This window comes from Pseudoalteromonas xiamenensis, from assembly GCF_030994125.1.
Lineage (GTDB): Bacteria > Pseudomonadota > Gammaproteobacteria > Enterobacterales > Alteromonadaceae > Pseudoalteromonas > Pseudoalteromonas xiamenensis_B.
Genome location: NZ_CP099917.1, coordinates 980415 through 1095757, shown reverse-complemented (window position 1 = coordinate 1095757; position 115343 = coordinate 980415). Strand labels below are relative to the sequence as shown.

At 43.0% G+C, this 115343-nt stretch carries 109 protein-coding genes and 1 pseudogene (1 of these 110 only partly in view); 55 read left to right on the top strand and 55 right to left on the bottom strand.

Annotation, left to right across the window (positions count from 1 at the left end; translation table 11 throughout):
* Positions 1 to 96: 96 nt before the first annotated feature.
* On the top strand, positions 97 to 846 hold the full coding sequence (locus tag NI389_RS05015; protein ID WP_308361822.1) for an SDR family oxidoreductase: 750 nt from the start codon (positions 97 to 99) through the stop codon (positions 844 to 846).
* A 50-nt stretch (positions 847 to 896) separates the two neighbouring features.
* Here the strand turns inward: NI389_RS05015 and NI389_RS05010 are convergent, their stop codons facing one another.
* Positions 897 to 2012, bottom strand: a complete 1116-nt coding sequence (locus NI389_RS05010) for a helix-turn-helix domain-containing protein (protein WP_308361820.1) — start codon at positions 2010 to 2012, stop codon at positions 897 to 899.
* A 184-nt stretch (positions 2013 to 2196) separates the two neighbouring features.
* Here NI389_RS05010 and NI389_RS05005 point away from each other — a divergent pair, with 184 nt between their 5' ends.
* Positions 2197 to 3036, top strand: a complete 840-nt coding sequence (locus NI389_RS05005; RefSeq protein ID WP_308361818.1) for a DUF2306 domain-containing protein — start codon at positions 2197 to 2199, stop codon at positions 3034 to 3036.
* A gap of 97 nt (positions 3037 to 3133) precedes the next feature.
* Here NI389_RS05005 and NI389_RS05000 read toward each other — a convergent pair whose 3' ends face one another.
* Positions 3134 to 4819, bottom strand: coding sequence for an amidohydrolase (locus NI389_RS05000; RefSeq protein ID WP_308361816.1), 1686 nt, complete (start codon positions 4817 to 4819; stop codon positions 3134 to 3136).
* A gap of 112 nt (positions 4820 to 4931) precedes the next feature.
* Between NI389_RS05000 and NI389_RS04995 the strand changes: the two genes are divergently transcribed.
* The 5 genes from NI389_RS04995 to NI389_RS04975 all read left to right on the top strand — a co-directional run bounded on the left by NI389_RS04995 (position 4932) and on the right by NI389_RS04975 (position 12522).
* Positions 4932 to 5630, top strand: coding sequence for a response regulator transcription factor (locus tag NI389_RS04995; protein ID WP_308361814.1), 699 nt, complete (start codon positions 4932 to 4934; stop codon positions 5628 to 5630).
* Complete coding sequence (locus NI389_RS04990) at positions 5623 to 6786, top strand: hypothetical protein (protein ID WP_308361812.1); 1164 nt, start codon at positions 5623 to 5625, stop codon at positions 6784 to 6786. Before NI389_RS04995 ends, NI389_RS04990 begins: the two co-directional genes overlap by 8 nt.
* A 96-nt stretch (positions 6787 to 6882) precedes the next feature.
* The gene (locus NI389_RS04985; RefSeq protein ID WP_308361810.1) at positions 6883 to 9345 is read left to right on the top strand and encodes a M1 family aminopeptidase; all 2463 of its coding nucleotides are present in this window, start codon (positions 6883 to 6885) and stop codon (positions 9343 to 9345) included.
* Between the two features lie 206 nt (positions 9346 to 9551).
* Complete coding sequence (locus NI389_RS04980) at positions 9552 to 10100, top strand: cytochrome b (protein WP_308362499.1); 549 nt, start codon at positions 9552 to 9554, stop codon at positions 10098 to 10100.
* A gap of 190 nt (positions 10101 to 10290) precedes the next feature.
* Positions 10291 to 12522, top strand: coding sequence for a tetratricopeptide repeat protein (locus NI389_RS04975; protein WP_308361808.1), 2232 nt, complete (start codon positions 10291 to 10293; stop codon positions 12520 to 12522).
* A gap of 3 nt (positions 12523 to 12525) precedes the next feature.
* Here NI389_RS04975 and NI389_RS04970 read toward each other — a convergent pair whose 3' ends face one another.
* Together NI389_RS04970 and NI389_RS04965 are read right to left on the bottom strand one after the other, a co-directional pair.
* On the bottom strand, positions 12526 to 13053 hold the full coding sequence (locus NI389_RS04970) for a hypothetical protein (protein WP_308361806.1): 528 nt from the start codon (positions 13051 to 13053) through the stop codon (positions 12526 to 12528).
* 224 nt (positions 13054 to 13277) lie between these two features.
* Positions 13278 to 14075, bottom strand: a complete 798-nt coding sequence (locus NI389_RS04965; RefSeq protein ID WP_308361804.1) for a cytochrome-c peroxidase — start codon at positions 14073 to 14075, stop codon at positions 13278 to 13280.
* Between the two features lie 258 nt (positions 14076 to 14333).
* Between NI389_RS04965 and NI389_RS04960 the strand changes: the two genes are divergently transcribed.
* The 4 genes from NI389_RS04960 to NI389_RS04945 all read left to right on the top strand — a co-directional run bounded on the left by NI389_RS04960 (position 14334) and on the right by NI389_RS04945 (position 19407).
* The gene (locus NI389_RS04960) at positions 14334 to 16844 is read left to right on the top strand and encodes an MHYT domain-containing protein (protein WP_308361915.1); all 2511 of its coding nucleotides are present in this window, start codon (positions 14334 to 14336) and stop codon (positions 16842 to 16844) included.
* The gene (locus tag NI389_RS04955) at positions 16807 to 17664 is read left to right on the top strand and encodes a response regulator (protein WP_308362501.1); all 858 of its coding nucleotides are present in this window, start codon (positions 16807 to 16809) and stop codon (positions 17662 to 17664) included. The genes NI389_RS04960 and NI389_RS04955 overlap by 38 nt, the downstream gene beginning before the upstream one ends.
* On the top strand, positions 17664 to 18647 hold the full coding sequence (locus tag NI389_RS04950; protein WP_308362497.1) for a two-component system response regulator: 984 nt from the start codon (positions 17664 to 17666) through the stop codon (positions 18645 to 18647). Before NI389_RS04955 ends, NI389_RS04950 begins: the two co-directional genes overlap by 1 nt.
* A gap of 97 nt (positions 18648 to 18744) precedes the next feature.
* Positions 18745 to 19407 (top strand): hypothetical protein, encoded by a 663-nt coding sequence (locus tag NI389_RS04945; RefSeq protein WP_308361801.1) that lies wholly within the window; start codon positions 18745 to 18747, stop codon positions 19405 to 19407.
* A gap of 23 nt (positions 19408 to 19430) precedes the next feature.
* Here NI389_RS04945 and NI389_RS04940 read toward each other — a convergent pair whose 3' ends face one another.
* The 4 genes from NI389_RS04940 to NI389_RS04925 all read right to left on the bottom strand — a co-directional run bounded on the left by NI389_RS04940 (position 19431) and on the right by NI389_RS04925 (position 22663).
* Positions 19431 to 20468, bottom strand: a complete 1038-nt coding sequence (locus NI389_RS04940; RefSeq protein WP_308361799.1) for an NAD(P)H-dependent flavin oxidoreductase — start codon at positions 20466 to 20468, stop codon at positions 19431 to 19433.
* A 103-nt stretch (positions 20469 to 20571) separates the two neighbouring features.
* Positions 20572 to 21021 (bottom strand): nuclear transport factor 2 family protein, encoded by a 450-nt coding sequence (locus NI389_RS04935; RefSeq protein ID WP_308361797.1) that lies wholly within the window; start codon positions 21019 to 21021, stop codon positions 20572 to 20574.
* Positions 21022 to 21159: 138 nt separating this feature from the next.
* Entirely contained in the window at positions 21160 to 22089 is a 930-nt protein-coding gene (locus NI389_RS04930; RefSeq protein WP_308361914.1) for a serine hydrolase domain-containing protein, read from the bottom strand.
* Complete coding sequence (locus tag NI389_RS04925; RefSeq protein ID WP_308361913.1) at positions 22076 to 22663, bottom strand: hypothetical protein; 588 nt, start codon at positions 22661 to 22663, stop codon at positions 22076 to 22078. Before NI389_RS04925 ends, NI389_RS04930 begins: the two co-directional genes overlap by 14 nt.
* A 167-nt stretch (positions 22664 to 22830) precedes the next feature.
* Between NI389_RS04925 and NI389_RS04920 the strand changes: the two genes are divergently transcribed.
* Positions 22831 to 24645: a winged helix-turn-helix domain-containing protein gene (locus NI389_RS04920; protein ID WP_308361912.1), complete on the top strand. Its 1815-nt coding sequence runs from the start codon at positions 22831 to 22833 to the stop codon at positions 24643 to 24645.
* Here NI389_RS04920 and NI389_RS04915 read toward each other — a convergent pair.
* Positions 24572 to 25024 (bottom strand): hypothetical protein, encoded by a 453-nt coding sequence (locus NI389_RS04915; protein ID WP_308361911.1) that lies wholly within the window; start codon positions 25022 to 25024, stop codon positions 24572 to 24574. The two genes, NI389_RS04920 and NI389_RS04915, sit on opposite strands and share 74 nt — an antisense overlap.
* Before the next feature lie 304 nt (positions 25025 to 25328).
* On the opposite strand from NI389_RS04915, the gene NI389_RS04910 reads away from it, so the two are divergent.
* On the top strand, positions 25329 to 25832 hold the full coding sequence (locus NI389_RS04910) for a hypothetical protein (RefSeq protein WP_308361910.1): 504 nt from the start codon (positions 25329 to 25331) through the stop codon (positions 25830 to 25832).
* 328 nt (positions 25833 to 26160) lie between these two features.
* Here the strand turns inward: NI389_RS04910 and NI389_RS04905 are convergent, their stop codons facing one another.
* The 10 genes from NI389_RS04905 to NI389_RS04860 form a co-directional block, all read right to left on the bottom strand.
* Entirely contained in the window at positions 26161 to 26667 is a 507-nt protein-coding gene (locus NI389_RS04905; protein WP_308361909.1) for a hypothetical protein, read from the bottom strand.
* A gap of 171 nt (positions 26668 to 26838) precedes the next feature.
* On the bottom strand, positions 26839 to 27699 hold the full coding sequence (locus NI389_RS04900) for a hypothetical protein (protein ID WP_308361908.1): 861 nt from the start codon (positions 27697 to 27699) through the stop codon (positions 26839 to 26841).
* Complete coding sequence (locus NI389_RS04895; protein ID WP_308361907.1) at positions 27696 to 30146, bottom strand: fimbria/pilus outer membrane usher protein; 2451 nt, start codon at positions 30144 to 30146, stop codon at positions 27696 to 27698. The genes NI389_RS04900 and NI389_RS04895 overlap by 4 nt, the downstream gene beginning before the upstream one ends.
* A gap of 10 nt (positions 30147 to 30156) precedes the next feature.
* On the bottom strand, positions 30157 to 30852 hold the full coding sequence (locus NI389_RS04890) for a fimbrial biogenesis chaperone (protein ID WP_308361906.1): 696 nt from the start codon (positions 30850 to 30852) through the stop codon (positions 30157 to 30159).
* Between the two features lie 222 nt (positions 30853 to 31074).
* Positions 31075 to 31674, bottom strand: coding sequence for a sensor histidine kinase (locus NI389_RS04885; RefSeq protein WP_308361905.1), 600 nt, complete (start codon positions 31672 to 31674; stop codon positions 31075 to 31077).
* Positions 31652 to 32356 carry a hypothetical protein gene (locus tag NI389_RS04880; protein WP_308361904.1) on the bottom strand — a complete coding sequence of 235 codons (705 nt, stop codon included), beginning with the start codon at positions 32354 to 32356 and terminating at the stop codon, positions 31652 to 31654. Before NI389_RS04880 ends, NI389_RS04885 begins: the two co-directional genes overlap by 23 nt.
* Positions 32356 to 33054, bottom strand: a complete 699-nt coding sequence (locus NI389_RS04875; RefSeq protein ID WP_308361903.1) for a response regulator transcription factor — start codon at positions 33052 to 33054, stop codon at positions 32356 to 32358. Before NI389_RS04875 ends, NI389_RS04880 begins: the two co-directional genes overlap by 1 nt.
* A 10-nt stretch (positions 33055 to 33064) precedes the next feature.
* Entirely contained in the window at positions 33065 to 33457 is a 393-nt protein-coding gene (locus tag NI389_RS04870) for a DUF3019 domain-containing protein (protein WP_308361902.1), read from the bottom strand.
* Between the two features lie 6 nt (positions 33458 to 33463).
* Positions 33464 to 33868: a MipA/OmpV family protein gene (locus NI389_RS04865; protein ID WP_308361901.1), complete on the bottom strand. Its 405-nt coding sequence runs from the start codon at positions 33866 to 33868 to the stop codon at positions 33464 to 33466.
* The gene (locus NI389_RS04860; protein WP_308361900.1) at positions 33771 to 34298 is read right to left on the bottom strand and encodes a hypothetical protein; all 528 of its coding nucleotides are present in this window, start codon (positions 34296 to 34298) and stop codon (positions 33771 to 33773) included. The genes NI389_RS04865 and NI389_RS04860 overlap by 98 nt, the downstream gene beginning before the upstream one ends.
* A 247-nt stretch (positions 34299 to 34545) precedes the next feature.
* Between NI389_RS04860 and NI389_RS04855 the strand changes: the two genes are divergently transcribed.
* The 5 genes and pseudogenes from NI389_RS04855 to NI389_RS04835 all read left to right on the top strand — a co-directional run bounded on the left by NI389_RS04855 (position 34546) and on the right by NI389_RS04835 (position 37954).
* A complete protein-coding gene (locus NI389_RS04855) occupies positions 34546 to 35691 on the top strand; it encodes a serine hydrolase domain-containing protein (protein ID WP_308361899.1) in 1146 nt (381 codons plus the stop codon).
* 142 nt (positions 35692 to 35833) lie between these two features.
* Positions 35834 to 36322, top strand: coding sequence for an RNA polymerase sigma factor (locus NI389_RS04850; protein WP_308361898.1), 489 nt, complete (start codon positions 35834 to 35836; stop codon positions 36320 to 36322).
* A 4-nt stretch (positions 36323 to 36326) separates the two neighbouring features.
* Positions 36327 to 36971, top strand: coding sequence for a hypothetical protein (locus tag NI389_RS04845; RefSeq protein ID WP_308361897.1), 645 nt, complete (start codon positions 36327 to 36329; stop codon positions 36969 to 36971).
* A gap of 85 nt (positions 36972 to 37056) precedes the next feature.
* Positions 37057 to 37383 (top strand): annotated as a pseudogene (locus NI389_RS04840) (EamA family transporter); the annotation flags it as partial.
* 148 nt (positions 37384 to 37531) lie between these two features.
* Entirely contained in the window at positions 37532 to 37954 is a 423-nt protein-coding gene (locus NI389_RS04835) for an EamA family transporter (protein WP_308361896.1), read from the top strand.
* A gap of 69 nt (positions 37955 to 38023) precedes the next feature.
* On the opposite strand, the gene NI389_RS04830 is transcribed toward NI389_RS04835, so the two are convergent.
* From NI389_RS04830 to NI389_RS04820, 3 genes are read right to left on the bottom strand one after another with little or no spacing between them, the layout of a single operon-like run.
* Positions 38024 to 38485 (bottom strand): hypothetical protein, encoded by a 462-nt coding sequence (locus NI389_RS04830; protein ID WP_308361895.1) that lies wholly within the window; start codon positions 38483 to 38485, stop codon positions 38024 to 38026.
* 56 nt (positions 38486 to 38541) lie between these two features.
* Positions 38542 to 38697 (bottom strand): hypothetical protein, encoded by a 156-nt coding sequence (locus tag NI389_RS04825; RefSeq protein WP_308361894.1) that lies wholly within the window; start codon positions 38695 to 38697, stop codon positions 38542 to 38544.
* Positions 38690 to 39034 (bottom strand): PadR family transcriptional regulator, encoded by a 345-nt coding sequence (locus NI389_RS04820; RefSeq protein ID WP_308361893.1) that lies wholly within the window; start codon positions 39032 to 39034, stop codon positions 38690 to 38692. Before NI389_RS04820 ends, NI389_RS04825 begins: the two co-directional genes overlap by 8 nt.
* A 291-nt stretch (positions 39035 to 39325) precedes the next feature.
* Here NI389_RS04820 and NI389_RS04815 point away from each other — a divergent pair, with 291 nt between their 5' ends.
* From NI389_RS04815 to NI389_RS04805, 3 genes are all read left to right on the top strand, one after another.
* Complete coding sequence (locus tag NI389_RS04815; RefSeq protein WP_308361892.1) at positions 39326 to 40723, top strand: hypothetical protein; 1398 nt, start codon at positions 39326 to 39328, stop codon at positions 40721 to 40723.
* Positions 40724 to 41261: 538 nt separating this feature from the next.
* Positions 41262 to 41642 carry a Crp/Fnr family transcriptional regulator gene (locus tag NI389_RS04810; RefSeq protein WP_308361891.1) on the top strand — a complete coding sequence of 127 codons (381 nt, stop codon included), beginning with the start codon at positions 41262 to 41264 and terminating at the stop codon, positions 41640 to 41642.
* Positions 41643 to 41728: 86 nt separating this feature from the next.
* A complete protein-coding gene (locus tag NI389_RS04805) occupies positions 41729 to 42181 on the top strand; it encodes a DMT family transporter (protein WP_308361890.1) in 453 nt (150 codons plus the stop codon).
* 72 nt (positions 42182 to 42253) lie between these two features.
* Here the strand turns inward: NI389_RS04805 and NI389_RS04800 are convergent, their stop codons facing one another.
* Entirely contained in the window at positions 42254 to 42781 is a 528-nt protein-coding gene (locus tag NI389_RS04800) for an AidA/PixA family protein (protein WP_308361889.1), read from the bottom strand.
* 538 nt (positions 42782 to 43319) lie between these two features.
* Here NI389_RS04800 and NI389_RS04795 point away from each other — a divergent pair.
* Positions 43320 to 44873, top strand: coding sequence for a serine hydrolase domain-containing protein (locus NI389_RS04795; protein ID WP_308361888.1), 1554 nt, complete (start codon positions 43320 to 43322; stop codon positions 44871 to 44873).
* Positions 44874 to 44918: 45 nt separating this feature from the next.
* Here NI389_RS04795 and NI389_RS04790 read toward each other — a convergent pair whose 3' ends face one another.
* The gene (locus NI389_RS04790) at positions 44919 to 46235 is read right to left on the bottom strand and encodes an NAD(P)/FAD-dependent oxidoreductase (RefSeq protein ID WP_308361887.1); all 1317 of its coding nucleotides are present in this window, start codon (positions 46233 to 46235) and stop codon (positions 44919 to 44921) included.
* 337 nt (positions 46236 to 46572) lie between these two features.
* Here NI389_RS04790 and NI389_RS04785 point away from each other — a divergent pair, with 337 nt between their 5' ends.
* Positions 46573 to 47919, top strand: a complete 1347-nt coding sequence (locus NI389_RS04785) for a glycosyl hydrolase family 28-related protein (protein ID WP_308361886.1) — start codon at positions 46573 to 46575, stop codon at positions 47917 to 47919.
* 136 nt (positions 47920 to 48055) lie between these two features.
* Here the strand turns inward: NI389_RS04785 and NI389_RS04780 are convergent, their stop codons facing one another.
* Together NI389_RS04780 and NI389_RS04775 are read right to left on the bottom strand one after the other, a co-directional pair.
* Complete coding sequence (locus NI389_RS04780; RefSeq protein WP_308361885.1) at positions 48056 to 49093, bottom strand: cytosolic protein; 1038 nt, start codon at positions 49091 to 49093, stop codon at positions 48056 to 48058.
* Between the two features lie 159 nt (positions 49094 to 49252).
* A complete protein-coding gene (locus tag NI389_RS04775) occupies positions 49253 to 49966 on the bottom strand; it encodes a hypothetical protein (RefSeq protein ID WP_308361884.1) in 714 nt (237 codons plus the stop codon).
* 183 nt (positions 49967 to 50149) lie between these two features.
* Between NI389_RS04775 and NI389_RS04770 the strand changes: the two genes are divergently transcribed.
* Entirely contained in the window at positions 50150 to 50356 is a 207-nt protein-coding gene (locus NI389_RS04770; RefSeq protein WP_308361883.1) for a hypothetical protein, read from the top strand.
* A 48-nt stretch (positions 50357 to 50404) separates the two neighbouring features.
* Here the strand turns inward: NI389_RS04770 and NI389_RS04765 are convergent, their stop codons facing one another.
* Complete coding sequence (locus tag NI389_RS04765; protein WP_308361882.1) at positions 50405 to 51304, bottom strand: LysR family transcriptional regulator; 900 nt, start codon at positions 51302 to 51304, stop codon at positions 50405 to 50407.
* A 137-nt stretch (positions 51305 to 51441) separates the two neighbouring features.
* Between NI389_RS04765 and hutH the strand changes: the two genes are divergently transcribed.
* Together hutH and NI389_RS04755 are read left to right on the top strand one after the other, a co-directional pair.
* Entirely contained in the window at positions 51442 to 52950 is a 1509-nt protein-coding gene (hutH, locus tag NI389_RS04760) for a histidine ammonia-lyase (protein ID WP_308361881.1), read from the top strand.
* A gap of 14 nt (positions 52951 to 52964) precedes the next feature.
* Complete coding sequence (locus NI389_RS04755; protein WP_308361880.1) at positions 52965 to 54962, top strand: urocanate hydratase; 1998 nt, start codon at positions 52965 to 52967, stop codon at positions 54960 to 54962.
* Positions 54963 to 55039: 77 nt separating this feature from the next.
* On the opposite strand, the gene NI389_RS04750 is transcribed toward NI389_RS04755, so the two are convergent.
* On the bottom strand, positions 55040 to 55264 hold the full coding sequence (locus tag NI389_RS04750; RefSeq protein WP_308361879.1) for a hypothetical protein: 225 nt from the start codon (positions 55262 to 55264) through the stop codon (positions 55040 to 55042).
* A gap of 209 nt (positions 55265 to 55473) precedes the next feature.
* Complete coding sequence (locus tag NI389_RS04745; RefSeq protein ID WP_308361878.1) at positions 55474 to 55980, bottom strand: hypothetical protein; 507 nt, start codon at positions 55978 to 55980, stop codon at positions 55474 to 55476.
* Positions 55981 to 56133: 153 nt separating this feature from the next.
* Between NI389_RS04745 and NI389_RS04740 the strand changes: the two genes are divergently transcribed.
* A complete protein-coding gene (locus tag NI389_RS04740) occupies positions 56134 to 57348 on the top strand; it encodes a hypothetical protein (RefSeq protein WP_308361877.1) in 1215 nt (404 codons plus the stop codon).
* Positions 57349 to 57516: 168 nt separating this feature from the next.
* Positions 57517 to 58494: a YbbR-like domain-containing protein gene (locus NI389_RS04735; protein ID WP_308361876.1), complete on the top strand. Its 978-nt coding sequence runs from the start codon at positions 57517 to 57519 to the stop codon at positions 58492 to 58494.
* 67 nt (positions 58495 to 58561) lie between these two features.
* Here the strand turns inward: NI389_RS04735 and NI389_RS04730 are convergent, their stop codons facing one another.
* On the bottom strand, positions 58562 to 59986 hold the full coding sequence (locus tag NI389_RS04730) for an MFS transporter (protein ID WP_308361875.1): 1425 nt from the start codon (positions 59984 to 59986) through the stop codon (positions 58562 to 58564).
* Positions 59987 to 60211: 225 nt separating this feature from the next.
* Here NI389_RS04730 and NI389_RS04725 point away from each other — a divergent pair, with 225 nt between their 5' ends.
* The 3 genes from NI389_RS04725 (at position 60212) to NI389_RS04715 (ending at position 63849) form a co-directional block, all read left to right on the top strand.
* The gene (locus NI389_RS04725) at positions 60212 to 60466 is read left to right on the top strand and encodes a DUF3297 family protein (protein WP_208843865.1); all 255 of its coding nucleotides are present in this window, start codon (positions 60212 to 60214) and stop codon (positions 60464 to 60466) included.
* Positions 60467 to 60609: 143 nt separating this feature from the next.
* Entirely contained in the window at positions 60610 to 61095 is a 486-nt protein-coding gene (locus NI389_RS04720) for a DUF4124 domain-containing protein (protein WP_308361874.1), read from the top strand.
* Between the two features lie 204 nt (positions 61096 to 61299).
* Positions 61300 to 63849 (top strand): Ig-like domain-containing protein, encoded by a 2550-nt coding sequence (locus NI389_RS04715; RefSeq protein ID WP_308361873.1) that lies wholly within the window; start codon positions 61300 to 61302, stop codon positions 63847 to 63849.
* Positions 63850 to 63925: 76 nt separating this feature from the next.
* Here the strand turns inward: NI389_RS04715 and NI389_RS04710 are convergent, their stop codons facing one another.
* Positions 63926 to 65017, bottom strand: a complete 1092-nt coding sequence (locus NI389_RS04710) for an alpha/beta hydrolase (protein ID WP_308361872.1) — start codon at positions 65015 to 65017, stop codon at positions 63926 to 63928.
* 86 nt (positions 65018 to 65103) lie between these two features.
* Here NI389_RS04710 and NI389_RS04705 point away from each other — a divergent pair, with 86 nt between their 5' ends.
* Complete coding sequence (locus NI389_RS04705; RefSeq protein ID WP_308361871.1) at positions 65104 to 65991, top strand: LysR family transcriptional regulator; 888 nt, start codon at positions 65104 to 65106, stop codon at positions 65989 to 65991.
* A gap of 80 nt (positions 65992 to 66071) precedes the next feature.
* Here the strand turns inward: NI389_RS04705 and NI389_RS04700 are convergent, their stop codons facing one another.
* Positions 66072 to 67067 (bottom strand): hypothetical protein, encoded by a 996-nt coding sequence (locus tag NI389_RS04700; RefSeq protein ID WP_308361870.1) that lies wholly within the window; start codon positions 67065 to 67067, stop codon positions 66072 to 66074.
* A 398-nt stretch (positions 67068 to 67465) separates the two neighbouring features.
* On the opposite strand from NI389_RS04700, the gene NI389_RS04695 reads away from it, so the two are divergent.
* From NI389_RS04695 to NI389_RS04685, 3 genes are read left to right on the top strand one after another with little or no spacing between them, the layout of a single operon-like run.
* A complete protein-coding gene (locus tag NI389_RS04695) occupies positions 67466 to 68377 on the top strand; it encodes an MBL fold metallo-hydrolase (protein WP_308361869.1) in 912 nt (303 codons plus the stop codon).
* Positions 68378 to 68400: 23 nt separating this feature from the next.
* On the top strand, positions 68401 to 69156 hold the full coding sequence (locus NI389_RS04690) for a sulfite exporter TauE/SafE family protein (RefSeq protein ID WP_308361868.1): 756 nt from the start codon (positions 68401 to 68403) through the stop codon (positions 69154 to 69156).
* 17 nt (positions 69157 to 69173) lie between these two features.
* Positions 69174 to 69587 carry a rhodanese-like domain-containing protein gene (locus NI389_RS04685; protein WP_308361867.1) on the top strand — a complete coding sequence of 138 codons (414 nt, stop codon included), beginning with the start codon at positions 69174 to 69176 and terminating at the stop codon, positions 69585 to 69587.
* A 20-nt stretch (positions 69588 to 69607) separates the two neighbouring features.
* On the opposite strand, the gene NI389_RS04680 is transcribed toward NI389_RS04685, so the two are convergent.
* Genes NI389_RS04680 through NI389_RS04670 form a run of 3 tightly spaced genes read right to left on the bottom strand, consistent with a single transcriptional unit; the run spans position 69608 to position 72143 of the window.
* Entirely contained in the window at positions 69608 to 70906 is a 1299-nt protein-coding gene (locus tag NI389_RS04680; RefSeq protein ID WP_308361866.1) for an oligosaccharide flippase family protein, read from the bottom strand.
* Between the two features lie 41 nt (positions 70907 to 70947).
* Complete coding sequence (locus NI389_RS04675; RefSeq protein WP_308361865.1) at positions 70948 to 71829, bottom strand: LysR family transcriptional regulator; 882 nt, start codon at positions 71827 to 71829, stop codon at positions 70948 to 70950.
* Positions 71830 to 71843: 14 nt separating this feature from the next.
* Positions 71844 to 72143 (bottom strand): DUF6841 family protein, encoded by a 300-nt coding sequence (locus NI389_RS04670; protein ID WP_308361864.1) that lies wholly within the window; start codon positions 72141 to 72143, stop codon positions 71844 to 71846.
* Positions 72144 to 72335: 192 nt separating this feature from the next.
* On the opposite strand from NI389_RS04670, the gene NI389_RS04665 reads away from it, so the two are divergent.
* The 5 genes from NI389_RS04665 to NI389_RS21115 all read left to right on the top strand — a co-directional run bounded on the left by NI389_RS04665 (position 72336) and on the right by NI389_RS21115 (position 84643).
* Positions 72336 to 73670, top strand: a complete 1335-nt coding sequence (locus NI389_RS04665; RefSeq protein ID WP_308361863.1) for an IS5 family transposase — start codon at positions 72336 to 72338, stop codon at positions 73668 to 73670.
* 607 nt (positions 73671 to 74277) lie between these two features.
* Positions 74278 to 83241 (top strand): RHS repeat-associated core domain-containing protein, encoded by an 8964-nt coding sequence (locus NI389_RS04660; protein ID WP_308361862.1) that lies wholly within the window; start codon positions 74278 to 74280, stop codon positions 83239 to 83241.
* 2 nt (positions 83242 to 83243) lie between these two features.
* Positions 83244 to 83693, top strand: a complete 450-nt coding sequence (locus NI389_RS04655) for a hypothetical protein (protein WP_308361861.1) — start codon at positions 83244 to 83246, stop codon at positions 83691 to 83693.
* A 163-nt stretch (positions 83694 to 83856) separates the two neighbouring features.
* Positions 83857 to 84360, top strand: a complete 504-nt coding sequence (locus NI389_RS04650; protein WP_308361860.1) for a tyrosine-type recombinase/integrase — start codon at positions 83857 to 83859, stop codon at positions 84358 to 84360.
* 67 nt (positions 84361 to 84427) lie between these two features.
* A complete protein-coding gene (locus tag NI389_RS21115; protein WP_372588615.1) occupies positions 84428 to 84643 on the top strand; it encodes a helix-turn-helix domain-containing protein in 216 nt (71 codons plus the stop codon).
* Here NI389_RS21115 and NI389_RS04645 read toward each other — a convergent pair.
* On the bottom strand, positions 84640 to 85044 hold the full coding sequence (locus NI389_RS04645; protein ID WP_308361859.1) for a helix-turn-helix domain-containing protein: 405 nt from the start codon (positions 85042 to 85044) through the stop codon (positions 84640 to 84642). The two genes, NI389_RS21115 and NI389_RS04645, sit on opposite strands and share 4 nt — an antisense overlap.
* A gap of 305 nt (positions 85045 to 85349) precedes the next feature.
* Between NI389_RS04645 and NI389_RS04640 the strand changes: the two genes are divergently transcribed.
* Positions 85350 to 85490, top strand: a complete 141-nt coding sequence (locus NI389_RS04640; protein ID WP_308361858.1) for a hypothetical protein — start codon at positions 85350 to 85352, stop codon at positions 85488 to 85490.
* 18 nt (positions 85491 to 85508) lie between these two features.
* A complete protein-coding gene (locus NI389_RS04635) occupies positions 85509 to 85757 on the top strand; it encodes a hypothetical protein (protein WP_308361857.1) in 249 nt (82 codons plus the stop codon).
* A gap of 137 nt (positions 85758 to 85894) precedes the next feature.
* On the opposite strand, the gene NI389_RS04630 is transcribed toward NI389_RS04635, so the two are convergent.
* On the bottom strand, positions 85895 to 87148 hold the full coding sequence (locus NI389_RS04630; protein ID WP_308361856.1) for a type II toxin-antitoxin system HipA family toxin: 1254 nt from the start codon (positions 87146 to 87148) through the stop codon (positions 85895 to 85897).
* Positions 87145 to 87450 carry a transcriptional regulator gene (locus tag NI389_RS04625; RefSeq protein ID WP_308361855.1) on the bottom strand — a complete coding sequence of 102 codons (306 nt, stop codon included), beginning with the start codon at positions 87448 to 87450 and terminating at the stop codon, positions 87145 to 87147. The genes NI389_RS04630 and NI389_RS04625 overlap by 4 nt, the downstream gene beginning before the upstream one ends.
* A gap of 551 nt (positions 87451 to 88001) precedes the next feature.
* Between NI389_RS04625 and NI389_RS04620 the strand changes: the two genes are divergently transcribed.
* Complete coding sequence (locus NI389_RS04620) at positions 88002 to 89273, top strand: IS5 family transposase (RefSeq protein WP_308361854.1); 1272 nt, start codon at positions 88002 to 88004, stop codon at positions 89271 to 89273.
* Positions 89274 to 89590: 317 nt separating this feature from the next.
* Here NI389_RS04620 and NI389_RS04615 read toward each other — a convergent pair whose 3' ends face one another.
* The 7 genes from NI389_RS04615 to NI389_RS04585 form a co-directional block, all read right to left on the bottom strand.
* Positions 89591 to 90484: a helix-turn-helix domain-containing protein gene (locus tag NI389_RS04615; protein ID WP_308361853.1), complete on the bottom strand. Its 894-nt coding sequence runs from the start codon at positions 90482 to 90484 to the stop codon at positions 89591 to 89593.
* Between the two features lie 5 nt (positions 90485 to 90489).
* Entirely contained in the window at positions 90490 to 91383 is an 894-nt protein-coding gene (locus NI389_RS04610) for a helix-turn-helix domain-containing protein (protein ID WP_308361852.1), read from the bottom strand.
* A 19-nt stretch (positions 91384 to 91402) separates the two neighbouring features.
* Positions 91403 to 92041 carry a hypothetical protein gene (locus NI389_RS04605; RefSeq protein WP_308361851.1) on the bottom strand — a complete coding sequence of 213 codons (639 nt, stop codon included), beginning with the start codon at positions 92039 to 92041 and terminating at the stop codon, positions 91403 to 91405.
* Positions 92042 to 92056: 15 nt separating this feature from the next.
* Positions 92057 to 92227 (bottom strand): hypothetical protein, encoded by a 171-nt coding sequence (locus NI389_RS04600; RefSeq protein ID WP_308361850.1) that lies wholly within the window; start codon positions 92225 to 92227, stop codon positions 92057 to 92059.
* On the bottom strand, positions 92187 to 92489 hold the full coding sequence (locus NI389_RS04595; protein WP_308361849.1) for a helix-turn-helix domain-containing protein: 303 nt from the start codon (positions 92487 to 92489) through the stop codon (positions 92187 to 92189). The genes NI389_RS04600 and NI389_RS04595 overlap by 41 nt, the downstream gene beginning before the upstream one ends.
* A gap of 271 nt (positions 92490 to 92760) precedes the next feature.
* Positions 92761 to 93861 (bottom strand): PepSY-associated TM helix domain-containing protein, encoded by a 1101-nt coding sequence (locus NI389_RS04590; protein WP_308361848.1) that lies wholly within the window; start codon positions 93859 to 93861, stop codon positions 92761 to 92763.
* Between the two features lie 79 nt (positions 93862 to 93940).
* Positions 93941 to 96076: a TonB-dependent siderophore receptor gene (locus tag NI389_RS04585; RefSeq protein WP_308361847.1), complete on the bottom strand. Its 2136-nt coding sequence runs from the start codon at positions 96074 to 96076 to the stop codon at positions 93941 to 93943.
* A gap of 475 nt (positions 96077 to 96551) precedes the next feature.
* On the opposite strand from NI389_RS04585, the gene NI389_RS04580 reads away from it, so the two are divergent.
* Positions 96552 to 97400, top strand: coding sequence for a transporter substrate-binding domain-containing protein (locus tag NI389_RS04580; protein ID WP_308361846.1), 849 nt, complete (start codon positions 96552 to 96554; stop codon positions 97398 to 97400).
* Entirely contained in the window at positions 97400 to 98887 is a 1488-nt protein-coding gene (locus tag NI389_RS04575) for a methyl-accepting chemotaxis protein (RefSeq protein ID WP_308361845.1), read from the top strand. The genes NI389_RS04580 and NI389_RS04575 overlap by 1 nt, the downstream gene beginning before the upstream one ends.
* Before the next feature lie 165 nt (positions 98888 to 99052).
* On the opposite strand, the gene NI389_RS04570 is transcribed toward NI389_RS04575, so the two are convergent.
* Entirely contained in the window at positions 99053 to 99751 is a 699-nt protein-coding gene (locus NI389_RS04570) for a class I SAM-dependent methyltransferase (RefSeq protein ID WP_308361844.1), read from the bottom strand.
* A gap of 129 nt (positions 99752 to 99880) precedes the next feature.
* On the opposite strand from NI389_RS04570, the gene NI389_RS04565 reads away from it, so the two are divergent.
* From NI389_RS04565 to NI389_RS04555, 3 genes are all read left to right on the top strand, one after another.
* On the top strand, positions 99881 to 100300 hold the full coding sequence (locus tag NI389_RS04565) for an Rrf2 family transcriptional regulator (RefSeq protein WP_308361843.1): 420 nt from the start codon (positions 99881 to 99883) through the stop codon (positions 100298 to 100300).
* 201 nt (positions 100301 to 100501) lie between these two features.
* The gene (locus tag NI389_RS04560; RefSeq protein ID WP_308361842.1) at positions 100502 to 100870 is read left to right on the top strand and encodes a putative quinol monooxygenase; all 369 of its coding nucleotides are present in this window, start codon (positions 100502 to 100504) and stop codon (positions 100868 to 100870) included.
* Between the two features lie 19 nt (positions 100871 to 100889).
* A complete protein-coding gene (locus tag NI389_RS04555; RefSeq protein WP_308361841.1) occupies positions 100890 to 101192 on the top strand; it encodes a DUF1330 domain-containing protein in 303 nt (100 codons plus the stop codon).
* A gap of 145 nt (positions 101193 to 101337) precedes the next feature.
* Here NI389_RS04555 and NI389_RS04550 read toward each other — a convergent pair whose 3' ends face one another.
* From NI389_RS04550 to NI389_RS04535, 4 genes are all read right to left on the bottom strand, one after another.
* Entirely contained in the window at positions 101338 to 101547 is a 210-nt protein-coding gene (locus tag NI389_RS04550) for a cold-shock protein (RefSeq protein WP_208843844.1), read from the bottom strand.
* A gap of 259 nt (positions 101548 to 101806) precedes the next feature.
* Positions 101807 to 103081, bottom strand: coding sequence for a serine hydrolase domain-containing protein (locus NI389_RS04545; RefSeq protein ID WP_308361838.1), 1275 nt, complete (start codon positions 103079 to 103081; stop codon positions 101807 to 101809).
* Between the two features lie 88 nt (positions 103082 to 103169).
* The gene (locus tag NI389_RS04540; protein ID WP_308361836.1) at positions 103170 to 103472 is read right to left on the bottom strand and encodes a helix-turn-helix domain-containing protein; all 303 of its coding nucleotides are present in this window, start codon (positions 103470 to 103472) and stop codon (positions 103170 to 103172) included.
* The gene (locus tag NI389_RS04535; protein WP_308361835.1) at positions 103472 to 104203 is read right to left on the bottom strand and encodes a hypothetical protein; all 732 of its coding nucleotides are present in this window, start codon (positions 104201 to 104203) and stop codon (positions 103472 to 103474) included. The genes NI389_RS04540 and NI389_RS04535 overlap by 1 nt, the downstream gene beginning before the upstream one ends.
* 123 nt (positions 104204 to 104326) lie before the next feature.
* Here NI389_RS04535 and NI389_RS04530 point away from each other — a divergent pair, with 123 nt between their 5' ends.
* Positions 104327 to 104755: a cupin domain-containing protein gene (locus NI389_RS04530; protein WP_308361833.1), complete on the top strand. Its 429-nt coding sequence runs from the start codon at positions 104327 to 104329 to the stop codon at positions 104753 to 104755.
* Between the two features lie 42 nt (positions 104756 to 104797).
* Here NI389_RS04530 and NI389_RS04525 read toward each other — a convergent pair whose 3' ends face one another.
* Positions 104798 to 105745: a LysR family transcriptional regulator gene (locus NI389_RS04525; protein ID WP_208843840.1), complete on the bottom strand. Its 948-nt coding sequence runs from the start codon at positions 105743 to 105745 to the stop codon at positions 104798 to 104800.
* A gap of 276 nt (positions 105746 to 106021) precedes the next feature.
* On the opposite strand from NI389_RS04525, the gene NI389_RS04520 reads away from it, so the two are divergent.
* Positions 106022 to 107035, top strand: coding sequence for a zinc-binding dehydrogenase (locus NI389_RS04520; RefSeq protein WP_308361830.1), 1014 nt, complete (start codon positions 106022 to 106024; stop codon positions 107033 to 107035).
* 92 nt (positions 107036 to 107127) lie between these two features.
* Here the strand turns inward: NI389_RS04520 and NI389_RS04515 are convergent, their stop codons facing one another.
* Positions 107128 to 107691, bottom strand: a complete 564-nt coding sequence (locus tag NI389_RS04515; RefSeq protein ID WP_308361828.1) for an acyloxyacyl hydrolase — start codon at positions 107689 to 107691, stop codon at positions 107128 to 107130.
* A gap of 198 nt (positions 107692 to 107889) precedes the next feature.
* Here NI389_RS04515 and NI389_RS04510 point away from each other — a divergent pair, with 198 nt between their 5' ends.
* Positions 107890 to 108510: an MlaC/ttg2D family ABC transporter substrate-binding protein gene (locus tag NI389_RS04510; protein WP_308361826.1), complete on the top strand. Its 621-nt coding sequence runs from the start codon at positions 107890 to 107892 to the stop codon at positions 108508 to 108510.
* Between the two features lie 137 nt (positions 108511 to 108647).
* Here the strand turns inward: NI389_RS04510 and NI389_RS04505 are convergent, their stop codons facing one another.
* Positions 108648 to 109556, bottom strand: a complete 909-nt coding sequence (locus NI389_RS04505) for a LysR family transcriptional regulator (protein ID WP_308361824.1) — start codon at positions 109554 to 109556, stop codon at positions 108648 to 108650.
* Positions 109557 to 109663: 107 nt separating this feature from the next.
* Between NI389_RS04505 and NI389_RS04500 the strand changes: the two genes are divergently transcribed.
* Positions 109664 to 110413, top strand: coding sequence for an SDR family oxidoreductase (locus NI389_RS04500; protein WP_308361822.1), 750 nt, complete (start codon positions 109664 to 109666; stop codon positions 110411 to 110413).
* A gap of 50 nt (positions 110414 to 110463) precedes the next feature.
* Here the strand turns inward: NI389_RS04500 and NI389_RS04495 are convergent, their stop codons facing one another.
* Positions 110464 to 111579 (bottom strand): helix-turn-helix domain-containing protein, encoded by a 1116-nt coding sequence (locus tag NI389_RS04495; protein WP_308361820.1) that lies wholly within the window; start codon positions 111577 to 111579, stop codon positions 110464 to 110466.
* Between the two features lie 184 nt (positions 111580 to 111763).
* Here NI389_RS04495 and NI389_RS04490 point away from each other — a divergent pair, with 184 nt between their 5' ends.
* The gene (locus NI389_RS04490; protein WP_308361818.1) at positions 111764 to 112603 is read left to right on the top strand and encodes a DUF2306 domain-containing protein; all 840 of its coding nucleotides are present in this window, start codon (positions 111764 to 111766) and stop codon (positions 112601 to 112603) included.
* Positions 112604 to 112700: 97 nt separating this feature from the next.
* On the opposite strand, the gene NI389_RS04485 is transcribed toward NI389_RS04490, so the two are convergent.
* On the bottom strand, positions 112701 to 114386 hold the full coding sequence (locus NI389_RS04485; RefSeq protein WP_308361816.1) for an amidohydrolase: 1686 nt from the start codon (positions 114384 to 114386) through the stop codon (positions 112701 to 112703).
* A gap of 112 nt (positions 114387 to 114498) precedes the next feature.
* On the opposite strand from NI389_RS04485, the gene NI389_RS04480 reads away from it, so the two are divergent.
* The gene (locus NI389_RS04480; protein WP_308361814.1) at positions 114499 to 115197 is read left to right on the top strand and encodes a response regulator transcription factor; all 699 of its coding nucleotides are present in this window, start codon (positions 114499 to 114501) and stop codon (positions 115195 to 115197) included.
* Positions 115190 to 115343 carry the 5' end (the start) of a hypothetical protein gene (locus tag NI389_RS04475; protein ID WP_308361812.1) on the top strand. 1010 nt of this gene lie beyond the right edge of the window, so the window shows 154 of its 1164 coding nt (coding positions 1-154); it begins with the start codon at positions 115190 to 115192; its stop codon lies off the right edge, out of view. The genes NI389_RS04480 and NI389_RS04475 overlap by 8 nt, the downstream gene beginning before the upstream one ends.

The window sequence follows — 115343 nt, the reverse complement described above, 5'->3', positions numbered from 1 at the left end:
ATTTTTTGCATGTAATAAATGAGAAAATAGCGAATACCTAAAGTTTAAGCAACAAACTACACTTTACCTCGTCATAAAATACAACGAGGAAAACTCATGAACACATTGAACGCTATCGCACTAGTTACGGGCTCTGCACGCAATATGGGACGCGCTTTTGCGCTGGCCTTGGCTGAAAAAGGGAATGATATTGTGGTGCACTATAACAGTGAAAGTTCAAAAGCAGACGCACTAGAAACGGTTAGTATGATTGAATCATTAGGGCGTAAAGCAATGCTCGTTCAAGCTGATTTAACTCAACCAGCTCAGGTAGAGGGCTTGTTTAAGCAGATCCAGAATGAATTCGGTCGTTTAGATATTGTCGTGAACAATGCGGGGAAAATCGTCAAGAAGGCGTTTGTAGAATATAGCTTGGACGATTTTGACAACTTGTTTAGCATCAATGCTCGAGCAAGTTTTATGCTATTGCAGGGCGCGGCCAAGATGTTGAGTGACAATGGTCGAATCATCAATATTGGTACTTCATTATTGGCTGCATTTACTGGGCATTATGGGCTGTACGCCGGCTCAAAAGCGCCGCTTGAGCATTTTACCCGCGCGCTGGCGAAAGAGTTAGGAAGTCGAGGTATCACGGTGAATATGGTCGCACCGGGTCCAATTAATACCGCGTTCTTCCATGGTCAGGAAGACGCAGGGACGGTTGCTTATTTAAGTGCGGCAAGTGTACTCGGTCGCTTGGGTGAAATTGACGATATTGTGCCGGTTGTGACGTTCCTCGCGTCACCTGAAGCGAAATGGATGACAGGTCAAACTTTGCTTGTGAACGGTGGTTTTGTTACGCGTTAAATGTAAGAAGAAGCGGTAAGTACAACCGCTTCTTGATTCGTTAATTCAAATCACGGTGTTTGAATATGTAAATCGGCTTCTTCCTCGGAGGAAGCCTGATGAGAAAGACGATATTGATTAGGCGTAAAGCCTGTGTGCGATTTGAACGCGCGCGTGAATGGACCAACCGAAGCAAAGCCGCTTTCAAGACCCACAACAAGGATTGACCAATGCTGTTTGTCCGGATCTAGCAACAAACTACTCGCGTGTTCAATACGTAGTCTATTAACGAAATCATTAAAGTTTTTGGCATTGAGCTGATTTCGAAGCGCTTTACTTATACGGTATTCAGACACATTAAGTTCTCGTGCGATATCAACGACTTTCAGGTTTGCTTGTAAAAAGCGTTGTTCATCGACTATTAGTGCCAAGATGGCTTTTGCAAAATCGTTCTCTTCTTCCTTTTCAATGAGGGTTAACGAGCGGTTCTTTGATTCTTCCGCCTCATCGTGCGTAACGCTCAATGTCGTTTTGGAAGCTAGAGATGATCTTCTTCGCCAATAAACCAAAACCTGTGTGTTGATGAGAACCGTAAGTGTAATTAAGCCGACACTCCAATCCGTAGCAGCGGGATCATCAACAAATAGGCTGTTAGATACAGTACTTAATCCAATGGCACCCATAATGGTGACTAAGTAGAATGTGCGCTGCTTTTTCTCAAGTTTATTGGCTTGCTGAAACCCTCTAAATCCTTCCCAAATCATAAGCACTAAAATGCACGATGAAAGTAATCCGATTAGCTCGCCTAAAAAATGATGTGTAAATGACGAAGAAAATTGAATGTCGTAAAGATTAGAGACAAACAGGTAACCTTGATTAAACATAACTAGGCACGCAATGGATGCAGCCATGATCAAATGTGGCAGTGCGATGGGGGACTTTTCTCTAAATAAACAGCGAGAGAGCAGCCAATACACATTACATGTTGCACACGTTGTCATGCCAATGAGATATTGGTATGCGCCAATTTGCTCGCCCGTGATTTTCTTTAATGCCACCATGGCCACCGAACCACAAAAGACGGCAAACAACACATGCATCGTGCGTTTTTGCTTTATGGATATTTGAGTCAGTAGCAGGGCAATTGCAACAACGAGCAAGAGCATATAGAGATTGCTTTGTGACATGAGCGGCCATTTTCCAAACGAAACTTGGGTCTATGGTAGCGAATGATTTTTTGCAACTCAAATCCACTTTGTAAGCAAACTTGACGCGATTATCATGTGCCGAATTTCAAATTCGGTGCGACGTTGCCGTGTTTTTATGTCACTTTTCATTTTAAATCAATGTATTAATGGAAGGTGTTAAAACATGTTGATGTCACAGACTAAGCTGCTACCGTCATTCTCAATCGACTCCATCTTGGATGGTGTGGTTAAAAGTTGGGTAACAATCGTTTTGATAGGGCAGTGGATGTTCGCACTGTATATTTTTATTTTGTACGCGATGCCATCACTTTTAGGTTCACCAGAACTAGTGTCTAAATTATCCCCTGCAACAGGAATGAAAAAATCTTTGGGTGCAGATTTGACGGTACTCTTCGTCCATATTTTGCCTGCAATCATGATGGCTGCAAGTGGCTTGCTTCAATTATTTCCTCGACTTCGTAAACAATATCCTTCCTTTCATCGCTGGAATGGACGTGTCTTTTTTGTTCTCGCACTCAGCGGGGCATTTACTGGTATGTATTTAACTTGGGTTGCAGGACTACGATTGAGTGATATTGGGGCGATGGGCGTGAGCTTTAACGGAATGCTAATCCCCATTTTTATTGCTTTGGCGTGGTACACTGCGGTTACCAAGCGATTTGCCGCACATCAACGTTTTGCAATTCACAGCTTTATTTTAGTCAACGGTGTGTGGTTTTTCCGATTGTACTTGATGGGCTGGTTTGTCATCAATCAAGGTGCAAATGGTAATACGAATAAGATTGATGGTCCGGCTGATATCGCGATTTCATTCCTATGCTATTTAATGCCCATGGCTATCGTAGAATGCGTTTTGTTTGCTAAGCGCTCGACAAAGATGAGTGTAAAATGGATGGTCACGATGTTCGCATCACTTGGTGCGTTGATCACCATAATTGGCGTCGGCTCTGCTGTGCTGTTAATGTGGTTTCCTCGAATTCAATCGGTATTCAGTGCACTTTGAACGTGATTCAATAGAAAATCAGGTGGTGTAAACCACCTGATTACACGTTCAATCGTTGAGTTCCATATCCTAAATAAGGCCGCTCTGGGTTGATGATTTAGTATTTGCGCTCACCTTTAACGTAGGTGTTAAGTACATTGACGCGTTTAATTTGTGCGGGGGTGAGTTCAAAGAGATTTTTATCCAATATGATGAAATCTGCTTCTTTGCCAATTTCAAGAGAACCAACTTTGTTTTCTTGGCGCATTGCATAGGCTCCCGAAAGAGTATATGCCTTAATCGCTTCTTCAAGACTGATAGACTCTGGAGCGCGGCTTAGTGCGTTTGCTATCCCAATAAACGGGTTTAACGAACTTACATTCCAGTCGCTACTGAGTGTCAGTGTCGCGCCATTATCGGCAAGACTTGCGATAGGGACTAGGTGATCCGCCCGTTCTGCACCGAGTAAGGGTTCCATTTCTGACCAATGTGCGGGTTGCGTAAAGTCACCTGCAACTTGTGCATCCGCTATCACGCCAAGTTGTTTGAAGCGCTTATAGTCAAGTGGATCGACAACCTCAACATGGGTAATGCGGTGTCTAGCTTTACCCGATGTCACGTTTTCAATCGCATTTAATGCTTCGTGGATCCCTCTGTCGCCAATGCCATGAATATTAAAGTCAAAGCCTACTGGCTCAAGGGCATCTAGGTATTTTTCCAAACGAGCTTGGGTAAAGTAGTTCAGTCCTTTATCTTCGGGTAACTCCAACCAGCTTTCTTGGTATGGCGCTTTCATTGCTGCGGTGGTGTTAACCAGTATGCCATCCATATAAACTTTGATTTGATCCACTTTTAACATGGGACTGTAATTGGCGTTGTAACGCTTCTTCAGTTCCTCAATTTGACGCGCATCGTTTGCGTCTGGATAGGCCCAAAGTCCTAGGCTGACACGCAGATTCAACGCACCGTCGTGTGCAAGTTGTTGCCACGTATCAAGCTGGCCTCGTTGCCAATAAACGCGAGCATCGCTTATCGATGTTACACCGTGTTTTAGCAATTCTGGTTGTGTATATTCAACAAACCCTTGGTAATTACGCTCTCCTTCTGAGCCAATCGCTTGCATTGCGATGTCCATCACCAAATTGCCTGCATTGTCGTAAAGAACGCCATCGAGATGTCCTGCTTGGGTTCGACCTAACACGCCACCAATCGGGTCATTACTGGCTTGATTGAGATTTGCCAATGCGAGCGCTTTTGAATTGACCCACATGGAGTGCGAGGTCTGCTCCATAATGATAATCGGTCGCTCAGTGGAGACCTCATCTAAAATTATGCGTGGTGATTGAGAAAGTGCGAGTAAACCATCTATATTGTGACCGTATCCGATTAGCCAGGGTACAGATGGGTTTTTCGCGAGCGCATCGGCGACGATGTCTTGATACTCTGCGACAGAGGCATATTCAGGCAAGGAAAAATGCGTTGCATCTGACGCGGATTCGAGAGGGTGGATGTGCACATCGTGAATACCTGGCATCACCATTTTGCCATCAAGATCGTGAATGACGGTTTTTGGCCCAATCAACTTAGACGCTTCTTCAGAGCGGCCAACAAAAATGATTTTGCCATTTTTTGTTGCCATGGCCTCAGCCCACGGTTGAGACTCATTAACGGTGTAAATTGATGCGTTATCAAATACTTGATCGGCATAAAGTGTTGCCTCACTTAACGAATTCATGTTTCCACCACAAGCAACAAGCGTGCAAGTAAGGGCAAATGTGGTTGTCATCATCATTTTGGTACTCATGTTTTGTCTCCTAAAGATGTGAACAGCCTAACGGAGTCTAGGTAACCGAAAGGTAACGGGGGACATGACGTATCCGAATTGTAGGTCGCAATCTTGAACATAACGAGCTAGCATGCAAAAAGAAGCTCATGTTGTGTTGTTTGATATGCTTATTTTGCTCGTTGAAGATGACCGCGCACTTGCGGCAAATACCATTGATTTTTTGCATCATGAAGGTATAGAAGTTGATTATGCCGATTCAATTACACACGCACAGCACATCGCAGATGGGCAACTGTATGATGCATTTGTTTTGGATGTTGGATTGCCCGACGGTGTTGGCTTTGAATTGGCGCGTTATTTTCAGCGCTCGCATCCGACGGTGCCTATTTTGTTCCTAACGGCAAATAGCCTTTTAGAGGCAAAGCTCGAAGCATTTTCGCTTGGCGCACTCGACTATTTAACTAAGCCCTTTGAGCTTGCAGAGTTAGCCATCCGCATAAAGTTGCTCTGCGTAAAGCGGCAAGATAGCCTCCATCAAGTTTTTAGATTGGATGATTTAGACGTCGACTTGGCAAAACGCATCATCAGGCGTAGTGAGCGAGTGATTACCTTGTCTCCACAGCAATGGACTTTGTTAACTTTACTTATTGAACACGCACCAAATCCAGTGAGTAAAACGCGAATATTGGAACGTGTTTGGCCTGAACAAGACGCCAGTATCACGATGTACAAAACACTCATTACGCGCCTGCGTAGTAATTTGTCGCTAGAACACGAGAAGCCTTTACTGCACACGTTAAAAGGGGTAGGAGTGGTACTGCGTGATTAAACAACAGACCTTGCATCGCTTTTTACAAATTAACTTGCTCGTACCGTTTGCTTTGTTTGGCCTGCTTTGGCTGTGCATTGCTACTCAATTTTATTGGTCCGCGTTGGACGAAACCGCAGAATATTATGTGTTCGAGGACGCATATCAATTTGTTGAAATCCCAACACGCATTAAAACGTCGTTTCGTATCGTGTCTGATGAGGTGGAGGACTTTCCTCCGGAGATTCAAAAACGCTTCAAGAATCTCGCTATGCCGATAGATGAGGTCCAGTATCTTTCAACCCAAGGACACGACGTTTATTACTTGAAGCATCATCCAAGTAAGGGGCTTGATGCGGTTTTCGTGTTGCATCAATTTGCAAAAGCGGACTCGCAAGACATTCGGCCTTTATTGTTGGTGATCATGTTGATTAGTTTATTGTGTTTCGCACTTTGGCTACTTAGCGTGATTCAACGAGTTCGAGCACCGTTGGCGCAATTTACACAGAATATTCAGCAGGGGCAGGAGAACGCCTTAGTAAAATTCGAAGAGTTCCAATCTGCACAGAACATTACGCTCGCGGCACTGGCGAGTCAAAAGCAACAAATTGAGCAGCAGAAGGCATTTGCGAGCTTTTTAAGTCATGAAGTAAGGCACCCAATCACTAAACTGGGTCATCAACTTGCTCAATTTGATCACATGGATGAGCTGTCCATTGAAACACTTAAGCAAATAGATGCATTAAAAACAACACAAAAAGAAACGGTGCAACTCAGTAATACCATCTTAAATTTGCTAGATGTTCATGCGCCTGATGAGAAAACAAGTTGCAGTGATTTAGTGATTGAATTGTTTAACTGGGGAAATTCGACGCCGTTTCCATGCCAGATAGACACCCAGTTTGAACAGTTTCCTGTGTCGTTAAACACGGAAGATTTTGCCTTACTATTGAACCAAGTAAATACCAATATGCAGCGCTACGGTAGTGGGAGTTTAAGAGTTAGATTGAACACCAATGAGCTTGTATTTGAAAACGATATAGCGTCAGGAAGGGTTACAAGCCAAGGGTTTGGTGTAGGTCTCTTTATTGTGCATGCGGTTGCTCGTAAAATGGGGTGGCGAGTTGAATCCACGACGGTCGGCGAATGTTTTCGTTTGATACTGAACTTTAAGTAAATAGATGAATAAAAAATGAATAAAAGGAATAACGATAAAAGAAAACATTTCTTGACGAGCAATCTTCCCTGTTTGATGGCTTTTTTCGCGCTTTGTATGGCCAGTTTAGTATCGGCAGCAGACTATCGAATAAGCCCTAATCAAGTTCTGCAAAGACAAGATGTGTACCTTCAGCTTGACCCAAGAGAAGAAGGTTATTCTGGTGAGACAACATTGTATTTATCGTTTATTAAAGAGACTTCTGAAGTCGCGTTTCACAGTAAAGATTTGCAACTTGAATCGGTGACACTCGTACAAAATGAGCAATCGACATCCTTAGCTCTGACTCAAGCAGACGCGTTTGATGTTGTTAGACAAAAGTTGGTCAGCCCCGTATCGGGCAGTGCTAAGTTGATTGTCCATTTTAAAGGGCAGTTTTCCAATTCGGTCGAGGGATTGTTCGTACAACGAACGGAAGGTAAAAAGCCATTTATCTTCTCGCAGTTTCAAAAAATGCTTGCAAGACGTGCGTTTCCAACGGTGGATGATCCAAGTTTTAAAACACACTTTGCCTTCACGTTAGACATTCCAAAGCAATACCAAGCGCTTCATAATACGGTTTCCGTAAAAGAAGAAATTAAAGGCGAACGCAAAGTCGTTCACTTTAAACCGACACCAAAACTGAACACCGATGTACTTGCGGTTGCGGTAGGCGAGTTTAAATTCACCGAATTTAATGAAACGCAATTGAAATCCCGTGTATTTAGTCCTGTTGATAGAGATGTCTCGGTACCTGTGGTTTTTACGGATGTACTCAACCGCACCGTTGCAGGTATCGAAGGTTACCTAAAAAGCCCATTTCCATTTGAGAAACTGGATTTCTTTGTGGCGCCAATAGAGACCCTCTCGGGTATGGAAAATGTTGGATTGGTTGCGCTTAATCCCAATCAGTTTCCCGATGATGACGATGGTCAAAGTCACTGTGAATTTACTAAGTTGGTTGCGCACGAAGTAGCGCATATGTGGTTTGGTAACTCAGTGACAATCGGTTGGTATGACGATTTTTGGTTGAATGAGACATTTGCTGAGTTTATGGCCGTGAAAATCGTTCGACGTCATTTCCCTGAATTTGCATCTTGTACTTACGGCAGAAAATCAAGGCTTTACCATTTTGATACAAATTCAGTAGCGCCAATGCGGGCTAAGATGCAAAAGCTTGGTGACAACATCCCCATGGATGATTTTCATTATGTCAAAGGTGTTGCGGTACTTAATATGGTCGAGCAGTTGATTGGCGAAGATGCCTTGTCAGGGGTGATGCAAGCCTATTTTGCAGAGAACCAATATGGCAACGCCAATACGAATTCGTTTCTCAGTAAATTGAGCGCTTTTCCTCTGGCACAGCAGCTGGTGGACAGTTTCACCTCACAGTCCAGTTACCCGTTAATCACATTAAAAAAGACGGATGGGGGATTTTTGTTAGAACAATCGGACTTTAATGGTAATTCGGATAAACAGTGGACTGTGCCTGTGTTCGTGAAAATCTGGAATGGGCAATCGATGCAGTCAAAACGATGGGTTATTTCTGGTAAATCGTTAGAAATAAAGAACATACCAAAAGGAAGTCGTCTTTGGCTCAATGAGGATGACAAAGGTTATTACCGCTTTTTCGATGCTTCAGGGCAAGATAGTCAGTTACTTGCGAAGCTCAATGAACGCGAATGGGAAGTCTATTTTGATAATGTGGATGCGCTTGCGGAGTATGGTTATATCGATTTCCAAGTGTATCTTGAACAGCAATTGAACACGATAAACACAATGCCAAAGGACAGTCGAGCGGTGTCTATTGCGTTGTCGGCATTGACCGATGCGTTTGTGTCGACCATACCTGCCGAAAAACAGGTCGAGTTTAGTGCCTACTTGAAAACAAGATTGCCACACATTGAGGATTGGTCCAAGGTCGCGGCGTTATCTACAGCGCAAAGCTGGTTGTCATTTTATGGACTCTACTTACATGACAACAGGGTGTATCAGTATGCTCAGCGCCAGTATGCTGAGTCGGATTTTTTGCACTCAGACAATCTAGAGGCAATGGTAAAGGTACTGGCATTTAATGCCAATAAGACCCAGTACCTTGCGCTTCTCGGGTTGTTTGAAAAAGCCGATGCTGAGTATAAGGATGTGCTCTTAGATTCATTAGGTTATGTGTCAAATACAGAACACGTTAACCTGTTTTACGACTTACTCTTGAGTGACGCAACGTTGGGATTTGCTATCGGTTATCGCTTCCAATACCCAGCATTTCAGCCGCGATTTAGGGCGCATGTCGCGCAATTTTTTGCAACCAACCAAGCGCGAGTTGCAACACGTTTGGCGCAGGATGAACTGCAATGGATGCCATACAACTTTATGACCGCATGTTCTGAAAAAGAACGAGATTTAGTTATTGAAGCGTTTTCGCAATGGCAGCAAATTCCGGGATTAGCAGCAAAAGAGCAAGAAATAGTTGAACGGATCCTCGCGTGTAGTGGTAATGCCCAAAAAGCATTGAACAGCATAAAGACAATTTTATCGCGTTGAATAAAATGAGCTGGTCGTACCAGATTTGTTCTAAATCAACGTTTCGAGCACTATCGCTTGAGGTTTTTTAACTAAAATGAGTTACTGGATAGTGCGGTATAAAGTTAACGAAGTCAGTCGTTTTAGCAAAGTCGATGGCGGTAGATGTTTGTGTTATGCCGCCTGAACAGAATAAAAAAATGCCAATGTGTGCTGAGGTTTGTGAAATGAATCATTCCAGTTCAACTCGTTACAACCAGTGGTCGATTATGCTCCACTGGATTATGTTTTTACTGATTGCTGCAACGTTTGCTTCAATCGAATTAAGAGTGTTATTCGACAAAGGAACACCTGAGCGTGATGCGATGAAAATGTGGCATTTTATGCTCGGGTTGTCTGTGTTTTTTCTCGTTTGGCTGCGCATCGTCGTGCGAGTTGTTACGACAGCTCCGCCGATTAGTCCTGAACCAGCTAGATGGCAGGCGTTGTTAGCGAAAATAGGGCACCTCGCCTTGTATGTGTTTATGATTGGCATGCCCTTAGCCGGTTGGTTAATTCTCAGTGGTGAAGGCAAAACTATCCCTTTCTTTGGTTTAGAACTGCCAGCGCTCATCGAGCCTAATAAGTCACTTGCGCACGATATTGAAGAAGTCCACGAAGCGGTTGGCGAATTGGGTTATTGGTTAATAGGTCTTCATGCGTTGGCCGCTATCATTCATCACCACGTGCTAAAAGACAATACGATGCTACGTATTTCACTGATTAAAAAGCAGTAATTCAAAGGCTAATTAAATAGCAATGGGTGAGGCTGTTATCTGTTTCTGCCCATTGTTTCCAGAAAGAGACGCGCGTGCGCGTTTTTGTACAAGTGAGATTGTTTTTATATTTGGACGAGGGGATAGTTCCTCGCTATGATAACCGTTTATACGTCCGAAAATCGTAGCTTAACTTTGGTTTTAAACAAGCATGCTCTCACTTAGTCCGCGGTACCTATCATCATTTAAATACCTCAGCTTACTGGCTTTGCTTCTCTTTCCTGTCTTTTTTCACGGCACGCTTTATGCGATGTCTTTGGAAGCAGGTAAAAAGCAGTTTGAAGAGTCTGAAAGTTTGCGCCAAAGTGATCCCCAAAAAGCAATTTTCCTGTTGAATCAAATCGTTCACGACGAAGAGTTAGCCGATGCCGTGGATTTGCAACTGAAGGCGCTCGAAAGTTTGGGGTTTGCCTACAACAATGAAGGACAGTATGAAGAGGCGATAGAAGCCAGTACTCGGCTTGGAGAATTAGCGTTAAAGGCGCAAAACTTTGATTTTCGCGTCACGGCGCTGCTTTTGCTAGGTTATATCTATGACGTGCAGGATAACTATAAACAAGCTGAGTATTATTATCGCGAAGGTCTAAAGCTTGCAGAAGGTGCGCAGGATGATGAACTGATATCACAAGCATACGAGCGAGTGTCTTCTGTGCAAAGGCGACAAGATAAATATACCGAAGCACTCGAGACAGCACAAAAGTCAGTGCAATCCCTAGCAGGTTCACCTAAAACAAAAACGTATATTTTTGCACTTCGTAATTTGGGCATTTTAGAAGCCCTGCTTGGCGATTATAACGGCGCAATTGATACCCTGACTCAAAGTTACGAGGCAAGTGAACAACGTGGTTTCCAGCAGGGAGTGGCCGATGCGGTGTATGAGATTGCAGAAGTTTACCGGAAAATGGGTAACACCAAATCGGCGTTGGAGTATTTTAAACTTTCACACGAGATTGATGTTCAACGCAATGTTCCTTTAGAGATAGCAAACAGTGCCTTCAAAGTGGGCAATTTATCGTTTGTCGAGAAAGATTATGAAGCCGCACAGACCTTTGCTGAAAAAGCCTATAAGTTATATGTAGAAGTAAACAATAAAGTGGGATTGGTTATTTCGCAAACATTGCTTGGCCAGTTAGCCTATCAACGTGGCGACAAAGCAAAAGCGCTCGAGCTCATAGAAGCAGCCATCGTTATCGCCAAAGAACATGATTTAAAAGCGCGGCTCATCACGACTTACATTGCTAAAATCAAAATTTCCCAACAAGAAGGTGATGTTCAAGCCGTGATTTTACTTGGTGAAGAAACATTACAACTCGCTCGGGCCTTGGAAGAACTTGAAGATCAAATGACAATTTTGAATCTATTGGCTGAGAGCTATCAACAGCAAAATCAATTCGAAAAGGCATTTAACGCATTTAAAGAAGCGACAAAAATTAAAGATTCTCTTGGCATTAAACAGCACAACTTAACGCTCGCCGCGTTGCAATCAAAAGCAGAATTTAAACGTCGTCAAACACAAATTGATCGGTTAAATATTGAAAAAGAATTGCAGGTAGCTAGGTTGAAGGAAAATGAGTTGCAACTTAGAGCATGGTGGCTTGGATCTGGGTGTGCGTTGCTAATTGTTGTTTTGGTGGGTTACCGCCTGTATCAAAATCGAAAAATTGCGGCTGAACGCGCTCAAATGCTCGAAGACGTTGTACACAAGAAAAATCAAATGCTGGCCGATGTTTCACATGAAGTTCGTACTCCTCTAACCGCATTATATCTGCAGATTGAAGCGTTGCAGCATAACATCATCGAGGATGTTGAAGGGTCATACGAAGTCATAAATCGAAAGCTGGCCGACATTAATCACCTGATTTCCGATATCCATCAACTTGCGTTGGTTGATACTGCCAGCCTAGTGATAAATCTGCATGAACACGATTTTGTTCAAGTTATTCAACTGTGGGAAAGAGAATACAAGCAGCTTGCGCTTGTAAAAGGGTTTAAATGGAATGCAACGTTAGACCTCCCTCAAAAACTGGTTGTAAATTGGGATATTGACCGAGTGAAACAAGTTTTAACGAATTTGTTTGCTAATAGTGTGAATTACACTGATTTGCCCGGCATGGTCTCTTTTCACGTTACACTTCAGGATAAACAGGTCTTAATGGTGATTGAAGATTCTTCGCCAACCGTGGATAAAGAACACCTCAGTGAAATGTTCGAACGACTTTTCAGAACAGAAGCTTCTAAGCAGCGCAGAGTGAGTGGCTCAGGTTTAGGGTTGGCAATCAGCAAAGGGCTTGTTAGTGCCCATCACGGTTCAATTTGGGCTGAGCAAAGTGCGTTAGGTGGGATTAAAATGCAAATTATGTTGCCCATTAACCCCACTGTTTAAAAATTATAAAGGCGATTCCTGAAACTCGGCAATCAGCAAGGTGTTGTCAGCATCCATCGTTGGCGCAGGAACCCATTTAAGTAAGCAGTCCTTGTCTTTAGCGCAAGGATCGGTTTGTGCTTTCAAAAATGCAACCAGTTGAGTTATTTGTTCGGTACTAAAATCTATCGTTGTGAGCCGTGAACGTCCTGCGTCCATGTTCATTTTTAATACATCGAGTGCTTGGCTAGTGTTGGTTACCCAATGCGTAGTCTGAATGCCAGGCTGTGCGTCTGAAGGATCATAGTTTGCAATTGAAACTTCGGGATTGAGGTGGTGTTCAACAACCGCTTCGAGCGTCGCAAATGCGCCGTCATGCCCATAAGGAGCGGTGACCTCAATGTTGGTTAAATGAGGTGTTCTAAACGCGAACTTATCAGCCTCAATGTTTGTTTCACGGAAACGCCCGAAATCATTGCTTCCATCTTCACCATCACCTTTTCCTCGTCCAATTTGTGGCATGGCAATAACGTGAAATTGTTCATCTGTCATAAAGTCGCCTGAGTGACAAGCAACACAATCAAAACCACCTTGGGGTTTGGTTGAATAAAAAAGCTTAGCCCCTTTTAATTGCTCGTCTGTAAGCGCACTCCTATCGCCTTGAATAAATTGACTCCAAGGCGAGTTGACGAGTACTTGGGAGCGTTGATACTCGCCAAGGGCAAAAGCAACGTTATCAAAACTTAGAATGTTGTCTTGAATGACTTGGTCTGTTGTTAGATTGAATGCCGTTGCAAAACGAGTAGCCCATTCGTTTTTGGATAGTTCATTTGTTTCGCCACGTAATCGACTGTTTCGCCACGTAATCGACGTTGCAGCGCATCACGAAGAACTTGGTTTGATTGTCCGGCAGCTAGATTGAACCCTCTCATTTCTTCTTTCGAGGTTACGGGAAACCGAGCTTGTGCTGCAGTTAAATTTGTCCCAGCGAAATTATCTGCGGTTGCGAATGGGCTGTCTGGCGTTCGTAGAGGTTCATTGAGACCATTAAGTGCACCCGAGTCGGAGAGTGTTTGTACTCTGCCGTCGTGAAATAACGCTTGATTGTAAAAGGCAATATTGAATGTGGAAGGTGCGTTTCTTGGTACGGTGGGCCCTCCATCTGCGTGAACAGCTCCAGCATCATGTAAACGACCAGGACCGAGCACGTTGGGCTGAATGGCGGCTACTCCGATGGACAGAGGTAATGCATCTCCACCGCCTAAAAATGGATGGTGACAACTTGCGCACGCAGTATCCATGTCACCACTTAGGGATTTGGAAAAAAATAGCTGCATACCTAACTGAGCGATGGGCGATTCAATCGTTGGAAGCTGCTTTGCTTCGTCGTTCAGCCCGTTTAACTGATGTTGTTTTACCAGTTCTTGTACATCGGTCACGAGTTTTTGGTGTGCTTCCTCGTCGAGATTTTTTTCTATGTAATGAACGTTGACATCATTGTCACCGCAGCCTGAAAGAGCGGGTAGTACGAAGAAGAACACACCTATGAACATGACGTAATGACTTAGTTTCATTTTGCTTCCTTTGGATTATTGAGCTGTTCATGAGTGTTTTTTGTCATTCACTCATTAAAATTGATGAAGAAAAAATAATCCAAGAATCCCGATAGCGCAAAACGCGCTTTCTTTGTTGCTTACGCATTTTGAGCATGAGTTTTGATTAAAGTCGGTTTGGTCCTGATAGGAGGTCAGGCAATCGATTCACAGCTTTTGAGTCGCGAAAACGAGTCGCAGGTGTTAAAGTGCAAATACCAACAATAATGTAGCGCTCTTATGCTGGATTGGATCACCTCGCAATTTACCATTCCTTCTGACAGTATTTTAATTTTCGGAAATTACCATTCCGGCCTCGTCATCCTCTCCGTGTTTATTGCCATATTTGCCTCGTTTATGGCATTGCAAGTGAACTCTCAAGCTCAAAAAACATCGTCTAACCGCCGTCAGTCAATGATGCGATTGGTCGGTAGTTTTGCGTTAGGCGGCGGTATTTGGTCGATGCACTTTATCGGTATGTTGGCTTTTTCGCTTTGCACTCCGATACGCTATGGTTGGATATTAACGCTGCTTTCTATGTTACCGGGGATATGTGCGTCGTGGGTGGTGCTTAACTTTATCCAAAATCAAACAAAGCGCTTAATGCCATTGTTGGTGGGCGGTGTTTTGATGGGGGCGGGAATAGGGACGATGCATTATGCCGGGATGGCTGCGATGGATATGGCTCCGCTTTTACGCTATGACCTTTGGATGTTTTTGTTGTCAATCGTGGTTGCCGTGTGTTTGTCAATTTTATCGCTATGGGTCCGGTCATTTTTCATCAAATTGTGGGGTAAATCGGATAACCAATGGTTAGCCAATTTGGTGGCGAGTGTGGTGATGGGGACCGCAATTGCGGGGATGCATTATACCGGAATGGCCGCCGCTCGATTTGTGAAACCACCCGGTTTGGAGCTTGGGGAGCAAACCGCGGAAATTTCGTATTATTTGGCGTTTGCGGTTTCCAGCGTGACCATTGTTCTTATCAGTTTAGTGCTTGGCGTAAATTTGATTTACCGATACAAAGATATTTCTAAACGCGCCTCTGAAAGCGAACGGCGCGTTAGAGCCATGATGGAAACGGCGGTTGACGGTATCGTGACCATTGATAGTAAGGGAATAATCAAAAGCACGAACCAAGCCGTCGAGCGTTTGCTGGGTTGGAAAGAACAAGAACTACTTGGTAAAAACGTCAGTTTGCTGATGCCTGCGCCTTACAAGGTCGAGCATGACGGTTATCTAGGGCGGTATTTAGAAACGGGAGAAGCACGTATTATTGGTAAAGGACGTGAAGTGGATGCCTTACACCGAAATGGAGAGAAAGTGTCTATTCGGTTGGCGATAGGGCATGTCAAACTGGCGAATGATGACTTTTTTGTCGCATTCATTTCAGACATCCGTCAGCGCATATCAATGGAGCGTGCGCTTCGAGAAAATGAAGAAAAGCTTCGTTCATTGATAACCAATATCCCGGGTATTGCGTATCGTTGCGTCAATGATGAAGCATGGTCAATGATTTTCATCAGTGATGCCGTTGAAGCCATCACCGGATACCCAGCACAGGATTTTTTGCTTCCCAATCCTAAGCGCACGTTCGCAAGTCTTTTCCATCCAGATGATAAAGCTAGGATTTATCAAGAGGTCAAAGATAAAACCCAGTTCACATTGGAATATCGCATCATTCGACGAGACGGCGAAGTGCGATGGGTTCTTGAGCATGGTAATTGGGTCACCGATGACACTTCGGGTGATGAGTGGTTAGATGGTTTCATTATGGATATTACCGAGCGTCGAGAAATGGAACTGGCACTGCGTGAAGCAAAGGAACATGCTGAACAAGCTGCTTCAGCACGCGCCGCATTTTTGGCAAACATGAGCCATGAGATCCGCACACCCATGAACGCCATCATCGGGTTTAGCGATATTCTGCTTGAAGCGAGTATGGGCAGTGAACACCAACGCCACTTGAAAACCATTAATCAATCGGCAAAGTCATTACTGCATTTGCTCAATGATGTGTTGGATAGTGCCAAACTCGACAAAGGCAAATTAGAACTCGAAACAAGAGATTTCTCTCTTGTTGAAGAAGTCGATGCGGTGGTTTCAACATTGTGGCTACAGGCGCATCAAAAGGGGTTGAAGTTAAGAGTTGATGTGTCGCCAACACTCAAAAATAGTTATGTCGGTTCACCTGAACGTATTCGTCAGGTACTCACCAATCTTTTGAGCAATGCCATTAAATTTACAGAACGTGGGCAAGTCGTACTCAGCGTAAAACCAATGGCGGACGGACGAACGATTTTCTTAGTTGAAGACACTGGAATCGGCATGAGCGTGGAGCAAGTTGAGAAAGTTTTTGACCCATTTACACAAGCTGATGCGTCGATGAGTCGCCGATTTGGTGGTACAGGTCTTGGGACTACCATCAGTAAGCAATTGGTGGAACTCATGGGGGGCGAAATCAGTGTTGAAAGTAAATTGAATATTGGGAGTTGCTTCCGTGTCGTGTTACCGCTTGAGCAAAGTGAATCGTTTAAGATTGAAACCAAGACTCAGCCTATTGATTTGCCTCCCATGACAATACTCGTTGTCGATGACATTCAGCAAAACATTGAGTTGCTCACGATGCTTTTGAGCCGCAATGGGCATCAAGTTGTTACGGCTCGTGATGGGCAGCAAGCGCTGATCCGAATGGAAAGTGACACCAGTATTGATGTTAGTTTTGATGGACGTACAAATGCCCGTGCTTGATGGTCTTAGTGCATCGAAGGCGCGTAGAAAACTTGAACACGAACAAAACATTAAACGCGTTCCAATTATCGCACTGACGGCAAGTGTGTTAGAGGATGACCGCTCAGCTGCTTTAGAGGCTGGTATGGATGGTTTTGCCAATAAACCGGTCGATTTCTCCGTGTTGTGTGCTGAAATTGCCCGTGTACTTGGGCTTGAAGTGACACGGCAAAATGAACCTACGACGAGTACAACGACTATCAAAGTAATTGATGAGCAAAAAGGGGCGTTGCTGTGGGGGAGTGTCGACGCTTACTATGCGCAGTTAAATCTATTTATCAAACATCATTTCGATCGTTTCGTGGCGTTAAGACAAGCGTGTGAACGAGGCGAAGTAGATGAAGTAAGACGTTTGACGCACACGCTCAAAGGCGTATCGGGTAATCTTTCGCTTCGCTCGCTCATGATGTCCTTGGAAACGCTTGAAAACGATTTACAGCACAGCCCTGAAACTTGCAAGGCGCAAATAGCCTTGATTTTTGACGCTGCTCAGAAAGTGAGGGAACGAGTGGAATCTCGCGCCAGTGAAACGTCACCTCGATCCGCAGAAGAAACTAGTCACCAAGCACTTTTATCGATACTGACGAACCTTCAAAGTGTGGTCAAACGCCATGAATTCGACGAGAAATTGATAGAAACACTCACGCGGTCAGCGACACCGTTTACACCGGAGATTAACGTCATTATCGATAGAGTAAATGACTTCGAATTTGAAGACGCAGAGCAAAAGTTGGATGAATTGGTTAAGACCATTAAAGCGCTGATTGAGGATAAAGAATGATGTTGAGTGTGAAGCCTCAAATATTGGTCGTGGATGATGAGCCAGCCAATCTGCGTGTTTTAAAACAAATATTGCAAGATGATTATCGGCTCAGCTTTGCCAAAAGCGGTGAAGAAGCATTGCGTTTGGTAAACAATAGTAAGCCCGATCTTATTCTGTTGGACATCATGATGCCGGACATGACGGGGTTGGAAGTGTGCAAAGCCTTAAAGTCAACGCTACCAACACAAACAATCCCAGTCATTTTCGTCACGGCATTAAATGAAGAATCTGATGAGGCACAAGGCTTGGAGCTGGGCGCGGTGGATTACATCACCAAACCAGTGTCCGCGGCGATTGTGCGTGCTCGAGTCAAGACACACTTGTCTCTGGTGCAGGCCGATACCTTGAAAGAAACGCGTTTGCAAATCATTCAAAGGTTGGGTCGAGCTGCAGAATATAAAGACAATGAAACAGGCATGCACGTCATGCGGATGAGTTATTACTCACAGGCACTTGCTCGGGCATACGGTTTATGCGAAACGCACGCTGAATTGCTTCTTCACGCAGCGCCTATGCATGATATTGGAAAAATTGGGATCCCAGATAACATCCTGTTGAAACCGGGTAAGCTAACGGATGAAGAATTTGAAATCATGAAATCCCATCCGCAAATAGGGGCTGATATTCTTGGTGAAGACGATTCAGATATCTTGAAAATGGCTAAAACGGTTGCATTAACACATCATGAAAAATGGGATGGCAGTGGCTATCCGAATGGTCTCGCTGGCGATGCTATCCCCATTGAAGGACGAATCGTGGCGCTTGCCGATGTATTTGATGCGCTAACGAGTGAACGCCCCTACAAAAAGGCCTGGACAATTGACGAAGCACTGACTTTTATTCGTGATCAGAGCGGTCGCCATTTTGACCCGAAATTAGTCGTGTTGTTTGACAAGGTGTTGGCTGAAATTTTGGAAATAAAAGGGCGCTTTGTGGACTAGCGTGTTCAATTTGCCACTGAGAGAAATTATTCATCTGTGGCTGCTAAAGTCCGCCAGTTGACTATAATAGCTACATTATCAATCTGTTGGGTCTAATATGAAATACCTTTTTATTTTGTTTACACTGTTGATTGGACAGGCGTTTGCGGCTGAGAAAAAGCCTGAGCCACCTCCGCTAAACCCCGTGTGGGAAGGTGAGCATAAAATGGTGCTGGTCAACCAAGCGTCCAAAGTCTTTGCCGTGTCAATGCCCACCTATGAGAAACCCAGCGATGTTCAAATCGTTTACAAAATCGAAAACAAAGACGTGGCATTTTTAAATATGGTGCGTGATTTTGATCTGGTGACGTTAAAAACGAAAAAATTCAATATTGAGAATTTGATCCGTGGCAATGAAGTGACGGTTAACGTGGATGTTTACGCTGGTGATTTGGACAATGGTGGTGAATTGCTCTATGAAAACAAAAGCATAGAATTTACCGGTAAACTGTATGCAAGAGAGCTAAAAGATTTAGTGCCTGCGTCGCAATGGCAAGAGTATGACTTAATTGAAGTAAAAGAAAACGAGCATATCTATATTCATAAAATTCAGCAAAAGCCGAGCTTTAATCATCTTATCTTTGTGGACATGCGCGGCGCCTGTTTACAGAAATTCAGAACCTCTTCAAGAGTGCCATCGGAAAATGAATTAACCGTAAAATTCACCCATTGTGGTGGATTAAAACCGTTGTTTTACGATGCAGAACGTTACCAAGAATAGGACAATTAAGCCTCGAAAGAGGCTTAATTTTTGATTTTCAGATTGAGGACATCGACAAGTTTTAAGGCGTCCTCCATCATACTGTCCATCAGTGACTGTACTGAGCGCACATCGTGTATAACACCTTGAGATTGACCTATAAATTGAACGCCATGTTCCAAATCACCATGAATGGTTGCGGCTTCTAGTTTTTCCGTCGCAGCACCAAACAAAGACAACATTTTTATTTTATCGAATTGTGCGAAAAGGCCGAGTATCAACTTCCAAAGTGGCATGTCGACCATTTTTGCGGCTTTAAACGATTTCGCTATTGCTACGAATATATTCATCGGCCTACGAGTGGCTTTTTCTGCCATCGGTGTTTTCATAACTCGTGCGTATAGGCCATCAAAGTTTTTGGAATAGATGGTGTCTTCAACCCGTTTTGCTACGACGGCATCTTTGACGTTTTGATGAACAGGGCTTTCAAGGCTTGTCGCAAAGCGCGACCCCATTGCAACGCCGTCTGCCCCCAATGCGAGTGCCGCGACAAGGCCCCGACTGTCAGCAAAACCGCCTGCGGCAATCACAGGAATGTCAACAATGTCCACAATATTTGGGACAAGACACAAAGAGGTCACATCACCACCATGGGCTGCGGCCTCATGGCCAGTGACAAGTAATGCATCGACCCCCGATTTTTGTGCCGCCAAGGCATGTTTTTCAGTTACAACGGTCGCTATAACTTTACCACCGTATTTCTTAGCGCCTTCAACAAGCCAATCACCTTTACCCAGCGAGAAATTGATTACAGGCACTTCGAGTTCAAGCGCTATTTTGGCATTTTCTTTTGCACCCGGCATCATAAGTGTAACACCTACGCCAAATGGCTTGTCCGTTAGCGAGCGAATTTTCGCGATGGCATCTTTGGTTTGCGCTTTGCTAAGAGGGCCAGTTGCCAAAATACCCAAACCGCCTGCGTTTGATACCGCAGCGACGAGTTCAGGTACGGAGATCCAACTCATACCAGGTAAGATAATCGGCTTTTCAATGCCAAAAAGTTCAGTGATGCGTGTTTTCATTTTTGTTAATCAACTGGTCAGATGTCTTGAGAGCATACCTTGAAACTGAACAATTAAAAAGCCATTCGTAACAGTCAATGTAGTTTAGCCAAGATCGGTTTGACTAACGCTTGAACGTAACTCGTTTGATAAGTCCATCTTCTATCTCGTAGGTGGCAATTAGCTCAACGCGACGGGTGACTTCTTGAGAGGGGTGTGTTGATGATTCCGCTCGTTCAAGGTCAACTAAGTAATTACCTTTGACGATGCGTTGTACTGAGGTTGCTCTTAGCATGGTCAGTGCGGTAAATGTCTGCTTATAGCGTTCAATGAGTGCGGTTTTGCCTTTTAATAGTAGCTGATTAGGATAGACGTAAATTTCTGCATCATCATGATAGGTAGCCGCAAAGGCATCGATATCGCGCGCATTGTACGCTGCAATTTGTTTATCAACGAGATGAATAGTTTGTTGTTCTGTGAGGTCATTTTCCTTATTTTCGGTCGTCTTAGGGTTTGCAGATACCATGTTCATAAACAAGGCCGCAAAAAGGCTGGCGGAATAACGGACTAACACAGTAGCGCTCCAAAATTTTGTAAATAGATTGTTTGTTATTTTATCGGCGTTTGCCTTTTGTAATAGCCGAATGTTCTTAATTACACGCGTGCTGAGTTTGTTTGGTGTATACAAACCCAGCACGAATACACGAGTGACTTACTGCACGTGCCGCATAAGCTCATTCACGTAGGTGATAACTGGGGTTGTCACCATATCCTGATTTCCGAGTACAACGACGGTTATCCCTTTATCCAAATAAACACGAAGATCGGCACCGACGCCAATAAATGCACCGTTATGACCAATCACTTTGCCACTATCGCTATGATGTACACTAAAGCCAAACCCATAATGGTCGGAATGAAATTCAGGTTTAGCGGAAAACGCGAGACGGGTGTATTTTTTGGTTAACAAGTGATTATGGGTTAACGCTTTTGAAAAGGCGTATAAGTCTGCAACGTTCGAGTAACCCCCACCTGCGGAATTTCCTTTAATGCCGTGAATAAACCAATTAGTTTGCATAGACTTGAGCTCGTTTGAATAAAAGTAACCCATTGCTATATTGGGTGTGACGCCATCGATATCAAAGTTACCTGTTTGTGTCATACCTGCCTTCGTAAAGACATGTTGTTTTAAGTAATCATCATAAGGTTGCTTGGATACCGCTTCTATGATGAGACCGAGCAAAATAAACCCTTCACTGCTATAGCGAAATTGTTCCCCTGGTTTACTCACAATAGGAATATAGCGCAGATACGGTAGGTAATCGTTTAGGTTTCGTAAATCGTTTGGGTGGGTTTTCGGGTAATTTGGGTAGCCTAATCCCGCAGTGTGAGATAAAAGATGAGCAATGGTAATCGCACTAAAATCACCATTACCTAGTAGTGTGTGGTCAATGTAGTTCGTTATTGGATCTTGAAGGGATAGTTTTCCCGCTTCAGCCAATTGCAATACGCTAACGGCGGTAAACATTTTATTCAAAGACGCAATGTTAAAGCGTGTGTCGACGTTATTTTTAATTTGAAATCGTTGTTCAGCGTAACCATGTGCACTTTGGTACAAAATGGTGTCGTTATCTGCCAACAATACGGGCGCCTGAGAACGCGTTGTTTTTGATCATAAAATCAACATACTCCGCCAGTTTGGTTGCCAATTCTTGTTTTGTCAGTGAGTGGAGTGTGCTGTCGATGACAGGCTTGTCCGCCGTTATAGAAATACCAGATACTTTCCAAGGTAGGCTACTATCATCGGATGACGCTAATTGGACTTGAGTGAGCGTAATTGTCAGGGTGTAGATAATACGAGTGCTTTGTGAAAGTATTTTAGCTGTTACGCGATTACGTTTTTCATCAAAGGGTAACGCTTCATGCAAACTAAAGGTCTTGTGGTAGTGTTTTATTGCACTTAACCACCCAATATAGCGTTCACGCCCTTCGCCATTCCAACGCTCCAATGCGTCTTTATGAAAATAAGTGTCTACGTAATCACTTACAGCCTGATCACGTTGATTTTGTAACATAGTGATGGTGCTGTCTAATAGTGTGTGTGGATCCAATCCCGCATTGGCATTGGATAGTGCTGATTTGCTTGTTACTATCGATAGCACAGCAAAACCGAAGTAGATTAAGAAATGTCTGATGTTAGAAGGAAAATGAAGCATTGCGAAATACCTTTCTATTATTGTTAACGATTGGAAAATCCAACAACAACCCAATTGCAGGTAGTGTTCGAATCGAGTGTGCAAGCACCCTAAACAGATAGCGATAGATAAAGCGTTATGCTTTTGTTCTGAAAACATTAAGATAAATAAAAAGTAAGGAATACAGGATGTTGGATTGCTTTGAAAGTGAGCCAAAAGCACACGCTAACAATCAACAAGTAAACTTACGTGATGGTTTTTGGTTGAATAATGTGCAGGTTTCACCTGCCACAGGTGAACTCATTTGTCATGGTAGACAAACGCGCTTAGAACCTAAGGTGATGGATGTACTGGTATTGCTCGCGCATCATGAAGGGCAAGTAGTGCGTGCGGAAACCATTTTTGAACAGGTTTGGCCACGTGCTATTTTTAATCCAGTATCTATTCGACGAGCGATAAACCAGATAAGAAATGCACTGGGAGACCTTGAGAAGGACGTACTAAAAACGTACCCAAAACGTGGTTATGCGTTGCATGGCGTGATAAAGACGATCGCGGTTTCACATCAGCGTCCACAGGGGGGCTCGCTTAATGAACAAGTTATTCTTAATCGAACACCCGCGTATTTGCTCTATTCACTCGCGGTATTACTATTGTGCGGGGTAGTTGGGATACTTTTTATGGCGACGACGTCATCCTCGCCTAAAATGCCACATGTCAGCAACCTTCGACCTATTTCAGCGACGCTAGAAGATGAATCATTCAGCTTATTTACACCAGACAGTAACGCGATAATTTATCTGAGGGAACCGGAGAACGACAAGCTTGGAACACAAGTTTGGCTATCCTCGCTTGATAGAACAATCTCAAAATTGATTTGGCAGAGTGACGAGCACATTCGCTATGCAGCTTGGGTTCGTCCTTCGCTTTCGGGGTACAAACATCAACTGTTGTTTGTGTCACAGCAGGGCAATGAACTGGTGTTTGAAAGCCTACTGATGGATAGTCACTATCAAAAGCACGCTGTGCAACGTCATTTCACATTCGACGGAACATTGGGCATTGGCAATGTTGTGGTTATTAATGATTCAGTGGTCTTTTTATCGAAAGAGACCGGCGTATCAGCGCTTTATCGTGGTAACTTACGCACGGGGTTCGTCGATAAAATCTATGAGCCGACGAATGTCTTTCTCCCTTACCGCGTCGCTAATGCCGAGGGATCATCAACCGTGGCTATGGTGGGGTTTGATGAACAACATCGGTCACAGATCTGGTTGTTAGATGTGCAAAGCAAGCAGGTAACTACAATCGCCACATTGGATGAAAATTGGTATTTTGTTACCTATTCTGAGGCGACAAAGGGCTATTTGCTGAGTGACGGTAAGCGATTACGCTACTTGGATAACCACAATGAGCTCTCTGATATCGACTTTGAGAACTACGAGTTTTTGCATTTCCCAACCATGTCGACAAATGGTCAACACCTGAGTTTTACGTTAAAGAAAATAAACGGCAATGTGTTTGTGAGGCGATTCGATGAGGCGCATGCAAGGCCGTTAACTCAGTCTAATCGTCATAGTTGGCTGGCTAGTTTTTCCCCATCAGGCCGTCATGTGGCGTTCAATTCCAATCGAAATGGTTTCTCTCAAGTGTTTGTAAAGGAGATTGAAAGCGGTGCAGAGAGACTTATTTACGCCAATCCAACCCAGCAATTAGCGCTCTCGCAACCCGTGTGGAATGAGGATGGCAGTATGTTGGCGTTTGCGCGCAATGAACGATTGGTGATGGTTCGATGGCAAAGTGACACGCCAGCTATACAATATTTCGATGACGTCGTTGGTGTTCCACGTTATTGGTCGAGCGAAGACAACACGTTGGTGTTTAGCCGAAAAGGTGTACAAGGCCAACAGTGGTTTGAGTGGTCGGTTTCTAACCACACAGAACAAGTTTTAGGTTATTTACAGCCGTTTCTTTGTTATAGGTCCGACCTTGATACACTCTAGTTTCATGCGCACCATGATCACCATACCAAGCAACAATTCTGAGCGCGCCGGGTCTCCATCGCGCTACGTTGTAATTTAGTAACGATAGTGGAATAACTTGTCCCTCAAGTGTATCACCGCCTCCTGTTGCTGTAACCCGCGCCAAATTAGTCACAAGCGAGTCGACATTTGTGTTTACCGTTTGGATAAAATTGAATGGTTGTGAATCACCAGTATCTCTATAAATACCAAGTCCGTATGCAAGATTGACTCTTGGGTTACACTTGCAATAGCTTGCAACATAGTTCTTGATTTCGGTTTTCACGCCATCAATCGCATTTTGCATACTGCCCGTGGCATCCATTAAAAAGTACACATCAACTAACATTTCACTTTTCATTTCATATTCCTTTGAAGTTATATCGAGGTTGAAATGTAAAGCTAGAATTGATGGATGGAGAGAGCAATTACAACGTATTACAAACTGAGTAGGTAATACATAAACTCATCGGTATAAATAGAGTACTCGGTTTTAAACGCGCCGACGTAAAGATTGAAAGTTTGTTTTTCTTAAACAAGATCAAAGTTGTGGGCAAATTTGACGGTAAAATGAAAGAAATGTCGTTATTTTTATTCGAAATATTCGTCGTTTAAAAGTTGCAAAATACTCAAGGAATGCTGTAATTTGAAGGATAGGGGGGTCTATGCGCACATCATTAAAAAACTGGTCTATTGTATTTGCTATCGCATCAATGCCGTTGGCTGCGAATGTAACTGATTTATCAGGCAATGAAGCAAAGTTTTCGTTTGAAGGCGCGGTCGAGCCTGCCTGTAAAACAAGCAGTGGCACGAATACAGTGACGGGGCTTACGTTAGACGCATCCCAAAAAACGCAAGATATTGGCACATTAGATGTTTGGTGCAATACTGGCGAGAACGCAACAACGGAATATAGCTCAGCCAATGGCGGATTTCTTGTTGCCGATAATGCTCAAGGTAGTAAACTTGCGTATACGTTGGACATTGGTGACACATCAGGTATCGACTTACAAAGTGGTGCTTACAAGCACGTTAAGGCAACGCTCGCGGGTTCTGGTCTTGCTGGGGAAACCAAAGCAACCACATTGAAAATTACCCCTCAATCTAATGGGCTTAATGAGGCTGGCACTTATTCTGACACGATCACCGTAACGATTAGCGCCAATTAAGTAATTCTTATTAAACAATCGCCCTTTTGCAATGCCGTGGTTTGTGTACTGTGGTCGCGTATGGCTTCCGTAAAATTCAACTGGAATAGCAAAAAAGCCTTCAACGTGGTCTAACGTAATTCTCACACCTTGCAATCTATCGCTTTTAAAAGGCAATGCATCCCAAACGTTGTTAATTCAGAGTACCGCTGTGTATTCGTGTGATTTTTTGCGTGAGAGAATTAAATTGACTCGTCGTAAAGAAAAACGCTAGTCATGTTATGACCAGCGTTTGTAGGGTTACAGGCAATAAAGATTAAGCCATAAACTCCATTGCCTTAAATCTAAATTAGTTCGGGCTTACTGTTACTGTGATAGTGTCTGAGTAAGTACCAGCATCATTCAAACCGTTAGAAAGAGGTTTGATTTTTAATGTAGTTGCTTTGGTTTCACCGTTAACACCCGTTCCAGCAAGCGTTGAAGTGTGAGTGTATTTACCACTTTGCAGGTTAATATCAGCGATACCATCAATCGTTAGCGTATACGCAATTTGGCTTTTTTGTGTATTGTCTGCTTGTAGGAAGCCACCATTTAAAGACGTGTATTCTGTCGTTGCATTTTTACCCGTGTTACACCAAACGTCCAATGTACCAATGTCTTGAACTTGTTGTGATGCGTCCAATACAAGATTAGTTACACTGTTTGTTGTGCCGCTGCTTGTCTTACACATAGGGTCAATTTTGCCAGCAAATGAGAATTTAGCTTCAGACGCTGAAGTGCTTGTAACGTTTGCCGCGTTTGCCGCAGCTGATGTGATTGCAGTCGTTACAAGTAGAGTTTTAAGTAATGTGTTCATGGCTTTTCCCCTTGAATAAGTACAGCTTTGTATTTATTTGTATTTAATTAGTTAGGTTTGATTACCTAGATGAAATACATAAAGCAAAGGGTGTGCCAACTTCTTTAAAATATATTGTGTTAGTTTCTTTATAACTCTTATTTCTGTTTAAAGTCTTTTTAAATCAACTTGTTATCTTGGGTAGACAGTCAGGGATAAATTATCTCGGTAAATACCCGCAGGTTTCATTTCGGTATTACCCAAAATAAATTCAAAGCCGTACCACGTATTTCTGACACCAGGATAAAAGTTGTAGCTACGCATAAGACGCTCAGATGACGAAATTTTGACGTTATCGAAGCCAATGGTGTAATCAATTACAGATTGCGAGTCGGATTCATGACGTAATCCATTGAATTCTGAATCTAAAACAACGTCGTATGAACTATTGCTAAGAATTTTAATACCCCAGTAGAATCGCATGTTTGATTTCAAGTCACCCAGATCGATCTGATAAAGCCCGTTACTACCCGACACTTTACTTTGGCTGGAATTATCAAGCGAAATAGCGATTTGCGGCTCAGAGTAGTAAGTGACATCTAAGTACTGTTCATCAATTATTTTGCTTTTGCGTAGTAGTGTTACTTTTATACTGCCTGTGTAATTTCCTGCAGGGAATAAGCTGTAGTGTCTTAATCGAATCCATAATTGAGTTGTTCGACTATTAAGCGGCATGCTCCAAATTCCATTGCGAGGAGATAAGGTATTGAATTGCTCGTCGAGAAGCTTGCCGTATTTGTCTTCTGTTGGGCCTGAGAATACAAGCGAATAGTAGTAAACATCCTCCACCCAAATTTCATCTGCACAACTGACTAATGAATCCGGAACTTGGATTTTTAAGGGTAAATAAACCGTCGCGCGATTGTTGTACTCTTCAATCACTTCAGAGGAGTTCGACGAGACTAATATGTTGCCTTTGCACGGTTTTGCAAATGCAGTGTTTATTAGCAGCAAATAACCCAATACAAGTAAAACCATATTCCTTAATTTCATTTGTTTGAGTTTCCTTTTGAGTTAGCTTGCTTGAGCGTGATACTACCTACTTTAACAAAGCGCTTTTCGGAGTCATCAATCTGGAAGTTACCCATAGCACTTCCCACTTCGATTCGATAGTCGCCAGCACTAATGCCTTCCACAACAAATCGGCCAGCGCGATTGGTGAAAATAGGCCAGCTCATTGCAGGCGTATTATCGTCATGGCTTACTTTTATGACTTGCCCACGTTTCATTGCAAAGGGCATGCCTTGTTCATCCTGTAGGGCGCCAATCGCGGTGAAAGAGAGATCAGAGCCTATTTGGATATAGTGACCAGTGGCTGCGCCGCCTATCAGGGTGTAAGTGCCAGGGCCCCAATCATATCCCAGTGGAGCATCGGGTACATCAACATTGAATTGAGTTGCCGCATAGCCCGTACCAAGGTTTATTAACGCACCTATTTGTGCGGAAGGCGTTGTTTGAGCTTGACCCAATCTATCAACGTTGACGGCGACTTCTGTCTTACTCAGCGTTTTGTGTTTCGAAATGACAGCAAAAGGAGCCGTTGTGGTCGAACCCATACCGACATGTCCGTCAGCAATACCGAGGCTCGTTGATAAATTGACGCTTGCACTGCTGTCGCTATATTGATGAAGACGCGTGTAGTTGTTAGCGGTTACGTCCGTTCTAAAAAAAGCACCGGTGTAACTGGCTCTGACTTGTTCTTGCCGAAAATCACTGCCTCTTTCCGAGCGTAGTTCATAACCATAATCATGCACAAAGTTGTTGTTGGTTTTTTCGAAACTCGCACTGCCGACTTTCGTGCGATTATCGTACTGAGCTCTAGTACGCGTATTGGTCTCTCGATTAAACCCATTCCAAACGATATTGAGTACAAATTGATTGTCTGAAATGAGGCGCGTGTCTTCACTGTTATTGTGGTTATAACCGAATCTAACGCGAAATCCATCATAGCGGACGTTAAATTCAGCCGTAACGTTTTCACTTGCTTGGTTAACACTGTTCGTGGAACGTGACGCATTCAAGTTGAAATCCATCGTGTCACTAATGACGTAACTATAATCAAAATAGGTGCGTCTGGTATTATTTATTGTGTTGAGCTCGAGCCACGGTGTATTCGTAAAATTATCTTTAATTTCATACCCTAAACGCAAGTTTGGTGAACCAAAATTGCCACTACCAAAGACACTGTGTTCCGTTTCTATCGAATACGCGTACCCGGATATTTGAGGTGCTTTACTTTGTGAGTAACGTAGAGATAAATTACCAAGAGGCGTGTTGAGCGAGGTTGTCGAACCAACAACGTGTCCTAAATCGTGGACAGCACCATTAAGACCAACCGTTATTGCATCAGTCAAACCATATTCGTAACTACCTGACAACAAGGCTTCATCGTCATAATGATAGTGGCCGTTATCTAAAGACGAAACAAAGCCTAATACGAGTGAATAATCGCTAAGTCCTTTTGCAAGCAACCGAGAATTGTAGTGGGTTGTGAAATGGAATGCTTGTGTTTCGCCGTTTGCGTAGGTGGCAATCAGATGAATATTGTTAACGCCAGAGGTCAACGGCAAGTCGCTGAGATTGTAGCGTCCTGCTTGCAGTCTCAATCGAGATATTAAAAATTCGTTGATAAACACTTCGACGGTAGCACCACGAGGCAGCACAAATTGTTGGTTGTTGCTTGGTGAAACCCTGCGCTGAGGTTGTAACTTCGAATACGCTTTTTCGATGCCAATACCCGCAAGTTGGACCCCAGCCAAGTGTCCTGTACTGTTTACTTGCGTATCACCGAGAGTCATTCGCAGAGGCTTTTCAGGCATATCATAAAACAGGGAGGTATCGCCTCGATAAACGTGGCTTTCCTCGTTTGTGCCGCTTTCCCAAAATACCGCGCTTTGGAAATTGAGCCCATTGCCACCACCCACATTGCCGTTTATTAACCATTCAAATTGTGAATGGTGAATTTGGTTATTGTTACTACGCTCATGGCTTAAATTGAGGTTATTTAACATTGCCCAATAAGCTTCCCCTTTGGGGATTTCAAAATGTTTTTCGCGGCCATAAGATAGACTGTCAGTGGCCATCGCGGATTCACTCAAAGTCATCTCGATAGTGAGATCTTGTTGCTGCATCACGAGAGTAATGCCATGCGCTTTGAATTCATCAGGGGTGATCGCTTCATCTTCGCGACTTGCCAACCAGGCTAATACTTCCGTACTCAACACAGATTGCAAATTTTGTCTAAATTCACGAGCACTGACAGAGGCAAGCTCAAAATCATCGACGGCTGCAGAAATTTGCCCCACTTCGGCAACATTTAGCCGCACGGGAAAATCCATGTAATAAACTGCCGCGACACTTTGTGCTGCAGAGGTAGCCAATAGGGTATAGAAGGCAGGTTTGCATAACCAAGGCCAAGTTTTAGAGCCTTTGTACAACATCGTTAAATGATTACTTCTTATTGGACAAATTGACTATTGTGACCGTTTTGGTTGGTTTATCTTTCAATAAGGTTTTTAAGTCAACGCTCATCGAATGAGTGGGCATGATAAAGCGGCCCGATGTCACGGCCTGAAAATCGGCCCAATTTATGACGGTATTTTCTTGATGAAAGCGATATTCAAACTGAGCTAAATCGAGAACTCGTTCTCCATCATTGCGGATGGTCAGTTTACATTCGTCCAATTTTTCACAATTCAGAGTGTGAGTGAGCTGCGCTTGGACGCCGTCAGGGCTCACAAAAACCAGTGTCGCAAAGTTATAAACCATCTTCACGCCAGATTGTTCATTTTCACTTGGTAAAGGAAGCTGTTTGAACACGATGCGGTAAGATTCCGTCTTCTTAAGCTCTGGTGACCCTAAATATTTAGCTCGAAACACTTGATAACCGTTGGCTGGCACTTCAATTTGTGGAGGCAAAACAATGAAGTCTTCTTCAGCACTAACCAATACTTCTTTTTGGTTTTCATCAAAGGTACGCTTAAAGACTTCAACTTCGATAGGGAGCGTACTTTCGCTCGGATTTTGCAGTCTGTAGGTGACTAACGACTTTTTACCATGAGATGCAAGATCCACGATCATTGGTTGAACTTGATAAGCAATTGCAGGTGCAGATAACCACACGAATAGTAAAAACAGTTTACGCATTTGACTTCCAACTCCAAAAACGAGACTTACCATTTGCTAAATACGGTAAGCACCTTCAACGCTATCAAAAGCGCAGAACATGTCCGTCATTAGCAAGCGAACAACCAAAAGAATTGGCTTCAAAAACGGTATTATACCGCTTTGAGAAAATTCGTCAGTTTTTTAATCACTTTGTTAATAAAATCGAGATATTCAGGGGGAGTAATGAACCACCTGAACAGGCTAACGTGATGGCTTAAGAAGCGGTAGAGTTACAACAAAGTGCGCACCACCTAATTGTTCACTTGTATCGACGTTTACGTCGCCCTGAAGCCAGAGCGTAATCCGTTCAACAAGCGCGAGTCCAATCCCAAATCCTTCTTTACTCGCTGCTGTTTGTTTTGCTAAACGAACGAATGGTTTGAATATTTTTTCTGCTTCACTTGCCGCAATGCCAGTACCGTCGTCTTCGACACTTACCAAGACGGCCGAATTCGCTTGGCTTAGCGTCACATGGACCTTTTCGTTGCAATGCTTCAATGCATTTGTCACGAGGTTGCTGAACAATAAGCTAAGGTAATATTCATGACCGACAACCGAATGTTCGTCTCCCTCTATAAACAGCAACAAGCGTGGGTCATTGGCCTTAGTGCAAAGTTGGCTAACCACGGTTTGCACATTGACGAGAGACTTTTCCGTATCATTAAGTGAGTGTTGTAACCGGGCAAAATTGAGTAGCGCATTAATGAGTGCTTCCATGTCATCTAAATTTTGATTGATGCGGAGCTCGTATTTGGTGCGAAGTGTTTCGTCTTCAGTATCACAAAGCGTATCTAATCCCATTCGGACCCGCGCCAGAGGTGTACGTAACTCGTGTGACAACCCCAGACAGCAAGCGCATGTCTTGCATAAGATTTTCAATGCGTTCAGCCATTTGGTTAAACGTTTGTTCTATGTCTTTGAGATACCAAAGCGATCCAACAGTCAAACGCGTAGTCAGTTTGCCTTCACCAAAGGCCATTGCTGCTGAACGTAGGCGATAAATTCGAAGCAAAAACGGCGCTAAAAATATCAGCATTAAACACAGTAAGACTCCATAAAAACCGACAGTCAACAATAAGGGAATAGTATCTGATTCGTTGCTGATGTTTTGAGTAATAAGAAGTACGGTTTGTGGGTCGATGAACGAATAAGCTGTAAGCCCTTCATTTGATTCTAAAAATACAGCACCAGCAGACTCCAATTGGTCAAGTAACGCTGCGGGTAATGGGTAGTCTTTGAGAGATTGTATTTCGTAACGAACTTCTGAGGTCGTTGAACTGAGCGCCAACCAATTAGGAAGTTTGTCTACGGCAACTCCTGATGCTAACGCACTCTGTATGAGGTTTACTTGATTCATCAACTGTTGTTGCTCTGTACTCAATCGTTGTTCGGATTGACGTATGGCGAGTGCATCAAAAAGTTGGCCAACGAAAATGCTACCCATCACGACGATGAGGAGTAACGCCAGTGTAAAGCGCCACATTAGTGTGAAACCTCGGGGGCAAGCAAATAGCCTTTACCCCAAATCGTTTTGATTTTATAAGGCTCAGCGGCATCGTCCATGAGTTTTTTTCTCAACCGCGAAATCCGCAAATCGATAGTTCTATCAAATCCGTCATACTCAAAACCACGTAGTTGCTGACTTAATGATTCTCTACTGACAACATTGCCGGCATGTTGTGCGAGTATCCATAAGACATCAAACTCATTGGTCGATAATTTCAAATGAGTGCCGCCAAGTTCAGCAGTGCGGGCAGACTTACAAATAGTTAACTCACCTAGAGTGTATACATCTTGTTCTAAGCGCTCAGGGTGGCTTGGGCCTGTGCGTCTTAACAGTGATTTGATTCGGGTTTCAAGCAATCGACCACGAACGGGCTTGGTGAGGTAGTCATCCGCGCCCATTTCCAGTCCTAAAATTTCGTCAATTTCTTCGTCTCGAGCCGTTAACATAATAATTGGAACTTGAGAGTGCAATCGTATTAGTTTGCAGATGTCGAGGCCATCCATCGAAGGTAACATTCCGTCGAGAATAACGAGATCTGGTATGTGTCGGTGCAGCGCCTCGTACGCTTGCTTTCCATCGTGATACACCGTGACATGATATTGTTTTGCACGTAAGTATTCGGCAATCCAGCAAGCCAGTTCTTGGTCATCTTCTACTAATACGATTGAAGTCATTGGCTCTCCATCAGAACATGCGCCACCGCATGGCTTTGCTGTTATTTTTTTTATGTACCCATGCATAGCGAATGGTGTGTGTATGAAGTGTTTGTTGGTGGAGTGACGTAAGTCGTATCTCCATATCCTCGGTAAGGGTTAACGCTTGCTGCCAAGCGCCTTGGTCAACATTATGCCAGCACTTCAGTTTTTGTTGGTCTGCAAAAAGGCAATAATCTGACGTTGAAGGCATGTTCCAAATGACATCTAAATCTAAAAAGCACGTATCACCTTGTTGTAAAGCAGTACATTGTTTTGGCGAAACGACCAGATTAATGGTTTGCTCGGGTGTTTCAGCAAGACTTGGATGAGTCAGTATCGCTGCACAGGTGAATAGAAGTAATTGAAGGATGTTTTGCATCATTTACCCCTAAAATACGTAGTTGATAGACAGGTTAAACAGGCTTCCTTTGTCACTTCGACCCTCATTGTATTTGAGAATATTCTGCGAATAAGGACTGTCAACGATACTTGATGCATAATGGGTGTAACTAAAAAAGCCCTCCATTAGCCAATGCTCATCAAGTGGCTTTTTGACTCCAAGTTTATAAAGGTAATTAAATCCACCGGTTGCTTGAAATGGCTCTGTCACGTTCGCTGATTCTGGAACGCCATAATAGTAGTCAAGCATTGTGTCATTGCGGTACTGCGCGCCAATAGACGAGTACAGGTTCCAATTATTGATGTTCCAGCTTTTTTGCAAGCCAAGCAGCCGCGTAAAGACCACCACTGTAATCCATTTTATTGCTGTTTGTCCCCACCACAAACATCGCATCTAAGTCTGCAATAGTCCCCATTGCGCGGATACCCCAATAGGGCGTTGCCTCTTTACTGAATCCATCCTGTTCTGCTTTATACTCGATGGCTCCATGAGCCATTGAAAGCAGCGCATCAACTTCCCAGTTGCCAAGATTCGCGATGTTGTATCCTAATGCAAATTGACTTTCAAACTTGTCAGATAGCCCAGGAAACTCGAGTAAAAAGCCATTTTCAAAGTAATAGGCCCCGTGTACATTGCCTTTTAGTTTAATTCCTGAAGATTGATATAGACCTTGTTGATTTTGAACCGCAATGCCGACAGATAAGTAACCGCCAGCATCTCGTTTGTTTGTAAACGCATCCACCCAATGAGCCGTATTTTGGGTTTCGTTCGCGGCGCTCAGTGCGCTAAAAAACAAGAAGAGTGTGAATATAAACGTTTTCATTGCAATTTCTTATGATAGTTAATTTGCCGTTATCCTATTTCGGTTGGTGGAGTTTAACCGTAACAGTCAGTCTATGAGTGTATCAATGTGTATCACCTAAAACCAATCAAAAGCAGTGAGTTAGAATCACAAGGTAATCGTGATACAAAGTGATACATATCGTTAAACGTCGGTACAGCTTGCTGTCTTGTGCCGCGTTAAGTTAGTGACATCAAAACTACATTGGATGTCAAAATGAAACTAAAAATTGAAACTCTTGCTACCGACACTAACGACCTGCTTTCTGTCACTGGCGCTCACTGCATGCGGCTCGAATGGTAACAAAACGCCTGATCCTCAAATTGAACCGACTACGCCTTTCGATTATCAAGCATTAATTGAGAATGTGGTACTCGGCGAATTACCCGGAGTCGTCCTATACATTGATTCACCACAACTGCATTTTTACAGTGCCGCAGGGATAGCCGATCAGGAAGAAAATACACCAATGCAAATAGATGCTCGTATTCCAAATGGTAGTGCAGGGAAAAAACTAACCGCTTTGTTAGCCGGAATGCTTGCACAGGAGCAGCGGCTCGATTTGGACAAACCGATAACGGAGTATCTTGCGTCGGACATCACCGATCACATTCCTAATGCATCTATCATGACAACAAGACAAATGCTGCAACACACTGCTGGGCTATTCGATTATTTAAATGATTCGGGTGGCGCATTTTATGACGCGGTAATTGCGGATCCTGACAGCATTAAAACGGATGAATTCGCACTGCAATTTGCATTGGACAAACCAGCGCATTTTTCGCCTAGTCAAGGCTGGCGATACTCAAATACAGGTTATATTTTGAGTGGTCTTATTTTAGATAAGGTACTTGGCGCACATCATTCAGGCGCAATGCGTTCGATGATCATCGAGCCATTAGGGCTGGCGAGTTTGAGCTATGGTGGCATAGAACAAAACCTAGGCTCCATTACTTCCGGCTACTTTAAAAATGAAGATGGCGTGCTGAACACTCGGCCGTTTTATCAAAACATTGGTGTGGCGGATGCCCCTGTAGTCGGCAACGCAAAAGACATGGCTGATTTACTTAAAATAATTGTTGAGGGAGCGCTCTTGAGTGAGCCAACACATCAATTCTTGATGGCCGATGATCACTTTATCCCAACAGGGATCAACGGATTGCAATACAGTGCTGGACTTTTTAAAGAGATGATTAACGGTAAGCATGTTATACACCATGGTGGTTCTGAATTGGGTTATGCGACCTATAACTTTTACGTTGTCGAAAGCAAAACGACGGTTGCGATGCTAGTGAATTGCAACGGTTACAAAGCCTGTGATGATGCGCATGATGCGTTATACCAAAAGGTGGTCAATGAATTGACGAAGTAAGCCAACGTGAGAAGAAAATGAGGAATAACAGGATTCCTCATTTTTGTTTTTTCTTTTCCTATCAAAAAATTTTCCAGTAGCCTGTAATAAGTTGCGCACAGAGGTCACTAATAAGAACAAATCAATGTATGGAACGGGGTGAATGGGAAGCGACTTTTATCAGCAATCAATTTTGCCGTATGCAGGGATCATCATCAAAATATGCAGAGCTTATACTCATAATCATGCGGATTTTGAAGATTATTACCAAGAAGTCTGTTTACAGATCTGGCGAAGCCGAGCGAACTTCAATAAACAAGCGAAATGGTCTACGTGGGTTTATAAAGTTGCACTCAATGTGTGTCTGACTCATTTAAAACAGCATAAGCGTGGGAGAGGGCGATTTGCATCAGATGCATTGTCTGAACTCGAATTCGATGAGGTAAAAGCATTTGACTCAGATGAAATTAATCAACTTTACAACGCGATAAAGCATCTATCCGAAATTGATAGAGCAGTGATACTGCTTTATTTGGAAGAGAAATCCTATGCCGAAATTGCGGAGATAATTGGCGCTAGCAGTAATAGCATTGGTGTTCGAGTTTCGCGAATTAAAGAGCGTATTAACAAAATTATTCATCAGATGGGGTGAGTGTATGAGCAAATCAATCGAAGCGATGTGGAAACAAGGGTTTGTCGATGAAGGTGAACTTTCCGTGCCAAAAGTAAATGATTTATACAATCAAAAATCGCAAAATATTGTTGATAAGCTTCAAGCGATGTTTGCGCTAAATATCAAAGCGATCATCATCGGCTGTGGTGTGATGTTCATTGTGATGACGATGATAGGTGCGCCGTTATTAGGGGGGTACATTTGTTTGTTAGTTTCGCCGCTTATTTATATCGCAAAGCGAGAGTTGAGCAAATCGTATGATTTATCGAAAGGGCAGAGTAGTCTGGATTATCTACAGAATTTTGATCTTTGGCTAAAGAGCTCGATTGCAGCATATGGGGCATATTATCGTGTTGCATACCCTTTGTTGTATTTAGGTATGGTGACGCAAGCGATCATGAGTCAAGCAGGTCACAAGGTGTTGGCTCTGTGTTTGACCCAACTTCCAACGGACTATGTTCTCTTTGATGTGCCGTATTACCTTTGGTTAGTGATACTCTTGGTGTTTGTTGTCGTTGTTCGTTATTCAGAGGCGATTTATCGCTTTGATCTCAATGTGGTTTACGGTCGACAATTCAAAAAGCTAGAAGAAATAATCGCAGACATGCGGGAGCTTAAAGGCGTATAAAGTGATTCGAAGTGCCATCGTGCAAAGGGACACAGGCTAAGTACTTCGTTTGGCAGGAAATCTATCTCAAATATAGGGAAAGCGAATGAACACCAAAGACATTTTTTTAGCATTGTTGGTGGTATTGATCTGGGGCGTGAATTTTTCCTTCATCAAAGTGGGACTTCAGGAACTGCCGCCGATTCTTTTTTCTGCCTTACGTTTTGCGGTGGTAGCACTTCCTGCGGTGTTATTTATACCGTTTCCTAAAACATCGAAATGGAATGTTATTGGTGTAGGTATGTTTTTAGGCGTCTTCAAGTTTGGTTTATTGTTTATTGCCATGAAATCGGATGCGTCTGCGGGTCTATCGTCACTCATTTTGCAAGCTCAAGTGTTTTTCACCATCGTGCTTAGTGTGTTGTTTCTTAGAGAACATATTACGAAAGTACAAATCGCAGGTATTGGTATCGCTGTGATTGGATTTAGTTTTTATATGTTTAATGCGGGGGGAAATATTACCGTACTCGGTTTGATGCTGATTTTATCTGCTGCTTTTTTTCTGGGCGATTGCCAATGTAATGATGAAAAGAATGCAGGGAGTCAATCTGTTTCACTTTATAATTTGGGTGAGCTTGATACCACCTTTGCCACTGTTGGCGCTCTCTTTGTTCATGGAAACATCCAATCCAGTCGAGGTTTTACTTTCGACTTCTATGAAAACATGGGGAGCATTAGCCTATGTTAGCTACATTTCGACTCTACTTGCTTTCGCACTTTGGGGAGCATTACTTAAAAATTACTCAGCAGCATCAGTCACTCCGTTTGCATTATTAATCCCGGTGGTCGGAATGTTGACCTCCAATATTATGCTGAACGAAAGTTTAGAAACCAGTGAAATTGTTGGCGCACTGATGATTATGTCCGGACTCGTTGTTTGCGTGTTGGGGAAAAGGTTATTGGCACTTTTGGTGGCGCCAAGCTCGCAGAAAACCTTAGGTTAGCGCCATTTCATTGGTTTGGTGCTTTGCACGAAAGCATAAAATTGGCGCTGGTTGTTTAAAGGTAGAGGACTACGTTACCGCGTTTAGCGAGTTCAAACGGTATTGAACCTTTTGCTCTGCTGCGTAACATACTGTTTTTAGTCCGAAGCTGTACATCAAAACAAGCATACAAACGCCAAGTGCAGGGCCAAATTCGTGCTCTACATTTTCGATATTTACAGCTATGGCAACGGCACCAATAAACGCGGTGAATACCGACATCAACACGGCAGTATTACCCAACACGCGATAGAATTGCTTTGCATTTTGCATCTGTAACGCACTCAATGCGAGCTCGTCATTATACAAAAGTGCAAAAGCATTTTTCATGTCTTTGACCGATGTGACGCCAATCGCAAATAAAATTGCAGGCGGAAACGTCAACATAAGTGATGGCAAATCTGCAAAAGTATCGCCGATGCTGCCATCAACACTGAACCACAACGCCATGTATGACATTGCTGAAAAAACGAGTAAGCTTAATACGAACATAAGTATTCCTTTTTTAGTTTGCCAAATATATTGATTTGACGTACGAAGTACCTGCTTTAAGTACCACTGAGTTGCGCAAGATTGATTGCTAAAATGAAGTAACTGAAACTCTTCGGCCAAGTCTCCGAGCAAAGGCTCTCTTTAAGTTCTTCCGGTAGTGACCAGCGTAAAAAGCGTTCGGCGAGTTTGGGTGGTTGTTGATAATTAGCCAAAAAAATCTCCCTTTAGTTGGAAAGAGAGTCCTTGCCATAAATTAGTTAACGCATCCTTTGAACGTTTTAATGCCTGAACGCCATCAGCGGTCACATTAAAGTATTTCTTTGCTCGACCACCTCGTTCGCTGGTCGATTCACCCAACATACTGGTTAAAAGCCCTTTTTTCTCCAGCCTATCCAATGTGGTATAGAGTGCGCCAATAGAGACATCACGTTGAATGGTTTCTGCTAACAATTGCCGAATGGTGGCACCATAGGCATCTTGCTTTAGTCGAACAATGGCGAGCAAGACCATCTGTTCAAATTCGCCAAGGTACTTTTCTTTTTCATTCATAATAAATACTACATTGTAGAGTATATATTGAGTGTAATTTGCATTCTAAGTGAGTGCAAGGGTTTAAACTACAAAGTAGAGTAAATGTTATTGAAAAAGATGTGGCTTGTGTAAAGCAACGCGGCGTCTATCTCTATGTATATGTCAGCTGCGACGTAGGGGGCGATTGAAATGTTCAACACTCATAGCTTAGTCGTCATACTTGAAATGAGTATAGGTAATAAATAATGCTCAAGTTTTGACCTTTGTAGCCGATAATGAGACATTGCTATTGTCATCTAAAGGACTGAGATGAAAATTAACTCACCAACCCTTCCCAATGTGTTGTTGCCAAAATCGGATACCGTACCCTCGTCAACTACGCTTGATGAGATGTCTCAGGCTGCCCGCAATTTCCAACAAACTAGCGAATTAGATAAATACAAAGAATTCGAAAATGCGCCTGTTATTGCCTATGAAGATCCATTTAAAGGTCGCAATGCATCATTGCAACAGTATTCTCGTTTTGTTGGCATGCGGCATTATCGAATTCAATCGAGTGCGATTGAAATGGGTAACCCGAACAAAGAGCGAACCTACCAATATGGTGATTTAACTGAAACCGACGACATTAATGCGTTCTTGGACCAGCTTGAAAGACTCAGTGGTGACCAAAAACTAATGTTTGAGCATGTGAAACCAACAAAAGAATTACTCGAGTTGGCGACTAAGTTAACCGATGAAGAGCTTGGTCAGCTTGCGGAGTTTATGGTGGAAGTGTCGCAGTATGATTTTTTGCAAAATAAAAGTAGCAAATTAGCGGAACGGCTTATTCCCGCACTCAATGATCTCTCTGCAGACGCCTTAAGCTCTTCAATTGGCGCGATGAAGTCGCTCCTTGAAAATGGCCAATCATATAAGAAGAATCCTCCGCCAGTTGGGCTAGATGAACGAGGATTAGAAAATACATTGTTCACTGCAAGTGAAGATGGCATGGATTTTAAGGCTGGTTATTTAGCGGCGAACGCAGACACGGAGTTGTCCAAGCGCTACGCCGAGCTTTTAATCACAGGTAAAATGTCTGACGAGCAAACCGTACAATTCAATACACATCTTTCTCAAAGCTCGTTTGAACAGACGAGGGGAATGGTTGATATGGCAAGTCTTATCAAGACACATCAGATTGATGACATGTTGGCTATGTTTAATGACGTTGATAAAGACGCGGAACAGGATTTATTTGCGTACCTCGGTGAACAAATGAATTATCAAGCGCATCGACAATATTACCAAACCGAGTCAGGTGACTATGTTGCTCAGCAAGACGATATCGCGTCTGAATCCGACCGCCGTAGCCTCTATAAGAACGTGCTCAAAGCGTATAATGAATTTGGAGTAGGTTGGATAAATGATGCCTTGAAGGAAATGGAAGGCTCTCCAGCTCAAATACAAAAAGAACTTTGGAGTAAGTTACTTGCGGATAAAGACGAGATGCCAGAGCAATTTTCTAAGTCCGATGCACTTGAACAGTGGGCTGTGAACAATGTAGCCAGTGTAGAGTCAACGTTTCATTTCAATCAAGTGATGAAAATCCACGAGTTTAATCAAACTCGATATTTTCAAGAGCGTCTTGGTACACTAACGTTTTATACAAGTGGTAACCAGTCGATTGCCGAAGGGAATGCTTCAAAAGAGAACAGCAATCTCTAATAAGAAACTTTCATTCGAAGTTTGTTTTGGCTGATGAAGGCACACAGGGATCGCTGAATTTCAATGCGTTGGTATTTGGAATATTCAACCAAAGTGGTTTGGACACGCTAAATGTCGAAACGAAATAGGTAGGATCGGTATCGGATATTCATATCAAATTGAGCCTTTGAACTAACGCAAACTGTCGCGCAGGTCCTAGGTGGCAATGCTAAGTTGAATTATGTTTTTATCATGCTCATTTGTGAGCGCTTTTGGCGTTATCTGGGGTCAGTTAATTGAATGCCACTAGTCTGCCTGTTATAGTTTTTTAAACACACACTGGACGAACCTCATTTGCTCGAAGCAATCGCTCATCTAACCCAAGTTGTTCATCGCTACAGTGCATTAAGTAAAGAGTCGCTTGGACTTTACTTGGATGCGTGCAAGGTGAAACATCTAAAGAAAGGTCAATTATTATACCGGATCGGAGAGATACCAACGAGTTTTGCTTTTATTCACCAAGGGTTGATGCGAAGTTATGTCGTGGATGAGCGAGGAAATGAATTTAATAAAAACTTCTTTGCTGAAGGTCGATTTCCCTGGTTGTATGTCTGCGCTTTTGCAAGCTGCGCCAACTTTGCTTGCAATCGAGGCACTCGAAGACTGTGTACTCGTTGAAATTGATTTTAAGCTGTTTCGATCCGCATTACTTACCAAACCCGACTTGATGATCTATCAGATCAATTACCTCGAAACACACTGGTTGTTGGAAAAAGAGCAAAAGGAGATTGAATATTTACAGTTTGACGCCAAGCAGCGTTATCTCGCATTTTTGAATACCCATAAGCCAATAATTTCGCGGTTAACGCAATACCACATTGCGAGTTACTTGGGGATTACACCCACTCAGCTTAGTCGTGTCCGTAAAGAATTAAAATAAGTCCGTTGTTTCAACATATGTAAATGCACTGTCGGTTGCTTAGGCGCTAGACTCGTCACTTACTCGTATTCTACTGGGAGTCTGTTATGACGTTTCTTTGGCCTATCGCGTTATTTGCGGGGAGTTGTATTGCTTTGCAAGCGGCAATGAATGCGCGGCTTGGACAACATTTCAATAATGCATGGCTTGCTACAAGCTACGCATTTTTAACGAGCTTTCTACTCATTGGGTTTGTGCTAGTAGTCACTCAGTTTAAATCTCTCAGTGCTCAATTTGAGCAGCTCCAAACAAGTGCAATTCCTTGGTATCTGTGGCTATCTTGCTGTTTGAGTGTAATTGGTGTTGGCAGCATGTATTGGCTCATTCCCAAAATGGGTGTAGGCAATTTAATGAGCTATGCGTTAACAGGTCAACTGGTGATGGCGATGGTGATCAGTCACTTTGGTTTGTTTGATTCGCCTCAAAAGCTGCTCTCTACAACAAAGTTGGTAGGCGCAAGCTTGTTGATTTTTGGCATTCTTTTGATAAACAAGGATTAGTCTTCGACAGGTTAAAAAAATTAGCCTAGTTAAAGCCAATGTTTAAAATTGGCTTTAACGGTCAACCAGAAATTATGGTTGAACTACGGTTACATATGGATCCCAGTTAATTTCTTTTATCAACTGTGAGCCTTTGTATACTTTTACCCAAAAGGTATAAGCTTCAATTTGTGATGTGCCAGGATTTGGGCGGCCAGGCAGGCGAGCCGTTGCTTGAACGTAAGGTTGGTAACCTGTAACGCGTTTTACAGGCACTTCACCGTCGTCGTTCATGCTGATGGCATCACTCTCGTACACGTAGACGTCCATGTCACCTTGAAATGCAGTCCAATCTTTTAGCAGGGTATTGTTATTCCAGTCGTGTTCCGCCGAAATGATCACCGCGTAGTTTTCAGTACTGCCCTCTGGCTGCACGACTTTTGGAAATGCTGACCATCTAAGTACATCGTCATTTTCTACACGTACACTTAATTCATAAGAGCCTTGTGAATTGCTTACTATAATGTCCGGTGACGCAAACATATTAACAGCAGTATATGCTGCAGCACCGTTTTCAATGCTTTCACAATCGACTACAACTTCAATGCGTTGAATTGCCATAGTTTTTCCTTAAAGGTAATTTCACGTGGTTTTACCAATACCCGCTACTCCTTGGGTCTTAGCAAAACGGATATACAACTACATTTATGTGTTTGAACAATACGAGATAAATTTTGGTTATCTATATGTAAAATTCGAGTTAATAATAACGGTGAATCTGACTTCTGCAAGGTTATATTTAAAAAATATTTGGGTGATTTTAGTTTTATAATTCTTCTTGTTGTCAACTTGTGGATTAAAAATGCAAAATAATTCCAATTAATGCATTAGTGTTTGTTGTTTTAGCGTTTTTTAGTAAGTACCTTAAAGGTATACCCCTATTTGAAACCGCTAAATTGTCTACGAATCAGAATGAATAAGTTTAGTTTGGGTTGGTTTTAGCTGGAGAGTAGTTCATATACCTACCGTATTTCTGTTTTGCCATCGTTGCACTTAATTACATAAAATTACAAAAAATATCAATAAAGGTACGATTCCTCACAGTGAGTTACTTTTAGCGCAAGTATGCTGCTTTAAATTCAATACAAAAGGAATTCAAATGAAAACATCTGTTCATTTAGTTGCACTCGGTATATCTGCATCGTTGTTATCTGGTTGTTTTTCCGGAAACCAAAAACCGAACATAGAAGTAGCCCAACCTGAGCTTACACAGATTGTCACCAGTCAAGCTGTGCTTACAGCGTCGGTAAAGGACAAAGATAATAACCTTACCGAGATCCGTTGGCAGCAAGTGAGTGGGCCTACTTCGGCCATTTTACATGTTGAAGGTAAACAGGATCAGCGTATCGAAGTAGATCTGCCAAACATTCCTGGTACCTATACCTTTAAAATAACAGCAGAAGACAAATTCAAAACGAAAGACGAAGCAACTTTTACCGTTAACGCCCAAAGTGTGGAACAGGTGATATTTCCAAAGCTAGACGAACTGCTAAAACAAAATTTTGAGTCGGCAAATGCAAGGACGATAAATATGTCCGCTTTGATTGATTTTAATATCCCCAATGTTGTTTGGCGCGGCGCTTTAGGTGAGACGCATCACGGGACAGGTATCCCAATGACAAGCGAGCAGCAATTCCGGATTGCCAGTATTTCCAAAACCCTGTCAGCAGCGGTTGTTTTCAAATTGATAGAGCAGGGGCGACTATCATTAGATACCACACTGGCGGAATTAATCACCAATGACGATATGCCAAGCGGATTTGTTGTGGATGACTTTTATGATGATGGACAACAAAAATACGGTGGTAAGTTAACGGTAAGGCAGCTTCTAGATCAAACATCTGGACTAGATGACTTTATTTCCTATCTCAGTGAACCTGATTCACCTGACAGTAGGGCAATGCTAGAAGCGCTATCCGGTGAAGACATGAATGTACCTGATATCTGGCATGCCGATTTGATCATTAAAGAATTCCTTGAGCGCGGTGTGACAAGGAATCGAACTCATAAACCGGGAGAGGTTTACAGCTACACCAATACTAATATTGATCTGCTTGCATGGGCTATTTCAAAGTACCTCAATAAGCCTTTTGAACAACTGTTGCATGAGATGGTGTTTGTCCCACTCAATATGTCTATGACTTACATGGATTTACATGAAGCGAAAGTGGGAGATGGCCCTGTTGATCATTATTTCTATATTCCGGTTGAGTCATGGATAGCGCCTATATTGTCGGGTAATCACAATATACTCGAGTTGAGGGTAAATACGTCATTTATCTGGGCTGGTGGAGGGATTGTGTCTACTTTGGATGATCTAAATCGTTTCTTTAAAGCGTTGAAAGAAAAAACCTTTATTACAGATCCTGTGCTCAACCAGGTACTTCAAAGTCACTGGATTGATGTGTCAGAAGATGAAGGTCATAAAAGTTACTATGGCCTAGCACTTGAAAAAGAAGTGTTCCCAACTTATTCGGTTGTTGGACATAATGGATTTTGGGGCTCAAGTGCGATGAATGTCGAACCGCTAAACATTCGAATAGTAAGCTGGATTGGTCAAGCCAACACAGAGGTGTTTTTTAACTTTGAGCAACAAGCTATTAAGTATATTCAAGACTTAGGCTTTAATGGTAAACAACCTCTGGTTCAATAAACTATGTGCGAGTTCACTATTCAAGGTGAACTCGCAAATTGTGACTTAATGCAGTTTCATTTTCGGTCTGACACTTCTCATCAACTTTTCACATAGCCACAAACCGATAGTCTTTACTGGCCCGTGAATTGCGCTTTGATGCATACGATAAAGTGAAACGTACATCAGTCGTGCGAGTTTTCCCTCGACGTACATCGAGTTTCCAGTGAGATTACCCATTAGGCTACCCACAGCGCTATATCGGGCTAAGTTCACTAATGAGCCATGATCTTGGTATTGAAAAGGCGTGAGCGATTTTCCATTCAGTTTTGCGACAAGATTAGCTGCAAGGTTACTTGCCATTTGATGTGCAGCTTGTGCTCTTGGTGGTACAAAACTACCATCTGGTTGTTGGCAAGCGCTTGCGTCACCCAATACGTAAATGTGTGCAGTTCCTTTAGCTTGGAGATATTCATCGACGAGAATTTGGTTGTTGCGAGTGAATTCGAAACAATCCATATTTTTAATAAAGTCAGCAACTTTAACGCCAGCCGCCCAAATCATTAAATCGGCACCGATTGTTTCGCCTTGTTTAGTGATGAATCCTGTTTTGGTTGCTTCACTCACTTGCGTGCCTTCAAGCACAGTCACACCGAGGTTTTTTAGTTCCTTGCGTGCTGCATCACTGATCCGTTTTGGTAACAGAGGTAAAATACTTGGGCCTGCTTCAATCAGCCTAATGCTCAGTTTGGTACTTTTGAACTCACTCATCCCATAATGTTTCAGTAACTGAGAAACGTGAATAAGCTCGGCACTCAGTTCTACCCCCGTAGCTCCGCCGCCGACTATGGCAATGGACAAATGGTTCGACGATTCAGGCTCTTCGCTGGCCATTTGGTGAACTCGGGTAAATCGGTCAAGAAGGGCGTGTTGAAAGCGTTCGGCTTGGGTTTGTGAATCTAGGAAGTAGCAATATTGGCTCACACCAGGGGTATTAAAATCGTTGCTGACACTACCCACCGCTATCACTAATTCATCGTATCGAATATGCCGCTCGGGTATGAGTAACTGACCATTTTCATCGAGAAGTTGTTTTAAAGTAATGGTTTGAGATTCTGAGTTGAGTGCATTAAATTCACCCAAAATAAATTGAAAGCCATGTTTTGCCGCATGGGCTGAATAGGATACCCCATCAAGACTGGTGTCGAGAGAGCCTGTCGCAACTTCGTGAAGTAGCGGTTTCCAAATGTGCGTACGGTTTTTATCAATAAGTGTTATGGTTGCTCGTTGGGACTTTCCTAATTTATGTCCTAATTTCGTGGCGAGTTCTAAGCCGCCAGCACCACCGCCGATGATGACAATATTAGGATGCGTGTTGATCATGATTGTGCCCTTTTTAAAAGTTATAAAGAGCTGAACACTTTGAAGACTCTGCGTTTCGACACAGTAGAGATATTCAGGTCATTATAACCTGGCACAAGCTAACACTAGCATAACGCTAAAGCTTAGGAAGCTAAAGCGATAAACTATTTCAAAATGTGTCATCAGGGGCATTAAAAGGAAACACTTTTAAAGTATTTTTGTCGTGATTTTTAGTATTAAAGTCTGGTTAAATGTTAATACTGTTAGCACCGTAAACTATTGTTAATGAAGCGCGTTATTTTGTTGAGTTCTTGATTGTTGAATAATAGGATAATAGGTTCTAATATAAGGAAATTATATGAAAACAAAACTAGCCCTATTAACTTCTTTAATCCTATCTACACCATTCTCTGCGTTTGCAAATGATTTCGTATCAATTACAGATAGCCGATTTGGCGCGGTCGCTAATGATGGAAGAGATGATAGCCAAGCGATTCAAAACGCAATTAATTATGCAATAGCAAATAAGAAAAGTGTCTATATTCCATCCGGTACTTTCAACGTATTTCAAGCTGTAGATGTTGCAAAAGCATATGGCCCGCATAATGCCAAAGTTAAAATATATGGTGAGCAAAAAGATATTTCTATCTTAGAAACGAATAGTTCTAACTCAATTTTAAAAGTGGCACATGGTATTGAAGTTGAAAATTTAACATTTAGACAATCATCAAGCAGTCGCCAAGGTAAAGCGATTGAAATTGAGTTTGCGAGCTATCGTTCGAACTTTAAGAAACTGGATATCATAGGATTTGATAAAGGTATCTATGGTAAATGGATGATTTGGGACCGATTCCAAGATCTTTTCATTTATGATGTTAACGTAGGTATTGAGTTTCACAGTAATGGAGAAAATCCTGCTTATTGGAATACGGAACCAAATGGTTGGTTTAATAACGTAAACGTCATTGATAATGTCTATGTTCAAAATGCTGATATCGGTATGAAATTAGCTGCGATGGGCACAAACATCGTAAATTCGACTGTTCAAGGCTCCAATGTTGGTGTTGAGATATTCGGTCCTAAATCGACAGATTCTACATGGAACAACTCAATAAGTAATTTCTATGCCGAAGGTGTCAAAACAGTATTCAAAGTTCGAAATTCACGCTCTCTTGATATCAACAGCGTTTTTGTTCAAGGTGGAAGCAGCTCAAATCGTAACATCGCTGTCATTGATGCTGAAAATGCGCAAATGATTAAAGTGAGTGGAATGACGGGTCAAGATTGGTGGCAGAATTCAGTAATTTTGAAAAACAGTAATGTTGAAGGCAACATCGTAGCAATTGGCGGCCAACCTAGCCTTGACGAAAATTCAACATTTCAAGATACACCATCTAAGCTAACCGCAGATGTTTCTTTACCGGCAAACAAATCTTGGGTTGCGTTACCAGAATCATTCAGAATCGGTTCCAATTCCACATACAGATTGACGGTTTCAGGCCTGCGAGATGGATATGAACCTGTTCTATCTGAATTTACAATTTTTAACTGGACTGCTGCTCCATATCAGATTATCCGTAAAGAAAATGACGCTTCAAGCCGTATCGCGGTAAAAGCTGAAGGCGGAAGATTATATCTTATGTTAGATTTTTATGGTGGTAATGGACTCGGTGGTGGTAAAGCTACTCTGGAAAAAGTTCACTAATCAAAATGTAAAAGGCAACCAAATGGTTGCCTTTTAAGTTAGAGTGAGCGCCTATTGTATCATCATAAATTAATACATATTGAAACGACTGGAGAAATACTACCCGCATTGCGAATCCGCATTTAGAGCTGTGTTTTCAATCTTTATCCAACTGTTTTAATGTATGTGCAATGAGTGGATCATCAGGGACGAGCTGTTGTGCCACTTCAAGGAGTTGAATCGCATCCTGTGGATGTTCTTCTTGATGTTTTATGGCGATATCAATCAAAGGTTGAATGTCGATCTGCGCTTGGTGCTCTTGTACGTGTTCAACTTTTTCTTCAAGTAAGATGTTGTGCGCTTTACTGAGCAATTCGAGTCGATGCAGAGATTTTGCATTCGCCTTGTTGAGGCGTTTGTAATAGTCTTCTTTGAAACGTAACGTTTTGGTTTGCTGTCTAAATTGAGCAATATCGATGTGTTCTGAACGCATAAAATCGACAGCGATTTGTTTGTAAAAACCAAATTTGTTCATGTACGTTGCATGCGTGCCATGACCCATTCCAAACACCCTTAAATGCGTCAATCCGGTGTAACGTTTCGCGTGCCCTCTGTCTATTGGGTTTGTTGGATCATAAATAATGTATCCTTGCGCTTTCCCTAAATCTAGGTCGTGATAATCACCTTCCCAGTCAAATTGCTGTGCAATGTCAGTACTAGAACGAGTATCCCAATGCGCTTTAGCTTTATTTTTTGTGCTGACAGGATGAAAAAGTAACACGGTATCGAGTTGTAGTAAGTTTGCAAATGCACCAATACCGAATCCTCCGCGGCTTAGTCCATAACCAAGTCGTCGATTAAATGGCTCAAGCAGTGTCGCGAGTTGTTCCAAGAAGAAGATTAAATTGCGGCTTCGAAACCAATTACTTCGTCCCAAATGCTGAAAGGCAATAATATTTACCCCTTGCTTCTTGGCCAAGCGATAACCCCATGGCGAAAAATCCGCATGAAAGTCATGTTCTTGATAATTTGTACCTGCGGGAGAGAAGGTAAAGAGAAGCGGTTTGTTGAGGTCAACGAAGTGGTATTTGACAAAAACATCATCGAGTAAATCGTCACCGGTGAAAGGTAACTGTGCTTGTTGTTCATTCGTGGAAAGGGTTAGCCAGTCATCAAGCCAATACAGTAACTTCATTCATCCTCCATTTACGCAAGTGAGACATTGTAGCAAATTTGAGAGGGTGATGAAAGTTGTACAAAATTCACTCGAGTTATTTGTGAGTAAATTGAGTTCTAAATCATCAGGATTACAGAGGTAAATCCTGATGATATCTTACGTACAATAACGACCCTGCTAGCGATCAAACTGTTTGTAATATCGACGTTTTAAGAACTTTATGCTTATTGCGCCAATAACACTTGGCAAAATCCAACTCATTAGTTGCAACGAAGCAACATTTGCAAAAAGCGCACGTCCACCAAAGGCGAAAAACGCAGTATAACAAGCGATCCCAGAGCCAATCATGCTACTTAGATGTTCTATAACCCATTCTTTCGTCGACAGTGTTGTTTTGAAACTGTAGAAGAGAAAATTGCAAGCTAATAGCGCGCCCAGCGAACCAAAAATAATGAGCAATACTCGATTTAACGTCCAACCATAGTAGGCCAGACATGGGCCTGCAATGAACAAAGCGGCCATCAGCATGAGATGACTTGCCTGTCTTAGCTGCGTACGTTGTTGCTTCGCCTGTAACACCAGTGTGGCGTGACGTACCGTCGTGACGGTTAACAAACTTAAGTACAGCAGAAAAAGACGTGTCGCTTGCAACTGGAGTAATTCCGCGGCATTAAGAACGCGTCCAGCCAACGCTTCGGGGTAGCACAAACCCAGTAATGACATCATCGTACCAACACCCGCCGCGACATACATTACGTATACATAGGCCCGGCCGGATTGATTATGCTGGCGGCTGCCTTTTTTAAAATAGGCAGGTAACCAAAATAAGATAAGGGCAGAAGCGCCGGCCAAAATATGTAAATAAAGTAACGTTTGGTAAATTGTGTTCATCGCTTACTCCTTTTTGAAGACTGAAATCATCTTAGTCAGAAGTGTCACTTACGATGAGTGCCAAAAGTCATGATTTTTACGACAGCATAGCTCGAAGGAGGATTAATTTGTTAACTAAATATTCATTTACATATTACAAAAGGTTAAATAGTATTTAGATTGATTCTAAAAAAGGAGATAGTTATGAATCTAAAACTGAAAAAGAAGAATATGAAAATGCTGTCAAACGACAAAAACGCCTTACCCCTAAATCAAACGGCGTTGGTCGCAGGTGCGTTACTCACTATTGATATCCGTACGACGCGCACAGAAGGTTTTGCAACAAAGACAACGTTAGTTGGCGAATTGGCTGACGTAGGTCCGAGTGTTGGCCCTACCACAGGGGTTTAAAACTCAGTGAACTCGACTAGCGCGAAGAATATCGCGCTAGACTTAGCGCTACGTTTTACTGTGGCACTGTTTTAGTTCCTCAATTAAGGCTTGTGCAAGACTGGATGTGCTGTTTGTTTTTGATGTGATCAACATAACCGGGATTTGATAGGAATATTGCTCTGGTAGAATCGCTTTAAACACTCCTTTATCCACCCAGTAAGCAGCATAGTGTTCTGGCAAATAACCAATAAATGCACCAGATAAAATTAGATGGGCAATCCCTTCATCGTGGTAGGCAATCGCGCTGTTTTGATAGTTTAATCCATCGTTACGCGTTTCTTTGTCACGCATGTAATTACTTGTGACGACTTCCGCGTCGAGTAATAGCTTATGTAATGAAGTGGGCTCGCAGTTAAAAAGCGGGTGTCCCTGAGCACAATACAGATAATTGGTTTCATTGTGGAGCGGATAATAATCAAGACCACGTATTTGGTGTCGGCTAACGCCAAGTCCGACTAGCGAACGACCATTTACTACCGATGTTTCCACTTCTCGCGCTTCACATACGTTGATATCGAATTGGAGATTTTTGCCTTTTCGTTTAAGAATCGAAATAGCTTTTGCTACGCCGCAGCGAGGATCGCTGACCATGGTATCAATAATGGCAATGGTCGCTCGTCCAGAGAGTTCATGTTTAGAACTTGCCACGGTTGACGCAAACGCTTCGCATTGCTGCAAAAGCTCAAGTGATGCTTGATACGTTACGCGACCAGCTTCGGTTAATTCAAATCCACTACGGCCACGTTTACACAATTTAAGCCCCAAGCGAACTTCTAAGTCCGACAAATGTGAACTGATGGTTGAACGTCCGATATTAAGGCGGGACTCTGCGGCCGATAATCCACCACTTTCAACAATCGCGACAAATATGCGTAACAAACGTAAATCAACGTCATGGACTTGCATAAAGCTAACTCTTTTTAGTTCGATATAATCGGAATGAATTACGATTATTATGCATTTATAAAACTTCATGAGCAAGCTAGCATAAGGACAATATAAGCGTTACGACGCATAAAGAATCAGCAAGTTAGGAGAAGAATATGACGTTTAAATACGGTGTAGACAGATTAAATCTGGATATCGTAAACGGGATTGCCAACGGCACGATTAAGGCCGAACTGTGTCAAGAAGCGCTAGATAAAATTAATAAAAGCCGCCGCAATGTCGATATTATGGCGAGTTCTGACAAAGCGATTTACGGTATCAACACAGGCTTCGGTCCACTTTGCGATACACAAATCTCTCCTGAAGAAACGCATTTACTGCAAAAAAAAAACCTACTCATCACACACGCGGTTGGTGTGGGTGAACCCATTGCAAAACCAATTTCTAAGCTAATGCTGATCACTAAAGTGCACGCGTTAAGCCAAGGTTTTTCGGGTATCCGCTTGGAAGTGGTGGAACGCATGTTGGCGTTTATTGAATTAGACCTTATTCCGGTTGTACCTGAGCAAGGTTCTGTTGGTGCATCTGGTGATTTGGCGCCTTTATCACACTTGTTCTTACCCTTAATTGGTGAAGGCGAATTTTGGCAAGGCGATCAAATCGTGTCTGCAGCGCAAGCGTTAGAAAAACATGGCTTTGCACCACTTGAATTACACGCGAAAGAAGGTCTAGCCCTTATCAATGGGACGCAGTTTATTCTTTCACACGGTATCACTGCATTAACAAGAATGCGCTACTTGCTTGATTTAGCTGATCTTGCTGGTGCAATGAGCATTGAAGGGATGCAAGGTAGCCAATCGCCATTTAGACCAGAATTACATGAAATTCGCGCGTTTGCAGGCAATATTGAAGTGGCAACACGTATGCGTCGTTTCTTTAAAGATTCAGAGAATATGGCGGCACATACGGATTGTGATCGCGTCCAGGATCCTTATTCATTGCGTTGTATTCCACAAGTACATGGTGCATCACGTAACGCATACAACCATCTTAAAGACATGGTTGAAATTGAAATGAACTCAGTAACAGATAACCCAATCGTTATTAGTGCACAAGAGGCGATTTCAGGTGGAGGTTTCCACGGCCAACCTTTGGCAATGGTACTGGATTACGCTTCTATTGCCGCCGCTGAACTGGGTAATATCTCTGATCGACGTTGCTATTTATTGTTAGAAGGATTGCACGGTTTGCCGCGTTTACTCACGACGTCGGGTGGCTTGAACTCAGGAATGATGATCCCGCAATATACAACGGCTGCATTAGTAACTGAGAATAAATCGTTATGTTTCCCGCCTTCCGCGGACAGTGTGCCAACATCAATGGGGCAAGAAGATCACGTTTCAATGGGCAGTATCTCCGGTCGTAAATTGAACCAAATTCTTGGTAATCTTGAAAAGATTTTTGCAATCGAACTAATGTATGCAGCGCAAGCTATTGAGTTCCGCCGTCCAAACAAATGTTCTGATTTAATTGAAGAAAACTTCGATATTATCCGAGCGAAAGTGGCGAAGCTCGAAGAAGATAGATTACTCAAACCGGATATTGATGCGATGATCAAATTGGTGAAATCACAGGCGTTCAACGTACAAACTGGGAGCTTATAACGATGGAAGCAAGCATGACATTTCAAGAACAAATTAAGCAAGGTATTCCGACAGAGCTGCCAGCTGTAAAACCCTATCCAGAAGACGCAAACCGTGCGCCAAAACGCAAAGACATTCTGTCAACGGAAGAAAAGCAATTGGCTATTCGCAACGCGCTCCGTTACTTCCCTAAAGAGTGGCACAGTGAACTGGCACCAGAATTTGCCAAAGAATTAAACGGTTTTGGCCGTATCTACATGTATCGCTTCAAGCCAAACTATGCGCTGAAAGCACGAGCAATTTCTGATTATCCTGCAAAGTGTGAGCAAGCAGCTGCGATCATGTTGATGATTGACAACAACTTGGATCCAGCCGTTGCACAGCATCCTGAAGAGCTTATTACGTACGGTGGTAATGGTGCAGTTTTCCAAAACTGGGCGCAATATCGTCTGGCGATGAAATACTTAAGTGAAATGGAAAGTGACCAAACGCTTCATATGTATTCAGGCCACCCAATGGGCTTGTTCCCATCGTCAGAAGACGCCCCTCGTGTTGTCGTAACGAATGGTATGATGATCCCGAATTACTCAAAACCAGATGACTGGGAGCGCTTTAACGCTCTGGGCGTTACCCAATACGGGCAAATGACGGCAGGCTCGTTTATGTATATCGGTCCACAGGGTATCGTTCATGGCACGACAATTACCGTCATGAATGCGTTCCGTAAAGTGTTGAATAAAAGCGAAAGCCCGAAAGGAAAGATCTTCCTAACGGCCGGTTTGGGTGGTATGAGCGGTGCGCAGCCAAAAGCGGGTAACATCGCAAACTGTATTACGGTTTGCGCGGAAGTAAATCCGAAAGCCGCGACAAAACGTCATCAGCAGGGTTGGGTTGATGAACTCATCGACAATATGGACACGTTGATTTCTCGAGTTCGTGAAGCACAGGTAAATGAAGAAGTCGTATCGATTGCTTTCATTGGAAACGTAGTCGATGTGTGGGAAGCGTTTTACGAGCACAACATTTTTGTTCACTTGGGGTCGGATCAAACCTCTTTGCATAACCCTTGGTCAGGCGGTTATTACCCAGTTGGAATAAGTTACGAAGAGTCGAACCGTTTAATTCGTGAAGAGCCAGACGTTTTCAAAGCGAAAGTTCAGGCGACCTTGAAACGTCATGCAGATGCGGTAAACAAACATACCGCGAAAGGCACGTATTTCTTTGACTATGGTAATGCGTTTTTACTTGAAGCGTCGCGCGCAGGTGGCGATGTCATGGCTGATAACGGGATAGATTTTAAATATCCGTCGTACGTACAAGATATTTTAGGCCCAATGTGCTTTGACTATGGTTTTGGTCCATTCCGTTGGGTGTGTACGTCTGGTAATTCAGAAGATTTAGACAAGACAGATGCTATTGCTGCACGTGTGTTGAATAAAATTATGGAAGAATCGCCAGAAGAAATTCAGCAGCAAATGCAAGATAACATTACTTGGATTAACGACGCGAAACAAAACAAGTTAGTTGTAGGTTCTCAGGCGCGTATTCTTTATGCGGACGCACAAGGTCGCATGGAAATAGCTAAAGCATTCAACGATGCAATTAATCGAGGCGAAATTGGCCCAGTTGTACTTGGGCGTGACCACCATGATGTCAGCGGCACAGATTCTCCTTTCCGTGAAACATCCAATATTTATGATGGAAGCCGTTTTACCGCTGATATGGCCATTCACAACGTGATCGGCGACAGTTTCCGTGGTGCGACTTGGGTCTCTATTCATAATGGTGGTGGTGTCGGTTGGGGCGAAGTTATCAATGGGGGATTCGGCATGCTGCTAGATGGTAGCGAAAGTGCAGAGCGACGCTTGACGTCAATGTTGTTATTCGATGTAAACAACGGTATTGCGCGCCGAAGCTGGGCACGTAACGAAGAAGCCAATTTTGCAATTAAACGTGAAATGGCTCGCACACCAAAGCTGAAAGTAACACTGGCAAATACGGTTGACGACGACATTCTAAACGGCTTGTTCTAAGTCATTTCGATTGAATAAAAGCGCTGTGAGTGAATATCCGCAGCGCTTTTTTTATGGTTGGGTTGGGTAAAGTAGAATCAATCGTCTAGGTTATTGTCCATCCATTTTTTACACGCTAACCAACCTGACTTATCTGTAAGGTCATCTAGGTTAGGGTATTTCTCACGGAGTTTTTCAAGTACTTGGGTTTGAGTGCGATCAGACACGTTTACACGAGCACCATTGTGGTACTTAATGTGGTCGTTGTGGTGGATATGCCAAGCATTAGCATCACCCACAAATGAGTTTTTACCATTTGCCATAATTTAATCCTTTTATTTAATAACCGTGGAGCCGCGACAAATGCGACTAGGACAGCTTAGAGAATGTAACGTCTTAATAGTCGGGCAATAGTCTTATATTGTGAGGGAAAACCGTGAAATGTGCGGTAGGGCTTAGTGGAGCACTTGTTCTGGCAAACTTGGTACAGAAGCGTTTGCAGAACAAGCGAGAGCGAAGATGAATCTATTCACTAGGGAGTTTCATCGGGCGGGCGTCGAATCACCACTTCGGGATCGCACATAAAGCTTTGCTGCAATTCTGTGTCGTAAATCCAAAGTTCAAAATAAGTTTGCCCGCTTAGTGGTCCATCGTCCAAACCGACGATTATTTCGTCCGGTTTCATGCTCACGATGTGCGTAAATTGTGGAGTGTCCGCAGCTATCCAGCGAAATTGATACCGAGCCTTTAATGATTTATTCAATGAAAACACAACGACTCGGTTGGTTTCCGTCTCTTCGAAAGAATGTTGTTCGGGTGTATAACGATAGCGATAGTTATCCCCAAACTCAGCGGGTTTAGTATCGAGTGGCGCAGCTTGGTCCGGAGACCACAGCTCTAAACTAAACGTTTTAAGCGCCGAAGGTAATCGAGCATTTTGTCCGTGGTCTATGTTCTGCGCATTGGCTGTGAGGTTTACACCAAGCACTGCACTTATCAAAACGAAAAAGGGTATCAGGTGGAATTTTATTTTTCTCAAGGTGGGCTCCTTTCGCTATTTCATGTATTAATATTATTTTCTACCGAACGATACCTGTTTTGGCGAAATATTTCTAAAATAGAAATGCCCAATCAGACTGTTTAAGCCTCTTTGACTTCAAGATTGATATAAAACGGCAACAAAGGGATATTCGTGCACAAGAAACCTTTATCGACAACTCGTTTACTGACGTATATTGCGATGGTTCTCGTTATCGCCATGGTAATTGTACAAGTGATTTTATTTTGGTTGGAATCACGAGATGAGACCTCGAACGTGACCCTTCCTTTGGTAATAGAACACTCAGTTAAAGCTGTAAAATTGCAGGATACTGCGAGCGATGTGCCTCAAATTAGTGAAACTCCTACCCATGAGGAGTTCGAACCAAAATCATCCCCAAAAATGACTTCCGACGGGGAAGTGTACACGCAGTCTGCGCCTCATCCTTGGTTAGAGGTCAGACCGTCTATGGCGGATCTCGAACTGTGTCGCAGGCTTGAACGAGTACCAATTGTGTATGACGAGAAAACGGAGCGCTTCACCGATTTATATCACCTAGAAATTCAACTCGTTTACAGTCGTCGCTATACCATGCCGCTGTCTGAATTCGTGAATCAAAAATTCGAAAATAAGATTTATGAGACAGTCTCGAAGCACCTCGACAAAGTATACAGCCAATATATTGATTGGCTCGGTTATGAAAAACTCTATCAATCGGATATCAAAATCCTTATTGCCTATGATTTAGAAACCTATGAGGCATTACTGGACAAATATCATGCATCTACCCCATCAAATATACCTGGTGTGTACTTACCCTTGGAACATATCTCGCTAGTGCACTTACCACTAACGTACGAAGGGTATATCGATACGAACAGTTTGTTACGTACCACCATTCATGAATCTGTTCATGCTGTTAACTTTGTTCAATTTGGCTACATGCATCGCTGGGCACAAGAAGGATTAGCTCAGTATTTTGCGCATTTTTATGAAAGCGAAAATCCCGAATTGTTTTTAGATAAAGCAACGTGGGATGCGCGCAGTAATTATCTAGGTGCACCGCTGTTATTTGATGATGTCATTAATACAAATGAGATGTGGAGCGACAATCGGCATGCTTTATATGCGTCTGCATTTGCTTTCATACAATATCTAAGTACGTTGTCAAAAGCAGATAATCCCTTGTTAAGAATACTTAAATTCGAAAATAAACAACCTTGCTCGGTAGTAAACAAAACATGGACAAGCGGAGCGCTCGATTTTGATGGTATGTTTAATAATAATGTGCTGACTTGGTTTGAATACCTTGTGTTAGATCATGAAGCCCGTTTACTTGAAAAACAGAGTGAGAGGCCGACTAAATAACCTGTTCTAGAACTAGGCTGTTTGGATCACTCGCGATATTCGCATCAACTTAAACTAATTTCATTTGAATAAAATTCATTTACTGGTTAAAAATTGACTGCGCTGTCATTTGGTCCATTGCAGTTGCGTAAGTGGCATCGCGTTATTAACCAATAAAAGGAAATTTGAATGAAACCTTTCAACAAAGCGGTGATAAGCATCGGTGTTGCTGCGGCTTGCATGTTATCAAACGCCGCGATTGCACAGCCACACATCGACGGTGTAGAAGCCCAATCGTCGGCAAAATTTTATCGACTTAAATTAAACTGCCAACAAAATCCGTTGGCATTACAACAATACGCCGCTCGAGGTGTTTGGTTTAAAACACAATCTGAATTAGAAATTCGAGGCGAATGCCAAGGTCCCGTTACTTTTGAGTCTGACAACATTTCAATTGTTGGTGACTCATCAGTCGCAAGTAGCATTAAGTCCATTCAGGCAGATATGAGTGTGGTTACGGCTATCCACTCAGTTGTCAATTTAAAAAATCTTACGATTACGACGCCAAGCAATGTCCAAGCTGTTGTGGCGAAAGGCAACAGTACACTAGTGCTAGAAAACATCACTGCAAACAGTGAAAACAGTGACGGCGTGTTTTACCCATTTTTAATTACGGATAACAGCACAGCCTACGTGAGGAAACAGTCTCGAGCTAAATTTCGTGTGTCGGGTAGCTCAGTAATTGAGTTTCAAGCAGAAAACACGGAAATTACGTTAAATGTCTTGGATACCTCTTTTGCTCGCTCAACGTCTGGGAGCCAATTTAGTTCCGTTGAAGTCTCAGGTAATGGTTATTTTCTTGCCGACAATCAGTCTTCAGTTGCGTTACTTATGATTTGGAGTAAAGGTGCAGTGGATGTCGACAATCAAAGTTCAGTTGGCCATTTGATGATGGGAGGACAAACGTTGTTTGCAGCCTATCATGAATCTTCTATCACTGGACCTTACGAGATTTACGGCAACGTTGTGTTTGAATTGGAACATTCAACGGCGACAGGTTGGACCGCGTTAGATAAGCCTCATTCTATTTTTACCGGTAACGAGGCTGTCGTAAATGGCGTGCTGTATCCAAGCTGGAGCTGGTATGGACAAGACGGACTAGAATAAAACAGTCCATTACTAATGCTAATAACAGTGTCGTCATAACGACACTGTTGTTGCTGTGTGGACGCGACTATTTTGTCAACGGACTATTCGCCACGGGCTGTTCGTCCGCTGCTGTTGGATTCTCAGCGCTTTCATTGGTTTGTTCAACGTTATCCGTTTGAGGCAAACCTTCTTCCGTTTTAAGCGTTTCGTCTTGCTCGTCTATGCCATCTTCTAAGTCGTCTTCAATGCGTTCATTGTCTTCACCCACTACTAATAGCTGTTCATGGGCCGTTGTTTCTTCAATACGGGGATCCATGGTTGCTGCGAGTGGTGAATTGGTGACGTCGGACGTACCCATAACGTAATCGGTTGGCTCTGGTTTCTCTGCTTTTTGCTTTGAGTTAATGAAGCTCAAAATTATGAACATGAGAATGGTTAAAACAGTGATTGACGCATACAAGGCTTGGTGTCCAAATAAGGCCATAATCTTTGCGTTGGCCGCTGAGCCTAGTGCTGCGCCTGAGCCAAATGCAACAAGTAGTGCGGATGAAACACCGACACGGTCTTCATCTTCCACTCGTGAATTAGCTAAAGCGGAAGAGAGTGGATAGAGCGTAAACGCGAACAGACCAAATAGAAAGGTGAGGATATACGCTGAGAGCTGCGAAATAGGCAGAAGAAACATCAATAAGCTTATCACCCCAATGGCCACAGCATTGCTGCGAATTAGAACGCTACGACGGATTTTATCCGACACAATCCCCATAGGCCATTGTGCTAACAAACCCGCAAAAATGGTGACTGACATAAACATAGCAATTTCAGTGGCATTAAAACCCGATAAATTCGCAAACGTGGGCGCAAGTCCGTAAAAGCTGCCGTTAATGATCCCAGCGAAATGAACTGCGGTGAGTGATTGTGGCACTTTCTTCAAATAACCGAACAGGCTCACCTGAAGGGGTTTCAAGGGTTTGGGGTGAATACGTCGCGTAATAGAAATCGGAATAATACCGACTGACAATGCCATACAAACCAAGAAAAGCGGTGCGTAGCCGAGTTCAGGGAACTGCGACAAGGCATATTGACCCATAACCATTCCGAGATAGGAGGTGATCATATAAAAAGAGAAAACGCGGCCGCGGGATTCTGGGGCGGCTTGTTCATTTAGCCAACTTTCCAAGACCATGTAGTTACACATCATCCCAAGGCCGACAATAAAGCGCAAAGCAAGCCAGAGATAAATGTTGTCACTTATCCCATGAGCAGCGACACAGGCGGTTACCGCCGCAGTGCTGGCTGCAAAAGTACGAATATGGCCAACGGATTTGATGAGCGTGTAGCCTAGTTTAGAACCAAAAAGTAGGCCTAGGTAATAGCAGGAGGTCAATAAACCTATCCAGAAAGTCGAAACGCCGTGTTGACCAAGGTAAAGGGCAAGATAGGTGGTCAGTAAGCCTGTGCCACCGATCAGAAAAAGATTTGTAAAATACAGTGAGGGAAATGATTTCATTTTTATACAAAATAGCGGCAAATACAGTCACATACTAGTGTAACTAGGTGGGATTTCCAAGTCAGGACAGCAGAATTCGACCATCATTCCTGCAATACGCTGCTTGAAATCAATTTTGTGGTACAAAATCTCGTTTGGATGATTTTAGTTTCGCATTACTATTGAGCGTAAAGATGGGATTACCTACAATACACGTCATCAATTGATTACAGTAGATAAGACACAATGAACGACACAACGACATTACCGGCATTACCAGATCGCCTATCAATTAACCCGCGCAGCAAGTTCTACTCTGAAGAAGTACTTCAGCACGATATCGGCATTCGCTTGAATGGCAAAGAGCGTTTTGATGTTGAAGAGTATTGTATCAGCGAAGGTTGGGTTATGATTGCCTCTCCAAAAGCATTAGACCGTCGTGGTCAGCCACTGCTTATCAAATCAAAAGGCACGGTAGAGGCATTTTATCGCGAAGCGTAATTCGCTTTCCGGCCTTGTTAGATAAAAAGGAAACCTCAGGTTTCCTTTTTTACTTTACGTATTCACCAAAGTTAATCCAGTCGAAATGTGGCCGTTTGTGGTATGCTGTAATTCATTAAGGCCAACATGCATGGAGTGTAAGTATGTCTATTTCTCTACTTTTCGCGGTTTCTAGTTGGATAGCCAGTGCAGCATCCTCTGTTTATAAATGTGACAATGAGGGCACCATCGTATACTCGCAGTTTCCTTGTGGAGACAATCAACAAGTGGTCACAATTACACCACCGCCGAAAATGTCGACTAATGAACAGGCCGCCAATACTGATGATCTCAAACATCAAAAAACACTTGAACAAGTTGATATGTACGTAGAATTGGAGCAGATCAAGCGAGAATTCGAACGGCTTGAAGGAAAGCGGAATCGGTTGATGAAACAACGCGATGCTAAATTGGACGCGCTGATGCGTAAAAAGCAAAGCGCGAATAACAATCTTGCCGGAGCGCAATGGGAAACGAGCATCAGCGAAGAAATGAATGCAGTCAGCAAGGCATTTGATACCGACATTAAAAGCTTGGATGCGCGATTAGATAGACTTGTTGAGAAAATTAACGCGTTTACACGTCCATAGCGCACTTTTCGTATTCAGCCCACAATGAGTCAGTGCGCTCACCTGAGTACTTGCTCCTAAATCCACGTTGCCTTTCTAACAGTCTTTGCACATTTTGACGTCACGGTTTATTGCGTTTATCAATCTTATATTTTCAATTGCGTAACACTTTACTTACCTATAAGCTGGTTAAGCTTTGAACAAAAACATGTAAAGGAGTCAATAATGACACAACGCAATATAGCGACGAAAAGCGCTTTGGCACTCGTCACCCTTGGGCTAACTTCGTCCGTTTATGCCTTTGACTGCACAGGCCTCAGTACATGGGAGCAAAATGCCGTGTATACGTCTGGCAGCAAAGTCACGCTACAAAATACAGCATTTGAAGCCAAATGGTGGACTCAAAACCAAACACCTGCAACGAACAGTAATACTTATGATGTTTGGAAAGTGTTAGGGGCTTGTGGTGGTAATCAGTTTCCTGTGGTGGCGATTGATTCGCCAACGGACAACAGTATTTTGGCTGAAAATGACAGCGTTATCATTAAGGCGTCTGCAACGGATAGTGATGGCTCAATTGCCAATGTTGCATTCTATATTAATGGCAATTTACTTGGGGAAGTAAGTAAAACACCTTATGAAATAAGTTGGTCAGCGGTTCTTGGTCAACACCGATTACTTGCCAAAGTAACGGATAATGACGGTGCAACGACAGAAAGCTCGAGTGTAAATATTACTGTTCAGTCAGCATCGGGTAATGTGCCGCCAACTGTCTCGATTAAGAACCCTGTATCGGGCAGTCAGGTTAATGTAGGCAGTACTGTCAGTATTCAAGCGGAAGCATCGGATAGCGACGGGAGTGTTAAATCAGTCACGTTTTGGTTAGGTGAAACACTACTTGCGACACTCGATAAATCACCATATCAAATTGCTTGGCAAGCAAATACCGTTGGAAGCCAAACGCTAAAAGTCATTGCGACAGACGATAAAGATGCAACGACAATGTCCAGCGTTTCAGTGAAAGTGGTGGAACAGCAGTCTGGTGGTTGTGCAGGCCTTGCAAGTTACGTTGCAGGACAGGCATATAGCGCAGGCCAAATTGTCGCGCATAATAATCTTAAATATCGTTGTGATGTTGCTGGCTGGTGTAGCTCTAATGCCGCTTGGGCTTATGAGCCAGGAACTGGCCAATATTGGAAAGATGCATGGACGGAAAGTGGGTTGTGTGCAGCTGTGCCTACAGTTCAGTTTCAAACACCAGCGCCGGACAGCACAATATTGAAAAACGCCGTGACTAAAATCCAAGTGACGGCAAATGACGCTGATGGACAAGTGAGCCAGTTGGCTGTCTTTGCAAACGACACGTTGCTTACACAAGTAAGTCAAAGTTCATTACTATTTGACTGGACGCCAACCCGTGTTGGTAACGTAACCTTAAAAGCACAAGCAACTGATAATGAGGGTAATGTTGGTGAAAGCACACAACAAGTTGTTGTTACCGATCAATCGGTTGTAACTACATTAACGGCACCAAGCGCTGGTAGTCGTTTAGTACTGGGTAAAACAGTGCAATTGCAAGCTGATGCATCGGCATTTGCAGGTCAAATCTCACAAGTACAGTTCTTTGCCAATGGTTTGCTGCTTGGTACGGACACCACGCTACCTTATCAATGGGCTTATACACCGGCAGCAATCGGCAACGTAACATTATCGACAAAAGCCAAAGATAATGTTGGGAATGAAGCATCCAGCCAAGGTGTGTCCGTCGAGGTCGTCAATGCGCCAATTGGTAAAACACACAAGTTAATTGGCTATTGGCATAACTTCGTGAATCCAGCCGGTTGCCCAATTCCACTTTCGGATATTTCGCCTGCTTGGGATGTAATCGATATTGCGTTTGCAGAAAATGATCGAAACTCTAGCGGTACAGTGCATTTCACGCCGTTTGTTCAAGATATTCACTCAACTTGCCCAGCGATTGACCCGGCTAAATTTAAAAATGATGTCAAAGCTTTACAAGCACAAGGCAAAGTAATTGTGCTGAGCCTAGGTGGTGCAGAGGGAACGATTACACTCAATACCGATTCAGATGAAGCAAATTTTGTAAGCAGTCTTACGACAATCATCAAGGAATGGGGATTTGATGGCTTAGATATCGATTTAGAAAGCGGTTCAAACCTAGTACACGGTTCGCAAATTCAAGCGCGTTTGCCTCGTGCATTGAAGAAAATAGAGCAGAACATCGGTGGTGATATGTACCTTACTATGGCACCAGAGCATCCTTATGTCCATGGCGGTATGATTGCGTATTCGGGGATTTGGGGAGCATATATTCCTTTGATAGATGAGCTGCGCGATATGCTTGATTTGCTGCATGTGCAATTGTACAACAATGGTGGTTTACCGAATCCTTATGAGGCGAGTAGTGCACCAGAAGGTTCAGTAAACATGATGGTTGCACACGCGAAAATGCTGGTGGAAGGTTTTAAACTCGCAAATGGTCAACAATTTGCGCCACTGCGTGATGACCAAGTCGCCATCGGTTTACCATCGGGTCCTAAATCGGCAAATTCAGGTCAAGCACCCACGGCGAATATTATCGCGGCACTCGATTGCTTAACGAAAGGAACACAATGTGGGTCAATTAAGCCTTCTAAGTCGTATTCGCAATTTGGTGGCGTAATGACCTGGTCAATCAATTGGGACAAATTCGATGGTTATAACTTTTCAAAACCTATCGGCGATAAATTGACTCAAATGAACCAAGGGCAGTAATTTTGCGCTGTTTTTGCTCGTCGGTATTACGTAAAGTTGCGTAATACCGACTTTTCTTGTTTCTTTGATGCAAGGGTTAGTTTGACCTTATCTTTGTGTGTTGAGTGAGCACATTTACAAAATGTGGCAACATACTCAACTCAATTCGTTGTCCGAAATGGTCACCGTGATCACCATCAAAGACAGTGACTTTGACAATACTGTTAGCTTCCTCGCTAGCTACTTTTAGCGTTACGCAGCCGTTTGTGATCCAACGAAACTCATCATGGTCACCGACCTCAATCAGGACCGAATTCAGTTTATTGAGCACGGAAGAGGACTTGTACATAGATAAGATGTCGCCGAACCCAGCTTGCCATGTTGGATAAGCACTTTTTTCCTCGGAATAATGTAGACCAAACGCCTCATTAGGGCGACTCGCAAAAGCGCCACCATAGGCCAGAATGAACGCGTAATCGCTATTCTCATCGCCATTATCCCAAAGCTTATCACCTTGGAATGAGGCGAACTCCTCATTCAGGTATGCCAACTTATCGTCAACTTTTGCATAGTTTTGGCGAAAGGTATTGTAGTGCGTTATTGCCGATTTATTAGAAAGAAACGAATCTTCAAGGCCCGTTTTGTTGAACACACCAGGACTTAATGCGTAAACATGCCCGAAATGGTTTGGATATCGAGCGGCAAGTCGCAACGCGCCCGTGCCACCCATTGAGTAGCCCGCTATCGCGGTAAGATTTGGATTATGGGTGACTCTGAAATGACTACGTACCCAAGGAATGGCCTCTGACATAATGAAATCCTCAAAATGGCCATGCGCCTTTGAATTAACGTAAAAACTGCCACGTAGCGGTGTATCCCCATCCAGCATCACAACAATAAACTCGACAGGTTGGTTTTTAGTACCGAAGCGGTCAATGCGTTTTTCCATTGGAAGTGCAAAATCATTCGACCAACTGTAGGCACCAAGAAAATAGACTACAGGGTAAATTTTGTCCGGAGCGTTATCATAGCTCGCTGGCAGATAGACACTGATGACCCGCTCAGGATTTGTGCCAATGACGTTGTTTTCGATCGCTTTTGAATAGTAGCTATGGCGTTCTAATTTTGCATTTGCAAAGGGGCTGCAAAGCAATGCAAACAGCAAAATGAAGGAGAGTAATTTTGTCATTTCTATTACCGATTTTGTTATTGCTTTAGACACTAAAGGTAAGTTAAATAGAAAACAAATATATAGAATTCGGGTATTTATATTACATGGATATAAATAAGTTGGATCTCAAAAAGTTAAAATACTTGGTAACCGTTGCACAAGAATTGAGCTTTAGCCGCGCCGCGGAGCGATTGAACATTGCGCAACCGCCATTAAGCCAGCAAATAAAAAAAATCGAAGAAAGCTTTAATATCAAGTTGTTTGAACGTTCAACTCGTCAGGTTAAATTGACGGCTCAGGGCGAGCGCATCGTGCAACAAGCGGGTCGGGTTTTGGAAGCGCATAGTGAGTTAATGCAGTATATCCGATCTCAATCAGACGTCGATAATGCGCCACTAAGATTAGGGGCTATTGGACTTGCCATTGACGTTTTAATAGCGCCGCGCATGATGGCATTTCGTCAACGTAGGCCAAATGATGTCATCCAACTTGAGGAAGGTACAACGCAACAATTACTGACACAGTGCCACAATAAGCTGATTGATGCCGCCGTTATTCGCCTACATGAGATGAATTTACCTGAAGAACATTTGTATCTTCTGAAGCGCGAAGCATACGTATTAGCCGTGCCAAAGTCTTGGAGCGAGTTCGGCGAGCACGTTTGTTTGTCGCAACTCAAAGGCAAACCCTATATTGGTTACCCTCGGGAGCTTCATCCTGAACTCTATGACGAAATCTATGCGGTGCTTGATTCTGTAGGTGTTATGCCAAAGCTAGTTCAAAAGGTGAGGACGAAATCAGCAACACTGGCGTTGGTGGCCAATCAAATTGGGTGTGCAATCGTACCAAAATCACTCTCGACAAAGTATCAGCAGGACATCCATTTTGCGTATATTGAGCAAGCATTGCCAACGGTAGATTACTATTTTTATTGCCAAGATAAACGTCTGCATCCCGGAATGGCAGACTTGATTAAAGTATTAAAAACATAAGGTTAAAGAAGTTTTTTTGTCAAAGAAAGCGAGCCAGCGCAAAAACCTCTGGCTCAATCATTCACGATGTAGCGAGTCGCTTACAGGGTGTTAAGTTTAGTTAGAATTTCAGAATAGTCTTCGCCTTTGATTTCATTGGCGTATTGCGTACGTACGAGCGTTAAATAGTCGTAAGCCCGTTCTTCGGCTTCTAAACGACCATAGATTTCCGTATCCCACGTTTTATAGGGTTTGCCTGGGAAATAGGCTTGTACGATACAACCTTGCGGTGCCATAGGCTGCATTTCATGACCTTCGATTGAGAACGATTGTTCCGCTTCAACATCCATTTGGTACATTTCTTTTGCCTGTGACAGCGCACCCCAGCAACCGTTACCAAAAGTGCGGACATAGCCCATTTTACTTGCTTTGGTGTCAACTGCTGCGCCTAAACTCGAAAGTGTTGATGCCATCGCTTTAGCTTGTGAGCGTACGAAACTTTGCGACACATAACCATTGACATAACGCTCAGTAAGTACAGTTACATTAAGTGACGCCATTAACGAGTAAGATGTCGTTAGCGCATAGGCATTAGAGTTGTACCCTAAGTCGTATGCACGGTGATAACGCAATGTATTAACATAGTTTAATAGGCTACTTAAAATCGCAGAATCAAAGCGGCCTGAATTTAATGAATCTTGGTAGTACTCGAAAGTGGTACCAAAACCATTTAATTGGCTTTTGGCATCGTAGACGGCATCGGTGATGATGACGTCAGTGATCATGTTTTCGATTTTTTGTAAATCTTCTTCGTGTAAACGAACGATCGCAGGGCCTGTTGATTCACCGCTACCAAATAATAAATTCTTAATAAAACTTTTTGCTTGGCCTGCAATAGCCCCCTTGGCTTGATCAAGTAGCCATGACGCGACAACACTTGTCGTAACAGGGTCGACAACCATCGTGTTCATTTCTTGATTATCGAGATACACGTCATTTTGAATCGAGGATACTGTGGATTCTGCTGCCGCCACATTCAATGAACATGCCAGTGCAACCACGGAAGCAATTGACGAAAGTTTAAGTGTGTTTTTCATAAAATTTTCCTTTTATTGTTTTCCAATTTGTTCTTACCAAAGGAGACGTTATATGCAGCAACAATCGCCAATGATAAAATGATGTTAAAATTAGATGTGTAAAACATCAATAGTAAGTTTCATATTGGTTTGTAACTTAATTTTTCGACGTGTTCACCTTTATGCTTACGGTGCTGCAGAGGACGGATAAAAAACCACATTAAACGTGAATAGTAGGGTTCAATGACTTGGTCTAAACGACAAGACATCTATTTAAGGTGAGCGTTAGTCGAAAATGTCAACACAGGCTCTTTCGATGAATTAAGTAAAATGGTTTCGAAAAATTTTGACTTGTTTCATTGCTAATCTATATTTCTAAATGATATAAATTATATCCATGTGGAATATGCGAGCGTGAAATGGGTCACAGTGAAATGAACACGACGTTTGGGCACACAGCAACTAAGTCGCTGATACACGTAGAAGCCTTTTTAGACAGCGATAGCGAAACCTTTAGCTATGTAGTTGTCGACAGTCTCACCAACAAAGCGATTGTGATTGACCCAGTTCTGGATTTTGACTACAAATCCGGACGTACTAGCACTGAAAGTGCCGAAAAAATACTCACTCATCTTAACCAACATGGTTGCCAGTTAGAGTGGGTGCTAGAAACCCATGCACACGCCGATCACTTGTCTGCAGCCCCATTTTTAAAAGCCAAAACTGGCGCTAAAATCGGTATTGGTGAGCATATTAAAGAGGTTCAGCAAACCTTTAAAACTATCTTCAATTTAGAGAAATCCTTTTTGCCCAATGGGGCACAGTTTGATCGTTTGTTTCGAGATGAAGAAACACTCACCGTGGGTGATATGTCTATTCGGATAATGCATACCCCAGGTCACACTCCCGCAGACTTGGCTTACATCATCAATGAAAAAATGGCTTTTGTTGGTGATACATTGTTTATGCCGGATGTTGGTACTGCTCGCTGTGATTTTCCGGGTGGCAGTGCTAAAACCTTGTATTACTCGATTCAAGCTTTGCTGGCCTTGTCGCCACAAACTGAGTTGTATGTGTGCCACGACTATCCGACTAAAGACCGCGGTCATGAATACTGCACAACGGTTGAACAACAACGCAAGTTGAATATTCATGTTCATGACGGGGTGAGCGAGGCGGAATTTGTCGCACGCAGAGAATCCCGTGATAAAACGCTGTCGATGCCTCGTCTTATTTTGCCCGCCATTCAACTCAACATTCGAGCTGGCGACATGCCTCCGGCGGAAGACAACGGGCAAATCTATCTAAAAATTCCGTTGAACATGCTCTAGTCTGCACAATCGGGAGTACGCACGTGATATTGCAAGCGCTATTTGGCGCCACAATAATCGGCCTGAGTTTGGGCGTATTTGGGTCTGGTGGCTCGATTTTGACGGTGCCGATTCTAATGTATCTGCTGGATGTACCCGCTCCACTGGCCATTGCCTCCTCATTGGCGATTGTGGCTGGGATTAGTTTTGGTGGGAGTATTTTTAACGTGTTGAAGCGCCAAGTGAGTTATAAGCACTTAATTTTGTTCGGTCTCCCTGGCATGTTTGGTACTTATTTTGGAGCTTGGTTTGGCTCCGTCATGGGGAGCAAAATTCAGCTTTTCGTGTTCGTCGTACTGATGAGTATTGCGGCCGTTTTTATGTGGCGAGGCCGTAAAGAGTCTGCTCCGACAAATGCTCAGCCCTTGCATCTATTGTTGCTAGAAGGATTTGTTGTTGGGGTCGTTACCGGGTTTGTTGGCGTCGGTGGAGGTTTCTTAATTGTGCCCGCCTTGATGTTTTTTGCCGGTCTCCCAATGTTACTCGCAACAGGGACAAGCCTAATGATTATTGCGCTCAATGCTAGTTCGGGATTTATGAAATACTACGAGCTCTATAGCTCACAAGCGATGACCTTTGATTGGCCACTGATAGGTATCATGGTGTTTGGCGGTATTTTGGGTAGCTTGTTTGGTCGTTCACTTAGCACGTTGTTGCCCAAACAATCGTTGCAAAAGGGGTTTGCGGTTTTCTTGCTCGCCATGTCTAGTTTTGTGTTCGTGCGCAGCGTCTATTTATAGCGTATTTAGAGGGTTATATGATCAAATCATCTCAGCAGTTGGTTGAACAAGCAAAAGGCGCAATACGTGAAGTGACGGTGACTGACCTTTTTGAAGCACTTCAGCACGCTGACTCGATATTAATTGATGTGCGTGAACCTGAAGAGTTTAATGCCGGCCACCTAGCCAACAGCGTCAATTTTCCAAGAGGTGTACTCGAAATGAAAATTCACCTACACCCGTTGGTTTGCGATTTGTGTGATAAAGATGCGCTTGAGTGTCTCGCGCATCGACCTATTTACCTCATTTGTCGCTCAGGTGCGCGTTCTGCACTAGCGGCGCTCAGTCTAAAAGAGATGGGCTTTGATCAGGTTTACTCCGTAGCGGGTGGTTTTATTGAGTGGGTTGACAATAACTTGCCTGTTGAACACCGTGGTCAGGCTTGTGCCTGAGACCACGGTTTTAATTTACGCTAAGCATCCGTTTCATCACGTTTTTCGAGAGATTTAGCTGACTGCTTTAGATTCAACATGAGCACCAATACCGTGGCACAGGACAGCGACAATGCCGTTGCGATTGCGGCGCCTTCGATGTCATATTTTGGAATAAAGTAAAGGTTGGCCACTAAATCAATCATTATTGCCGCCGCGCCAACATAAACGATTTGTAAGCCATTCCCGTTGTACTGTTGCCAAGTAACACTCGGTGCGGCAAACGCCCAAACACTGTAACCGGCAATCAGCCAAACAAGTGCGGGTTCCGCGTTGAGATAACTGTCACCAAAAATAGCTAACAACGAATTCGAAAAAATAAACAAGACAGTCGCTATTACCGCAATCACCAAGATGGTGATGCGTTGGGCTTTTTTAAACAGAACAAGGGCTTGATCTGGTTGTTTGTCAAAATAATGGCCTATCAACGGCATAAATAGACTGGCAATCGTCACTTGGGTTACGGGAATAAGGTGCGCCAACGTATTCGCCGCGCCAAAATGACCGACCACGTGCTCTTGTGAAATCAACTCCAGCATAAAAATGTCCGTTTGATTCAGCAGCATCGTTACGAGCATGGCAAGCATCATCGGAATGGACAATTTAAGCAGTTTGGAGGTATCCAAATGGTAAGTCGGTTTCAAGGATTGCAACAACCCGAGTTGTTTTAGATACCTGAATTGCCATAGCAAAATAGCGATGACAACGATAATCCCCGCGGCAATGACATGAATAACCGACATCGAAGTAAAATACTGAGCGAGCAACAGAACACTAAGTGCTTTTAGCACAGGAAGTACAATGCGCCATGGCAAGTTCGAGGCGGCGAGTCTTTTTGCACTTTGCAGCACTCGGCTTAGTATCGCGCCAACTGCAATGAGTGGGACAGCAAGGACCATAAATGCCATAGCGTGATGGTCTTGTTTATCAAAGGACAACAGATACAAAAAGCTGGCAGCCCAAGTTAGCGCAATAACGATAAAGCTCAGAACAAACGCATTTTTCAGGTAAAACGCCAAATAATCAACAATGGTACTGGTTTGCTGTTCTGAGATAGGTCTAGCTAAAATACGGGGAGCTAACCTATCGCCTCCTAATAAAACGAGTACCGACATCAGTGTTGTGAAGCCATAAGCAACTTTGTAGTCACCGTATTCGTGCACACTTAGATGTCGACTTAGGGTGAGGTTAAAGGCATAGTCTGCTGCGTATCCAAGAAAAATGGAAATCACAAGGAAAACGGCCCCGCGGCTTAAATACTGATTGTGTTGTTCTGACATACCAGTCTGAATTTAAGAAGAATAATGAATCATTTTAACATTTATTTATCATTTGGGGCATCTTCTCGAAGCACGATATGGGATTTATTGCGAAGTCGTTCAAGCAGGTAGGTCATGACCGCCTTTATTCTCGGCGTATGGCGCAAATTGGGGTGCGTGAGTATCCATAAATCAAGAAAGGGCCTGCATTCTTCGTTAATCGGCACGAGGTTAGGAAAGTGTTTTGCAATATAATACGCCCCTCGGATCATACCGAGTCCTTCACTGGCCATTTTGTGTCGCGTCACTAAATCCTCAACCTTAAAACGTACTGGCAGGTGCGGCCATGGTGATTGTTCGGTCCAATTTGCATCAATGCCGGTTATCCATTCTCGTTCAGGCACAGGCGTGTGTTCTAAATAATCGGTCGCAGCAAAATAACCAACATAGATGGGAAACACTCGGTGTCCAACTAAGGTATCACCCGGTGCGTTCGAAACGCGGATCACGATGTCGGCTTCACCTTGATTGAGGTCAGCAAAGTCGTACGATGTTGTGATTATAAGGTCAAGTTCGGGGTGCCGCGTTTGGTATTCAGTTAAGTCATCCAGCAACATAAACTGCAGAATCGCCGGTGGAAGAGAGAGCGATATTCGACTTTTTGGAGCGACATTCATACTGGAAAGTACACGCTCTTGCTCGTCAATCAGTGAACGCATCTGTTGTGCTGTTTCAACAAGCATGCGCCCGTATTGCGTGATTGCAAGCCCTGATTGAGTTGATTCAACGACAACAGAGCGAGCAGCACAATTTAATTGGGCAAGTCGCCTTGAAACGGTGCTGTGGTTTACCCCCAATTTCAGTGCTGCTTCCCGAATACTCTGACTTTGATGTAGTGCAAGGAGTAGCCGATAGTCATCCCAATTTTCCATTCGTTGTGCCACACCTCTCCATAACATTATGTTTGTGGAATAAACGCCGTATCTGCAGAGTGAATTGCAAATGCGACAATACGCCAGCCCTGTTCCTGTTTATACAATGTATAGCTTGCGCCGACAACATCTACGATGTCAGCATTTTTATCGCGCCGAATGGCAATGTTGCTGGCCAGCGCCATATGCTCCCCAAGCAAATGTATATCAACCTTTTGCCAGTTTACGTGTGTTACGCCTCTTGCTTTTAAGGCGGTGAGGAATTGTTGTATCTGACTATGCAGTTGTTCATCTGAGTAAAATTTGGGTGGTCGGCTGTCAGACATAACAAGAACGTGTTCTGCATACAATATGGGTTCAAACGGTAGTTGAGACGATTTAATATACTGATTGTATTTAGTCGATACTGAAATTCACTTAATTGATTGATCTTCTTGATGATCTAAACGATCTTACTATCCTCATTTTGCAAGGTTTACATTTTCACCCCGCAAAACCTTGCAAAATGGAGATCAAAAATGAAGCCAAAAGCGACCAACCATACACCACAAAAACACCTGTTCGCGATCGAATTGATTGACCTCGTGGCACCCAACCATGAACTCGTTAAGTTGGCCCACACCATTGATTGGCAGCGTTTAGAAGCCGAATTTGGTCAACTTTACAGTGCAGATAGTGGCGCGTTGGGAAAACCGATTCGATTACTGGCTGGATTGGAATATCTTAAACAAATTCATAAGCTTTCGGATGAAAAAGCCGTCGCCATGTGGTGTGAAAATCCCTATTGGCAGTATTTTTTTGGGATGCAGTTTTTTACCCATCATATGCCGTGTGACCCAAGTTCTATGGTGCGTTTTTGCAAGCGAATTGGCGAGCAAGGTACGGAATTAATGTTGTCGCTCACCGTCGATGTCGGACTAAAAGTCGGCGCGGTAAAAGAAAGTAGTTTGCGCGAAGTGGTGGTGGATAGCACCGTGATGGACAAGAACATCAGCTTTCCAACCGACAGTAAACTGCTTGAACGATGCTGGAAAAAACTAGTCGACCTTGCCAAACACGCAGGTATCACACTGCGACAAAGCTATGCGAGAGCAGGTGTGAAGGTCGCAAACTCAGTCAGTCGCTATGCGTATGCCAAACAATACAAGCGGATGCGTAAGGCGTTGAAAAAACAAAAGTCGTATCTTGGCCGTGTGTTCCGCGACATTCTTCGTAAGTTAGATACCAACCCTTCAGCGGCGCTGGTCGTTCAACTCCGCCAAGCTGAAAAACTGTTAAAACAAGATAAATTCAGTAAATCGAAGCTGTACTCACAGCATGAGCCACACGTTGAATGCATAGCAAAAGGCAAAAGTGCAAAACCGTACGAGTTTGGGGTGAAGGTCAGCGTGGCAACGACGGTGAAAGAACAGTTTATACAGTGCTGTCATGCGATGCACGGTAACCCTTATGACGGTGACACCTTGTATCGCACCTTGAGGATAGTCGAAGACGTCGCCAACGTGCATCCGTTTACCTGCTTTGTAGACCGAGGTTATCGGGTTCATATGGCAGAGCGCTACGATGTCTTTATTGCAGGTCAAAAACGCGGCGTGACACCTGCGAGTAAGAAAAAACTCAAGCGCTGCAATGGCATAGAACCCATCATCGGGCACATGAAAAGTGATGGCCATTTGGGATTAAACCGCTTGAAAGGCATATTGGGCAATAAACTCAACGCAATCTTAGCGGGTATCGGGCAAAACTTGAGAAAAATCCTAAGCCTATTGAGGTTTTTTTACGTCTGGATTTTATGTTGGTTGAAAATGTGCCTGAGTTGGAGAAATCGGACAAATATCGAGTTGTTTAGCTAGGCTTGTTGTGGATGAATTGGGAACTAAAACGCTCGGTTATCTGGAAAGTTGAGATTTTCAGAATCGACTAAGTAATTTATACAGCCATTTACAAATACAGTGTTTCTAATATTTACACAAAAACCCGATTGCTGTATAGTTCGCCCCCATTTTTCAGTGTAATAAACACCCAATTCAAAGGAAATATAGATGCGGATGTGTTCAACCGTTCCCTTACCTTATATCAAAAAATATGATGTTTTTGATACTTGTCAAGATGATAGTCAGCCATATCACGGAGGTAGACATGTTTAGGGGATTTCTCCTTTTCACAGCACTAATAGTAAGCATTGGTGCTCATGCAATCCAGTCTCCGTCGTTAAGTTCATCAAAAAGCTCGATGTATCTGGGCGACACAACGGAACTTTCTTGGTCAAAACCAAGTGGAACGGCGTACTTTCATTTGTGGGTAACAAAGCCCTCACAGTCGCCTTTGAAGTTTAGAAGTAATTACACTGGGACTTCGTTCAGCCGATGGATCCAAAATTATCCAGGTACGCACACTTTTTATGTAGAAGCATGTGATGGAAATGGGTCATGTGCCTCCTCTAACAGTGTTAGTGTATATATGCAAGAGCGACCAACTATTCCAGATACGCCGGGAGAGCCAGATGTAAATTGGGATCTATATCATCCGGTTGGCGCATCTATTATGGTTAAAATTCCAAGTGTTTCTGGGGCTGACTATTATCAAGTCTATAATGGGACGTCGACAACCAGCAAGTCGGTAAGTCGCACTTTTTACAGTAGTAGTTGGGAATATATTCCATCAGTGGGGAGTGGACCGAATTACATTCGTATTCAAGCGTGTAATAGTGCAGGTTGTAGCTCAGAAAGTGCGCCAAGACGGATTGTTATCTTTAACAACCCAAGTGCACCTAATGTTTCAGTTAGCCCTACGGTGGTGGGTAAAGGTGGCACAGTTAAGGTCGATTGGAACCGTCCTGACGGGCTGATTTGGTCGGGTGCTTATTTCAAGCTTAGTTGTATCAATAACAGCGGTACCGACGTTTGCGCTCAAACCATTCCACACATTGGCGGCTCTAATAAATCTGAATATTCATATAGTTTCAATGCCAATGAGGTAAGTGGATACGATATTCAGGTAAAAGCATGTAACAAAACAGATTCTTATTGTTCAAGTAGTGTAATGCGTACGGCTTATGTTGCCCCTGCAGTGCCAGGAGACCCAGCTTATAACGTAGCTTGGGATTTCTATTACCCAGAAAACACCACAATGACGCTGAACTTGCCTCAGTCAATCGAGGGGGCAGATAGCTATGATGTGTATTACTATGATGAAGGCACAACACCACTGAAAGTATCGCACGTTGCTACATCACAAAAGTCAATCAACGTTAACGTTGGTGCTTTGGGTAATCATCAGCTCCAACTCGCTGCTTGCGTTACATCAAGATCAGGTGGTTATCATTGTAGTGGCAAAAGTGAAGGGCGCAGGATAGTGGCGTTTGTACCACCAGTCTCACCAGAACTATCAATTTCACCTACTAAGCCTGCATTGAATGATGATGTGACGGTGACATGGAATCGTCCGGATAAGCTCATCTGGTCAGGTGGGTATTTTAAATTAAGTTGTGTCACTAATGGGAATAAAGACATTTGTGATGAGAAGATTGACCACATAGGTGGTTCTCACAAAGCACAATATACGCATACATTTAAAGCCAGTGAGGTGGCGCAATATTCAATTAGCGTAAAGGCATGTAACAAGTCGGATAAGTCTTGTACAACGAGTAATTATGCTCTGTTTGAAACAGCTCCAAGTCATGGAGACCCAAGCTATAACGTTGCTTGGGATTTTTATTATCCTGAAAACAGCTTGATGAAAGTAACCTTAAGTCAAACTATCGAAGGCGCTGATAGCTTTGATGTGTATTATTACCCAGAAGCGGGCACGCCGAAGAAAGTTGCACACGTTGGTAAGAATCAACAAACGATTAATGTGAATGTGGGCGAAAAGGGCAATTATTCATTGCAGCTTGCTGCATGTATTACATCTGACTCAGGGCAATATCATTGTGGAGAGAAGAGTAAAGCTATTCGTATAGTGTCATTCTCTAAACCTGATGCCCCAACAGTAATCGTAACGCCAGAAACAGCAAATGTAAACGACACAGTCACAGTAAATTGGAACCGACCTGATAACCTTATTTGGTCCGGTGGTTATTTTAAAGTAAGTTGTGTTGGGGAAAACGGTGTTGAACAATGTGGTGAAAAAATTGATCACATTGGAGGTTCTAAAAAATCAGAATACACCCATGAATTGAAAGTTGCTAATGCTTCAGTTTTAACGTTTAAGGTTACTGCGTGTAATAAAACAGACGCAACCTGCTCTAGCAGCAACCTAGTATCTAAAACAATTGGTCAAGCTCAAACACCAGTGTTAAGCGCGACTAAGCATGACATGTTTTTAGGTGATACAACGGTTCTTTCTTGGACCAATCCAAAAAATGTAAAAACATTTAATATTTGGGTTGAGAAACCAGGCCAAGAGCCACTTCTCATTGTACAGGGATATACTAAGACCTTTTTTAACCGTTGGATACAAAACTATCCGGGGGTACATACCTTCTATGTTGAGGCATGCCAAGAAAATGGCGTGTGTGTCGCATCGAATCGCATAAATATAACAATGAAACAGGGTCGTGTAGATCAATATCCAGTACTCACGAGTGCAAAGAGCTCGATGGTATTGGGTGACAAAACACTACTCACATGGACGCGTCCGGCAGAAACAACACACTTTAATTTATGGGTAATTAAACCGGATCAAGAAGCGTTCGCTCCGTGGACAGGGTTAACAGATACGTCATTTAATCGTTGGATTCAAAACTACCCGGGGATACATACCTACTTCGTAGAAGCCTGTAATGCCAAAGGAGAGTGTTTTAGTTCAAACCGTGTTGAAGTTAGCGTACATCCCTCTCTTGGTGTGCTTGAAGACCTCGTATTAGAGGCGCCAGAACGGGCATTTCTAAAATCAAAAGGTTCCATAAAATGGAAGTTCACTAAGACTCAAGAAAGACAATATGAGCTGACTTTATTTGTCAAAAAACCAGACGGTGAACAACTTGTTGAATTGGCAAGTAGCAGCAACAATCAGGCAAGCTCGTTTGATTATCTTTTTGAAAAATCGGGCGATCATTTCTTCTACGTGCAAGCGTGTGCATTGGTTGAACAACAGCAAACTATTCCAGTTATTACGGATAGTCTATTTACACCTGTCGGTGAGGTGTCAAAAACGTGTAGTGACTTAGAACCGACAAAAGTAACAGTCTCAGTAATCAACCAAGAGTTTCTACCAGAGAACAAAGGTGATGAACTAACTTGGTCAAGCTTACCAAGCGGCAGTACAGTTACGATAGAAAGCGCTACGTGTAGTGATAACTGTGATATGGCCTCACTTAACTGGAGTTTGTTGGCAACGCTTAAAAATGGCGAAACAAGCTTAGCGCTGAGTAACTCAGAGGGTAAAGTTTACCGCATTAAAGTGTGCTTTGCGGATGGCAGCTGTACGTCTTGGATGAGTGTTGATGCAGAGCCTGCCAAGGTAGAAACGCCACAAACCCCAGTTATGGCGCAAGTACCCGATGCATCCTACAGCGCATTAGGTATGATTGATGCAGATGTGGACGTTAACTCTGCAGGTAATGCAACATACGAAACGTCGATTGAAGTACCCGTTGCACCAGGTGGTTTTACGCCGGAGTTGTCGATCCAATATTCAAGCGCCGGTGGTGACAGTGAGCTTGGCTATGGTTGGGCACTAGTTGGTCGTTCAACGATTGCAAGGTGTCGTCGCTATTTAGAAGAAGATGGTTATTATCAGGGTATTCAGTTAGATGAGACGGATGCAGTCTGTTTAGATGGCCAACGCTTAGTGCCTGAGGTCGCAGGGAGCAAACTGGCTAGTGGTACGACATACCGTCTAAAATCTGAACCGAATGTTAAGGTTGAGTATTTGGGTAACACAGGGTTTGTGGTGTACTTGCCATCGGGTGAGCAACATACCTACGGCAACGTTGACAATGCCCGCGTAAAAGAGGTGGCAAGTAGTACGGTTTATCAGTGGCATCTGAGTAAAAAGTCAGATACTTACGGCAACGTTATTCACTATGAGTATCAAGGTTCCGATACTGAACGCCTCCGCTTAGCTAAAGTTACCTATGCAGGTAATACCGTCGTGTTTAATTATGAAACACGACCGGACTTATATAAACGTTATTTCTTGGGCACACTAATTACAGACGATAAGCGTTTACGCTCTATCGTGGTGACAAATCACCTTAACCAAGACGTCAATTATTATGGTTTTGATTATGTAGCCAGCCGTGCAAGTAATCGAACCTTGCTTGATTCGATTAGACAATGCGCGGGTCAATATGGTGGCTGTAAAACGCCCACAACATTTGATTACAGTGATGATGTACCAACTGGTTTGGTCGAGAACAGTCATTTAATTTCTTACGACATTAAGTCTGCATTTGGTTTAACCAGCCTAGAAAGACCAGAAATCAAATTGATGGACCACGATGGAGATGGTAAGCAAGAGCTGGTTATCTTGGCCGCAGCAGATGACGACGTGAACTTTCAAATTCGTAACTTTGCTGTTTCGACGACAGGCATTTCTGAGTTAGGCTTGTTAGCTACAGGAAAATCAACAAGGCGTCATGTAGGTGAAGACGCAAATGAAGAAAACGTATATGTGCATCGAAGAAACTGGCACGTAACTGATTTAGAGAATGATGGTCAAGACGAAATTCAAATTCTCCCATCAAATGAAACGGAAATATATGGAGATATCTTCGGTGATGGCGTACAGCGTCCGGTGCAGAAATATGACAGCGAGGCACTTGGTGAGATTTGGGATTACTGGAGTGCTTGTTCACAAATGAGTCGCTGTGACGCGACTTTGGATGTGGTTGGGCTATTTGACTTCAACTATGATGGTCTTGTTGATAGATTGATAGGTGCATGGGGGATGGAAGTTGACGCTCATACCGGTCGAACCTTTTCAAGTGCAAGGTCTTTTATATTAATTAATACCAGTAAAGGGCAAGTTTTCTCAGAGCGTTATATTGACCCAAGTGTTGGGATGAATAGTTCAGTGGGCGGGGAGATATATTCTGAAAAACTGCAAGGGGATGTCAATGGTGACGGCTATGCGGATTTTCTAGGAAAGTGCTTTGATGGTGTTAAATTTAGGTCTTGCTCTGAGGTATCAAGTATTGATGAACCTCCAAGGCTTGGTCCTCATGAAGAAGTCGCTGTTCATGCATATATAGACATTAATGGCGATGGCCGAGATGACTATGTCTTTATGGAAGATAAAAAAGTTAAGGCCCAGTTGAGTCATCCAACACTGAAGTCAGAAATTACCCTAGCGGATGTAGGCGATAGAATCGATGGCACACCTCATATAGTGGGTTCAGGAGCTAGCCAAGTATTATTTGCTGATTTAGACGGTGACGGTCAGCCAGCGATGATTGCTTTTGATCAGCTATCCGGCATTGTGTATATCTGGCACGATGCAAACCAAAGTAATCAGCCAATCGATAGACTGGAACACGTTCGAGTGGAAAAAGGACCAACACACGAATTCGGTTATACGACTTTGCTTAATGGTCATACCGCCGACACGGATGCGAACACTAAACATTGGGGTAATGGGGCTGCAGTTAAAGATGTCAGAAGCGGTGGTTTTGTGGTGTCAGGTTGGGCGGCACAAACGGCAGCAAATTCAACACGAGAAGATTCAGAGCAAAGATTTGCTTTCGATTACGAAGGTCTCAAGGTGCAAGCCGGTGGTCGTGGTGCATTGGGTTTCAAAAAGGTCACTAAAACCAATGTTAGTAACGGCATAGTAGAAACGACAACGTATCGACAAGATGCGCCTTTTACTGGCCAGCCAGAAATTAAAGAAAGGTCTTATCAGGGGGCTTTATTAAGTCGCTATAGCGTTACAGACTGGCAAACATTGTCATTATTCTCAGGGCAAGTGGTTAAGGGGGTTGTGAAAGGCTCACAAACTACTACGTATGTCTTAGATGGAGAAAATGGCCATATCGAAGGCTCTAGAAAGACGGACCTGAAGACAGAAACCAAGTCAATTGACTATGAGGTGGTAAATAACAGCTATATTCGCCAATCTGCACTCACGTCAATTGAAACAGACCATATTGGTGGGTTCACATGGCATACACAGCAAAGCTTCCAGTATGACGATGAAGACACAAACAACTGGTATCTTGCGCGTCCGACGACCAAAACCGTCACGTCAACCTTGAAAAGAGGGTCAATAGAGCACTCACAAAGTACACAGCGTTATACAACGTCGTACAATGATGAAAACCGTGTTGAGTATACTGAGCGAGGGGTGAGCGAAGAGGGTACGCCAGAGTCGGAGCAAGTATACTTAAAAGAAGCGTTTACGTATGACAGTTACGGTAATGTACTGACGACAACTCAGTGTAGTCAACATTACGCGGACAACTGCACAACAGCGACCATCAATAAAGGCGCGTTACCGCTTTATCATATTCTTAATCGTAAGCATGTTGAGTATGACCAAGGGCGTCATATACGCAGTGAAAGTAATGGTTTATTCACAGAATACACCTACTCAAACCACAATGCATGGGGCTTACCACAAACCGCTGTAGATCCACATGGCGTCACCGAAATTAGACGTTATGATGCGTTTGGTCAGTTGTACTTCTCAGCGCGTGCAGATGGTAGTTATGCCAGCTCAATAAAAAGTTGGTGTGACAATAATTGCCCGCAAGGCGCAACGTATAGAATAGAGAATAAAGCCTCTAATGCGCCGACGAAAGTGGTGTATTTAGATATGTTTGGTCGTGAACTGGGCTCAGACCAACAAACCCTAACCGGTGGTTGGATATCTCAGCGCAATGAATACGATAACTTTGGTCAACTTGTAAAACAAAGTGTGCCGTATCAACAAGGCGATACGGTGTATTACGAGGAAAAGCAGTACGATGTACTGGGGCGTAGATGGCTATCAACCTCTCCGAGTGGCATTACCAAACAAGAGCGTTATGTGGGCGCAACCCAATATACGCATGTATCTGGCACCCATAACGGCCCACTGAGTGACTATGCGACGATTAATTACACATTAAGTAAAACCCATAACGGTTTTAACTTACTGACCACGGCCGTAGATGCGAACGCAGCAAGCACTGAATATCGTTATAACGAATTGAAACTGTTGTCAGAGGTCCAGGACCCAGATAAGCAAAGTGTGTATATCGATTACAATGCGTATGGGCATAAAATCTTTATGAACGACCTCGATAAGGGGCAAATGAGCTATGCGAATGACGCGCAAGGTAATGTCGTTAAGTTTACTGCGGCAGATAAAAGCGCGACGCTGCATAGCTACGACAGTCTTGGTCGAGAAGTACAAACTAACGTACTTGATACTGCGGGTAATACCAGCAAGGAGAGTCAATTTGAATTTGATGGTGCGTTTTTAACTCGTCAAAGCAGTACTGAAGGTGACTTAACGAGGTTTACACCGGATAGCTTTGGACGTGTTAAAGAGGTCGGAAGATATTTAGACGGTGAGCAATTGACCAGCTCAACGACTTACGACCATTTGGGCCGAGTATTCCAAGAGTTTGATGTATCGGGTGACAGCCGAGGTGTTCAGTACGAGTACCAAAACGGGTATGCGATAGCGCTCAAAGAAGCACGAAATAGTGAGACTGTGTACTACCAAGCGCAGCAAATGGATGCCTTTGGTAATATAACCCAATGGCAAACGGGTACGGGCGTAACCAGCAATGCGCAGTATGATGAAAAGACGGGCTTCTTAAAGTCAATCAACACAGGTCATGGTGTTGTTCAGGATTTGGTCTTTGAATACGATGGGTTGGGTAACTTACGTGCACGCCAAGATAAAAATGGTGACACGGCCAGAGATAACTTACTCGAAGTGTTTGGTTATGATGAGCTAAACCGTTTATCGGCAGTGACGATGAATGGGGTGAATACGTTATCAATGAGTTACTACGATAACGGTAATATCAAAACCAAGTCAGATGTACAGTCAGGTCAATATTATCAATATTCTGGCAAAGCGAGCCGTTGTGCAACGCCTGCGGGAACGCATGCCGTATCCAGCATCGGTCAGCTCAGCTACTGTTATGATACGCGTGGTAACCAAACATATGCTTACGATGGCGGTACACGAACGAGACAGGTTTGGTATAGCTATTTTGATAAGCCAACGCGTATTGTGTCGCAAAAGGCACAAACGGAGTTTAAGTACGATGCCAAAAACAGTCGTTTTCAGCGCATAGATAAAGAGGGTGATAAAACCACCACAACGTATTATGCGGGTAATACCGAGGTTGTAATCGAGGCGGGTAGTAGGCAATATCGCCGTTATATTGGTGACTTTGCCATCGCAACGGTAACGGGGCGAGTGCAAACAACACGATATATGTACAAAGACCACTTAGGGTCAACGGATGTTATCACTGCAGAAGATGGTGCGTTAATAGAGCGCCTAAGCTACGATGCCTTTGGTCGTCGTCGAGATGGACTAACGTGGGGTAAAATACAGCAACTGTATACAGACCCAAGTGTACAAAATGCACTTGATATTACTGAAAAAGGCTTCACGGGTCATGAGCATGTAGACCATGCAGAAGCGATCCACATGGGGGGGCGTATTTATGACCCGACATTGGGACGCTTTATGCAGGCAGACCCATTTGTGCAAGAACCTACCTCGGCGCAGAGCTTTAACCGTTATACGTACGTGTTTAACAACCCATTGAGCTATACTGACCCTACGGGGTATTTGTGCACACAAAGTGGGTGGACGTTTGAATTTTGTAATGGTGAAGAAAAGCAGAACGAGCAGGATAAAGCGGCAGGCGAAGCTGTTTCTGAGCAAAATGTTAACCGTGACATACAGGGGAAAGAAGGTGAGTCGGAAGCTGCGTTGAATGGTACCACAAAAACTGAAACACCTTCTGATAACGCTGTAACACTAAACCCTAGCGATGATGACACCACTAAAGCAGCGGGAGTTTTAGCTGTTGGCTGGGGAGGAGCAGCAGCGGAACCAACACCTGCTGGTGAAATTGTCATGGGCGTTGCGACGCTCGCCGCTGCCGCATATTACGGCCCAGAACTCATGGAAAAAATGAGAACTGAAATTGACGGCATAATGAAGAAGGCTGCTGGACCAGACGGTGTTCAATACTCATTACGTGCAACCAAAGATGGGGTGTACCCTTGCTTTAATTGCTCATCAGGTGTCACAAACCTCAAAGCAGGAGATGTTTGGAAGTTTGGAGAAACCACCAACCCCACATCTAGATATTCACCCACGTTCTTGCGGACAAACAACCTCCGACAAGTAAATGAATTTCATGGGAATCGAGTGCAAATTAAAGTTGTAGAAAAAATGAAGATATACAACCACGCCTTGATTAACTTTAGCTTGCCCCCGGGCAATAAGATATTTAGATAATTATGAACATTGGTTTTGCAATTGAAATAGACATGGAGGCTGATGAAAAATCAGCCTTGATACAAAGTTTTTCGGATTCACTTACCGACCAGTTTAAGGACAAAGAGTATGGTGAAGATATAGAAAACATCGACATTGGTTTTATATGCTTGCGTTCTGTACCGGGCTTTGAGTCATTCTCAGCCAAGAGAAAACCAAAGTACATTGCGAGTCAGCAAGTACCACTACTTGATGGAAGTACAAAAGAGGTAAATAACACGTTTACCTTTGACATAAAACTCGACAATGAATCGTATGAAGCGTTTGTTAAGGCATCCGATAGTGAAGCTTTAAAGTTGCTAAAAAACGAACTAATAGAGTCACTACCATGCTTTGATTCATTGCCCAAAAAAGTGAAGAGATTTGATGTAGAACTATTCAAGTCTGATGTAATCAAATTCCTTCTAGGGTAACCAGCAATATAGTCGCACCTTTGCCCGGATCCCGTAGGGATCCGGGACATCACTTTTACCCATCATCACAGTTTTACACCAACTTCAGCATTACTAGCAATCCTCATAACCGTATAAATCTTTCCAGTTATCACCTATAATCTCGAAAGTTATGGAGAGCCAGATGAGTAATATCAGCAACTTAGAAGATTACAGAAACCCCGCCCCAAACACCGAAAACTCGAAAGTTATCAATACCCGCAAATATAAAGATGTTCGTGAACGTGAATATCTAACATCATCAGAGATTGAGCGCATCAGCAAAGCAGCCAAATCGGTCGGTCGCCACGGTCATCGTGACAGTACCATCATCATGGTTGCTTACCATCACGCTTTACGTGTGTCGGAACTGGTAAACCTGAAATGGTCACAGGTTGATTTAACCCAAGGTCTGATTCATGTGAACCGATTAAAGAATGGTGTTGCTAGTGTGCATCCGTTGAGTGGTCAGAGCATCCGCGCATTGCGTAAACTGAAACGTGATTACCCTGACACTCAGTACGTCTTCATCACCGAACGCAAAGGTCCATTAGTAGCAGATACCGTGCGTAAGATGATTAAACGTGCTGGTGAAACGGCTGGGCTACCATTCCCAATTCATCCACATATGTTACGGCATTCAACTTGATATTCCGGCGTAGACCAGCGGGTTGTTGGCATATAAATACAGCCATCACATCATAAGGGATAACAATATGAACCACTCTAACCAGACCATCTGTATTGATGGCATATCATACGGTGTAGACCAACTGGTCGACTGCAAGGTAATTGCGCGACTGGTTGGTCTGTCACACAGAACCATTGAAGATATGGCAAGTCGCCGAGAATTGCCAATGTATAAAGTTGGCAGGTCTAACAGATATTGTATTGCTGATATTCTGACATGGCTTAGTGAAAAACAAAATTAAGCTTCGGGCTTGGTTAACCATTGAAACCATTCTTTGTTGCCTTTCTTACCCCAGATGGCATGTTTTTTATGCTTAATCAAAATATCTTTTACTTTGGGGTGGGAAATTGAAAACCCCTGCATTTTTAGTTCTTTAGCTATGGTTGCGGGTCGCCACTCGGTGTGCTTTTCTTTGAACTCCAAAACCATTCGTTCCATATTTTTCGAAATCTTATTGGGTGACTTTTTGGGTTTGGTTGACTTGTTGTCCAAGCCTTTTTTACCTCTCTCCTTGTACGCATCAAACCATCGCTTTACTGACTTTTCCGACACGCCAAACTCAGCCGCAAGTGCTGAAGCTGGTTCGCCAGACTTGCGGCGCTTCACTATTTCAAACTTTTTTTCAGTGCCTATTCTTCCCATGGGTTAAGGGTTATAATAAAGCCGGTAGGGTCAAGTCTTGCATTTTGCACGATCTTTTCTGTACAGCCTCGTGTCATAATGTTGATGATAAATTTATTTGTAAATTAACCATTTGTTAAACGAATATGTTGAAATCCAACCCATAAAACGAGTCAAAAACGTCGAAATCCAAACCATAAACACCCCCAAAAACGTCGAAAACCAAACCATAACTACCATATCAACATACTCAGCTTTTACATTTATTAACGTCAAGCTGAAGCTATACTTATGAATATTTAGCTACTTATTGGACAGAAAAAAACATGGAACAACGCGACTTGAAAGCGCCAACAAAAGAAATGCTAGCAGATGCTACGCCTTCGGCATTCAAAGCTGTTATCAGGATCATGGAGTCTTGGTCATGTAGCCGCTCTCAAATGTCCATCGTATTGGCCATTCCCTAAAGTACACTTGGCCGCTATATGAAAACGCCAGAGAAAGCTCGGCTTAGTCGCGACCAACAAACGCGATTAAGCTACATTCTAAACATCTATCAATTGATTCGAATGTCATTTAACAACCAAGCCAATGTCGATAACTTTATGTCGCTGAAAAACTATAATGGCCAGTTTAAAGGAAGAAGGCCTATCGATATGCTGCTTGAAGGCAGCATAGAAAATATGCGAGATACCTATCGGCACATCGACTCTCTTATTTATGCTCGATGGTAAATCTAAAGATAGTTTCACCTAGAGCGCTTCACGCGCAACTATCTACTTTTTTATATAGATAGTTGCGCACGAAGGAAATCTATGACTATTTTCTGCTCATGCAATGTTTGAACTCGAAAACCAGTATTGTGAATATTCTAAACTCTAAATGCTTCTTGCATTCCAAGCTGCTCTTGCCTGCTAATACCAATATCTGACGCTATCGCTTCCCAGTTATTCACTGAGAGCATCACTTCGTCATAGATTTTCTTAGCCTCCGATTCTTTCAAGTTAAAGTAATCAGCCACACTAAATGCCAAACCATAATCTAGCTCATTTGACATGTCATCTATGTTTAGGTGTAAGCCGGTCTTATCAATAGACGGGTTTAAATCATAAGCAGGTGACAGTGCCCATCCTTTTTTGGTTAGCAAGAAGCCGTGATTACGTAAATGGTCATCGGTATTAGATACCGCAATATTAAACACAATACGGCGCCACAACTGCGCTAAATCTTTTTGAGTTTGGGAGCCATTTACGGTTAGGAACTCTGCTAGCTCTAGATAACTTGCATCTTCTGTTTCACCTCTGCCGTCATAGTACTGAAGCTGCGTCATGGCTGATGAAAAGTGTATTCGTTGGCCTCTATCTCGGTCAAATCGTTTAGTAATAAAAGTGTGATGAGTAGAGTTAAACTTTTGAATGTCACATGGATACATATCAATGCCAGAATCAAGGGCTAACTTATGGCAGACCATTTCCCAAGCGCCGACATCTGTCGTGTCGTTACTATTGGGAAACTTGGCTATCCATAAATCATTGTTATCATCATGCACACATGCTTTAGGCCGAGCACCACCTAATGAGGAGCCTGGCGCAATAAGCATGCTTAGCCAACGGTAATACTCGTCGCTATCAATGTTTTCATCGTTTTCGATCATCATTGAGGCATATTCTAGTTGTTTAAGTGACGCCATGGACGGTGCAGCATACTCAGCATTATCATCTAAGAAATTGCCTTCTGACTTTGTTTTGAATCGTAAACCGCCCATTCGATATGAGTCATGAACGCCAAGTAAATAATCCATGGCTGTCATTCTGGCGGTCTCTCTGTGGCCATTTTTAAAATCGAGAGCTGCACGCCGCTTCATTAATAACTCGCCCCAACGGTCTGGGCAAGAGTCTAAAAACACGCGGAAATTCTTATCACTTCTATCGTTGTAATGCTCGCCAGAAGTTAATGTCAGTGACGGGTCAAGCTGCATGCGAAACGGAGATGTTAAGAATGCTTTATCGTATTCAAAGCTAAATACGCCACCTCGTGATGTTTCCTGAAATAAAAGGTGGCCAGCTAAAATAGGTTCTTTTATTGGAAACCAAGAAGCATAAACTTCAGTCGTTACTCGACTCATCGCTTTTTCTCCAATAACTTCAAGTCTTGAAGTTTACTTCCCAACTCATCGTGCCCAGCCATATCTGCAAAATTACTTTCCATGCCAAACACCGCCATCACTTTTAAGTACGTGCCTATAGCAACACCTGGGTCGCCGTTGAATACTTTAGTGATGGTTTTAGGGTCTAACCCTGTCCGCTCTGCTACCAATGACTTGGTGAATTCTCGGCGTTTCATGGCGAGAAATAAGTCTTCACCAAACGTAGTAAGGATCTTCTTTTGCTTTGGAAACAGCTTTTTGTGGCCTGCTACACTTGTCATGCTTAACTCACTAGGGATTATTATCCCGTTAATTGCCCATTAATGCGGATAATTATCCCTTAAAAATAAAGTTATTCAAGTTTGAGTTTTAAGCTTACTGCTTTGTCTAGGGATAATTATCCTGTTAAACGCGCTTTAATATGGATAATTATCCCTTTTAGGTGGTAGTTAACAGCAGTTGCTCCTTTCAAGAACTGTGCTTTTAAAAGTATCGAATTGAACAGTATGATACTCACCAGTGCGATACTTGCATCAGCCGAATAGTTTGCAAGCAACCTTCCTCTTGTATCTTTAGCATTAAGCTCTTTGTTAGTCTACGAAACTGCTATTTACTAGGTGGTTCATCATGATGATTTAAGTGGTTCAGGTTATTATCATCAATGGTTTAACCTGCTAATTTCTTTGGTTCAAAGGACCGATATTTTGCACATCCATATTCTGATCTTTTTAACCAGTGGGATCTTTTATATAGGGACAGTTATAGTTTTAAGCTGGACCACTTAAATCATTTAATTGGACCATAACTAGTTTGTTGCCTAGTGAGATGTTCAATGATTCTTTGTAACCATGAACTCGTTAAGTTGGCCCACACCATTGATTGGCAGCGTTTAGAAGCCGAATTTGGTCAACTTTACAGTGCAGATAGTGGCGCGTTGGGAAAACCGATTCGATTACTGGCTGGATTGGAATATCTTAAACAAATTCATAAGCTTTCGGATGAAAAAGCCGTCGCCATGTGGTGTGAAAATCCCTATTGGCAGTATTTTTTTGGGATGCAGTTTTTTACCCATCATATGCCGTGTGACCCAAGTTCTATGGTGCGTTTTTGCAAGCGAATTGGCGAGCAAGGTACGGAATTAATGTTGTCGCTCACCGTCGATGTCGGACTAAAAGTCGGCGCGGTAAAAGAAAGTAGTTTGCGCGAAGTGGTGGTGGATAGCACCGTGATGGACAAGAACATCAGCTTTCCAACCGACAGTAAACTGCTTGAACGATGCTGGAAAAAACTAGTCGACCTTGCCAAACACGCAGGTATCACACTGCGACAAAGCTATGCGAGAGCAGGTGTGAAGGTCGCAAACTCAGTCAGTCGCTATGCGTATGCCAAACAATACAAGCGGATGCGTAAGGCGTTGAAAAAACAAAAGTCGTATCTTGGCCGTGTGTTCCGCGACATTCTTCGTAAGTTAGATACCGACCCTTCAGCGGCGATGGTCGTTCAACTCCGGCAAGCTGAAACACTGTTAAAACAAGATAAATTCAGTAAATCGAAGCTGTACTCACTGCATGAGCCACACGTTGAATGCATAGCAAAAGGCAAAAGTGCAAAACCGTACGAGTTTGGGGTGAAGGTCAGCGTGGCAACGACGGTGAAAGAACAGTTTATACAGTGCTGTCATGCGATGCACGGTAACCCTTATGACGGTGACACCTTGTATCGCACCTTGAGGATAGTCGAAGACGTCGCCAACGTGCATCCGTTTACCTGCTTTGTAGACCGAGGTTATCGGGGTCATATGGCAGAGCGCTACGAGGTCTTTATTGCAGGTCAAAAACGCGGCGTGACACCTGCGAGTAAGAAAAAACTCAAGCGCTGCAATGGCATAGAACCCATCATCGGACACATGAAAAATGATGGCCACTTGGGATTAAACCGCTTGAGAGGCATATTGGGCGATAAATTAAACGCAATCTTCGCGGGTGTCGGGCAAAACTTGAGAAAAATCCTAAGCCTATTGAGGTTTTTTTACGTCTGGATTTTATGCTGGTTCATTATGCCTTTGGAGCGCGAAAGTCAGCATGAGACAGAATTAATGGGTTAGATAAATTGACGGTTGTCACCTAAAACACTCGGTTATCTGGAAATCTCAGTTGAGATTTTCAGAATCGACTATTTAGCCATATAGTTGGTAAACAGCGAGGCAATTGCTTGCTTTTCTGATTCAGCACATCGCGTTGTCGTGCTCCATATTAATACCGTAATTGCAGATGTTATTTTAAGAAGCAAACTCATTGTTGTAGTCTCCCGATTGTTGTTCTGTAGTCGCCAAATACAAATTAACAAAGACATTCAGGTTCGTCGTGGAGTGTTTTTGAATCTCGCTGGTGCAAAATTGCACCAGCTGACTATGGGTACTGCTTACGCAGAGGCTCGCTTTTGAGTTGATTTAATAATGGACAGGTTACTGATGAGTAAAAAAGCCGTGCAACAAATCAGCGTAACTTTGACAGTTGCATAGTAGTCGTAAATAAATTGCCAATGATAAAACTGAGAGGCCAACGTTTCGTCAAGCCCAAGTCTTTCCATATTTCGGATTTGATTTTCTACAATAGCTGCAATGTCGACAAAGCAAAAAGCAAAATAGACTACTATCATCGGGGCGTGAATATGGCATTTGTCAAAAAGAGACAGTATTTCTTTTAACGATCTAGATTTATGAAAATAGCATGCAAGAGTTTGGTAATTCCAAATGCAGGTAAGAGTAATTGAATCCATTATTAAGTGTATGGAGTATATAGTATTGTTCTGGAAATATCCTGAATATTGATTGTATATGAATAGCTTGAATGGGATAGTAAACCCCAGTTCAATAATTGTAGATGCGACAATTGTTAAAATAATAAACTGTGATCCTAAGGATTTTTTAGATAAAAAATAAACCGCGATTAGCGCAAGGACAAAAAAGCTTAGGTAGTAAACGCCAGAAGACATTGCAACGAGAATAATTAAACTAAGTTCTATTCCCTTACGTGCAATCTCCTTCAGTTTGAACTCTTCAGACGTCTTCAGTTGATAATCATACTCTTTTGTCCCTTCAACGATCTCCGAAAGACTTAAACGACTAATTTGCGATAGCTTGATCAACGTATCGAGTTTAAAAGACGACTTGCCATTAAGATAATCGTCTAAGGTGGATTGACCAATCCCCAACAAATCACACACACGTTTCTTCGTGTAGCCGCGTTTGGCTTTTAAGTTATCAATAATTTCTCTAACACGTTGTGTGACTTCAATTTCTTCCGGGATTTGCATGGTGATTAACTTAATGAGATTGTTTTGGGCGAGCGATGAAGCATCAAATTACTATACAGTAAGAAAAGAACAAAACAGACTAACGTTGTTTTTATCTCTGGATAGTGATGGAACCAGAAAGTCCAATGGGAAAATCGAGCTGCAAAAGAGTCATTAATGCCGATTTTGTCTAAATGTCGGATCAAATTTTCTGCTAATGCGATAGCGTCGGTAAGACAAAAAATAAGATAAGTAAAAAGGAGTGGGCTGAGTATGCTGCTTGTATTGAAGTACACAAGTCGTTCCTTTAAAGGCTTTCTATACAAAATGAATAGAGAGATGGTTTGGTAATTACGAATGCAAACGAACGTAATGATATCCATTAGTAAATGGATTGAGAATATCGTGCTGTTTTGTATGAAAGAAGAATACTGGCCATATATATATCGTTCAAAAGGGATGGTTAACCCTAATTCAAAAACCGAAAGAATAAGTATAAACGCAGAGAAAAGTTGGCCGTGAGGTTCCTTCCTTGATAAAAAGGTAAACACGACTAGTAGAGGAATGACTAGCAATAGGAAATTAGCCCCAATCATAGAACCGAGTAGAACAATAAAGCTCAGCTCGATACCTTTACGGATAAGTTGCTTGATTTTTAAATCGCTGGTTTCGTGCAATTGACGGTCATAATTTTTAGTCCCTTCAACGATATCAGAAAGACTTAAGCGACTAATTTGAGAGAGCTTGATCAACGTATCGAGTTTAAAAGACGATTTACCATTAAGATAATCATCTAAGGTGGATTGACCAATGCCCAATAAATCGCACACGCGCTTTTTGGTGTAACCGCGTCTTGCTTTAAGCTCATCGATTATCTCACGAACGCGCTGTGTGACTTCTAGCTCTTCACAGGTTTGCATTTCAGTTTTTTTCTGTAATCTACCTCCGATGTAGAAGTTGAGATCCTGAGGTTGCTTTTCTAATGAAAAGAGAAATAAATAAAAGTAAAACTAATGATAGTAAAGCGTATTTTATATATTCATAATTATTATATAAAAATTGAAAATCACTGAATTTACTAGCCGCCTCAGCCGGAAAGCCAATTTTGTCTAAATGCCTCAAAAGATTTTCTAAAAGTGCTAAAGTATCTACTATGCAAAATAGAAGATAGACACCTAATAGAGGTGCATCAAGAAGAGATTTTTCAAAAATTTCCTTTTTAGTTTCTATAGAAATGTTTTTTATGTATTTTAGGCAGATGCTTTTTCTATTTGAAATGAAATATGCGATTAGTATGTCAATTATCAAATGAGAGGTGAAAATTATAGAGTTCTGGATGAAGCCGGGTTTGTGTGTTATTAACTTGAATATAGTCAGGCCAAGGAGTGATTCAACTATAGTGAACGCAATAATTACTTTTATTAAATACGTAAAGTTAAATTCGTCTTTGTTGAATGTAGCCATCAGAAGTAGAAGTAAAATAAAAAAAGGTAGTAAAATCAAGTCTGAGTAAAGATAGGTAGCGCCTATTGCTCCAAATATAATAGCCAGTAAAATCAAATTTTTCAGTGAATTCATATATCCTTCCCAAGCCTAAAGACCTAACTTATCTATTACTTTCGGAGGCGTTGGGATTTCAGCCATTACGGGGGCATTTACTTGCGCTGGATCTGTACCTTTGTGTCCGCCAGAACCACCACATACTTGTGATGATAAGAGATTATTAAGAGTTTTGGCTTTTGATAGGTTCGATTGCTTCTTCATGTTGGGTGTCCTTTTTTAATTCCTGATCAAATTCTTTTGTGCCTTCAAGAATGTCGCCTAAACGTGTGCGACTAATCTGAGCAAATTTAATGAGTGTACCTAAGCGAAAAGAACTAGTGCCATTGAGGTGGTCATCTAACGTGGTTAAGCCAATCCCCAGCAGCTCACTGATTTTCTTTTTGGTATAGCCTCGTCTGGCTTTCAGCTCTTTAATAATGGTATGGATCCTAAGTGTGACCTCATACTCTTCGGGTGATTGCATGGCTCCCTCAATGCTAAAACGCCAAACTTTCGCATTACATTGTTACCTTACCTAAAACAATGGATGTTATAAAGTTTGAAATATTAAATTAAGTAAATTAAATCCCTGTATTTACAGTGTATAAATAGCGTTAACAAAAATATCATATCTTGAGGAGGGCGAAAAGTTTTTAAGCTTCTTGTGTCTCTTTTTGTAACATAATCATTGTAGTATGAGGTTTGTGCGGGAATATCATGGAATGCGGCCCTTGGACGAGCCGCTAAAATGATGTTTACATTTGTGCTGATAAAGGCACTTGCTTGCGACTTTGTTGTGGCTTTCTGCGTCTCAGCCATAAGTAACACCCAGTAATCGTAAAGATGAGAGGTGTTAATCCAATTAAGCACCAAATCATTTTACTGGGAAACCCTGCAAAGTAACCAAAATGCAGTTTCCGAAAGCTATCAACCACCGTGAAAAAGACAGGTGCTTCGCGAATATCAAAGTTCGGTTCAAGTGCTCCGGTGTCCTTGTTGAACGTGACGGTCGATGAATATTCACTTGAAAGCACGCCAATGTTGCCGACTTCACCAAAGAAAGTAATTTGACGACCTTCTTCAAATGGGAAAAGTAAATACGTTGCTCTAAATCCCCCCATTTGCGTTTGCGCATTTTTTGCCATTGCATCGAGTGAAAGTGCTTGATTGTATAGCGGCCCAGTTACCACCTTCTCTTCATCATGATGCTCAAATTGATGATGAATTATCTCCGAAATGTTCCAATACGCACCGGTAAAGCCGAGGACAAAAAGGATAGGAGCTGACCAAATGCCCGTGAGCTTGTGAAGATCGCTAAAAAATGCGGTGCGTTTTACGTTCAGCCGCAAACTAAAGAACTTTTTCCAAAACTGTCGATATATCACGAGTCCGGAAATGCCCATAAACAATAAGATGATTGAGACTACTCCGGTTATCCAAAGTCCAGTTTCACCAATCAGAAATTTATAGTGAAGGTCTAGCAACCAGTCGGTTAGATAGAAATTAACGGGGACGGGCTCTGAGCGGACAGTGCCCTGATATTGATCGAGATAGACCTTATACCAATCAAGTGTCCCGTGTTTTATCAGATAGATGCGGTCAGCCGTGTGTCCATCGTCAAAGATTTCCCAGCTGCCAATTTCATAATGTCGAAACCGATTCGTAAGCAAAGTACGTAATTGGTCGTAGGGAAGGCGGGCACCCACTTGTGCGTCGACTTTCGCCAACTCGGGCATTAGCCAGTGATCTATTTCTTCTTTGAACACAAGTACGCTGCCAGTCAGGGAAATGACTAAAAGAGGAATGGCAACAAGAAGACCCAAATACCGGTGCCAAAGGTGCAGTGTTTTTTTCATTCGGTGACGTCCTTAAAAAGCCAACCACCGAGTTCGGTGATTGGCATAACACGCAAAATACGGTGCAACTAAGGCACGATTACAGTGCCCAATTAAGCGTTAATGAATAATTACGTGGTGCACCATAGAAACCTTGCGCCCAATAAAGTGAGTTAATGTATTTTTTGTCAAATACATTGTTCGCGTTAAACGTAAGGTCAACCGTTGGCGAAATTTGATAGCTCGCCATGAAATTGACTAAGGCATACGCCTTTTGCTCGGTCACAACCCGGGGTGATTGAACTTGCACGCGACTGATGTCATCTTGCCAACGCATGTTCATACCAAAGGTTAACCCTTCTAACGCCGCTACATCGTATTTAGCCGCAAGCTTAAATACTTGTTTGGGCGTATAGTTTTTAACAAGTTCAGCTTCTGTGTTGCCGGCATCAATGGAATCGGCAACGTCAATATTCGTGTAGGTGTAACCGAGGTTTGCACTTACGCCAAACCCTAAATCACCACTGAGCTCAATTTCATAACCTCTCGATTGAATACCAGGTGCTGCCTTGTAAACGGAATTGTCGGGTGTTGAATTTTCGACGTCGGCTACGGCAATATTCAGTTGTTCAGCGTCAAAAAGGGCGATGTTCAACATCAAGTTATCGTTGAAAAACTCGGTTTTTAAGCCTATTTCACGTGTGTCGCCTTCAATCGGTGAAAGAGCATTGCCATCAAGGCCTTGTTCAAATTGCGGAGCAAAGGTTTCAGTGTACGAGCCATACACGTTTAAATCTTCATTAATAGTATATATCGCCCCTAAATAGTGAGTGGTGTCACTGTCTTCACGTCCTTTGTTGACTTGATACGCCGCTCCGACTGTTTCCCAATCCGTATGGCGAAGTCCAGTAAGGAGTTTCAAATCGTCCCGAATGGAAAAGCGAACAGACACATACTCTGAGCGCTGACGGCTATCAATTTGTGAACCAGTTATACCATCGACAAGTGTGGGGCGCGGCGCATAACCATCCCACGTGCTGAGGTTTGGCATCGCAGGGAAACCATTGCCTGTTGTAAAGTCGTACAAAGACTGTTCGTTGTAGGCCATTTTGGCTTGGCTTGCGCCAGCTGCAATCAAGTGGTTCTGACCAAAGAGATCGAAGCTGCCTTGTGCGTATACATCAAAAAGGTTTTGCTTGTCTTCTAGTTGATAGTCACTTGCATAACCGGTTAATCCCAAACCCGTTTTGGCATCAGGTGTGCCATAGACATAGAACAGTTCTGAATCTTGCTCTGTTTGCGCATGTGCATAACGCGCGAAAAGGGTCCAATCACCGCCAAGGTAGTGTTCAAGTTCTACAAAGGCTTGTTTGGATGTGTTGTTCCAAAATGCCCAATTGGATGCAGTGGATGTTGAAACGTCTAAATTGGTTGCGTTACCTTCTGAATCGAAAAGAGGTAAGGCACCCCAAAGAGGACTATCCGCATCATTCTTTTGGTAGGTTATGCTCGTGGTTAACGTGGTGTCTTCTGACAGATTAAACTCGGTGATGCCATAGAACACATTCCGGTTAACACTATAACGGTCCAAATAGGAGTCGCGAACCTGACTTACAACCACAGCCCTCGCGGCGACAGCGTCATTAATGCGGCCAGACACATCGGCATCGATACGACGGTTTGACCAAGAGCCCACCGTGAGTGATAGGCTTGCTTGGGCATTGTCGGTTGGGCGTTTACGGATAAAGTTTACGGTGGCCGATGGATTGCCTGCGCCTGTCATCATGCCATTTGCGCCCATCACAACTTCTACGCGTTGGTAGATTGCCGTGTCGAGTGTACCTTGCAATGAACCGCGTTCTTGTGGAAGACCTAAACCATCAACTTGGAAATTGGTGATATCGAAACCTCTGGCTTTGTAATAGGTGCGATCCGTTTCGATTTTTTCTACCGAGATGCCTGGGGTCGTTTCAAGTACTTGATTTACGTCATCTAATGAAAAGTCGTCCATCAAGGCGCGAGTCACGACTCGGACGGATTGCGGTGTATCCTTAATTGCGATACCAAGCTTGGAGGCAGTCTGTGCTTCAATGCCTAAATAATTACTTGGTTTATCGCCAAGCACCGCGATTTTCTCAATATCTTGATCCTTTGCTTCATCTGCAAAAGTAGGAGTGGAGAAAATTGCTGAAGTTGCAATAAATAGCGCGCTTAACTTGAATCTTTGATGAGTCATATTGAGCCTGAGTCAGTTTGATTATGTGATTTTTGCGCATGCTAATACAAATGCGAATAATTCGCAAATAAAAGAAGGTGAAAATCTGTACTGTATTGGGGACGACTTGTGCCAGTAATGAATATGTCTCTATTCCTTTAGATTCAATCAGTTGTAGATTTACGGTAAATGGCAATTGCATAATGTTTCGACGTGGTAATTGATGCTGCGATAATTGGTCATGACGAAACTTGAAGCGATTTTGTGTTACGAACAACAAAAAATTTCTAATAATGAATTGATTTATTTAGCTATTTGCAATTTTTGGCGGTTAAAGAATGACGCTCTAATTCTGGGGTTATCTTACTTGCGATAACCTTTAATCGAATAGGGGGTCGCGTTTCATTTTTATGAATACGTATGCAATTAAGAATTCATTGAGCAATCTTCAAAACAGTCGTAACGTGCCCTGAAAAGAATAATAAATATACAGCCTATGAAAACCATACTCTCGCTAATTGCGGCAATGATGAGCTTATGTGTTACGGCACAGCCAATAAAGTTGCAAAGCTATTCACAAGACAACTCACTACCACACAAACTGCTAGTAAAGGCGCTCGAACGAGCGCATCTGAATTACACGCACCCCTATGAAAGCGATAAGGACATCTCAAATGCACGTATTTTAAATGACGTGAAAACGGGTCAGTTGGATGTTATGTGGAGCATGACGTCAAAAGAGCTTGAACAAGAATATCAAGCGGTCTATATCCCTTTGTTTCGAGGTTTGCTTGGGATGCGCGTGGCGATTGTCACTAAGCAAAATGAGCATCTTTTTAGACAAGTGCACTCACTTAATGACCTTAAAAAATTCTCAGCGGGACAGGGAAAAACATGGCCTGACACCGCGATATTGAAAGCCAATCACTTACCTGTGGTCACGACTCTCAAATACCCCAACTTGTTTCCTATGCTCGAAGGGGGTCGATTTGACTATTTTCCAAGAGGAGTGAACGAACCATGGGATGAAATAGTGTCTCACGCTGATTTAGGGCTGACCGTGGATCCCTATCTGGTGATTAAGTACACCGCACCGTTGTATTTTTTCGTATCGAAGGGCAATACCACTCTCGCAGTTGCACTCGAAAACTCACTTAACGAGATGGTGAACGATGGCACATTTAACGCGATGTTTTTTGGTGATAATCAAGTCAAAACGGTTCTTTCAAAAGCGCACTTGAGTGAACGATTAATCCTATCCATTGACAATCCTGCACTGAGCGCAAACACACCGCTAACTCGCAAAGAACTTTGGTTTAATCCTCTTGAAGAAGGCGTTCAATAATGATGAAGTCACTACAATACAAAATATCTATGGCGCTTGCTATTGGCTTGGTGGTGGTGTTTATCGCGGTTCTCGCCGTGAATTACATTTTACTGCAGAGAAATGAAATTGCGCGCTTTGACACAAACGTAGCGGCACTGAATGAACAAGTGAACGTTATTTTATCTGAACCGGTTTTTTCATATGATAAACCGCTGATTGAGCAAATCCTGAACGCATTTGGCTCCAGTCCTGATATTGCTGAAATCAGCGTGTTCGATCATCGTAACATTCTGCTTGGGGAAATTCACAATCAAACGCCGCCAGCGAAGTTTGCGCAAGTGCACGAGTTGAATTTACGCTATCAAGACAAAGATATCGGCCACATTGCCATTGTCTACAGCAAACAAAATCTGGCGAACAGTATCAGGAGCGCGTTGCTTTCCATGGTTATCACCTTGGGTTTATTGTTCGCGGTGCTTGGGTTTGTTGTCCTTGGAGTGATCCGCATGCTGGTCGTAAACCCAATTGTCAGTGTAAATAGCCTAGTTAAAAAACTTGCCGCGGGTGGAGGTGACCTAACGCAACGCATAGACTATCACTCGTCAGACGAAATCGGTCATTTAACCCAAGGGTTTAATCGATTCATAGAGCAAGTCCAGAAAATCATTCAAGGACTAGGTGCAACGTCCCATGAACTTGAAATCATTGCTCAGCACGTTAAACAGGCGACACTCAATTCGAAAAAGGAGGCTGAACAAGAATACGACTTGACGGAAAGTGCGACAGATTCTTTAACACAATTAACGGATGCCACCAAAGAGATTGCTGAAGTGGCGAGTAAAACGGCCTATCAAACAACGCAAGTACAAACGTTGTGTAAGCAAGGTGCGTCAAGCATGAACGAAAATGATGGCCAGCTACATGCACTTGAAGACAAGTTGGACTACACCTCCACGGTTGTTGCGCAGCTGGAACGTAGAAGCACCGAAATTAGCCAAGTACTGGATGTGATAAAAAGTATTGCAGAGCAGACTAATTTATTGGCACTTAATGCCGCAATTGAAGCGGCACGGGCGGGTGAATCAGGACGAGGGTTTGCGGTTGTTGCAGATGAAGTCCGTGCACTGGCAAGCAAAACACACCAATCGACTACCGAAATCGAAGCTATCATAAGTGCACTGCAACAGAATGCCACTGAGTGTGTGGAAGCCACATCCCAAAGTAAGCAAGTGAGCGCCAATGTGATGGAAACCAGCCGTACTAGCCAATCTATCTTCAGCTCGATAGCGCTACAAGTGGATGAAATTAATTTGATGAATGAACGCGTAGCATCGAGTTCCGAAGAACAAAGCCATGTCACGCAAGGAGTCCTCAATACTATGGAGAAAATTAACCATGGCGCAAGGGCTCTGAGTGCGCAAACTGAACAACTCGAGAAAACGGTGGCGCAGTTAAACGAACTAGAAAAAGGCATCGTGACTAAATTGGGGCTCTTTAAGTACTAGCGCAATGGCAATCTAATTCGAGAGATTGGGCGAATGACTCAATGTCTCGGTGGCATCTTCTATCCTAAAGGGTTTGCGTTAGTCTGGCTTGGCGAAAACGAGGAATAGGGCAACAACTGATTGGTCACTCACCGCCTACGATTGTTGCCTTAATAGCCCTGATACTTAGTTAGGCTTGATAGCGAATTGTGCTTGGATCATGCCTGCTTGATAAAACGTCGTTGGGTGTTCAAAACCCGATTTCATCATCAACTCGTTTAACGAGTCTCGGGATAAAATTGCCACATCCGTGGTGTAGGCCTGTCTTGCCTTGTCGATAAGTTCTTGTGATAAATCCGCGTTCATCATCAGTGTGATCCAGAAATCCAGTAAAACTGCATAGCGGGTGTCGCTTGTGTCTGCGGTTAGGTCGGCATTTATCAACAAGCCTCGAGGTTTCAATCGCAGCGCAATTTGCGCAAAAAAATCACTACGAGCTTGCATATCCATTAGAAAGTGAGAAACCAACAAACTGGTTGCAGCGTCATGACGAGTTGATTCACCTAAGCTATCTAGAAAACCACAATGAAACGTACAGCGTTCATATATATCCAATTCTTTCGTCATTTCAATACACCGTTCCATCATGTTTTTAGCTGGTTCTACAACGGTAAAACGAAACGAAGGAAATCGTTGTGCTAAATGCGCAATTTCTCTGCCAGTACCCGCACCAACACAAAGTATAGAAGCGTTCTTTGGTCGATTTTTTAATAAGGACTCCATAAAAAAATACAACGTATTGGTAATCGGGGCCATGCGACTCCATTGTGTGTCGTAGTTCGGTGCCATCTCATCAAACGCTTGGACTATTTCATCTTTGTTCATCTAATCGCTCTCTTTTGTACATATTAATTAATGTAACAATTATAGTTACATGATGTTGTGCTTTGCAATACATGTAACTTTAAAAGTTTCTTGATATACTGTGTCTAATTCACGTTATTGGAGCGTATTTTGAGAAAAGACAGTCGGTTATCTCGGGTATTACATGCATTGGCACACATGTCTCATCTTGGTCGTGCTGTGACTTCAGAAGAAATGGGAAAGATGCTCAACACTAATCCTGTGGTGGTTAGACGGACGATGGCGCTTTTAAAAAAAGCGGGTTATATCACTTCTGTTAAAGGACATAACGGTGGGTGGTCGTTGATTGGCGAATTGTCAGAAATAACCTTGTTGGATATTCATCGAGCGCTTGGTGAACCCACTATATTTACGATTGGGCTATCTGACGAGCACACCGAATGCCTGATTGAAAAAGCAATCAATGAATCTTTAAGTGGTGTAATGGCTGAAGCTCAATCACTCATGTTGAGTCGTTTCGGTGAGATAACGCTTGATTTGATTGCAAATATTACCCCGCCAAGTGAATGAGAGGCAAATAGCTCGATTGCGCAGAGGCATGTATTGTTTGCGAATGACTAAATAGAACGCGAATAAGCATATGGACGCATCGATTGAATAGGTTAATTATTTACAATAAGTAAAAACTGATTGTTTTTAAATCGATATTATCAATTATTTGTTTATTTACTATGCTAGTCCCACACCACAACTAAGGTGTAGGAGAAAAATATGTTTGAGAATATTGGTTGGATTGTTGAGGCAAAACTGTGTCAGGGTAAGAAAGCTGAATTCGAGGCCGTTATGTCGGAGATAGTTGCCAAAACGCGCGAAGAAAAAGGCACATTAAACTATCAATATTACCTTTCTGACGAAGGGGATGTGTTGGTGTATGAACGCTTTGCGGATGTGGACTCTGCCCATATTCATGTCAGTAACTGGGATACTTTTGCCGAACGTTGGGTTGCGGCAGCGACACCTACTCGTATGGTTCATTTAGGGGAATTACCCGAAGATCTGCGTGCACGACATAGTGCATTAGCACCTTTATGGCTAAAGCCTTTCGGTGGCTTTGCTCGCTCAATTCAATCTGAAGTTTAATTATTCTAAGGAGACATAAATGGCTTATTATTCAGTTTTAGATGTAACACCGACAAGTGATAGTTGGATACCAGAGTACATTGCGCCTGCAAATCGTCTAGTTGCTCAATATGGCGGAAAATACATTGCTCGAACATCCAGTCATGAGCGATTGGAAGGTCAGGGTGACACACCTGCGCTCAGAATCATCATTCAATGGCCATCAAAGCAAGCGGCAATTGATTTTATGAACGATCCTGATTATTTACCACATTTAAAAGCACGAACAGAAGGTTCGGTAAGTAACCATTACTTGATTGAAGGTATTGACGAACTTGCGTGATCTAAGGTGTGCGTAGTGTGAGTAAAAAGAGATAGTTTAAACGTGGACTTTAATAGATTGGCTTGATGGATTTAGGCTTAGAGACATACGAAGAAAATAGAACATTTGTGCGGTGAAAACACCGCACAATCAGGGCTTGGTAAGCTTAGATAACTTCTACGTCGTCAGCTTGTAAACCTTTAGCGCCTTGAGAAGTTGAGTAGCTTACTTTTTGGCCTTCAGCTAGAGTTTTGAAACCGTCGCCTTTGATAGCACGGAAGTGAACGAATACGTCGCCACCGTTGTTATCTTGAGAAATGAAACCAAAGCCTTTTGACTCGTTGAACCACTTTACTGTACCTGTTAACTTAGACATAAATATAAACCTATAATAAATAATTAAAAAATTATGTTTGGTGTAGACTTGAATTTTACAAATGTAGCTAGATTTAGGTTTTATTTAGTAAAACAGAATATAGCGAACAACAAATAACTCAGACATCTTCAAACGACCTCCACTATACGCGTTATTTTTCTAATGTCGAGAGGTTTTGTACAAAAAACGCGCAAAAATTAATAAAAGTCATCATCGAAACACACTTTTTTTAAAAAGCATTCTGTTTTTCCACAAAAATCTAATTTAATGATTGGTTTAATTGAATATATTGGTTCGCGTACAGTTGAACTATCGGTGTCGTGATTTTTGCAAAGTCATGGAAATGATTTGTTTTTACATTGGTGTTTATAGCGAGTGAAAGTTGAAAAGCGGGGACCACAACGAGAAAGCACTGCGCGCCGCGTGATACCCCACCATGATGATAGTAATCAACCAACCCAATTTCAGCACCTAAATCAAGTTGACCTTTTCGCCAGCCGATAGCGTAATTTTGTGGATTCACTTGGCCATTGTTTAACGTTTGAGGCGACCAAAATTGGTCTCGTATGGATGCCGGGATAAACTCGTCTTGCAACATACTTTGTCCTAATGTTGCTAGATCTTCGGATGTCGAAATCCAACCACCACCGGCAAGGCGATGACTTAAATCAACATCGCGCCAAACACGTAAAGAGGCGGGAGTGGCTTTCGGATGCCAATAAAATGTGGCGAGATGTTGTGCAGTTTGATTACGCACTTCATACTCTGTCGCCGTATTGGTTAACTGCAAAGGGTCAATGACAGATTGCTGCATCCACTGTTGGTATGGCATGTTTGCACGAACTTGCATCACATCACTTAATAAAACCGTCCCTAAACTTGAATATTCAAACCGCTCACCGGGTTCAAAAAGTAATTCACTGTCTTTAAAAAGGCTAACTGCGTCATGCACATCGTCAAAGTGACGGTCAAGTCTGATGCTGGCAAGCAAACCACTTAATTGCGTGTTTTCTCCATAGTGTGGGATACCTGCCATGTGTGAGGCAAGTTGGCGTGGTGTCATATTCGCCCACAGAGGATTTGGCAAATCACGATAGATTGCATCAAGCGGCGTATCTAACGTAATTAGGTTTGCTTTTATGAGCTGCGCAAGACCAACCGAGGTAAGTGCTTTAGACGTACTCCCTATGCGAAATTGCGTTGTTGTGGTCATGGGTTGTTGTGTTTCAATGTCGGCCCAGCCAATTGCCCCGCTCCAAACTCGATGATTGTCTATCGCAATAGATACGGTCATACCGGGCGCCTGGATATCCTTTTGGTGCTGTGCAAGTAGGTCAAGTGATTGTGTGGCAACGGATTGATAGCGTCCGTCATACAACTCGGCGTTTTTCGGGAGGTTACCCTTTAGTTCGAGCCAGCCCCAAAGTGGCATCGGTAGTTTTTCTTTGTGGCTGTAAAAACCGTAAATTGGTTTTAAATACAACCCAATAATCAACAAGACAAGCAAGAAAATGGTTTTCTTAAAGTGTTTCATGTGTTCCATCCATATTCATAATGTTTAGCGCTATCTTTATGAATTGAATGAAAATAGTCTTATCAAAAATGAAAAAAGCTGCGCAATTTTAAAATTGATCACGAAATTCTGTCGGCGTTATCTTCATTTGTTGCTTGAACGCTCGATTGAACGACGCAATGGAACCGTATCCCATGTTTAGGGCTAACGTTAGAATAGGTGTCTGTTTAAATTTCGGGTCTTGTAATTGAGCGCAAATAGCAGGGATCCGATAGCTATTTAGGAAATGGGAAAAGTTGCTATATCCCAACGATTGATTAATCAGCTGCCTGAGTTGATGTTGTGGTACTCCAAGTTCATCCGCAAGCAACGTAATCGTAAGATTTGAACGCGTGTAAAACTCGGATTCCATTAAAGTCTGGAGCGCTGATAGTATCGGATTGTTTGCGGGGGGCAGGGCGGGAATGTGACCTTTTCTTGTGACGACTCGACCGCAATTTCGGTGCGCTTTACTCTATATAATACGGAAAAACTGGTGGCTGCAAGTACACAGGCGGAGTTGCAAAGGCTAAATAGCCAATGATCTTTAATACTACTAATCGATAATTCGAAAACGGTTAAGATCCCCATATATAGTGCGCAGCCTAGGACTAGCATAAGCCGAAACTTTCTGCGAGCATCGATTAAATCATCTTGGTAACCTGATATCCCCAAAAATAGGGTGCTTATCAATAGAATCAAACCGACCGCGTGATTTATGTCATGCAGTGGGTGGTTTGCGGTCGTGAATAGAAAGAAATAGCACATCAAAATAGACCAGAAAACGAGCGTCCAAGTTGCCCATTTAGGATAACGAGAAAAGGGAAGGTCGGGTTTTAGCTGCGTGTAAGCGAATAGCAAAATTGCCGTAGCACTTAAATCCGTAAAAAGTAACAGTGGACGTCGAAAAAGTCCGTAGTGATGGTCTGCAATTGGGGCTGTCAGTAAAAGATAGGAAATCGCGGTCACGATTAACAAACTTTGAGCGCATCGCTGCAATACGCTTGTCTGTTTAAACGCGAGTATAACAAGAACGAATAACTGCCCAACAGCTGCAAATCGAAAGAAAAGGTCGACAATTTGGTCGGAGGATAATGAAATCATCAAGAGTAATTTAAAATCGTTGCTAAGCGCAGGCTAACAAAGTTATCTGTAGTAACGCAATGAATCATCTGATTTTTTAACGTACACTGTCGTGGTCATTTCAAATCAAGGAGGGCAAATCCAATGAACGACCTAACCGCCACAACGGGGCTTGTCGCTATCTTAAGTGCAATGTTGTTGTCTCCATTGTGTTTAGCCGAAGCGCCCATACAGGTTACTGAAATTGTTAAGTCCACACACAGTTGGGATGGCACAGTACTCCCTGCTTATCCACAGGGTCAACCTGAAATTCAGATATTGAAGTTCACCATTGCAGCAGGAGCGACACTGCCACTTCATCAACATCCAGTGATCAATGCAGGTGTGCTGTTGAAAGGAAAACTACACGTTGAGAAAAAAAGTGGTGAAGTGCTGATTTTAAATCCAGGAGACCCTATCGTTGAAGTAATCGACACATGGCACTTTGGCCGCAGCATTGGTGAAGAAGCTGCAGAAATCATGGTGTTTTACGCAGGCATTGAAGGCAACCCCATCACCTTGAAAGCGAAATAAGTGAACTTATCTATAGTGTATTTGAGGTTAAATACAACAACCTTATTTGGGTCGATACATAGTATCGAGACCCGGAATGTTTTGCTCCCAAATCGGTATATCATCGCCTAGATAATGGCGCACTGCATCTAAAAAGAGCCTCGTTCGTACTGGCAAATCTCGATGTGGGTAAACGGCATACATCGCACTGAAATCAGGAAGGTGTACGTCAGTGAGCATTGGAACGAGGTTGTTGGCGTCAATGTGTTTGGAGAAGAAAAACGCAGGCGTCGTAAAGTACGCGGTATGCGAAAGCACTTTTGCGAGTAACGTTTCACCATCATTAGAACGAAATACGGGGTTGATCACTTGCTCTTTCGGCTCACCATTACTGTCAATGTAACTGATGGATTCAAAGCGAATGTGCGAGTTGGTATATACCGCGGCTGGCAATTCAGCTAAGTCATCCATTGTTTTTGGTTCACCGTAAATGTCGATAAACTTTGGTGTCGCCAAGATGAGCATGCGGATCCTCGCGAGTTTACGCGCGACAAGCGACGAGTCTCGTGGCTCACCAATACGAAATGCGATGTCAAAACCCTCAGAGATAATATCAACAACTCGATCGTCAAGTCGAAGCTCGACATTGACCTGTGGAAAACGTTTCTGAAAATCGTTGATAACGGGCATGAGGTAGTGCTTGCCAATGTAGTTGGCGGCCGTGATGCGCAGCAATCCTCTCGGTTCTTGGTGATAGTTTTCGGCCATTTGGACGGTATCTTGTAGCAACATTCGCAGCTCGGCGGCTTTTTTCACCATCTCCGCTCCAGCGGCTGTCAAGGAAAAGGAACGAGTGGTGCGATTGAGTAGCCTGACTCCTAAGTCTTCCTCTAGCTTACTTATTTGCTTCGAAATCACCGAACGATCGATATTTCGAAGCTCAGCGGCTTTTGAAAAAGAGCCTTGCTCGACGACTTCAAGCAGCATGATGAGACGACTGGTTGTATCCATACTTACCTAACCTATACACAATAGCGCAAAACATTGATGCGATTCTGGCACTAATAATAGCAAAAAACTACTGCAACCCTAGGATTTATCTGAGGTTTAGCGATCTTTTAATGTATAGGTCATTCGTCAGGTTTCTTTTAACGGCGCTTGTTGCATTCGTTCGCAAATGATTTAATAGCAAAATATGCAAGAGTTGTTAACGAACGGAACATATCGGCACAACTTGAGTAACAGCCGCAGGACTAAGTCGGCAAATAGGTAAGAAACAGGAACATCATGTTATCAGCTAACACAAAGATGTACGCAATTGAGCTTGTAGAAAGTGGTCCACAATTAGAACTGGTAAAGGCCGAACACGTGATGCCCGAACCCGGCGACAATGAATTACTGGTTGCCATTGAATATGTTGCACTAAATCATTTGGACGCAAAACTCGCTCGAGATGGTTTTGAACAGTGGGAATATCCTCACATTTTGGGCCTTGATGCGGTTGGCACTGTGGTGAAAGCGGCCAAAGGCGTTTTTCCTGCAAAAGGATCTCGCGTCGTATTCAATGTGTGTTTGTCGCAGCAAGGCATGTTGCGTGAATACGCGGTCATCCCAAATCATTCTGTTTCTGAAATCCCTGATTCTGTCGGCAGCGAAACTGCGGTGACATTGCCAAATGCGGGTATGGCCGCGCTGTTAGCAATAGAAAAATTGCAAATACAACAAGGCGATACGCTTGCTATCAATAGTGCACAAGGTGCCGTGGCGCACTTCGCTATTCAATACGCTAAAATGCGAGGCGCTCAGGTCTTTGCGTTCGCGCAAAAGTCTCATCATAGACGGCTACTGTCGTTAGGTGCGGATTTCGTATTTGATTGTGAACAAAACAATATCTGTGAACAAGTCAAACGCGAAGTTGGTAATGGTGGTTTTGATTGTGTGCTAAACACCCAAGGTGGCGCCTCCTTTTTGCAAGATTTACAGCGTTTACGATTCTGTGGTCGCATTGTGTGTTTAAATGGTTTTGGCGAGATCCCCGAGCGATTGCTGTTTGAGAAGGCGCCAAATATCGGCGTCGTTTCGGTGGCTGGTGCGTGGCTTGCCAATAGCTTGTGCGCGCAGCAGAGATTGTGTTTTATGGGCCAGCAACTGCTTAACGATGTTGCAAGTGGAAAAGTTAAATCTCCAGAGGTGTCATTAATTGACTTTGACGTGAGCGCTGTACGTGATGTGTTGTCGCGTTTACTCACGCAAACCTGTCAACAACGACCCGTGATTAAAATCCCTCATCAAGTGGATTAAACGAAATAGAATCATGAGCAAAAAAGCGCGATATCAAGAATCGCGCTTTTTTGCTATTAACGTCAGTAATACAACGGCGTGAATTGGGGTGGTCAAAAGTAGCTAGAGTAGGACAATGACAAGAAATCCAGACCTGGATTTGGCTTTTTAAAGCCAGCGTTAGAATAGTGCATGTAACGCAGTGCTATATTGGCTTTCCCTAAACTATAAACTAGACCTAATCTATCTTCAAACTGATAGTGTGTACTCACATCCTTGCCCGCAAATTGGGTGTCATCAAGTAACGCGGCGCCGATACCAAATTCAACAGACAATGGCCTCCCATTGATTTCACTAAACGGGTAACGGAACACCGGCGTAACCGCTAAAACAAAATTGCGATCATGATTATTGTCATCACCATAACGCCAAAAGTTGACGCTACTTTCAAAGAATAAGTCCAAATGTTGCCAATCCTCTGGCAAAAACGCTTTCGCATGATATTGATAGGCTAATTTAACTCCATCGACGTCACCTTCACCGTGAATAAAGTGAACCGCATAACCGTGGCGTTCTTGTGCCATTAGAGAAAAGGATAGGAGTAATAAAATAAGAGCAGAGATTAGTTTGTTTACAGTGTACATACTTCGCGTACCTATATCTAAAAGGACGCGCATTGTTTCTGTTTTTTGTGATTAGATCTGTAAGCAAAATAGCACCATATTGGTGATAAATTTGCATCAATTGGCTAATGCGTTGTTTTTTCTTATTTTGTTGTTGTGTGCACAAATGGCATCAATCAAGTGCCGCTTTGCGTCTTTTTCATCATGAAATACAAGAGTAACATGGCCTCATTGAATAAACAGGGGAATGTTATGACACACATATTTAAAGTTTTATCTTTATCAATTTTATTAATTTTCAGTAGTTTAAGTTTTGCTGCTGGTTCGTCTCAAACAGCCAGTTCCACACCATATGTGCTTATTCAAAATGTTGGTAATCAACTGTTTAGCGATATTGCTAAATTGAACGAGTTAGACGAGAAGACAAAACGTGAACAGTTAAAGGTATTAATAAAAAATCAGCTTATGCCTCACATTGATACAAAGTTTGTGTCGTTTAAGTTGCTTGGTAAACATGTAAGAGAAATTAAGAAAGAACAGGCTGTTACATTCATAGATGCGGTAGAACAATATTTGGTTGGTACATACACCAACGTATTAATGAGCTACAAAGGTCAGGATGTGCATTTTATTGAACCTGTTTTCGATGCTGCGAGTCAGTATGCTTCTGTAAAATCAGAGATTGTAGCTGAAGGCGCACCGACGATTGACATGATTTTCAAGTTCCGTAAAAGTAAATCGGGTCAATGGCAAGTTTATGATATTGAAGCAGAAAGTATTTCATTGCTGAGCGCGAAACAAAAAGAAATTGTATCTCGTATCAGTGAAATTGGCATTGACGCCGTGAGCAAAGAGTTGATTGCTAAGAGCTAACAGCGTGAATAGCGGAATAGGCGCCGCTTAATAAAAGAGCCTGTACGTTCCAATGTTGTTGTAAGTTTTGTGTTTGAGGCGGGCAAGTCAAGATTGCTTCCCCTGTGAATCGTTTGTCCGCCTTTTTTCTCCACGTTTTATCTTCCCTTAAATTGTTCATTATTCTCTTGATATTGCGCCTTTACTTTATCAATAAACACTTTCGATTTTGCAGGCAAGTAATTACGCGATACGTATAGTGCGTTGAGTGGCGAACTTGGAAATTCATATTCAGGTAGAATTTCAACTAAGTTTCCTGCACGTAAATCATCGACAAATGCCCATCTAGGCCCTAGATGCATGCCTCGTCCAGACAAGACAAGTTGATGTATTGCCTTAACGCTGTTTACCGTAAACGTACCGCTAATTGGTTGGGAAAAGACCTGACCGCTTTTCACCATTTGAAGGTTTTTGGCATTAATCGAGTTACGATAGAGGATGAAATGGTGATTTATCAACTCAACAGGAGTGGATGGTAGCCCTTTTTCTTTAACGTAATTTGGAGACGCGACTAATACACGCGATACATCGCCTATTTTTCTGCACATTAAACTGGAGTCTGGTAATAATCCAATTCGAATCGCGACATCGATCCCTTGCTCTTTTAAATCGGTAAAGTCAGAGCCTAGCACCAGTTCTACTTCCAGCTGAGGATATTCTAGTGTCATAGCTTCAAGCACGGGCATGACAAATCGGATCCCGAAGTCATGAGGTGCAGCCACTCGTAACCGGCCAATAGGGATTTCCGTATGGGCGCTGACGTATTGTTCAAGGGCATTTTGTTCATCAATAATGTGCCTCAAACCTTGATAGTAAATTTGTCCAGCATGTGTGGATGTGGAGCTACGGGTTGAGCGTTCAATCAGTTTGGTCGTGAGTTTTTTCTCAAGTGATGCAATCCGTCTACTGATGATCGATGGATCGCCACCAATATGTTCAGCAACAGCTTTAAAACTGCCCATTTCAACCACAAGAAGGAAAAGTTGTTCATTTGAGTAAGATTTCATCTTTTAAGTGCATTTTTTGCATGTAATAAATGAGAAAATAGCGAATACCTAAAGTTTAAGCAACAAACTACACTTTACCTCGTCATAAAATACAACGAGGAAAACTCATGAACACATTGAACGCTATCGCACTAGTTACGGGCTCTGCACGCAATATGGGACGCGCTTTTGCGCTGGCCTTGGCTGAAAAAGGGAATGATATTGTGGTGCACTATAACAGTGAAAGTTCAAAAGCAGACGCACTAGAAACGGTTAGTATGATTGAATCATTAGGGCGTAAAGCAATGCTCGTTCAAGCTGATTTAACTCAACCAGCTCAGGTAGAGGGCTTGTTTAAGCAGATCCAGAATGAATTCGGTCGTTTAGATATTGTCGTGAACAATGCGGGGAAAATCGTCAAGAAGGCGTTTGTAGAATATAGCTTGGACGATTTTGACAACTTGTTTAGCATCAATGCTCGAGCAAGTTTTATGCTATTGCAGGGCGCGGCCAAGATGTTGAGTGACAATGGTCGAATCATCAATATTGGTACTTCATTATTGGCTGCATTTACTGGGCATTATGGGCTGTACGCCGGCTCAAAAGCGCCGCTTGAGCATTTTACCCGCGCGCTGGCGAAAGAGTTAGGAAGTCGAGGTATCACGGTGAATATGGTCGCACCGGGTCCAATTAATACCGCGTTCTTCCATGGTCAGGAAGACGCAGGGACGGTTGCTTATTTAAGTGCGGCAAGTGTACTCGGTCGCTTGGGTGAAATTGACGATATTGTGCCGGTTGTGACGTTCCTCGCGTCACCTGAAGCGAAATGGATGACAGGTCAAACTTTGCTTGTGAACGGTGGTTTTGTTACGCGTTAAATGTAAGAAGAAGCGGTAAGTACAACCGCTTCTTGATTCGTTAATTCAAATCACGGTGTTTGAATATGTAAATCGGCTTCTTCCTCGGAGGAAGCCTGATGAGAAAGACGATATTGATTAGGCGTAAAGCCTGTGTGCGATTTGAACGCGCGCGTGAATGGACCAACCGAAGCAAAGCCGCTTTCAAGACCCACAACAAGGATTGACCAATGCTGTTTGTCCGGATCTAGCAACAAACTACTCGCGTGTTCAATACGTAGTCTATTAACGAAATCATTAAAGTTTTTGGCATTGAGCTGATTTCGAAGCGCTTTACTTATACGGTATTCAGACACATTAAGTTCTCGTGCGATATCAACGACTTTCAGGTTTGCTTGTAAAAAGCGTTGTTCATCGACTATTAGTGCCAAGATGGCTTTTGCAAAATCGTTCTCTTCTTCCTTTTCAATGAGGGTTAACGAGCGGTTCTTTGATTCTTCCGCCTCATCGTGCGTAACGCTCAATGTCGTTTTGGAAGCTAGAGATGATCTTCTTCGCCAATAAACCAAAACCTGTGTGTTGATGAGAACCGTAAGTGTAATTAAGCCGACACTCCAATCCGTAGCAGCGGGATCATCAACAAATAGGCTGTTAGATACAGTACTTAATCCAATGGCACCCATAATGGTGACTAAGTAGAATGTGCGCTGCTTTTTCTCAAGTTTATTGGCTTGCTGAAACCCTCTAAATCCTTCCCAAATCATAAGCACTAAAATGCACGATGAAAGTAATCCGATTAGCTCGCCTAAAAAATGATGTGTAAATGACGAAGAAAATTGAATGTCGTAAAGATTAGAGACAAACAGGTAACCTTGATTAAACATAACTAGGCACGCAATGGATGCAGCCATGATCAAATGTGGCAGTGCGATGGGGGACTTTTCTCTAAATAAACAGCGAGAGAGCAGCCAATACACATTACATGTTGCACACGTTGTCATGCCAATGAGATATTGGTATGCGCCAATTTGCTCGCCCGTGATTTTCTTTAATGCCACCATGGCCACCGAACCACAAAAGACGGCAAACAACACATGCATCGTGCGTTTTTGCTTTATGGATATTTGAGTCAGTAGCAGGGCAATTGCAACAACGAGCAAGAGCATATAGAGATTGCTTTGTGACATGAGCGGCCATTTTCCAAACGAAACTTGGGTCTATGGTAGCGAATGATTTTTTGCAACTCAAATCCACTTTGTAAGCAAACTTGACGCGATTATCATGTGCCGAATTTCAAATTCGGTGCGACGTTGCCGTGTTTTTATGTCACTTTTCATTTTAAATCAATGTATTAATGGAAGGTGTTAAAACATGTTGATGTCACAGACTAAGCTGCTACCGTCATTCTCAATCGACTCCATCTTGGATGGTGTGGTTAAAAGTTGGGTAACAATCGTTTTGATAGGGCAGTGGATGTTCGCACTGTATATTTTTATTTTGTACGCGATGCCATCACTTTTAGGTTCACCAGAACTAGTGTCTAAATTATCCCCTGCAACAGGAATGAAAAAATCTTTGGGTGCAGATTTGACGGTACTCTTCGTCCATATTTTGCCTGCAATCATGATGGCTGCAAGTGGCTTGCTTCAATTATTTCCTCGACTTCGTAAACAATATCCTTCCTTTCATCGCTGGAATGGACGTGTCTTTTTTGTTCTCGCACTCAGCGGGGCATTTACTGGTATGTATTTAACTTGGGTTGCAGGACTACGATTGAGTGATATTGGGGCGATGGGCGTGAGCTTTAACGGAATGCTAATCCCCATTTTTATTGCTTTGGCGTGGTACACTGCGGTTACCAAGCGATTTGCCGCACATCAACGTTTTGCAATTCACAGCTTTATTTTAGTCAACGGTGTGTGGTTTTTCCGATTGTACTTGATGGGCTGGTTTGTCATCAATCAAGGTGCAAATGGTAATACGAATAAGATTGATGGTCCGGCTGATATCGCGATTTCATTCCTATGCTATTTAATGCCCATGGCTATCGTAGAATGCGTTTTGTTTGCTAAGCGCTCGACAAAGATGAGTGTAAAATGGATGGTCACGATGTTCGCATCACTTGGTGCGTTGATCACCATAATTGGCGTCGGCTCTGCTGTGCTGTTAATGTGGTTTCCTCGAATTCAATCGGTATTCAGTGCACTTTGAACGTGATTCAATAGAAAATCAGGTGGTGTAAACCACCTGATTACACGTTCAATCGTTGAGTTCCATATCCTAAATAAGGCCGCTCTGGGTTGATGATTTAGTATTTGCGCTCACCTTTAACGTAGGTGTTAAGTACATTGACGCGTTTAATTTGTGCGGGGGTGAGTTCAAAGAGATTTTTATCCAATATGATGAAATCTGCTTCTTTGCCAATTTCAAGAGAACCAACTTTGTTTTCTTGGCGCATTGCATAGGCTCCCGAAAGAGTATATGCCTTAATCGCTTCTTCAAGACTGATAGACTCTGGAGCGCGGCTTAGTGCGTTTGCTATCCCAATAAACGGGTTTAACGAACTTACATTCCAGTCGCTACTGAGTGTCAGTGTCGCGCCATTATCGGCAAGACTTGCGATAGGGACTAGGTGATCCGCCCGTTCTGCACCGAGTAAGGGTTCCATTTCTGACCAATGTGCGGGTTGCGTAAAGTCACCTGCAACTTGTGCATCCGCTATCACGCCAAGTTGTTTGAAGCGCTTATAGTCAAGTGGATCGACAACCTCAACATGGGTAATGCGGTGTCTAGCTTTACCCGATGTCACGTTTTCAATCGCATTTAATGCTTCGTGGATCCCTCTGTCGCCAATGCCATGAATATTAAAGTCAAAGCCTACTGGCTCAAGGGCATCTAGGTATTTTTCCAAACGAGCTTGGGTAAAGTAGTTCAGTCCTTTATCTTCGGGTAACTCCAACCAGCTTTCTTGGTATGGCGCTTTCATTGCTGCGGTGGTGTTAACCAGTATGCCATCCATATAAACTTTGATTTGATCCACTTTTAACATGGGACTGTAATTGGCGTTGTAACGCTTCTTCAGTTCCTCAATTTGACGCGCATCGTTTGCGTCTGGATAGGCCCAAAGTCCTAGGCTGACACGCAGATTCAACGCACCGTCGTGTGCAAGTTGTTGCCACGTATCAAGCTGGCCTCGTTGCCAATAAACGCGAGCATCGCTTATCGATGTTACACCGTGTTTTAGCAATTCTGGTTGTGTATATTCAACAAACCCTTGGTAATTACGCTCTCCTTCTGAGCCAATCGCTTGCATTGCGATGTCCATCACCAAATTGCCTGCATTGTCGTAAAGAACGCCATCGAGATGTCCTGCTTGGGTTCGACCTAACACGCCACCAATCGGGTCATTACTGGCTTGATTGAGATTTGCCAATGCGAGCGCTTTTGAATTGACCCACATGGAGTGCGAGGTCTGCTCCATAATGATAATCGGTCGCTCAGTGGAGACCTCATCTAAAATTATGCGTGGTGATTGAGAAAGTGCGAGTAAACCATCTATATTGTGACCGTATCCGATTAGCCAGGGTACAGATGGGTTTTTCGCGAGCGCATCGGCGACGATGTCTTGATACTCTGCGACAGAGGCATATTCAGGCAAGGAAAAATGCGTTGCATCTGACGCGGATTCGAGAGGGTGGATGTGCACATCGTGAATACCTGGCATCACCATTTTGCCATCAAGATCGTGAATGACGGTTTTTGGCCCAATCAACTTAGACGCTTCTTCAGAGCGGCCAACAAAAATGATTTTGCCATTTTTTGTTGCCATGGCCTCAGCCCACGGTTGAGACTCATTAACGGTGTAAATTGATGCGTTATCAAATACTTGATCGGCATAAAGTGTTGCCTCACTTAACGAATTCATGTTTCCACCACAAGCAACAAGCGTGCAAGTAAGGGCAAATGTGGTTGTCATCATCATTTTGGTACTCATGTTTTGTCTCCTAAAGATGTGAACAGCCTAACGGAGTCTAGGTAACCGAAAGGTAACGGGGGACATGACGTATCCGAATTGTAGGTCGCAATCTTGAACATAACGAGCTAGCATGCAAAAAGAAGCTCATGTTGTGTTGTTTGATATGCTTATTTTGCTCGTTGAAGATGACCGCGCACTTGCGGCAAATACCATTGATTTTTTGCATCATGAAGGTATAGAAGTTGATTATGCCGATTCAATTACACACGCACAGCACATCGCAGATGGGCAACTGTATGATGCATTTGTTTTGGATGTTGGATTGCCCGACGGTGTTGGCTTTGAATTGGCGCGTTATTTTCAGCGCTCGCATCCGACGGTGCCTATTTTGTTCCTAACGGCAAATAGCCTTTTAGAGGCAAAGCTCGAAGCATTTTCGCTTGGCGCACTCGACTATTTAACTAAGCCCTTTGAGCTTGCAGAGTTAGCCATCCGCATAAAGTTGCTCTGCGTAAAGCGGCAAGATAGCCTCCATCAAGTTTTTAGATTGGATGATTTAGACGTCGACTTGGCAAAACGCATCATCAGGCGTAGTGAGCGAGTGATTACCTTGTCTCCACAGCAATGGACTTTGTTAACTTTACTTATTGAACACGCACCAAATCCAGTGAGTAAAACGCGAATATTGGAACGTGTTTGGCCTGAACAAGACGCCAGTATCACGATGTACAAAACACTCATTACGCGCCTGCGTAGTAATTTGTCGCTAGAACACGAGAAGCCTTTACTGCACACGTTAAAAGGGGTAGGAGTGGTACTGCGTGATTAAACAACAGACCTTGCATCGCTTTTTACAAATTAACTTGCTCGTACCGTTTGCTTTGTTTGGCCTGCTTTGGCTGTGCATTGCTACTCAATTTTATTGGTCCGCGTTGGACGAAACCGCAGAATATTATGTGTTCGAGGACGCATATC

Coding starts and splice junctions, on each gene's coding strand:
- NI389_RS05015 (WP_308361822.1), top strand. CDS start 97: ATGAACACATTGAACGCTATCGCACTAGTTACGGGCTCTGCACGCAAT.
- NI389_RS05010 (WP_308361820.1), bottom strand. CDS start 2,012: ATGTCACAAAGCAATCTCTATATGCTCTTGCTCGTTGTTGCAATTGCC.
- NI389_RS05005 (WP_308361818.1), top strand. CDS start 2,197: ATGTTGATGTCACAGACTAAGCTGCTACCGTCATTCTCAATCGACTCC.
- NI389_RS05000 (WP_308361816.1), bottom strand. CDS start 4,819: ATGAGTACCAAAATGATGATGACAACCACATTTGCCCTTACTTGCACG.
- NI389_RS04995 (WP_308361814.1), top strand. CDS start 4,932: ATGCAAAAAGAAGCTCATGTTGTGTTGTTTGATATGCTTATTTTGCTC.
- NI389_RS04985 (WP_308361810.1), top strand. CDS start 6,883: ATGGCCAGTTTAGTATCGGCAGCAGACTATCGAATAAGCCCTAATCAA.
- NI389_RS04980 (WP_308362499.1), top strand. CDS start 9,552: ATGAATCATTCCAGTTCAACTCGTTACAACCAGTGGTCGATTATGCTC.
- NI389_RS04975 (WP_308361808.1), top strand. CDS start 10,291: ATGCTCTCACTTAGTCCGCGGTACCTATCATCATTTAAATACCTCAGC.
- NI389_RS04970 (WP_308361806.1), bottom strand. CDS start 13,053: ATGACAGATGAACAATTTCACGTTATTGCCATGCCACAAATTGGACGA.
- NI389_RS04965 (WP_308361804.1), bottom strand. CDS start 14,075: ATGAAACTAAGTCATTACGTCATGTTCATAGGTGTGTTCTTCTTCGTA.
- NI389_RS04960 (WP_308361915.1), top strand. CDS start 14,334: ATGCTGGATTGGATCACCTCGCAATTTACCATTCCTTCTGACAGTATT.
- NI389_RS04955 (WP_308362501.1), top strand. CDS start 16,807: ATGTTAGTTTTGATGGACGTACAAATGCCCGTGCTTGATGGTCTTAGT.
- NI389_RS04950 (WP_308362497.1), top strand. CDS start 17,664: ATGTTGAGTGTGAAGCCTCAAATATTGGTCGTGGATGATGAGCCAGCC.
- NI389_RS04945 (WP_308361801.1), top strand. CDS start 18,745: ATGAAATACCTTTTTATTTTGTTTACACTGTTGATTGGACAGGCGTTT.
- NI389_RS04940 (WP_308361799.1), bottom strand. CDS start 20,468: ATGAAAACACGCATCACTGAACTTTTTGGCATTGAAAAGCCGATTATC.
- NI389_RS04925 (WP_308361913.1), bottom strand. CDS start 22,663: ATGCTTCATTTTCCTTCTAACATCAGACATTTCTTAATCTACTTCGGT.
- NI389_RS04920 (WP_308361912.1), top strand. CDS start 22,831: ATGTTGGATTGCTTTGAAAGTGAGCCAAAAGCACACGCTAACAATCAA.
- NI389_RS04915 (WP_308361911.1), bottom strand. CDS start 25,024: ATGAAAAGTGAAATGTTAGTTGATGTGTACTTTTTAATGGATGCCACG.
- NI389_RS04910 (WP_308361910.1), top strand. CDS start 25,329: ATGCGCACATCATTAAAAAACTGGTCTATTGTATTTGCTATCGCATCA.
- NI389_RS04905 (WP_308361909.1), bottom strand. CDS start 26,667: ATGAACACATTACTTAAAACTCTACTTGTAACGACTGCAATCACATCA.
- NI389_RS04900 (WP_308361908.1), bottom strand. CDS start 27,699: ATGAAATTAAGGAATATGGTTTTACTTGTATTGGGTTATTTGCTGCTA.
- NI389_RS04895 (WP_308361907.1), bottom strand. CDS start 30,146: ATGTTGTACAAAGGCTCTAAAACTTGGCCTTGGTTATGCAAACCTGCC.
- NI389_RS04890 (WP_308361906.1), bottom strand. CDS start 30,852: ATGCGTAAACTGTTTTTACTATTCGTGTGGTTATCTGCACCTGCAATT.
- NI389_RS04885 (WP_308361905.1), bottom strand. CDS start 31,674: ATGGGATTAGATACGCTTTGTGATACTGAAGACGAAACACTTCGCACC.
- NI389_RS04880 (WP_308361904.1), bottom strand. CDS start 32,356: ATGTGGCGCTTTACACTGGCGTTACTCCTCATCGTCGTGATGGGTAGC.
- NI389_RS04875 (WP_308361903.1), bottom strand. CDS start 33,054: ATGACTTCAATCGTATTAGTAGAAGATGACCAAGAACTGGCTTGCTGG.
- NI389_RS04870 (WP_308361902.1), bottom strand. CDS start 33,457: ATGATGCAAAACATCCTTCAATTACTTCTATTCACCTGTGCAGCGATA.
- NI389_RS04865 (WP_308361901.1), bottom strand. CDS start 33,868: ATGCGATGTTTGTGGTGGGGACAAACAGCAATAAAATGGATTACAGTG.
- NI389_RS04860 (WP_308361900.1), bottom strand. CDS start 34,298: ATGAAAACGTTTATATTCACACTCTTCTTGTTTTTTAGCGCACTGAGC.
- NI389_RS04850 (WP_308361898.1), top strand. CDS start 35,834: ATGGGAAGCGACTTTTATCAGCAATCAATTTTGCCGTATGCAGGGATC.
- NI389_RS04845 (WP_308361897.1), top strand. CDS start 36,327: ATGAGCAAATCAATCGAAGCGATGTGGAAACAAGGGTTTGTCGATGAA.
- NI389_RS04835 (WP_308361896.1), top strand. CDS start 37,532: ATGATGAAAAGAATGCAGGGAGTCAATCTGTTTCACTTTATAATTTGG.
- NI389_RS04830 (WP_308361895.1), bottom strand. CDS start 38,485: ATGTTCGTATTAAGCTTACTCGTTTTTTCAGCAATGTCATACATGGCG.
- NI389_RS04820 (WP_308361893.1), bottom strand. CDS start 39,034: ATGAATGAAAAAGAAAAGTACCTTGGCGAATTTGAACAGATGGTCTTG.
- NI389_RS04815 (WP_308361892.1), top strand. CDS start 39,326: ATGAAAATTAACTCACCAACCCTTCCCAATGTGTTGTTGCCAAAATCG.
- NI389_RS04810 (WP_308361891.1), top strand. CDS start 41,262: ATGAATTTAATAAAAACTTCTTTGCTGAAGGTCGATTTCCCTGGTTGT.
- NI389_RS04805 (WP_308361890.1), top strand. CDS start 41,729: ATGACGTTTCTTTGGCCTATCGCGTTATTTGCGGGGAGTTGTATTGCT.
- NI389_RS04800 (WP_308361889.1), bottom strand. CDS start 42,781: ATGGCAATTCAACGCATTGAAGTTGTAGTCGATTGTGAAAGCATTGAA.
- NI389_RS04795 (WP_308361888.1), top strand. CDS start 43,320: ATGAAAACATCTGTTCATTTAGTTGCACTCGGTATATCTGCATCGTTG.
- NI389_RS04790 (WP_308361887.1), bottom strand. CDS start 46,235: ATGATCAACACGCATCCTAATATTGTCATCATCGGCGGTGGTGCTGGC.
- NI389_RS04785 (WP_308361886.1), top strand. CDS start 46,573: ATGAAAACAAAACTAGCCCTATTAACTTCTTTAATCCTATCTACACCA.
- NI389_RS04780 (WP_308361885.1), bottom strand. CDS start 49,093: ATGAAGTTACTGTATTGGCTTGATGACTGGCTAACCCTTTCCACGAAT.
- NI389_RS04775 (WP_308361884.1), bottom strand. CDS start 49,966: ATGAACACAATTTACCAAACGTTACTTTATTTACATATTTTGGCCGGC.
- NI389_RS04770 (WP_308361883.1), top strand. CDS start 50,150: ATGAATCTAAAACTGAAAAAGAAGAATATGAAAATGCTGTCAAACGAC.
- NI389_RS04765 (WP_308361882.1), bottom strand. CDS start 51,304: ATGCAAGTCCATGACGTTGATTTACGTTTGTTACGCATATTTGTCGCG.
- hutH (WP_308361881.1), top strand. CDS start 51,442: ATGACGTTTAAATACGGTGTAGACAGATTAAATCTGGATATCGTAAAC.
- NI389_RS04755 (WP_308361880.1), top strand. CDS start 52,965: ATGACATTTCAAGAACAAATTAAGCAAGGTATTCCGACAGAGCTGCCA.
- NI389_RS04750 (WP_308361879.1), bottom strand. CDS start 55,264: ATGGCAAATGGTAAAAACTCATTTGTGGGTGATGCTAATGCTTGGCAT.
- NI389_RS04735 (WP_308361876.1), top strand. CDS start 57,517: ATGAAACCTTTCAACAAAGCGGTGATAAGCATCGGTGTTGCTGCGGCT.
- NI389_RS04730 (WP_308361875.1), bottom strand. CDS start 59,986: ATGAAATCATTTCCCTCACTGTATTTTACAAATCTTTTTCTGATCGGT.
- NI389_RS04725 (WP_208843865.1), top strand. CDS start 60,212: ATGAACGACACAACGACATTACCGGCATTACCAGATCGCCTATCAATT.
- NI389_RS04720 (WP_308361874.1), top strand. CDS start 60,610: ATGTCTATTTCTCTACTTTTCGCGGTTTCTAGTTGGATAGCCAGTGCA.
- NI389_RS04715 (WP_308361873.1), top strand. CDS start 61,300: ATGACACAACGCAATATAGCGACGAAAAGCGCTTTGGCACTCGTCACC.
- NI389_RS04710 (WP_308361872.1), bottom strand. CDS start 65,017: ATGACAAAATTACTCTCCTTCATTTTGCTGTTTGCATTGCTTTGCAGC.
- NI389_RS04705 (WP_308361871.1), top strand. CDS start 65,104: ATGGATATAAATAAGTTGGATCTCAAAAAGTTAAAATACTTGGTAACC.
- NI389_RS04700 (WP_308361870.1), bottom strand. CDS start 67,067: ATGAAAAACACACTTAAACTTTCGTCAATTGCTTCCGTGGTTGCACTG.
- NI389_RS04695 (WP_308361869.1), top strand. CDS start 67,466: ATGGGTCACAGTGAAATGAACACGACGTTTGGGCACACAGCAACTAAG.
- NI389_RS04685 (WP_308361867.1), top strand. CDS start 69,174: ATGATCAAATCATCTCAGCAGTTGGTTGAACAAGCAAAAGGCGCAATA.
- NI389_RS04680 (WP_308361866.1), bottom strand. CDS start 70,906: ATGTCAGAACAACACAATCAGTATTTAAGCCGCGGGGCCGTTTTCCTT.
- NI389_RS04670 (WP_308361864.1), bottom strand. CDS start 72,143: ATGTCTGACAGCCGACCACCCAAATTTTACTCAGATGAACAACTGCAT.
- NI389_RS04665 (WP_308361863.1), top strand. CDS start 72,336: ATGAAGCCAAAAGCGACCAACCATACACCACAAAAACACCTGTTCGCG.
- NI389_RS04660 (WP_308361862.1), top strand. CDS start 74,278: ATGCAAGAGCGACCAACTATTCCAGATACGCCGGGAGAGCCAGATGTA.
- NI389_RS04655 (WP_308361861.1), top strand. CDS start 83,244: ATGAACATTGGTTTTGCAATTGAAATAGACATGGAGGCTGATGAAAAA.
- NI389_RS04650 (WP_308361860.1), top strand. CDS start 83,857: ATGAGTAATATCAGCAACTTAGAAGATTACAGAAACCCCGCCCCAAAC.
- NI389_RS21115 (WP_372588615.1), top strand. CDS start 84,428: ATGAACCACTCTAACCAGACCATCTGTATTGATGGCATATCATACGGT.
- NI389_RS04645 (WP_308361859.1), bottom strand. CDS start 85,044: ATGGGAAGAATAGGCACTGAAAAAAAGTTTGAAATAGTGAAGCGCCGC.
- NI389_RS04640 (WP_308361858.1), top strand. CDS start 85,350: ATGGAACAACGCGACTTGAAAGCGCCAACAAAAGAAATGCTAGCAGAT.
- NI389_RS04635 (WP_308361857.1), top strand. CDS start 85,509: ATGAAAACGCCAGAGAAAGCTCGGCTTAGTCGCGACCAACAAACGCGA.
- NI389_RS04630 (WP_308361856.1), bottom strand. CDS start 87,148: ATGAGTCGAGTAACGACTGAAGTTTATGCTTCTTGGTTTCCAATAAAA.
- NI389_RS04625 (WP_308361855.1), bottom strand. CDS start 87,450: ATGACAAGTGTAGCAGGCCACAAAAAGCTGTTTCCAAAGCAAAAGAAG.
- NI389_RS04620 (WP_308361854.1), top strand. CDS start 88,002: ATGATTCTTTGTAACCATGAACTCGTTAAGTTGGCCCACACCATTGAT.
- NI389_RS04615 (WP_308361853.1), bottom strand. CDS start 90,484: ATGCAAATCCCGGAAGAAATTGAAGTCACACAACGTGTTAGAGAAATT.
- NI389_RS04610 (WP_308361852.1), bottom strand. CDS start 91,383: ATGCAAACCTGTGAAGAGCTAGAAGTCACACAGCGCGTTCGTGAGATA.
- NI389_RS04605 (WP_308361851.1), bottom strand. CDS start 92,041: ATGAATTCACTGAAAAATTTGATTTTACTGGCTATTATATTTGGAGCA.
- NI389_RS04600 (WP_308361850.1), bottom strand. CDS start 92,227: ATGAAGAAGCAATCGAACCTATCAAAAGCCAAAACTCTTAATAATCTC.
- NI389_RS04595 (WP_308361849.1), bottom strand. CDS start 92,489: ATGCAATCACCCGAAGAGTATGAGGTCACACTTAGGATCCATACCATT.
- NI389_RS04590 (WP_308361848.1), bottom strand. CDS start 93,861: ATGAAAAAAACACTGCACCTTTGGCACCGGTATTTGGGTCTTCTTGTT.
- NI389_RS04585 (WP_308361847.1), bottom strand. CDS start 96,076: ATGACTCATCAAAGATTCAAGTTAAGCGCGCTATTTATTGCAACTTCA.
- NI389_RS04580 (WP_308361846.1), top strand. CDS start 96,552: ATGAAAACCATACTCTCGCTAATTGCGGCAATGATGAGCTTATGTGTT.
- NI389_RS04575 (WP_308361845.1), top strand. CDS start 97,400: ATGATGAAGTCACTACAATACAAAATATCTATGGCGCTTGCTATTGGC.
- NI389_RS04570 (WP_308361844.1), bottom strand. CDS start 99,751: ATGAACAAAGATGAAATAGTCCAAGCGTTTGATGAGATGGCACCGAAC.
- NI389_RS04560 (WP_308361842.1), top strand. CDS start 100,502: ATGTTTGAGAATATTGGTTGGATTGTTGAGGCAAAACTGTGTCAGGGT.
- NI389_RS04555 (WP_308361841.1), top strand. CDS start 100,890: ATGGCTTATTATTCAGTTTTAGATGTAACACCGACAAGTGATAGTTGG.
- NI389_RS04550 (WP_208843844.1), bottom strand. CDS start 101,547: ATGTCTAAGTTAACAGGTACAGTAAAGTGGTTCAACGAGTCAAAAGGC.
- NI389_RS04545 (WP_308361838.1), bottom strand. CDS start 103,081: ATGAAACACTTTAAGAAAACCATTTTCTTGCTTGTCTTGTTGATTATT.
- NI389_RS04540 (WP_308361836.1), bottom strand. CDS start 103,472: ATGGAATCCGAGTTTTACACGCGTTCAAATCTTACGATTACGTTGCTT.
- NI389_RS04535 (WP_308361835.1), bottom strand. CDS start 104,203: ATGATTTCATTATCCTCCGACCAAATTGTCGACCTTTTCTTTCGATTT.
- NI389_RS04530 (WP_308361833.1), top strand. CDS start 104,327: ATGAACGACCTAACCGCCACAACGGGGCTTGTCGCTATCTTAAGTGCA.
- NI389_RS04525 (WP_208843840.1), bottom strand. CDS start 105,745: ATGGATACAACCAGTCGTCTCATCATGCTGCTTGAAGTCGTCGAGCAA.
- NI389_RS04520 (WP_308361830.1), top strand. CDS start 106,022: ATGTTATCAGCTAACACAAAGATGTACGCAATTGAGCTTGTAGAAAGT.
- NI389_RS04515 (WP_308361828.1), bottom strand. CDS start 107,691: ATGCGCGTCCTTTTAGATATAGGTACGCGAAGTATGTACACTGTAAAC.
- NI389_RS04510 (WP_308361826.1), top strand. CDS start 107,890: ATGACACACATATTTAAAGTTTTATCTTTATCAATTTTATTAATTTTC.
- NI389_RS04505 (WP_308361824.1), bottom strand. CDS start 109,556: ATGAAATCTTACTCAAATGAACAACTTTTCCTTCTTGTGGTTGAAATG.
- NI389_RS04500 (WP_308361822.1), top strand. CDS start 109,664: ATGAACACATTGAACGCTATCGCACTAGTTACGGGCTCTGCACGCAAT.
- NI389_RS04495 (WP_308361820.1), bottom strand. CDS start 111,579: ATGTCACAAAGCAATCTCTATATGCTCTTGCTCGTTGTTGCAATTGCC.
- NI389_RS04490 (WP_308361818.1), top strand. CDS start 111,764: ATGTTGATGTCACAGACTAAGCTGCTACCGTCATTCTCAATCGACTCC.
- NI389_RS04485 (WP_308361816.1), bottom strand. CDS start 114,386: ATGAGTACCAAAATGATGATGACAACCACATTTGCCCTTACTTGCACG.
- NI389_RS04480 (WP_308361814.1), top strand. CDS start 114,499: ATGCAAAAAGAAGCTCATGTTGTGTTGTTTGATATGCTTATTTTGCTC.